The sequence below is a fragment of the Caballeronia zhejiangensis genome (assembly GCF_000698575.1).
GTDB lineage: Bacteria > Pseudomonadota > Gammaproteobacteria > Burkholderiales > Burkholderiaceae > Caballeronia > Caballeronia zhejiangensis.
In genome coordinates this window covers 342,928-441,843 of sequence record NZ_JFHD01000003.1, presented here as the reverse complement: position 1 = coordinate 441,843, position 98,916 = coordinate 342,928, and the positions used below count along the sequence as shown (strand labels likewise).

Below are 98,916 nucleotides of genomic sequence, written 5' to 3'. Positions count from 1 at the left end.
CTGCCGATCGCGCTCCTGCGTCCGCTCGTGCTCACGGTCGCGACGCTCGCCGCGTGCGCGGCGGTGGCGGCGGTCGGGCCGGTCGGCTTCATCGGCCTGATGGCGCCGCATCTCGCGACGATGCTCGGCGCGCGCACGCACGGCACGCGGCTCTGGCTCGCGGCATTGCTGGGCGCGCTCGTGCTCGCCGCCGCCGATCTCGCCGCGCGCACCCTGCTCGCGCCGCGCGAGATTCCGGCGGGCGTGCTGACCGCGCTGATCGGCGCGCCTTACATGCTGGCGCTGCTCGTCATCGAAACGCGTCGCGAGAAGGGTCGCGCGCGATGACAGAGCAAGCGCGTTCCTTCGCTGAATTCGCGCCGCCCGAGCTTGCGCCGTATCTGCAGAACGTGTGGCTCGGCAAGCCGGACGACGATGCACAACGCATCGCGCTGACATCGCTCGCCGATCATCGCGATGCATTGCTCGCCGCGATGATCGCGCTCTATGGCGGCGATGCCGCGCTTCATGCGCGCGCGCTGCTGTCGCAATGGAGCAAGTACTACTTCGGCCTCGCGGCGCCCGCGGGCGTGGCGGCGGCGAGGCTGCTCGGGCGTCCGCTCGATATGTCGCCCGAACGCACGCATCTCGTGCTGAAAGAGGGCATGCCCGCCGCGCTTCATTTCGATGCCGATGCATTGCGCGCACCCGATGCCGATCCCGCGCGCCGCTATGCGAGTCTCGTCGCGCATCTGGACAGCGTGATCGGCATGATCGCGGGCATGACGAAGATCGCACCGCGCGTGCTGTGGAGCAACGCGGGCAACGTGCTGGACTATTCGCTCGCGAATTGCCGGTCGATTTTCAGCGATGCCGATATCGACGCGGCCTGGCTCTTTCGCGCCGGCGATGCGAATCCGCTGCGCACGCCGATCCGCGATGCGACGCCGCGATCGACGCTTCTGCCCAACCCGTTTCGCGCGCGCCGCGTATGCTGCGTGCGCTATGAGATTCCCGGAGAGACGCAACTGTGCGCAAGCTGCCCGCTGCTTTTGACGATGCGCGACGAAGAACTCGCTTTGCAAGACGCCATCTCTCGATAGCGCTTGGAGCGTGTCTGTGCATCGCGTTCTCCGGTCAGCGCGCGCTCGCCTGCGCGCCGCTCGCCGGCAATCCGACCGTGTCGCAATTCAGCAAGACGATGCCTGCGCGCCCGTTGCGCATCGTCGTGCTCGAATTCATGTTCGCCGAAGACGTGGCCGCGCTCGACATGACGCCCGTCGGTGTCGTCGATCCCGAGTATTACGACGGCTGGATCGGCTACGACAGCGCGCGCTTCGAAGGCGTGCCGGCGGTCGGCACGCGTCAGGAACCGAGTCTGGAAGCGATCGCATCGACGCGGCCGGATCTGATCATCGGCGTGGGTTATCGACATGCGCCGATTTTCGCGGCGCTGGATCGCATCGCGCCGACGGTGCTGTTTCAATTCAGCCCGGATGTGCAGAACGGCAAAGCCGACGGCGCGCGCACGCAGCTCGAATGGACGCGCAGCATCTTTCACACGATCGCGTGCATGACAGGACGCGAAGAGCAGGCGCGCATCGCCGATGCCAAGCTCGATGCGGGACTGGCTCGCGATGCCGCGCGTCTGAAGGAAGCGGGTTTGACGGGCACGCGCTTCGCGCTGTTGCAAGACCTCGGCCTGCCCGACCGATACTGGGCTTATACGGGTAACAGCACGGCGGCGGGCGTCGCGCGTGCGCTCGGCGTTCATCTGTGGCCTGAAAAGCCCACGCGCGAAGGCACGGTGTATGTGACGTCGGCGGACTTCCTGAAGCGGCCGGATGTGGCCGTGCTGTTCGTGACGACATCGAATGCGGCGACGTCCGTCGATGCCACACTCGATTCGCCGATATGGCGCTTCGTGCCCGCGAAGAAGGCACAGCGCGTGACGCTCGTCGAACCGAATATCTGGGGATTCGGCGGGCCGATGTCGGCGTTGAAGCTCGGCGACATGATTACCGAAAAGCTGCTTGCGTTGCCGAAGCATTGAAAAAACGGGGCCTTGCGCCCCGTTCATCGTTCAACCCGATGTGCCATTCGCCTGAACGCCGAGCGTTGCCGCTCTCACGCCGCCGCCGCGCGTCTCGTTCACGACCATTCCGTTCTCCAGCTTCAGCACGCGATCCGCGATGGAGAAATAGCGGTCGTCATGCGTCACGACGATGACAGTCTTGCCACGCGCACGCAACTCCGGCAACAACTGCTCGTAGAACACCGCTTTGAATGCCGGGTCCTGATCGGCGGCCCATTCATCGAAGAGATAGAGCGGACGGTCTTCGAGATACGCGACCACCAGCGCAAGCCGTTTGCGCTGACCTGTGGAAAGCGAGCGCGTCGAGAACGCGCCATCGACGACCTTCACCTTGTGATCCAGCGACAGCTTCGCGACGAGCGCATTCGCGCGGGCATCCGCGGCCGCGCGCGACGCATCGTTCGGATCGACGATGCCGAGCAGCGCATCGAACAGATGGAAGTCGTTGAACACGGCAGTGAAACGCTCGCGATATGCAGCGCGATTCGTTGCATCGACCGCGACGCCATCGACTTCGATCACGCCCGATTCAGGCTCATAAAGCCCTGTAAGCACTTTCGCAAGCGTGGTCTTGCCGCTGCCGTTTCCGCCGACGATGAACACGAGTTCACCCGGCCTGAACGTCAGATCGACGGGACCGATGCGGAACATGCGCTCGTCGCGTTCATGGAAATACGAGTGCGCGACGCCGCGCATGGTGAGCGTGTGAAAGCCCGCATCATCGGCGGAGGAAACAGAAACAGAAGACACGCGCAGACTGCCGAACTCCGCCATCACCTTCTCGATGCGCGCCAGCGAAACGCGCGCCGCGTTCAGCGTGGGAATGTTGTTGAGCAGACCATCGAGCGGCACCAGCATGAACAGAAACACGACAACGTAGCCTGCTGTCGCGCCCGCATCCGCGCGCACGCCGAGCGATGGCCAGAACGCCGCAGCACCGAGAAAGCCGTAGAACAGAAAGACGATCCAGCCCACGCCGATCGCATAGGCGCTGAACGCGCGCCGCCGATGATCGCGCACTTCGCCGATTGCCGCGCCGAGTTGTCCATCGACGAACTGCTGCGAGCGCGCGCGATGCAGCTTCAATTCCTTCGCGCCCGCAAAGAGCGCGCCGAGATAGCCGAACAGCTTGTCCTGCGATTGCCCGGCCGCTTCGAGCGAAGCGATCGCGCGCTTGTCGCCGAGGTGATAGCCGAGCGATCCCGTGATGATCGCCGCGAGCGCGAGCAGGCAAACCGGCCACGACAGCCACGCGAGATAGCCGAGGCAGCCGAACACGATCGATCCGTGCATCACGATGTTCGGCAACGCGAAGAAGAGCATGGAGACATTGGTGGCGTCGTCGGTCAATACGGACTGAACGGGCGCCGCGCCGATGCGCTCGACATCGCGCAACTCCGCCGCCGCCACGCGCCGCGCGACATGCTCGCGCAGTTGCGCCATCGTGTCCTGCGAGAGCCGCGCGAACAGCACGCCCGATACGACGCGCGTGAAGAGCGCGATGACCGCGCACAACGCAAAGCGCCAGGCGAGCGCGCCATCGGCGGATGAAGGCGTCGATAGCGCGCGATTGAGCGTCGCGACGAGCATCACGCTCGCGATGCCGTTCATCACGCAGGCGACGAGCGCCACCGCGAATGCGCCGCGCGAGCGCTTGAGCAGCGCGAGGATGAGGCGCGCAGCGGGCTTCTGCGTGGCGGAAGAATCTAAAGGCTCGTGGATAGCAGTCATTGGCAGGGCATCACTGAACTGAAGTCGGAAAGCGGCGCTGAACGCACCTCTACATAGAGACGTTTCAGCACGACGAATCTTTAGCGCATGAAAAGCGGTAAAAATTTTTTCGCGCGAATCGTCATCCCGAATGAAGCCGCATTTTCAGCGGCCCACGTTCGTGCCGCAGCTTTTCCCGATGCGGCCGGAACCCGAAGGAATTCATGCCGATGACGAGTTTTCCGACCGCGCTGCATCTTCGTATCAAGGCACTCGCGCGCCTTCAACCGGATGCGCCCGCCCTCGCATTCAATGCACATGACGACGCACGTCTCACACGCGGCGAACTGGATGCCCGCGCGTCGCGGCTCGCGGCGCGTCTGCGCGCTGCGGGCGTCGGCGCTGAAGTGCGCGTCGGCGTATGCGTCGAGCGTTCTTGTGAATTGTTCGTCGCGCTGCTTGCCGTGTTGAAGGCGGGCGGCGTATTCGTGCCGCTCGATCCGCATCATCCTGCCGCGCGTCTCGACTGGATCGCGAACGATGCGCGCCTCGCGCACGGCATCGTCGATCGACACGCCGACGATGCGATGCGCGCGCGCTTCACGCGATGCTTCGACGCAGAGCAAGACATCGCCGATGCACCCGCGCTCAACGACGCTGCGCCCGTGCATCCGCGCGCAGCCGCGTACATGATTTACACGTCGGGATCGACGGGCACGCCGAAGGCCGTCGTCGTCGAACATGGCCCGCTCGCCGCGCATTGCGATGCACTTGTGGCGGCGCTCGGCATCGGCGAGGGCGACAGCTTGCTGCACTTCGCATCGGTGAACTTCGATGCGGCGCACGAATGCTGGCTCGCGCCGCTGGCCGTGGGCGCGCGCGTCGTCATCACGGCGCCGCCGCCGTTCGCGCCCGAAGCAGCGCATACGTTGATCGAACGTGAACGCGTGAATGTGGCCGCGTTTCCGCCTGCTTATCTGCGCGAATTCGCTTCCGTTGCCGAGCGCAAAGGCGTGCCGGCCTCGTTGCGCGTGCTCGCGTTCGGCGGCGAGGCGCTGTCGCGTGAAGCGTTCGCGCGCGTGCGTCGTGTATTCGCGGCGCAGCGCCTCATCAACGGATATGGTCCGACGGAAGCCGTCATCTCGCCGATGCTCTGGCCCGTCGAGCCGCACGTCACGCCCGATCTCGACGATGCCGATGCGTATGCGTCGCTGCCCATCGGACGCGTGATCGGTCCGCGTGTCGCGCGCATCGACGATGGCGAGTTGCTGCTCGGCGGCGCGTGCATCGCGCGCGGCTATCACGGTCGCGCTGCGCTCACGGCGGAGCGTTTCGTGCCCGATGCTTCCGGCGAGCCGGGCGCGCGCATCTATCGCACGGGCGACCTCGCGCGCGAACGTGCCGATGGCGCCTACGACTATCTCGGCCGCATCGATGACCAAGTGCAGATTCGCGGCGTGCGCGTCGAGCCTGCGGAAATCGCCGCGTGTTTGCGCGCGCATCCATCCATTCGCGACGCAGCCGTGCTCGCCGATTCGACGAACGGACGCGTGCAACTAACCGCCTGTTTCGCGCCCGCACATGAAGCTGTAAGCGATGCCGCGTTGAAGGCATATCTCGCGGAACATTTGCCCGCAGCCTGGCAGCCGCATCGGTATGTGAGGCTCGCGCGCCTGCCCTATACGTTGAACGGCAAGCTCGATCGCGATGCGTTGAAGAAGCAGGCGGATCGCGCAACGTCGATGTCGCGCGACGCGGATTACATCGAGCCGGCGACCGATACCGAACGCCGTCTCGCGCAAACGTGGCAGCGCATTCTCGACCATGCCGCGCCCATCGGACGTGCTGATCGCTTCTTCGAACGCGGCGGCGATTCGCTCGCGGCGATGCAGTTGCAGGCGGCGATCCGCATCGACTGGCGCGTGAATCTGCGGCTCGATACGATCTTCGACGATCCGCCGCTGCAAGCACTGGCCGCATCGATCGATGCGAGCGAGAAGGAGGCGAGCGATCCGGTCATCGTGAGAAGCGTGGTTTCGTCGGATGCGCCTTATGTCGATCGCGCGGCATCGTTCGCGCAGCAGCGCTTCTGGGTGCTCGCGCAAACGCGCGACGCGGGCGCGGCGTATCACGTCGCGGGTCGTTGGGACATCAGCGGCAGGCTGGATGCAAACGCATTGCAACGCGCGCTGGATCATTTGATCGAACGCCACGAGGCATGGCGCACGACGCTCGTCGAGAACGAAGACGGCGTCGTCATGCAGCGCATTCACAAGTCCTTGCCGGTGACGATTCAGCGTGTGAATCACAGTTCGAATGCTGATGAAGAACGTCACGCGAGCGAAGCGTTCGACTTGTCGAATGGTCCGCTGTTGCGCGCGACGCTCGCATCGTCCGGCGATGAATCGCACCGGCTGATGCTGGCGGCGCACCACGCGATCACGGATGGCTATAGCTCGCGCATCGTCTTCGATGAACTCGCGCATGTTTATAGCGCGTACGCGCAAGGCCAAACGCCTTCGCTTGCCGCGTTGCCGATTCAATACGCGGATTACGCGCAGTGGCAGCGCGAACTCGTCGCGGGTGAAGAGGGCGCGCGTCAGCTTCGCTTCTGGCGCAAGGCGCTCGATGCCGCGCCTGAACCGCTCGCGCTTCCTTTGGATCGCGCGCGTCCAGCCGAACGCGATCATCGCGGGCAACGCGTAACGTTGCGCTTGTCCGCCGATACGTCGAACGCATTGCGTCAGCTTGCACGCACGAAGCACGCGTCGCCGTTCGTCGTGTTGCTGAGCGCGTTCGACGCGTGGCTTCATCGGCTTACGGGCGCAAACGATTTCGTTGTTGCGACGCCGGTCGCGCATCGGCAGCGTCCCGAGACGGCGGCGCTCATCGGCCTGTGCCTGAACACGCTGGCGTTGCGTGCGCGCGTCGATGCGGCTCAAACGTTTTCCGATCTGATGGAAGCGACGCGCATTCATGCGCTCGATGCGTTCGCGCATCAGGACGTGCCGTTCGATCGCGTGCTCGATGCAGTGAAGCCGCCCGTCGCGCGTGGCGACGAGTGGCTGCGCGTGAAGCTCGCGCAGCAGTTCGATGCAGCGTTGACATCGGCGTTGCCGAACGCATCGGCGATTGCAACGCCCGGCCCCGATCTCGCGGCGCGTTTCGATTTCGCGCTCGACCTCACCGACGATGTTCGCGGCATCGAACTCGTCGCGGCTTACGCGTGCGATTGCATCGATGAAGCCACCGCGCGCGCATGGCTTGCGAGCTTCGCGACGCTCGTCGCGGATGCGGTGCGCGATCCGTCGCGCCCGATCGCATCGCTCGATTGCATGCCCCAGCGCGACGTGCAACGAGGCCGCGCACTGAACTTCGAAGCCGACGATATCCTCGCGTTGATCGCGCATCACGCGAGCGCGACGCCTCATCGCATCGCGCTTGCGGACGCGCATACGCAGATCAGTTACGCCGAACTCGACGACGCATCGAACCGCATCGCGCTCGCGTTGCGTCATAAAGGCGCGAAGGCGGAGCAGGCGGTCGCGGTGTGCATCGAACGTTCGGTGCGCTTCGTCGTTGCGTTGATCGGCGCGATGAAGTCGGGTGCTTATGCGGTGCCGCTCGATCCGTCGATGCCGCACGCGCGCATCGATGCCGCGATCGACGCATGCGGCGCGCGTTTCGCGCTCGTCGCGATGAACGACGACAACGCGCCGCGCGCGCTCGGCAATGCTCAACTGCTCGATGTCGATACGCTCGCGCACGATGCATCGCTCGCGAATGCCGCCGTGCAGCGCGTGCAGCTTGCGCCTGCGCAGACCGCTTATGTCATCTTCACGTCGGGCTCGACGGGCACGCCGAAGGGCGTAGCGGTGCCGCATCGCGCGCTCGCCGACTACGTGCAAGGCATGCTCGATGAACTCGCGTTCGCGCCTGGCGCATCGATGGCGATGGTCTCGACGGTCGCCGCCGATCTCGGTCATACGACGCTCTTCGGCGCATTGTGTTCGGGACGCACGCTGCATCTGTTGCCTGCTCGATGCGCGTTCGATCCGGATCGCTTTGCCGCAGAAATGCGCGTGCGCGAAGTGGGCGTGCTGAAGATCGTGCCGAGTCATCTGCACGCGCTGCTCGAAGCGCAGCATCCTGCCGATGTGTTGCCGTCGCATGCGCTCGTGACGGGCGGCGAGTCGTTGCCGTGGGCGCTGGTCGATCGCGTGAAGGCGTTGAAGCCTTCGTGCCGCGTCATCAATCACTATGGTCCGACGGAAGCGACTGTCGGCGCCATTGCGTGCGAAGCGTCTGCATTCGCCGACGATGAACGCAATGCGCAGAGCGTGCCGCTCGGACGCCCAATGCCCAATGCCGAGGCTTATGTTCTCGATACATCCGGCGCGTGCGTGCCGCCGGGCGGCATCGGCGAGTTGCATATCGGCGGGCCGGGCGTTGCGCGCGGTTATCTCGGACGCGCCGCGGCGACAGCGGAGCGCTTCATGCCGCATCCGTTCGTGCGCGGCGAACGCCTTTATCGGACCGGCGATCGCGTTCGTCTGCTCGCGGATGGACGTATCGCCTTCCTCGGCCGTCTCGACGATCAGGTGAAAATTCGCGGCTATCGTGTCGAGCCGGGCGAAGTGAGCGCGGCATTGCGCGCGATCGAAGGCGTGGCTCAGGCCGAAACATTGCCCGTCGATCGCGATGGGCGTCTTCAGCTTGTCTCGTTCGTGACCGGTTCCGCGCAAGACGATTCGACGTTGCGCGATGCGCTCGGCGCGCGCCTGCCCGACTACATGGTGCCCGCGACGATCGTCATGCTCCGCGCGTTGCCGATGACCGCCAACGGCAAGATCGATCGTGCAGCATTGCGCAGCATCGCATCGAAGCCGGTCGAATCCGTCGTAACGAGCGATACGCCGCGCGGCGACACCGAGGAAGCCATCGCCTCGGTATGGCAGGACGTGTTGAAGGCGAAGCACGTCGGGCGCGATGACAACTTCTTCGAGCTTGGCGGCGATTCGATTCTCGTGCTGCAAGTAATCGCGCGTCTGCGCAAGCGAGGCCTTCGCGTCACGCCGAAACAGGTTTTCGATAACGCGACAGTCGCGCAACTCGCGCTAGTCGCGAAGCCTGTCGACACGAACGAAGCGAAAGCGCCTGTCGTCGCGACGAAACAGGCGGATGGAAGCGCAGCGTTGACGCCCGCGCAATTGCGCTTCTTCGCACTCGACATTCCGCAGCGCGGGCATTGGAATCAATCGGTGGAATTCGACGCGAATGCATCGTTCGATCTCGACGCCTTTGCGCGCGCGTTGGATGCGCTGCTTACGCATCACGCTATCTTCAGGCAACGCTTCGAGCGCGATGGCACGACTAACGCATGGCGCATCGTGCAGGCATCGAAGGCATTCGATACGCTGCCGCTCGCAGCCGTCGCCGCGAACGATGAAACGGATGCGCTTGCGCAGTTCGATGCGATTCAGCGCACGCTCGACATTTCGCACGGGCCGCTCGCATGCGCGCTCGTTGCATCGCTTGCGGACGGACGCACGAAGCTCTATCTGGCAATTCATCATCTGATCGTCGATGGCGTGTCGTGGCGCATCCTGCTCGACGATCTGTCGAGCGCATATCAAGCGGCGCAGTCGCGCGGCACCGCGAGTCTTGCGCGTACCGGCGCGACGGCGTCGCAATGGGCCGCGCGCCTTGCGGCAGCCGCGCGTGACACACACTCTCCCTTCGCAGACGAGGCGAAATACTGGATCACCACACTCGCTGCGGGCGATGACCTGCGTCTCGATCATCCGCAAGCGAAGGCAACGAACGCAGACGCCGCGGTCATCGAACAGACGCTCGAAGTCGATCTCACGCGTGCCGTGCTCGCCGATGCCAACCTCGCCTATCGCACGCAGACGATCGAACTGCTGATCGCGGCGCTTGCTCATGCGACCGGCGCGACGTGCCGCATGGAGCTGGAAGGACATGGCCGCGAACCGCTCTTCGACGATATCGACGCAAGCCGCACGCTCGGATGGCTGACGAGTCACTATCCGGTTTCGATTCCGGTGCAGGCATCGCCGATCGAAACGCTCGCAGCCGCGAAAGACACGCTGCGCGCAGTGCCGAACAAAGGTCTCGGCTTCGGCGTGCTGCGCCATTTTGGCGACGATGCGACGCGCGCTTCGCTCGAAGCATTGCCGCGGCCGCGCGTGACCTTCAACTACCTCGGTCAGTTCGATTCGCTCGATTCGCGCGACGCAGCGTTCACGCCGCGCTTCGGCGGCGCGGGTTGCGAGCGCGATCCTTCCGGTCCGCTCGGCAACGCGCTCGCGATTCACGCTTATGTCGCCGATGGAGCGGAGCGCACGCTCAGGCTGCATTGGGTCTACGGCGCGACGCAATTCGAACGCGCGACGATCGAGGCGCTTGCGCAGCGATTCGAGGGCACGCTCGCCGATATCGTCGCTGCATGCGCCGGGCGCATCGCGATGAAAGGCGCAGGCGCGACGCCGGGCGATTTCCCGCTCGCCCGCGACGGCGGTTTGACGCAAGCGGCGCTCGAACGCCTGCCTGTGGATCTGCGCAGCATCGCCGATATCTATCCCCTCTCGCCGATGCAGCAGGGCATCCTGTTCCACTCGCTGTTCGCGCCTGGGCAGTCGACGTATGTGAATCAGTTTGCCGCAACGTTGATCGCTCCCGATGTAGACCGCCTGCGCGCGGCCTTCGAGGCTTCCGTGCCGCGTCACGACATCCTGCGCACAGGCTTTACCGCCGATGAAGCCGCACCGATGCAGATCGTGCATCGCCAGGCGCGCTTGCCTTTCGATGTGATCGACTGGCGCGAACGTAGCGATGCATCGGCCGCCTTCGAAACGTGGCTCGCCGACGATCGCGCGCGCGGCTTCGATCTTGCCGCGCCGCCCCTGATGCGCGTCACGCTGATTCGCGTCACCGACGATGAATGGCGCATCGTGTGGACGCGTCATCATCTGCTGCTCGATGGCTGGAGCACGGCCCGCATGTTTGCGGATGTCCTGCGCGACTACATCGAGCCGCCGCGCGCGCAGCCGTTCGTCGCGCACGCGAAGGCGCGTTATCGCGACTTCATCGAATGGCTCGCGACACGCGATGCGCAAGCCGACCAAGCGTTCTGGACCGACCGTCTCGCACGCCTCGGCGAACCGACGCGCATCGCGCAGCGCGAAGCGAGCAAGGCGCCGACACTCGACGATCATCGCTCGTGGCGCGCGTCGCTCGACCCTGCGATGACCGCGCGTCTCACCGACGCCGCGCGCCGTCTGCGCGTGACGCTCAACACGCTCGTGCAAGGCGCGTGGGCGCTCGTGTTGCAGCGCATGACGCATAAGGCGAGCGTGGCGTACGGCGCGACGGTCGCAGGCCGCCCGGACTCCCTCGCCGATATCGACGGCGTACTGGGACTCTTCATCAACACGTTGCCGGTGATCGCCGAGCCGCTGCCGCAACGCGCCGCGTCCGCATGGCTGCGCGAATTGCAAGCGGATAACGCCGCAGCCCACGAACACGCTCACACGCCGCTCGCGGATATTCAACGCTGGGCAGGTCAAGGCGGCGGTGCGTTGTTCGACACGCTCGTCGTATTCGAGAACTATCCCGTCGATGAAGCATGGGCCGGCCGCGACGAACGCGCGCTAAAAATGCGCGCGTTGCGCAACATCGAAGCGACCGACTTCGCGTTGACGCTCGTCGTGGAGGCGGGCGAAGCTATCGTCATCGACTATGGATACGACGCGGCGCGTCTGGATGAATCGCGTGTGGCGGCACTGCATCGCGCGCTATCCACATGTCTCGACGCATTTGCGACGAACCCCGATGTGCCGCTCGGCACGATCGCGCTCGCGGATGACGTCGCGCGTTTCAATGCGACAGCGCGCGCATGGAGCGATATCGAAAGCCTGCCACTGCATCGGCAATTCGAACGCATGGCGAACGCCGCGCCCGATGCCATCGCGCTTGAGATGATCGCGGTCGACGGCATTGTGAATCGCATCACGTATGCGCAGTTGAACGAGCGCGCGAATCGCGTTGCCGCTGCGTTGCTTGCAGCGGGCGTCGCGCACGACACGGTGGTCGCGCTGTGCGTCGAGCGTTCGTTCGACATGGTCGTTGCACTGTTCGGCGTGTTGAAGGCGGGCGCGGCGTATCTGCCGATCGATCCGGATTACCCGGCGGATCGCATCGCCTATCTGCTCGACGATGCGAAACCCGCTGTCGTGTTGACGCAAACGCACTTGCGTGCGCGCGTGGAGTCGGTTGCTTCGACGGCGCGCGTGTTCGATGTCGATGCGCTCATGCAAGGCGACGCGACGCTCACTGCGTCCATCGACGTCACCGACGCGCATCTCGCGTATCTCATCTACACGTCCGGCTCGACCGGCAAGCCCAAAGGCGCGGGCAACACGCATGGCGCGCTGGCGAACCGTATTGCGTGGATGCAGGACGCCTATCGCCTGACGCGCGACGACGTCGTGCTTCACAAGACGCCGTTCGGTTTCGACGTTTCCGTATGGGAGTTCGTATGGCCGCTCGCGACGGGCGCGAAGCTCGCTATCGCCGCGCCCGGCGATCATCGCGATCCGGCGCGGCTCGTCGCAGCCATTGAGGCGCATCGCGTGAGCACGCTGCATTTCGTGCCGTCGATGCTCGCGGCGTTCGTCGCGCATATCGACGAGTTCGGCGATGCGAAGCGCTGCGCGAGCATCGAGCGAATCGTCGCGAGCGGTGAAGCGCTTGCGCCCGAGCTCGTCGCGCGCGTCGCGAGGCTCTTGCCGAACGCGCGGCTCTACAACCTCTATGGTCCGACCGAAGCCGCCATCGACGTATCGCACTGGACGTGCAGCGCGGGCGATATCGAATCCGCTTCCGTACCTATCGGTCATCCGATCGCGAACCTGCAACTGCATGTGCTCGATGCAGCGCTTCATCCGGTGGCCGCGGGCGGCATCGGCGAACTCTATGTCGGCGGTGCGGGACTCGCGCGCGGCTATCTCGGACGGCCGTCGCTGACAGCGGAGCGCTTCGTGCCCGACCCGTTCGTCGCGGGCGCGCGACTGTATCGCACGGGCGATCTTGCGCGCCGCCGCGACGATGGCGCGCTCGACTATCTCGGCCGCATCGACACGCAAGTGAAGCTGCGCGGACAACGAATCGAGCCGGGCGAGATCGAAGCGCTGCTGCGCGCCGAGCCGGATGTGCGCGATGCGGTCGTGATCGTGCGCGACGAGCAGTTGATCGGCTACGTCTCATGCGCGGCATCCGAGACCTTCGATGAAAGCGCCGTGCTGAATTCGTTGCGTTCGCAACTACCTGCGTACATGGTGCCCGCGCGTGTGATGGCACTCGACGCGTTGCCGGTCACGCCGAATGGCAAATGCGACCGCAACGCGCTGCCGGCCCCGGCGCGAACGCAACGCATCGTGACGGCGGCGCGAACGCAGACGGAACGCGAACTCGCCGCAATCTGGCAGCGCGTGCTGCGAGTGGAGGCCATCGGCCGCGACGACGATTTCTTCACGCTCGGCGGCCACTCGCTGCTCGCGACGCAAGCGAACGCTCAGGCCAATCTGCACTGGTCGCTCACGTTGCCGCTGCGCACGCTGTTCGATGAACGCACGCTTGCGCGCTGCGCCGCCGCGATCGACGCCGCGCTGGCTTCACGCGATGAAAAGGGCGGCGCGCATGACGCCGCGAGCGTCATCGATGCCTTGCTCGATGAACTGGAGACGCAATGAAAACCGCAAGTCAAAGAGGACACGCATGACGCAGGCCAAACCCGATCTGCTTTCGCTCGCGACGCGCTTCGCGCAGTTGCCCGATGCGCAGCGCAAGGTGTTCGTCGCGCGACTCGCCGATGCAGGCATCGACTTTCGTACGCTGCCGATTCCGCCGCGCACGCGAGGCGATGCGTGCGAAGCGAGCGTGCCGGCATCGTTCGCGCAGACGCGTCTGTGGCTGCATGCGCGCATGATCGACGAGCCCGCGGCGTATCACATCACCGAGCGCCTTCAGCTCGATGGCGCACTCGATGCGAATGCGCTGCGCCTTTCATGCGATGCGTTGATCGCGCGTCACGAAGCGCTGCGTACGACGTTCAGCGAGGGCGCGGACGGCGTGCTGCAAACCGTGCACGCGCCCATGCGCTGTCCGTGGAATTCGGTGAATCTCGAGCATCTTCCGGTCGCCGAGCGTGAGGCACGCGCCACGGCGCTCGCGCTCACGGATGAATCGCGTCCCTTCGATCTCGCTCACGCCCCGCTCGTGCGCGCGCATCTGATCAGACTCGATGCGAACACGCACTGGCTTTCTCTGACGACGCATCACATCGTGTCGGACGGGTGGTCCGCCGATATCGCGCTTGCCGAGCTTGCTTCGTTCTATCGCGCGTATGCGTGCGGCGAAGCGGTGTCAGTCGGGCCGTTGCCGATTCAATACGCGGATTTCGCGCTTTGGCAGCGTCGCTGGCTCGATGCGGGCGAGCGCGAACGTCAACTGGACTTCTGGCGCGCACGGCTCGATCCATCGCGCGACATATTGATGCTGCCCGGCGCGGCAGCGCGTCCCGGCGAGCGCAGCGCGCGCGGTGCGCGCCATCTTTTCACGCTCGATGCAGCGCTTGCGGCGCGATTGCGCGTCATCGCAAGCGAATATCGCGCGACGCCTTTCGCCGTTTTGCTCGCCGCGTTGAGCGCGCTCTTCGCGCGCGCATCGGGCGAGGCGCATATACAAATCGGCGTGCCCGCGGCGAACCGCGAGCGTGCTGAAACGGCAGGACTGGTCGGCTTCTTCGTCAACACGCTGACGCTCGCTTCGCGCGTCGATGCAACGCAGTCGTTCTCGATGCTCGTCGATACAACGCAAGCCGCGCTCGTCGATGCGCAGTCGCATCAGGATGTGCCGTTCGAGCAGGTCGTGGAAGCGCTCGGCGTCGTGCGCAGTGCGAGTCATCATCCGTTGTTTCAGGTCATGGCGGCATATGGCGCGCGCCGCATGTTGCCTTCGTTCGCCGATGTGCGCGTGACCGAATTGCCTTCGGGCGCGCCGTTCGCGAAGTTCGATCTGACCGCGAACTTCGAGGAACGCGCGGACGGATCGCTTGCGGCCGCTTTCGTCTACGCGCTCGATCTCTTCGAAGCCGATGCCATTGAACGCCTCGCGCGCCGCTTCGTCGAGTTGTTGAGCAATGCACTCGACGCACCGCCAACGCTCGTCGGCGATCTGCAATGGTTGCCGCAAGACGAACGCATGCAGCTCGACGCATGGAATCGCCATGCGCCTGAACATGCGCCCGAATTCGTCTCGGTGCATGAACGTATCGCACGCCATGCGCGTGCGCGACCGGATGCGCGCGGCGTCGCGGATATGGAGCGCGCCTTCACGCGCAGCGAAGTGGATGCACGCGCGACGCGCATCGCGCAGCGTCTCATCGATGCGGGCGTGCGCGCTGAAATGCGCGTGGGCGTCGCGTTGAGCCGTTCGGTCGATCTGCTCGTCGGCCTGATCGCGGCGCTCAAGTCGGGCGGCGCATTCGTGCCGCTCGATCCAAGTCATCCGCGTGAACGTCTCGCGCAGATTCTCGACGATGCGCGCATCGAGCACATCATCACCGAGCGCGCGAGCATCGATGCGTTGCCCCTTCCAGCGAGCGCACGCGTCCTGCTTCTCGACGATGAAACCCTCTACGCCGACGATGCAACATCGCGCATCGCACTGCCCGATGTCGTCGCGGAGCAAGCGGCGTATGCGATCTACACATCGGGTTCGACGGGCAAGCCCAAGGGCGTGATCGTCGATCACGGATCGTTCGCGCGCCATTGCGTCGCCATCGCGCAACGTTATGGCGCGACCGAGCGCGACACGTTCATGCTGTTCCAGTCGGTTAATTTCGACGGCGCGCACGAAGGCTGGTTCTCGCAGTACATCAGCGGCGCGGGGGTCGCGATCACCACCGATACGCTATGGCCACCCGCGCTGATCTGCAAGCTCATGCGCAAAGAGGGCGTGACGATGACCTACGTGCCGCCCGGTTGCGCGACGCAGCTTGCGGAATGGGCGCTCGTGCACGGCGCGCCACCGACGTTGAAGTCGATCACGGTGGGCGGCGAAGCGACATCGCGTGAAGCCTTCGCGTTGATGCGCCGCGCGTTTCCGAATGCGCGCATCGTCAACGGATATGGTCCGACGGAGACCGTCATCACGCCGATGCTGTGGATGTTCAATCCCGGCGACGATCCCGCGAAGCTCGCGGATTGCGCCTATCTTCCGATCGGCACGCTTGTCGGCGCGCGCACCGCGCATGTGCTCGATGAGCGCTTGAATCGGCTGCCCGTCGGCGTGATCGGCGAACTGTATCTCGGCGGCGACGGCGTGGGCGTCGCGCGCGGCTATCTCGATCGTCCTGCATTGACTGCCGAGCGCTTCGTGCCCGATCCGTATGGCGAGCCGGGCGCGCGTCTGTATCGCACCGGCGATCTCGTGCGGCGTCGCGCCGATGGCGTGTTCGATTTCATCGGCCGCGTCGATCATCAGGTGAAGCTGCGCGGCTTGCGTATCGAACTCGGCGAGATCGAAGCGCAACTCGCCGCACACGACGATGTGCGCGAAGCGTGCGCGGTCGTGCGTGGCAAGGGCGCGCACGCCGCGCTCGTTGCCTATGTCGAATTGAAAGCCGATGCACGCGAACGCGCCGCGCTGGGCCGCGCCGCCGATGCCGCCGAACTCGATGCGCATCTGCGCCGCACGCTGCCCGATTACATGGTGCCGGCGCATATTGTCGTGCTCGATGCGTTGCCGCGCAACGCAAACAGCAAGGTCGATCGTGCGGTGCTTCCCGAACCGCCGAAGAAGGAGCGCATCCACGAAGCGCCCGCTGCGGGCACGGAAGCCGCGCTCGCCAAGATCTGGCGCGACGTGCTCGATGTCGAACGCGTGGGCCGCGGCGATCACTTCTTCGAACTGGGCGGGCATTCGCTCGCGGCCGTGCGTGTGGTGACGCGCATCGCCGAAATGCTCGGGCGCGATGTGCCCGTGCGCGCATTGTTCGAAACGCCGGTGTTGTCGCAGTACGCAAAACGCGTGTTGCAGGCGGGGCTGTGCGAGGGCGCATCCGATGCAGGCCAAAGCGTATTCGAGGCCGACGAACACGGCGTGTGGCCGCTTTCCGCGGCGCAACTCGGCCTCTGGTTCTTATGGCGCGCGCAGCCGAAAAGCGCCGCATACAACATTCCGGTCGCGTTGCGGCTGCACGGATCGCTCGATTCCGATGCGTTGCGCGAAGCGCTTGCGCAAGCTGCCGCGCGTCATCCGGCGTTGCGCACACGACTGGTCGAACGCGATGGCGCGTTGCCGGGTCAGCGCATCGTGCCGATGTGGCGCTTCGAGTTGCCTGTGATCGATGTTGCCGGCAGCATCGACGAAGCGAAGCGCATCACCGATGAAGACGCGCTCACGCCGTTCGATCTCGCCAGTGCGAAGCAACTCTGGCGCGCGCGTCTCGTGCGTCTCGCCGATGACGATCATGTGCTCTCGCTCGTCGTGCATCACATCGTCTCCGATGGCACTTCGATCGATCTCTGGCTCGACGATATCCGCGCAACGTATGTCGCTTTGCGCAAGGGCGCATCGGTTGCAAAGCGCGCATCGAATGCGCTGGTGTTGCCTTCATCGGCGACGGGCGCGCGGCTCGCGTACTGGCGCGATGCGCTGAAGGATCTGACGGCGATTGCATTGCCCGCGCCGTCAGCGGGCCGTATCGAGAATCCGCAATGGCTCGCGAGCCGCATCGGATTCGATCTCGATGATGCGCTCATCGAACGCGCCCGCGCGCTCGCCGTGGAATGCCATGCCACGCTGCCGATGCTGCTGCACGCCGCACTCAACGCGGCGTTGCATCGCGTGACCGGCGTGCGCGATCAGCCGGTCGGCGTGCTCGCATCGACACGCGAATCGACGGGCGACAGCGCGCGCGATGCACTCGGACTCTTCATCAACGCAGTCGTCGTGCGCACCCGCATGACGCATGACGATACGCCCGCGACTTTACTCGCGACCGTGCGCGATGCGGCGCTCGCCGCCTACGCACACGCCGACGTGCCGTTTGCCGATGTCGTGTCCGCGTTGAACGCGCAGCGTTCCGGCGCGGGCAATCCGCTATTCCAGGTGATGTTCAACTATCTGCGCCCCGCCGCGATGGCGACGCGCGACTGGGCCGGCCTCGCGATCGAAGGTTTCGACGATGTGCGTCATCGCGTCGTGTTCGACCTCGAACTGGACGTGACGGAGTATCCGGATGGCCGCGTGAGTTGCGCGTTCTCTTATGCGAACGAGCGCGTGGCTGGGGCGTTCGTCGAAACGCTCGTTACTCGTTTTCTCGCGACTGTAGAGCTGTTTGCGCACGCGCCGCATGAGGTATTCGACTCATGCGACGCCGCGTTCGAAGGGACTGAAGGACTCGCGGCATCGATGGCATCGGATGAAGAGACCGATGAAGCGCGAGCGCTCGCGAGCCTATGGAGCGAACTCTTCGACGGCCAGACGCCCGCGCTGCACGACGATCTCTTCGCGGCGGGCGCGACGTCGTTCGCGGTCGTGCGTTTCGTCGATGCGGCGCGCAAAGCGGGCTTCGACATCGTTATTCATGACGTTTTCGCCACGCCGCATTTCGCAGGCCTCGGCGCGACGCTCGCACGCCGCGTCTCGCTTGCATCGATCAATGACATCTGAGAGACACAGGGAAATGAAAAAAGAAACCGTATTCGATCTGATCGGCGTGGGCTTTGGGCCGTCGAACCTGTCGCTTGCCGTGCGTCTTGCCGAAGAGCGCGGCGCGTCGAACATGACGCATTGCTATATCGAACGGCAAGCGGAATTCGGCTGGCATCGCGACATGCTGCTCGACGATTGCCGTATGCAGATTTCCTTCCTGAAGGATCTCGTCACGCAGCGCGATCCGACGAGCCGCTTTACGTTCATCAACTATCTGTTCGAGCGCGGGCGTCTGAACGAATTCGTGAACCTGAAGAACTTCTATCCGACGCGCGTCGAGTTTCACGACTATCTGAGCTGGGTCGCGCAAGCCTTTGATGATCGCGTGCATTACGGGCAGAGCGTGACGGCGATCGAACCCGTGCTCGAAGCGAATGGCGATGTGAGCGCGCTGCGCGTCGTATCGCAGGAAGCGGATGGGCGCGAATGGCGTCGCGTGACGAAGGCTTTGTCGGTCGGCGTCGGCGGCGCGGCGCGTGTGCCTGAGCCGTTCGCATCGCTCGGACCGCATAACGTGATTCATTCGTCGGCGTATCTGAGTTCGATCGAGCGCGTCGCGGGCGATGGTCGCAACGGCAAGAAGCGCATCGCGATCATCGGTGCGGGGCAGAGCGCGGCCGAAGTTTTCGCCGATCTCACGCGGCGTTTTCCGCATGTCGATGCGACGCTCGTGATTCGCGCGAGCGCGCTCAAACCGGCCGACGATACGCCCTTCGTCAACGAGATCTTCAGTCCGGAGTTCACCGATATCGTCTTTGCGCAATCGGAAGATGGGCGGCGCTCGCTGATCGAGCGTTTCCGCGATACGAATTACGCGGTCGTCGATCGTCCGTTGATCGAGCAGATCTACGAAATGCTCTATTTGCAGAAGGTTTCCGATGAAGCGCGACATCGTTTGCTGGCGAATACGCTCATCGAAAATGCGGCGCGTCGCGCGAATGGCGAGATCGAGTTGACGATGCGCGACGTGCTGACAGGTCACGCGCGCGCCGAGCGCTTCGATGCGCTCGTGCTCGCGACGGGTTATCGGCGCGACACGCATCTCGCGCTGCTCGACGGCCTTGCGCCGCATCTGGGCGACGCGCTCGCGCAGCGCAATGTGGGCCGCGATTATCGGCTTGTCACGCCTTCGAACTTCAGGCCGCGCATCTATTTGCAAGGCTGCTGCGAAGACAGCCACGGTCTTTCCGATACCTTGCTTTCGGTGTTGGCCGTGCGCTCGGATGAGATCGCGGCATCGCTTGCCGATGCCGGACAGGAACACGCCGTGAAGCAAGCGGCGGAGACGAGCGGCAGCCGCATGGCCGTGGCGCTTTGAAAACTATTACTGGCGATGTTTGAAACGAGCGGCAATCAATGACGAAGCTAAAACTGGTCTACATCATGTCCTTGCGCAACGCGGCGGCGGATCGCGCGGGACAGCATATCGAATACAAGGGCGGCACGCGGTATATGAAGTCGCCGCTGGAGTATCTCGTCGAGCAACTCAATGGATCGCCGTTGGGCGATCTCTATTCGCTCGAAGGCGTGATCTACGACGATGACGAAGGCTCGCCGCGGGATCGCGAAAAACTGGCTGGATATGGTTTTCGTTATGCGCCGGGAGGGCAGTGGATTCATCCGCCGGAGCTCGCGGTGCGGGGCGTGCCGGTGACGAGTCTTCTTCATGCGATTCCTTCTTCTTATCGGCGGTTGGCTTTGGATGCGGTGAGCGAGCGGGCGGCGCAGAAGAGCGCGTTCGAGAAGCGTTTGCTGGAGAAGCTGCGTGCGCTCGATGCGGACTTCGTCGTGCTCGACGGGCTGCTCGTGATTCTCGATGAACTCGTTCGGCCCGGTGCGGAATTTTGCCGGCGTATTGCGAATATTCATCCTGGGATTACGCGGCTTGGTTCGCCGTTTGAACGGCGGGGGGCTTATGCGACGCTCGATGCCTTGCATGGGGCGCGTGGCGAGCGCGTAGTCGATTGGAACGCGATGCGCGTTGAACCGGCGCCGGTGATCGACCGGACAGGCGCTTCGTTTCATTACGTCGATAACGGGATCGATTCTGGTGAAGTCATCTTTGATGTGCTTGGCACTAGCATCGATCCTTTAGATTCCATTCTCGAACTGCGCTGGAATAATTTTCAGCGGAGTCTGTTTCCTGCTTTGGACGGCGGGCTGCTTGCCATGGCCGGGGTGTTGGCGCCGGATCCCGATTACGTGTCGGTTTGTTAGCGTTGCCCCTTTGCGGGGCGGCACCTACTTTCTTTGCTGTAGTCGCCGGATCCCGTATTCGTGTCGGTCTATTAGCGTTGCCCCTGTGCGGGGCGGCACTCACTTTCTTTGCTGCTGCAAAGAAAGTAAGCAAAGAAAGCAGCTTTTCAAGCCCGCGGTCACACGCAATTTGGGTAGTTCTCTCGTCCTCGATGGCACTCACCTAAAGAGTGCCCTCAAAGGACCAATCGGGCTTGGCTCGCGCACGGTCCGCCGCCCGAAAACGCTGAGGACACTGGTTCAGCACGAAAGAGCTTCGGCACAGCGCTACGCGCTGCCGCCGGGTATGCAAGGGAAACCAACGGGCGGCGAAGGCGGCGAGATCGAGGCGTTAGTAGGGAAGCACACGCGGTCCCGATTGACCGGTCGGCCGCGAAGCGGGCTGGAGCTATTTGGTGCTGAACCAGTTTGGTGTGTGGTGCGATGAGACGGACCGTGCGCGATCCAAGCCCGGTTGGGCCTATGAGGGCACTCGTTAGGCAGCCCACGATGGACGAGAGGACTACCCAAATTGCGTGTGACCGCGGGCGTATCGGAAGCTGCTTTCTTTGGTTACTTTCTTTGCAGCAGCAAAGAAAGTGACTGCCGCCCCGCACAGGGGCAGTGCTAATAGACCGACGCGATTACAGGATTCCACGAAAGCAGAAGCGAAGCCAGAAGCGAAACCAGAAGCGAAAGCCGAATACTTGAAGCAAATCCGGAGACTCACCGATGAACATACGTTTCGATCCCGAAGTAGCGGCGACTGTCGAACAATCGCCTGACCGCACGCTGACAGCGTGTCACACCGACGCGTTACTGACGGCCCTATGCGAAATCTACTGCAACGACCCTGAGCGCCGCACGGCAACGATCGCACTTCCACACGCTTCCAACGAAGCCCACCGCACAAGAACCTTCATCTCGCAAGCGCGAAATGAGAACCTGATCGACATCGCACAGCAGCACGAAGATCACCTTCTCCTGACGACATCACGCAAAACGTTCTGGCAAATCGCGCGCCCATGGCTCAAGGCGCCCGCATCGAGCGACACGCTGCTGCGCTATACGCAAACCAACGGCGTCACACATCCGCAAAGACCAACGAACGCCGAAGGCACGATCTACGAACGTCACTTCCCGCAGATCGACATGACCTTCAGCCTGCGCACAGCTGACCCCGACGCCGATTCCGAAGTCTTCAGCGAATGGATGAATCTCGATCGCGTCGCATACTTCTGGGATCAGCGCGGCACGCGCGCCGAACACGCCGCTTATCTCGCGGAACGCCGCGAAGATCCGCACATGCATCCGATGATCGGCTATTTCGACGACAAGCCCTTCGGCTACTTCGAGTTCTATTGGGCGAAAGAAGATCGCCTGGGCCCGTTCTATGATGCAGGCGACTTCGATCGCGGGCTGCATCTGCTGATCGGCGATGCGCAATTCCAGAGCGCAGGCAAGCTCAAGGCATGGTGGAGCGGCGTACTGCACTACATGTTCATCGACGATCCGCGCACGGAACGCCTCGTTGGCGAACCGCGCGTCGATCATGTGCGACATATCGCTTACATGCATCGCATGGGCTTTTATACGCTGAAGGAATTCGACTTTCCGCACAAGCGCGCCGCGCTCACCGTGATGGAACGCGAAAAGTTCTTCGACGATTTTCGCTTTTGACCGGCGTCGAGGGAAAGTTGTACCGGTAACAGCGCGCTCTTATACTGACGTCACCGCGCTGCCTCCGACCCTAACTTTCCCTCAGACACCCATGCCCCTCATCAACTACATCACGCAGATTCAATTCGATTTCGGCGCGGTGCGCCTGCTTGCGGGCGAGTGCGAACGCATCGGCATTCATCGTCCGCTGATCGTGACCGATGCCGGCATCCGCGCGGCCGGCCTGCTCGACAAGGTGCTCGGCGCGCTCGGTTCATCGTCGGCCGTACCCGTGTTCGATTCGACGCCGCCCAATCCGAACGAAGCCGCCGTGCGCGAAGCCGTCGCGATGTACAAGGAGAATCAATGCGACGGCGTGATCGCGGCGGGCGGCGGTTCATCGATCGATCTCGCGAAGGGCGTGGCCGTGTGCGCGACGCACGACGGTCCGCTACAAGGCTTCGCGGTCATCGAAGGCGGCCTCGCGCGCATCACGGCGAAGACCGCGCCCGTCATCGCCATTCCGACGACCGCGGGCACCGGCAGCGAAGTGGGCCGCGGCGCGATCCTGATTCTCGACGATGGCCGCAAGGTCGGCGTGATCTCGCCGCACGTCGTGCCGAAGGTCGCGATCTGCGATCCGGAACTGACGCTCGGCCTGCCGCCGATGCTTACCGCCGCGACCGGCATGGATGCCATCGCGCATTGCCTCGAAACGTTCATGGCGCCCGCGTTCAACGCACCCGCCGATGGCATCGCGCTCGACGGATTGTGGCGCGCGTGGCGGCACATCGAGCGCGCGACGCGGGACGGCTCCGATCGCACCGCGCGCTGGAACATGATGAGCGCATCGATGCAGGGCGCGCTCGCGTTCCAGAAGGGCCTCGGTTGCGTGCATAGCCTGAGCCACTCGCTCGGCGGCATCAATCCGAAACTGCATCACGGCACGCTCAACGCAATCTTTTTGCCGGCGGTGATCGCGTTCAACAGCAGCGCGCCGACGATGCGCGAAGAAGGCAAGCTCGACCGCATCGCGCAGGCAATGGGCCTGAAGTCCGGCGATGAAGTCGGCGGTGCGCTGCGCTCGATGACCGCGACGCTCGGCCTGCCACGCGGCCTCGCTGAACTCGGCGTGACGCGCGAGATGTTTCCGCGCATCATCGCGGGCGCGCTCAAGGATCACAGTCATAAGACGAATCCGCGCGAGGCGTCGAGCGCGGATTATGAGGCGATGCTCGAAACGTCGATGTGAAAAGGGCCGGAGCGCAACGACAGTAACGGCGTGTGATTTGCGGCATTGCAACAGTGAGATAGGGGAAAACCCTTAAGTCTGTTACAATGTCGCAAAGTTTGAGGAACAAATCATGCGCCGCCGCTACGAAGTGCTCGAAAAAATCGCTTTCGCCTTGCTTACGCTTTCCGCTGTCATGGACGCCAGCTACATCACCTGGGAAAAACATCCGAATTTCCGCGAAAACGTCACGGAGATCGTGAAGATCAGCGCCGATCTGTCTTTGGCGAACCCGGGTGTAGGCGATTCGACGCCGCTCGTCCCGATGGCGTTCAACTAAGTTTCGGTTTTACCCGGCGCGACACTCGTCGCGCCTTCTGCGTCAAGCCACATACAGGTTATTCGGCCCGCCGCCGCACGGCGCGCGCCGGCTGCTTTATGCTGGCGGCTTTCCATGCCGTCGCCGTCCAGCATGTCCACCGCTCTCCAATCGAACGCCGCCTTCGGCGATCAACTCCGCAGCTTCGCTCGCGCGATAGGACAGATCGTCCTTCAGCGCAACGCCGCGACCGGCGCGCTGCTGTTCCTCGCGGTGCTGAGCGCGAGTCCGCGCCTCGCGTGCGGCCTTCTGATCGGCACGCTGACGGGCAATGTCATCAGCGTGATCGTCGAAAACGACGACGCACCCGCGTTCCGCGACGATCTCTACGGTTTCAACGGCGCGCTCGCGGCGCTCGCCGCATTCACGTTTCTCGACGATGCATCGCGCGCCGCGGCCGTCGCGATCGTCGCGGCGATGTTCGCCACTTTCCTCGCCAACGTGCTTTCGCGCGTGCTCTCGCGCTACCGGTTGCCGATCTTCTCCAGCCCCGCCATCATCGTGACGTGGTGCTGGCTGCCGCTTTTGACCGAGCGCGGCGACACGGGCGCGATTCCCCAAGTCGCCGCCGGTTTCATTCCAATGCTTCAGGCCGCGTTCGCGGGTCTCGCGCCGATCACCTTCGCGACCGGCGCGCTCGCCGGCGCGCTGATCGCGGCGGGATTGTTCGCGTCGCGGCCCGCGCAGGCGGGCTGGGCGCTCGCGGGCAGTGCGCTCGGCGCCATGTTGCACGCACTCGGCGGTGCAAGCGATGCCGTCGTGCTCTCGGGCGCGTGCGGCTTCAATGCGGCGCTTGCGGCACTCGCGGCCGCGAAGCTCGGCACGCGTTATGCGCTCGTCGCGATCGTCGCGGCGGTGCTGATCGAGCGCGTGATCGATTGCATCGGCATCGCTGCGTTGACCGCGCCGTTCGTGCTTGCGTCCTGGGCGGTGATTCTGCTCGAGCGGCGTCTGTCCGGATCATCCAAACAAGGAGACTCGCATGTCGTTCACCCACACGCCTGAGCGCAGAATCGCGGAAAGCGGGCCGCGATCGGCAGCCGAACAGGCCACGCGCGTCGATCTCGCGGCAGCGTATCGGCTGGTCGCGCTCAACGGCTGGGACGATATCGTCTACACGCACATTTCCGCGAGCGTGCCGGGCGAGCCGGGGCGCTTTCTCATCAATCCGTTCGGGCTTTCGTTCGATGAAGTCACGGCGAGCAATCTCGTGAAGATCGATATCGACGGCAACGTGATCGGCGAGAGCGCGCATCCGGTGAACGCGACGGGCTTCGCGCTGCACGGCGCCGTCCATGCCGCGCGGGAGGACGCCGTGTGCGTGATGCATCTTCACGTGCGCGAGGCGATCGCGGTATCGACGCAACCGCACGGCCTGCTGCCCGCATCGCAACACGCGATGCGCTTTCATGGGCATCTCGCGTATCACGATTACGAAGGGCTCGCGTTCTCGCCCGCGGAAGGCGAGCGGCTCGTAAACAGTCTCGGCGCGCATCGTGCGATGTTGCTGCGCAATCATGGACCGGTCACGCTCGGGCGCACGATCGCCGAGGCTTATGTGCTGATGGATATGCTCGTCAAGGCATGCGATATTCAGCTTCGCGCGCTTGCGGGCGTGGGCAAGATGATCGTGCCGACGCCGGAAGTCGTCACGCGCACCGCGGCGCAACTGCATGACGATGACGCCGTCGAAGGCGCGCTCGAATGGCCGGCGCTATTGCGCAAGCTCGATCGCATCGACGCGTCGTATCGCGACTAATACCGCTTTCAAAAGGAGATCAACGCAATGCCGACATTCAACATTCAACTGTTCGAAGGCCGCACGGTGGAAGAGAAGCGCAAGTTCGTCGAAGCGATCACGCGCACGACGTGCGAAACGCTCGGCTGCGAGCCGGGCTCGGTGGACATCATTCTGACGGACGTGAAACGCGAGAACTGGGCGACCGCGGGCAAACTCTGGTCGGAGCAGTGAAAGACAGCGCGCGCACGCCGATTCGTGCGCGCGCTTTGACCGTTACATCGATTCCTTCGCGGCGAGACGGAACTTGTGCAGCAGCGGTTCCGTATAGCCGCTCGGTTGCGTGCGTCCTTCGAAGACGAGCGCGCACGCGGCCTTGAATGCGAACGAACTGTCGAACGCGGGCGACATCGGGCGATAGTACGGATCGGCTTCATTCTGCTTGTCGACGACGGCGGCCATGCGTTCGAGCGTCGCGCGAACCTGCTCTTCCGTGACGATGCCGTGACGCAGCCAGTTCGCGATATGCTGGCTCGAAATGCGCAGCGTCGCGCGGTCTTCCATCAGGCCGACATCGTGAATGTCCGGCACCTTCGAGCAACCGACGCCCTGATCGACCCAGCGCACCACATAACCCAGAATGCCCTGCGCGTTGTTTTCGATTTCGTTCCTGATGTCGTCTTCCGACCATGACGGCTTGTCGACGACGGGAATCGTCAGCAAGCCATCGAGCAACTCGTTCTTCTGACTTTCGTAGTCGACGCTTTCGAGTTCCTGCTGAACCTGTTGCACGTCGACCATGTGATAGTGCAGCGCGTGTAGCGTGGCCGCGGTGGGCGAGGGCACCCATGCGGTGTTGGCGCCTGCCTTCGGATGCGCGATCTTCTGTTCGAGCATCGCGTGCATCAGATCGGGCATCGCCCACATGCCCTTGCCGATCTGCGCGCGACCGCGCAAGCCGGTGTTCAGGCCGACGAGCACATTGCTGCGTTCGTACGCGGCAATCCACTTAGAGGACTTCATGTCGCCCTTGCGCATCATCGGGCCGGCTTCCATCGACGAATGCATTTCGTCGCCGGTGCGGTCGAGGAAGCCCGTATTGATGAATGCGACGCGCGCGCCCGCCGCCGCGATACACGCCTTGAGGTTCACGCTCGTGCGTCGCTCTTCGTCCATGATGCCCATCTTGATCGTGTGACGCGGCAGGCCGAGCAGGTCTTCGACGCGCGTGAAGAGCTCGTCCGCGAACGCCACTTCGGCGGGGCCGTGCATCTTCGGCTTCACGATATAGATCGACCCCGTGCGCGAGTTCATCTTGTTCTTGAGATCGTGCATCGAGCCGAGCACGGTCATCACCGCATCGAGGATGCCTTCGGGAATCTCGTTGCCATCTCGGTCGAGCACCGCGGGATTCGTCATCAGATGGCCGACGTTGCGCACGAACAGCAGCGAACGTCCGTGCAGCTTGACGGTTCCGCCGTTCGGCGCGGCGTACTCGCGGTCCGGGTTCATCGCGCGCGTGAAGGTCTTGCCGTTCTTCGTGACCTGCTCGGCGAGATTGCCTTGCATCAGGCCGAGCCAGTTGCGATAGAGCTGCGTCTTGTCGGCGGCATCGACGGCCGCGACCGAATCTTCGCAATCGATGATCGTGCTCACGGCCGCTTCCATCAGCACGTCCTTCACGTGCGCCGCATCGGTCTTGCCGATGAAGTTGTCCGCGTCGATCTGAATCTCGAAGTGCAGGTCGTTGTGCTTGAGCAGAATCGCGGACGGCTCTTTCGCGTCGCCCTGAAAGCCCGCGAACTGCTCGGCGTTCGCAAGGCCGGTCTTGCCGCCGTCCTTCAGCGTGACGACGAGCTTGCCTTGCTCGACGCTGTATTTGGTCGCGTCGGCGTGCGAGCCGTGATCGAGCGGGGCGTTGTCGTCGAGGAACGCGCGCGCATAGGCGATCACTTTCGCGCCGCGCTTCGGATTGAACTGCGCCGTGCGCTCGGCGCCGTCGTTTTCGTCGATGGCATCGGTGCCGTAGAGCGCATCGTAGAGGCTGCCCCAACGCGCGTTGGCCGCGTTGAGCGCATAGCGCAGATTCGAGAGCGGCACGACGAGTTGCGGGCCGGCCTGCTCGGCGATTTCGCGATCGACATTGGCGGTGCTGGCCTTCACATGCGCGGGCGCGGGCACGATATAGCCGATCTCTTCGAGAAACTTGCGATAGGCGCGTAGATCGCGCACGGGGCCGGGGTTGCTGCGATGCCAGTTGTCGAGCTCGGTCTGGAGGCGGTCGCGTTCGGCGAGCAGTGCGCGGTTCTTCGGCGCGAGATCGTGAACGATGGCATCGAATCCCTTCCAGAAGGACGCGCTATCGACGCCCGTGCCGGGGATGGCTTCTTCGTCGACGAACTTCGCGAGATTCGCGTCGACCTGCAGGCCGTGTTGTTTGATCATGTCGTTCATGGGCACTCCGGCTGAGATGGCTGCTACACAGGGGTTTGGGGAATGGGCTGGTGCCTATGGTAGCGCGTCTTGGGGGAGGGGCGAAGCGTGGGGGAGGTGCAATGCGCGTGCCTGGACGGGCCGCCCGTTTAGCGTCCCGTGAGGGCGGGGTAGCCGTCGACGGATAGCGTTCTCAGTGCATCGGCCCGGCCTCGCGCAAACAAACCGCGCGAAAAACCGGGCCGCTCGAACAGCGCGACGAGACCGACGCTACGCCTTCAACAAATCCTCGATCATCACCGGCAGCTTTCGCACACGCACGCCCGTCGCGTGATACACGGCACCCGTAATCGCCGCCGCGATGCCCGCCAGCCCGATCTCCGCGATGCCGCGCGCGCCCAGTTCGTTGAAGACCGTATCGGGATAATCGAGAAACGTGACGTCCATCTTCGGCGTGTCGGCATTGGTCGCGACGACGTAATCCGCGAGGCTGCTGTTCACCGGCGCGCCGCTTCGCTCGTCGTATACCGTGTGCTCGAAAAGCGCCATGCCGACGCCCATCACGACCGCGCCTTCGATCTGATTACGCCCCGCGCGCGGATTCAGGATCTTGCCCGCATCGATCACGGTCACGACGCGGCTCACGCGCAGGCGCGCGGTCGCCGGCTCCCATGTCACCTCGGCGAAATGCGCGCCATACGAATGGATCGACCAGTCCTTCTTGAGCGGATCGTCGAAGCCGCCTTTCGCGCTGCCGCTGCCCGATGCCGCATGCAGTTTCGCCGCGTCGAGAATGCGCGCGAACGGCACGCCGCTTTCCGGCGCTTCGTTCTTGCGATGCACATGTCCGTTGCTCATCGCAAGCTCGTCGGCCTTCGCGCCCGCGAATGGCGATCCCTCGATCTTCGCGGCGCGCGCCAGCAGCGTCTTGATCGCCTCGCGCACCGCATCCGATACCGCCGGAATCACCGATGCCGTCGCCGCCGATCCGCCCGAAACAGGACCGAGCGGCAGCGCCGTATCGCCGAGGCCGACTTCGATCTTGTCGAGCGGGATGCCCGTATGTTCCGCGACGATCTGCGCGAGGATCGTGTACGTGCCCGTGCCGATATCCTGCGTGCCGCACGCGACGCGCGCGGTGCCGTCCGCACGAAGATCGACCGTCGCGTCCGCCGAGAAGCGCAGCCCCGGCCAACTGCACGCGCCCACGCCCCAGCCGAGCGTGAGGCCGTCGCGCTTCATCGAGCCTACGTCCGGCGTGCGCTTCGACCAGCCGAATTTCTCCGCACCGGTCTTCAGGCATTCGACGAAATGCCGCGACGAAAACGGCAAGCCGCTGCTTTCATCCACTTCGGGCTCGTTGCGCAGGCGCAGTTCGACCGGATCCATCTTCAACGCAATGGCCAGCTCGTCCATCGCCGATTCGAGCGCGAAGAGGCCGGGCACCGCGCCGGGTCCGCGCATCGACGTCGGCGAGCCGACATTGCGTTTCACCGTGCCGCCCGTCACGCGCAGATTGGGCGTGCTGTACATCGAAGGCGTCGCTTCGCCGCAATCTTCCGTGTAATCGTCGGCGATGGCCGCGTGATTCACGAAGTCATGCCGTAGCGACACGAGCTTGCCGTCCTGCGTCGCCGCGAGCCGCACGCGCTGCTGCGTGGTCGGCCTGTGCCCGACGTTCTGGAACATCATCTTGCGCGAGAGCACGAGCTTGACCGGGCGCTCCAGTTGGCGCGTCGCGGCCGCGGCGAGCAGCGAATGCGGCCACATCCACAGCTTGCCGCCGAAGCCCGAGCCGAGATAGCGCGAAATCACGCGCACTTTCTCTTTCGGCAGGCCCATCATCTGCATCAGCGTGCCCTGATGATTCGCGACCGCCTGGCTCGTTTCGTAGAAGGTGTAGCTCTCGCCGTTCCAGTGCGCGATGGTCGCGTGCAGCTCGATCGGATTATGCGTTTCGACGGGCGTCACGTACGTTTCATCGATCTTCACGGGCGCATCGTCGAACGCCTTGTCGGGATCGCCGCGTTCGCTGTGCGTGTCGAGCTTGTCGCCGGCATCGAGCTTTGCGCTCACATCGTGCGGCGTCTTGTCGTAACTGACCTTGACCGCGGCAGCCGCGGCGCTCGCCGCTTCGAACGTCTCCGCAACGACGAGCGCGACATACTGCCCGTAATAGCGAATGATGTCGTCTTCGAAAGGCGGACGGTTTTCATCGACGTAGCCGGTATCGATCGAGTTGCCGGCGATGCGATAGAAGCGGCCGATATTGCCGCGATGAAGAATCAGCTTCACGCCGGGCATCGCTTGCGCGGCGGCGAATTCGAGCGACGTGATCCTGCCGCTCGCGATGGTGCTGCCGACCGGCACGGCATGGAGCATGCCGGGCAGATCGACGTCGGTCGTATAGGTCGCGCGGCCGCAAACCTTCAGCGGTCCGTCGATGCGCGACTGAGGCCGTCCGATGAATGCGGACGGTTTGATATCGGGCGCCGTGGACATGTCGCGATCCTCAGGAAGTTTGCGTGGTAACGAGCTTGAGCGTATGAACGATGCAGCGCTTGGACAACTCGACCTTGAAGCCGTTCTCGCTTTGCGGCTTCGCATCGGCGAGCGCAGCATCGGCAGCGCGTTTGAACGTGGCTTCATCGGGCGTCGCGTTCATCAGCTCCTTCTCCGCTTCACGCGAGCGCCACGGCTTCGTGCCGACGCCGCCGAGCGCGACGCGCGCATGCTCGATGCGCCCGTCCTTCACGCCGATCACGACACCCGCCGACGCCAGCGCGAACTCGTACGATGCGCGATCGCGCAGCTTCAGATAAGCCGAGCGCGCGCCGTCGACCGGCGGCGGCAACGTGACATGCGTGACGAGATCGCCGGCATCGAGCACGTTCTCGCGATCGGGCGTCGTGCCCGGCAACAGGAAGAACTCGTCGATGGGGATCGCGCGCTTGCCGCCCGTGCCTTCGACGTGGATCGTCGCTTCGAGCGCCTGCAACGCGACGCACATGTCCGACGGATTGCTCGCGATGCACGATTCGCTCGTGCCCATGATCGCCATCATGCGATTGAAGCCCTGAATCGCGGAGCAGCCGCTGCCGGGCTCGCGCTTGTTGCACGGCGAGGTCGTATCGCGGAAGTACACGCAACGCGTGCGCTGCAGGATGTTGCCGCCCGTCGTCGCCATGTTGCGCAACTGCACCGACGCGCCCGCGAGCACCGCTTGCGACAGCACCGCATAACGATCGCGGATCAGCGGATGATGCGCGAGATCGGAGTTGCGCGAAGTCGCGCCGATACGCACGCCGCCGTCCTTCGTTTCCTCGATCTTGTCGAGCGGCAAACGGCTGATATCGACGACGCGCATCGGCCGCTCGACGTTGAGCTTCATGAGATCGAGCAGCGTCGTGCCGCCCGCGAGAAAGCGCACTTCGGCGCCTTGCTGCGCGGTATGCGCGAGCGCGCCCGCATTGATCGCGTCGCGCATGTCGCGCGCGCGAGAGAGCTGGAACATATCCATGTCGCTCTCCTTATTTCGACGACGGCTTGTTCGCGCGCACCGACTGGATCGCGCTGACGATGTTCTGATACGCGCCGCAGCGGCACAGGTTGCCGCTCATCGCTTCGCGCACGTCGTCGTCGCTCGGGCCGATCGGTTCATCGAGCAGCGCGACCGCCGACATCAACTGGCCGGCCGTGCAGTAGCCGCACTGATAGCCGTCGCATTCGACGAACGCGGCCTGCAACGGATGCAGTGCCTCGATTTCGCCGATGCCTTCGATGGTCGTGACGGTGTCGCCCTCGCACGCGGCGGCGAAGCACAGACACGAGTTCACGCGGCGTCCGTTCACATGAACGGTGCATGCGCCGCATTGGCCGTGATCGCAGCCTTTCTTCGTGCCGGTCAAATGAAGATGCTCGCGCAATGCATCTAAAAGCGTGGTGCGGGGGTCGAGGGAAAGCGTTTCGCTGCGGCCGTTGACGGTCATGGTGAAGCTGACGGTCGAGTCGCCTGCGGGTGCGGCTTGAAGCGTCTTGTTCGGTGTATCGGCGTGCGTGGTTTTCGATTGGGGGATGGGACGTTGTGGCATCGGGCAATCTCCTGGAATTGCGCAGCAAGCTGCTGCACGAATGCGGCGATGAAGCGGCGGAACATGAGAGAGGCGAAGATGCGGCGAAGCGTGTCGCGCGCCGGTGGCGCGGAGGAACGGCGGCGAAAAGGGTCTGCGCGGCGGCGCAGGACTTTCGTGCGCCGGCAATGCGGCGAAAGACGACACTCAGCCAGTATAGGCATCCGCCGCGAAACTTTCTCGGTCGAAAGCCCGCGCGGGCCGCGAGATTCTGAAGGGGCACGAAGCATGCCCGCAGCCGATGAAAGCCTTCAGTGCGAAATCAGGCCGCGCGCGAAAACGGAAAGGATGGACACGCCGACCGTCGTGAAGAGAACGAGCACGACGAGGATCACGATCATGCGGAGAATCATCTGCATCGCGTCGCTCCAAAAAAAATGGCCGCTTGCGCGGCCGGAAGGAGGGTGGGTCGGTCAGACTTCAGATTAAGCGCGCTTCCTTAAATCAGACTTAAGCGTGCGCGACTTCCATGCGGGCCGTCCATTCTCCTTCCTTTGGGAACGGGATGCAGCGAACTTACCGCAGCGCCTCGCTGTATCGGTCGCGCAGCGGGAAGATCGTCACGAGCGCGACCGCGCTGCCGAAGATCACGTAGTAGCAGATCGACAGCGGATCGCCCGTGGTCATCGTGAGCCATTGCACGATCGCGGGCGCGAAGCCGCCGAAGATCATCACCGCGACGTTGTAGCTCACCGAGATGCCGGTCGAACGCACGCTCGAAGGAAGCAACTCGGAGATGAACGCGGGATAGCAGCCCTGAAAGATGCCGAGATAAGTCATCAAAAGCGCCTGACACACGATCAGCATCGGCAGGCTCGGATGCGCGGTGAGCACGGCGAAGATCGGATATGCGGTGACGAGCGACAGCGTGAGCGCGGTCGCCATCAGCTTCTTGCGGCCGATACGGTCCGAGAGCCGGCCGAGTATCGGACAGCAGACGAGATAGACGAGCGCGCCGATCGTCGAGCTGATGAGGCCGTCGGTGAGCGCCATGTGCAGCACGCGCGTGGCGTGCGTCGGCAGATACAGCAGGAAGATGTACGTGCCGATGGTGCCGAACACCGTCAGGCCGAAGCCAGCGAGCACGGACATCCAGTGTTTCGTGGCGGTATCGCGGATCGGGCGTGTGCTCAGTTCGTTCTTTTGCGCCTTCTCGACGAAGACCGGCGATTCATCGAGCTTCGAGCGCAGATACAGGCCGACGGGCACGATCAGAAGACCGATCACGAACGGAATGCGCCAGCCCCAGCTATTCAGATGTTCGGGACTCAGCGTGCGCGTGAGCACGGCGCCGAAAAACGAGCCGGCGAGACTCGCGGCGGCCTGCGCGACCATCTGGAAGCTGCCGAAATAACCGCGCTTGTTGGCGGGCGCGTATTCGACGAGAAACGCCGTCGCGCAGCCGACTTCGCCGCCTGCGGAGAAGCCCTGAATCAGGCGGCCGAGCAGCATCAGCAAGGGCGCGGCGATGCCGATTGCCGCATAAGTCGGCGCGAACGCGATGATCGCGATGCCGACCGCCATCAGCGAAATCGTGAGCGTGAGCGCTGATTTGCGTCCGACGCGATCCGCGACCGCGCCCAAGACGATGCCGCCGAGCGGACGCGTCAGAAAGCCGACGCCGAAAGTCGCCCAAGTCGCGAGCAGTGAAATAGTGGGATTCGTTGCGGGAAAGTACAGCTTGGCGATGATGACGGCGAAGAAGCCGTAAACCATGAAGTCGAACCATTCGAGCGCGTTGCCGATGGTCGATACGACGATCGCTCGTCGGCCCGAAAGATTCGATGCGGCGTTTTGTTCGGCCGCGTGCGCTGCAGGTAGTACGGTGCTCATCGAATGTACTCCATGAGGTTTTCTCGTTGACGACATCCGCTTCTCGGATGACTCGCTTCGAACGGAGCGAGCCGCTGCAACACGCAAACATTACGCCGAGTTGAAATAAGAAAATATAGAATTTCTGAACTGACACACAAGCAAACCTGATCGAACGATCCGGGATAACCCTCACGCACGATGAGCAATATCCGCTTTTTGCGCACGTTTATCGCTGTCGCGCGTTACGGTTCTTTCGCCGCCGCCGCGGAAAAAGTCGCGCTCACGCAGGCCGCCGTCAGCATGCAGATGCAGTCGCTCGAAGACGATCTGAAGCGGCCGCTGTTCGATCGCGTCGGGCGCACGAACCGGCTGACGAGCATCGGCAAGCAGGTGTTGCCGCAAGCGGAGCGCATCGTCGCGCTGTACGACAGCATGCGTCTCACCGGTCTCGATGATGAAATCGCCGGATCGGTTTCCATCGGCGCGGTCGATTCGGCGATGGGCGCGCTCGCATCCGTCGTCACCGAATTGAAAGGTCAGTATCCACGGCTCGATGTGCGGCTCTTCACCGGCAAGGCGCTCGCGCTCGCGCCGCAAGTCGAGGCGGGCGAGATCGATGCGGCGGTGATCGTCGAGATGGCGGGCAAGACGCCGGCGAGCCTCAACTGGACGCCGCTCTATTCGGAACCGCTCGTCGCGATCGGTTCGCCGGGCGCCGTGGCCGCGAATGCCGCCGAGATGCTGGCGAGCCGTCCGTTTCTGCGCTTCGATCGCGCGCAGCGCACCGGCGCGCTGATCGATCGCGCGTTGAAGCACAATCGCCTCGCGGTGAACGAGTTCCTCGAACTCAATTCCCTCGAAGTGATCGTCGAGCTCGTGCGGCAGGATGCGGGCGTCTCGGTCGTGCCGTTGCTCGAATACGGCTCGTGGGCGAGCGATCCCGCATTGCGCGTGATATCGCTTGCGAAGAACACGCCGCGCCGTGTCGTCGGCATGCTGGAGCGCAAGATCCACGATCGTCACGCGGTGATGAGCATCGTGCAGGAACGCATACGGATGCGTTCGCACGGCGCGATCGAGCCGAGTGAAAGCTAAAGCTTTCCTTAAGTCACGGACAAGGAATATCAGCTTTCCCTGTGAATTGCGGCCATCGACAATGCTTCGGTCACTCAACAACGCAAGAGGAAAGCATGTCGATCATTCCCGAGATCGCGCAGTCGCGCGACGAGATTCAGGCCATTCGCCGCGATATCCACGCGCATCCCGAACTCTGCTATGAAGAAGCGCGCACGGCGGAACTCGTCGCTCGGAAGCTCGAAAGCTGGGATATCGAAGTGACGTGCGGACTCGGCAAGACGGGCGTCGTCGGCGTGTTGAGGAAAGGCGCGAGCAAACGTGCGATCGGCCTGCGCGCCGACATGGACGCGTTGCCCATTCCCGAGCTGAACACGTTCGCGCACGCATCGCGCCACGAGAACAAGATGCATGCGTGCGGTCACGACGGACACACCGCGATGCTGCTCGGCGCGGCGCAATATCTCGCGAAGCATCGCGACTTCGACGGCACCGTCGTCTTCATCTTTCAGCCTGCCGAAGAAGGCGGCGGCGGCGCGAAAGCGATGATCGAAGATGGCTTGTTCGAGCGCTTTCCGGTCGATGCCGTGTTCGCGCTGCACAACTGGCCGGGCATGCCGGCGGGCGGATTCGGTGCGCGCGTCGGCGCGACGCAGGCATCGAGCAACGAGTTCGAGATTCGTATCGAAGGCGTGGGCGCGCATGCGGCGATTCCGCACGATGGCGTCGATCCCGTGTTCACCGCGCTGCAGATCGGCACGGGCCTGCAGAGCATCGTGACGCGCAACAAGCGGCCGATCGACGCCGCCGTGCTCTCGATCACGCGCATGCAGGCAGGCCACGCGGTCAACGCGATCCCGACGACCGCGACGCTCGCGGGGACCGTTCGCACGTTTTCCGTCGACGTGCTCGATCTCATCGAGACGCGCATGAAGGAGATCGTCGCGGCGACGGCGGCCGCGTATCGCTGCAAGGCCGAAGTCAGTTTCGTACGCAACTATCCGCCGACGGTGAACACGCAAGCGGAAACGGACTTCGCACTCGGCGTGATGCGCGATGTCGCCGGCGCGGACAAAGTGAACACGAACGTCGATCCGACGATGGGCGCGGAGGACTTCTCGTACATGCTGATGGAGCGTCCCGGTTGCTATGCGTATATCGGCAATGGACTGGGCGCGCATCGCGATCACGGTCACGGAATCGGACCCTGCATGCTGCATAACAGCAGCTACGATTTCAACGACGATGTACTCACGCTAGGCTCGACGTATTGGGTGCGGCTCGTCGAGAAGTTTCTCGCACGCGTCTGAGGAGGCGACATGTTTTCATCGACGTATCGCGAAGCGCGCCAGAGATTTCTCGATACCGCCGCCGCGCGAAAACTCGCTGTCGATACGCGCGTGCTCGAAGGCTTCGATGGTCTGGAAGGCGAGACGCTCGCAACCGATGTCGTTCGCATCGGTCCCAAAGATGCAAAGCGCCTGCTCGTGCTCACGTCCGGCACGCACGGCGTCGAAGGCTTTTGCGGCTCGGGCGCGCAGATCGCGTTGATGCGCGACGAAGTATTGCCGGCGTTGATGGACAAGCTCGACGTCGCAATGCTGCTCGTTCATGCGATCAATCCGTATGGCTTTTCCTATCTGAGCCGCACGACGGAGGGCAATGTCGATCTGAATCGCAACAGCGTGAATTTCGATGCGCCGTTGCCGCAGAATCCCGGCTACGCGGAACTGCACGACTTGCTGATTCCGACGAGCTGGCCGCCCGACGAAGCGAATATCGCGGCGATTCGCGCGTATATCGGCAGGCATGGACAGTGGGCTTATCAGCAAGCGGTCACAACCGGTCAGTACACGCATGCGCAAGGCATGTTCTATGGCGGCGCGGAAACGGCGTGGAGCACGCGCACCATGCGCAATCTGCTCGCGGAATACGGCGAGACGTGCACGGCGATCGGCTGGATCGATTTTCATACGGGACTCGGGCCGAGCGGCTTCGGCGCGAAGATATGCGTCGGCGATGTCGCGCGTGCGCGGCGCTGGTGGGGCGCGGACGTGACGAGTCCGTCGGATGGTACGTCGATCGCGGCCGATGTAGCCGGTCCGTTGCTCGATACGTTGCGGCAGACGTGCGCCCATGCGGCGATCGCATCGATCGCGATCGAGTACGGAACGGTGCCGCTCACCGACATGCTCGACATGCTGCGCGCGGACGTCTGGGTGCGTCATCATCCCGATGCGCCCGACGCATTGAAAGCCGGCATTCGCCGCCAGATTCGCGCGGCCTTCTACATCGACGACGATATCTGGCGCGGCATGATCGCGGGTCAGGCGCGCGCTGCCGTGTTGCAGGCGCTATACGGGTTGTCGCGCGAAGAGGGCGCTTAATGCAGTTCGAGCCACATCGGCTGATGATCCGATGAACGGCTCGACTGATCCGCTTCGCATCCGGCGATGCGCGCCTTCAGGTCTTCGCTCACGAAGATGAAGTCGCATGCGAACGGGCCATCGGGCCACTGGTCGCGATCGTACAGGCCGACGGTGGCCGCGCGCGGCTCGTTCGGATGCGCGCAAGTCCATGCATCGACGAACGCGGGCGCATCGGCAATCGGTTCGAGCATCGCGCGATACGCCGATCCATCGAACGCGCTGTTGAAGTCGCCGCAGACGATCGCGGACGCGGGCCGCGCGGTATCGGCGAACGGGCTCGCCTGACTCTCGGCCTTCGCGGGCTGACGCTCGTGCGCGCACGCTTCGGCGTGAAGCTCGCGCAGACGCGCGACTTGCGCGAGACGTTGCTTCTCCGAATAGAACTCGAGATGCGTGCTGACGATGCGCAACGGTCCGACGTCGGTCTCGATGACGGCTTCGAGCGCGACGCGAAGCATCGACGGCTTCGCGGGATCGGCAGGCCACGGCAGCGAATGGCGCAACACCTGGCGCACCGGCAGACGGCTCACGATCGCGTTGCCGAACTGACGGCGCGCGATGCCCGCACCGACTGGCGGAAGATCGGAGCCGATTCCGTCGATGACCGTCGCGCCGGGAATCAGCGCTTCGAGCTCGGCGAACTGGTCGGCGCCGGGGCCGCCTTTGAGTCCGCCGGCCTGCTCGCTTTCGTGAAAGCCGCGCGTCACTTCCTGCAGACAGAGGACGTCGAAGTCGTGCAGGGCTTTCGCCTCGGCGACGATGCGCGCGAGATCGACGCGGCCATCCACGCCGCGTCCCCATTGGATGTTCCAGTCGACGAGTCGCATGGTGAACCTCGACGGTAGCGTCGGATATTGACGTTCGCTATTCCGGCAGCAAGGCGTGTGCTTGCCCGGCAACGGACGCCGGAACCGCCAAATTCTGAAAATAAGTATTTCTTACCGTAGGCAGCGTGGGCGGCGATACAATCGGCGCCAAAGAACCTCACGTCGTCCGAATCATGAAAGCAAGCATCCGTTTTTCGCTGGCTGCGTTCCTGCTGATATCGAGCAGCATTACGTGCCACGCTCAGGAAACTCAATCTTCGGCGACTCGTTCGCTCACGAAGGAGCAGCAGGCCGCGCTCGACAAACAGGATCAGGACATCGCGCAGGTTGCGTCGCAGATCATCGCGTTGATCGATCAAAACCGGGCGGGCGACGTGTGGGACCAAGCCTCGCCCATCGCAAAGCAGATCATTTCCCGCGACGACTTCATGAAGAAGGTCGCGCGCGACCGTTCGCCGCTCGGCGCGCCGGGACTGCGCATGCCGATGGGCGTCAAGCACTACCGTTATGACGGCACGGGCAACATGCCCGCGGGCGCGTACATCAACATTCTCTTCGACACTCAGTTCGGCCAGGCGAGTCAGTCGTCGCGAGAAATGGTGACCTTCATTCTCGACTCGGACAAGGTCTGGCGTTTCGTCGGCTATTCGGTGCGCTGAAGCCGCGTCACATGTTCGTCCACGACGAGCACCATCCTTTTCCGGCTACCAGCTTGTCGCCGAAGAGCGTGCAACCGCCCCAGGCATCGCTCGCTTTGCCCTGATACAGCGAGCAGTTCGCGCAGGTTTGATCGGCCGCGAAGTTCGGGTACTTCGCTTTGTCCACTTTCGCGGCGTTCTCCTTATAGCCGACGGCGACCGCCGCCGGATCGGATTCGCTTAAGTGCGGCGCATCGGCGCGTGCTCGCGAGAGCCATAGCGCCGTGCCCGCGCCGATGCTGACAACCATGAAGTTGCGGCGGGACGTGTTCATTGTCGTGGACCGGTTGTTCGTATGTGGGATGTCGTCGCGCGCTCTCGGGCGCTAGTCGAACGATACGCCCACGTTGGCGAATCGAACGAGCGGTCGGTTTCCTCGGTCATCGCGCCGCCAACGTCGTTCATTGCATCGCGCTAAACCTTTGCGGGCGCGTGCCGTAAATCAGCCAGAACGTAGTTGCAATCGTGTGGATCACCCCTGCGGCGCCCCGGCCGCGGATCAATTCGAAGGAGAACAACCGTGAGTGAACTCGACTGGATGATGGCCGGCGTTTATATGGCAGCGCTTGTGTGCGGCACGCTTTTCATGAGCGTCCTCGCGCGCCGCAGCTTGAACAAGGCGGAGGATCGCGGGCACTGAGCATTCCGGAAGCGTCGGTGCACGACGTCCCCGTCGCTGGCGACAGGAAGCAAAGCTCGATGCGTTGCGCTCGGCGCTCGAAGCCGGCGAGCGCTCCGGCCCCGCCAAGCCGCTGGATTTCGATGCCTTCGTCGCTCGCAAGCGCAAGTCCGCTCGGTGAGGCAGTGCGTATTCACGCCTGCCGCCGTCCAGGATCTGGACGGCATCTGAGACTACACGTTCGAGAAGTGGGGGCCGGCTCAGGCGGAGCGCTATCTGCGCATGATTCAGGACACAGTCATCGGACTCGGTAAGGGCAGACAACGCAGCCTGTCCGCAGAACACGTTCGGCCCGGTTATCGCAAGGCGCTCGTCGGAATGCACGTGCTTTTCTTCAAGGAGGCCGCGGACACGATCCAGATCGTGCGCGTTCCCCATCAGATGGATTTGCCCGCTCATCTCGGCGAAGCCGAATAGCATTGACGTCAAGAAACAAAACGCGCGCCGTGAGCCGATTCAAACATCGGCCATCCGGCGCGCGTGGACTTCACCTACAGAATTACTGGAACAGCTTGACGGCCTGCGAGAGCGTATTGGTCACGCCCCATGCGAGCGGAATCAGCACGTAGGCCCAGAACACCAGGAGCAACCCCTTGTTCGACGGATGCACTTGCTGAGTTTCGATGCGGTCATTCATCGCGGATCTCCTCGTTGATTCCTAGATTGCGGTCTGCGCCGACGTGTTCATGTGATGCTTCTCATGCACGCGCGAGACGAGCAGATTGCAGACGAAGCCGATCACCAGCAGCGCCGCCATGATATGCAGCGTCATCGTGTACGCCTCTGCGCCCACGACGCCGTGCGAAACCTGGAACGCGCGCACGTAGTTGACGAGCACCGGACCCGCGACGCCCGCCGCCGCCCACGCGGTGAGAAGCCGGCCGTGAATGCCGCCGACGAATGCCGTGCCGAACATGTCGGCGAGATACGCGGGAATCGTCGCGAAGCCGCCGCCGTACATCGAAAGGATGATGCCGTACGCCAACACGAAAAGCGCGATATTGCCGGAGCCCGCGAATTGCGGCACAAGGAAATACAGCACCGCGCCGAGCGTGAAGAACACGAAGTACGTATTCTTGCGGCCGATCCAGTCCGACGCCGACGCCCACGCGAATCGCCCGCCCATGTTGAAGAGCGACAGCAGCCCGACGAAGCCCGCCGCCGCGCCCGCCGTGATCGACGCCTTGAAGCTTTCCTGAATCATCACCGACGCCTGGCCGAGCACGCCGATGCCGGCCGTCACGTTCAGGAACAGCACGAGCCACAACAGATAGAACTGCGGCGTCTTCAGCGCCTGATCGATATGCACGTGGTTCTTCGTGATCATCTTGTTGGACGTCGCGGGCGGCGTCCAGCCAGCCGGCTTCCAGTCCGCCGGCGGGATGCGGATCGCGAGCGCGCCGATCGTCATCGAGATGAAATAGAGCACGCCGAGCACGAGGAACGTCTCGGCAACGCCCGAGCTCGTCGCGCTCTTGAAGTGGTTCATCAGCGCGACGGAGCCGGGCGCCGCGATCATCGCGCCGCCGCCGAAGCCCATGATCGCCATGCCGGTTGCCATGCCGCGACGGTCCGGAAACCAGCGTATCAGCGTCGAAACCGGCGACACATAGCCGAGCCCGAGCCCGATGCCGCCGATCACGCCATAGCCGAGATACAGCAGCCAGATCTGATGCAGATAGACGCCGAGCGCCGAGACGAGAAAGCCGCCGCCGAAGCAGCAGGCCGCGGTGAACATCGTGCGGCGCGGGCCGACTTTTTCCAGCCACTTGCCCGCGAATGCCGCCGACAAGCCCAGAAACACGATCGCGAGCGAGAAAATCCAGCCGAGCGTGGTCAGCGACCAGTCATCCGGCGCGGACTTCGTGATACCGATAACCTTCGTGAGCGGCGCATTGAACACCGAGAACGCATATGCCTGCCCGATGCACAGATGAACAGCCAGCGCGGCGGGCGGCACCATCCAGCGCGAAAATCCGGGCCGGGCGATGGTCGCCTCCTTGGAAAAGAAATTTGTCGGGCCGTGGGCGGCCCCTTGATTGATTGTGCTGTTCATTGTGGTCTCCGTGGCGCGTCATGCATGCACGTGCGCGCACATCGTTTACTTTGACGTGCCGTCCGGGGTCGCCGGACAGCAGCCCGCCGTGGTCATGCGCTCGGCGATACGGTCCGCATCGCGCGCTCGCAAGGCCATTTCGCGCCGCTCACATGCGATGGAACCACATATAGATGCGACGCTTTGCCACGGTTGGGCATGACCATAGACAACTGCGATGCCCTTTGCAATATGAACACTCGTGCCATAAGCGTTTGCCCGCAGCGTGTCTGTGGTTTGCGCCACGCTCCGCGCGCATTGCGGAGGCGATGACGTCCGTCGATGCCGCTGTACCGCATCGCTACAGAGCGGGGCAGGTGTTCTGAATGTGAACAGGTCCCATCGCCCTCGTACAAACCCTGACGATGTGCCGCGAAACCGCATGACGATGCGGCTCGCGCGGGCGTCGCATCGTGCCGCGCGCGATGGCATGGAACTCGCAAACAGAAGCGACCGGCGCCGGACATCGGCAGTGCCGGCCCGTTCACGTCGACATGCGAGGAGCACATAGAAATGAATCACGCGGAGATGCAGTTCCTGAGCACCGAATATCCGTACAAGAAGCAGTACGGCAACTTCATCGGTGGCAAGTGGGTGCCGCCGGCGGGCGGTGAGTATTTCGACAACATCTCGCCGATCACCGGCGAGCCGTTCACGTCGATTCCGCGTTCGCGCGAAGCCGACATCGAAGCCGCGCTCGACGCCGCGCACGCAGCGAAGACGTCGTGGGGCAGAACCTCCGTCACCGATCGCGCGAATCTGCTGCTGAAGCTCGCCGATCGCATGGAGCAGAACCTGTCGCGTCTCGCGCTGGCCGAATCGATCGATAACGGCAAGCCGCTGCGCGAGACGATGGCCGCGGACATTCCGCTCGCGATCGATCACTTCCGCTATTTCGCGAGCGCCGCGCGTTCGCAGGAAGGCGGCATTTCGGAGATCGATCACGATACGGTCGCGTATCACTTCCACGAGCCGCTTGGCGTCGTCGGGCAAATCATTCCGTGGAATTTCCCGATCCTGATGGCCGTGTGGAAGCTCGCGCCCGCGCTCGCGGCCGGCAACTGCGTCGTGCTGAAGCCGGCCGAGCAGACGCCCGCGTCGATTCTCGTGCTGCTCGAAATCATCGAAGACATCTTGCCGCCGGGCGTGCTCAATGTCGTCAACGGCTTCGGTCTGGAAGCGGGCAAGCCGCTCGCATCGAACAAGCGCATCGCGAAGATCGCTTTCACCGGCGAGACCACGACGGGCCGACTCATCATGCAGTACGCGAGCCAGAACCTCATTCCGGTGACGCTGGAACTGGGCGGCAAGAGCCCGAACATCTTCTTCGAAGACGTGCTCAACGCCGACGACAGCTTCTTCGACAAGGCGCTCGAAGGCTTCACGATGTTCGCGCTGAATCAGGGCGAAGTGTGTACGTGCCCGTCGCGCGCGCTCGTGCAGGAATCGATTTACGAGCGCTTCATGGAACGTGCGCTCAAGCGCGTCGCGGCGATCGCGCAGGGCCATCCGCTCGATACGAAGACGATGATCGGCGCGCAGGCTTCGCAGGAGCAACTGGAGAAGATCCTGTCGTACATCGATCTCGGCAAGCAGGAAGGCGCGCAGTGCCTCTCCGGCGGCGAGCGCAACACCTTCGACGGCGAACTGAAGAACGGCTATTACGTCAAGCCGACGGTCTTCAAAGGCCACAACAAGATGCGTATCTTCCAGGAGGAAATCTTCGGGCCGGTGCTTTCGGTGACGACGTTCAAGACCGAGGAAGAAGCGCTCGAGATCGCGAACGACACGCTGTACGGTCTCGGCGCGGGCGTGTGGACGCGCGACGGCACGCGGGCGTATCGCTTCGGCCGCGCGATTCAGGCGGGACGCGTGTGGACCAACTGTTATCACGCGTATCCGGCGCACGCGGCGTTCGGCGGTTACAAGCAATCGGGCATCGGCCGTGAGAATCACAAGATGATGCTCGACCACTATCAGCAGACGAAGAACATGCTCGTCAGCTATAGCGACAAGCCGCTCGGCTTCTTCTAAAGCGTGTGAGGCCGCCGCTGCTTCCCGCGGCGGCCGATCAAACCGACGGGGACATCATGAGCGAACAGGAAGTGCAGCGCGTGACCGCGACGCCCGCCGCCATCGACTTGATCGAAAGGCTCAAGGCCGAGCATGGCGAGGTGCTGTTTCATCAATCCGGCGGATGCTGCGACGGCAGCGCGCCGATGTGCTTTCCAGTCAGCGAATTCATGGTCGGCGGCTCGGACGTGAAGCTCGGCGCGATCGGCGGCGTGCCGTTCTACATGACCGAATCGCAGTACGAGTACTGGCAGCATACGCAGCTCATCATCGATGCCGTGCCGGGCAATGGCGGCATGTTTTCGCTGGAACGCCCGAGCGGTTTGCGCTTTCTTACGCGCTCGCGTCTGTACAGCGACGAAGAGAACGCGTGGCTCGACAGGCATCCGGTCGAGCACGTGAGCTGAGCGTCATTTCCAGCGCGGCGCGCGCTTTTCGATGAAGGCTTGCGTGCCTTCGAGCGTGGCGTCGTGCATCATGTTGCAGGCCATCGTTTCCGATGCGAGCGCGTATGCCGCTTCGATGCCGGTTTCGAGTTGCCGATAGAACAAGCCCTTGCCCGCCGCGACCGCTTCGCGCGGCTTGGCGGCGATGGTCGCGGCGAGCGTGCGCACGGTATCGTCGAGTTCGCCAGGCGATGCGACGCGATTCACGAGGCCGCGTTCGCGCGCGGTGGCCGCATCGATGAACTCGCCGGTGACGAGCATTTCGAACGCGGCCTTGCGCGATACGTTGCGAGACAGCGCCACGCTCGGCGTCGCGCAAAAGAGCCCGAGATTCACGCCCGATACCGCGAAACGCGCTTCGCTCGATGCGACCGCGAGATCGCACATCGCGACGAGCTGACAACCCGCCGCCGTCGCGATGCCTTGCACGCGCGCGATAACGGGCTGCGGCATGCGCTGGATCGTCAGCATGATGCGCGAGCAGTGCGCGAAAAGCTCGCGATAGTAATCGAGCGCGGGCTCCGCACGCATCTCTTTGAGATCGTGCCCGGCGCAAAACGCGCGGCCTTCTCCTGCGAGCACGACCACGCGCGCATCTGATTCGGCGATGTCCTTCAATGCGCGTTCGAGCGCTTCGAGCATCGATTCAGATAAGGCATTGAACGCATCGGGCCGATTCAGCGTGAGCCTGACGGCACCCTTGATGTCATACGCATCGCGTTCGATCAGAACGAGTTCGCTCATTGTCGTGGTCTCCATCAGACGTCGATCGCGGTGACGGACCCCGCGCGCTTGCGCAACTCGAACTTCTGGATCTTTCCCGTCGATGTCTTCGGCAGTTCGCAGAACTCGATCGCGCGCGGCACCTTGAAGCCGGCGAGATGCTTCTTGCAATGCGCGATCAACTCATCCGCGCTCGCGTGCGCGCCGCTTTTCAATTCGACGAAAGCGCAGGGCGTCTCGCCCCAGCGCGTATCGGGCTTCGCGACGACCGCGACGGCAAGCACCGCCGGATGCCGGTACAGCACGTCCTCCACTTCGATGCTCGATATGTTCTCGCCGCCCGAGATGATGATGTCCTTGCTGCGATCCTTGATGCGTACATAGCCGTCCGGATACGCGACGGCGAGATCGCCGGTATGGAACCAGCCGCCGCGAAACGCTTCTTCGGTCGCGGCCGCGTTCTTCAGATAACCCTTCATCGCGATGTTGCCGCGGAACATGATCTCGCCGATGGTCTCGCCATCGGAAGGCACGAGTTCCATCGATATCGGATCGCGCACCGTGACCGCATCCTGCAAGTGATAGCGCACGCCTTGCCGCGCATTCAATCGCGCGCGCTCGCCGATATCGAGCGCGCTCCATTCGGCCTGCTGCGGGCAGACCGTGGCCGGGCCATAAACTTCCGTGAGCCCGTACACATGCGTCAGTTCGAAGCCCATGCGCTCCATGCCTTCGATCATCGCGGCGGGCGGCGCGGCGCCCGCGACCATCGCATGGACTTTCTGATCGAAGCCGGTCTTCATGTCGTCGGGCGCGTTGACGAGCAGGTTCTGCACGATCGGCGCGCCGCAATAATGCGTGACGCGCTCGCTGCGAATCAGATCGAAGATGGTCTTCGCATCGACGCGGCGCAGGCACACGTTCACGCCCGCGCGCGCGGCGACGGTCCACGGAAAGCACCAGCCGTTGCAATGGAACATGGGCAGCGTCCACAAGTACACGGCATGCTTCGGCATGTCCCATTCGAGGATATTGCTCACCGCATTCGTATACGCGCCGCGATGGTGATACACGACGCCCTTCGGATTGCCTGTCGTGCCCGACGTGTAATTCAGACAGATTGCGTTCCACTCGTCGGATGGCGGCGACCATTCGTATGCGGGATCGCCGCTCGCGAGCAGCGCTTCGTATTCGATTTCGCCGATGCGCTCGCCCGCGCCCGCGTACTGCGGATCGTCGACATCGATGACCAGCACGTCCTGCGGCACGTCTTTCAGCGCGCGGCGCGTCACGTCCGAGAACTCGCGATCGACGAGCACCGCCTTCGCTTCGCCGTGCGTGAGCATGAACGCGAGCGTGGCGGCGTCGAGCCGCGTGTTGAGCGTGTTGAGCACGGCGCCCGTCATCGGCACGCCGAAGTGCGCTTCGACCATTTCGGGCGTGTTCGGCAGCATCGCGGCGACGGTATCGCCGAGGCCGATGCCGCGTGCCGCCAGCGCCGATGCGAGCCGCCGCGTGCGCGCGTAGGTGTCGGCCCAGTTGCGCCGGACATCGCCGTGCACGATAGCGGGAAGCGTCGGATATACGGACGCCGCGCGCTCGATGAACATGAGTGGCGTCAGCGCCGCGTAGTTGGCGGCAGTTTTGGGAAGGCCATCGTCGTACATGCTGGCGGTCATGATTATCTCCTCGGGCGCGAATCCATCGGATGGCGTCAGTGTCGCTCACGTTTCTTAGAAGATCGTTATCACGCGCGCAACTTACGTTAGCCTGACGCTCCGACTCATGGTTTGCCCTGATCAGCCGAGATCGTCGAGCTTGACTTCGAAGCCCCGCTTCACGCCCGGGCGCGCGAAAAGCGCCTCGTACCAGCGCTTGACGTTAGGGTAATCATCGAGCGAAACCTGATGACGTTCATGCCGCCACGCCCAGCCGAGAATCGCGAAATCCGCGACGGACATATCGCCCGCGACGCATTCCACTTGCGCGAGGCGCTTGTCGAGCACGCCGTACAGGCGGCGCGTTTCGTCGGAATAGCGCTTCAAACCATAACGCCGGTCGCTTTCCGCTTCGACCATGCGGAAGTGATGCACCTGTCCCGGCATCGGGCCGAAGCCGCCCATCTGCCACATCAGCCATTCGAGCACGGGCACGCGATCGCGCAAATTCGCGGGCAGAAACTTGCCCGTCTTCTCGCCGAGATAGAGCAGGATCGCGCCGGACTCGAACACGCTGATCGGCTGGCCGTCGGGTCCGTCCGGATCGACGATCGCCGGAATGCGATTGTTCGGGCTGATGCGCAGAAACTCAGGCGTATGCTGCTCGCCCTTCGTGATGTTCACCGTTTTCACGGTGTACGGCAGTTGCATTTCCTCCAGCGCGACGCTGATCTTGCGTCCGTTGGGCGTGTTCCAGGTATGCAGTTCGATGGTCATGGCAGTCCGTCCCGTTCAGGTCAATGCAGGCGAGACGTGACGCGCGAAGCCCGGACGCTGCGTGATGCCCACATACCAGCGTTCGAGTTCGGGAAGCGCGGGGCGAACCAGCTCCGCGATGCCGAACCAGCGGCGCGCATACGCGGCGACGACGAGATCGGCGAGCGTGAACGTGTTGCCTTCGAGATAGTCGCGGCCCTTCAGATGCGCATCGATAACGCGCCAGAGCTTTTCCACCTCGCTCGCGGCGGCGGCGAGTTGCTGCGCATCGCGATCCGCGGCGCTCGTGCGGATATAGCCCCAGAAAACCGGACGTTCGGCGGGCTGCAGGGTCGAAAGCGTCCAGTCGAGCCAGCGGTCCGCGCTCGCGCGCACTTTCGGCTCGGCGGGATAGAGCGTGCTGGCACCGCCGTATTGCATCGCGAGATAGCGAATGACCGAGTTCGACTCCCACAGCACGAAGTCGCCGTCGACGAGCGTGGGCACGCGGCCCATCGGGTTCATCGCGAGATAGTCGGGCTCGTTGTTGCGCCCGAATTGCAGGCCCGCGTCGATGCGCTCGTACGCGAGCCCCAGTTCATCGCAGCACCACAGCACTTTCTGCACATTGACCGAGTTGGCCCGGCCCCAGATCGTCAGCATTCGATGTCTTCCTCCGTACTTGTCGAAGGATCCATCTTAGCTGTGTTTCGCGTTTTGCCTCAGTCGATGTGCGCCGCGAAACCGGTCTTTCCGGCTGCGAGTTCGTCGCGCAGCGTGAGCTGAGGAATCGCGTAGTCGCCGTGATTCTGCTTGCGGAATGCAATGGGCGCATCGTCCCAGAGACGGTCGAGACGCCGGCCGAGGGCATCGTATGTGGCTTGCAGGCGCGCTTCATCCATGCGATGCGTTTCATAGAGAACGAACGGCGGCAGCACATCGAAGCCTGGATAAAAAAGCATCCCGTGCTGGATGTGAAAGAGAATATCGTCGATGGGTCCATTGATGCCGCGCGGACTGTAATGCGATTCCCAACCGCCCGTCGTGACGACGATCATCGCGCGCTTGCCCGCCATCAGACCTTCGCCGTAGCGGTCGCCCCAATGCGTGTCCGAATGCTCGCCGACGCCGTAGCCGAAGCCGTACGCATAGACGCGCTCGACCCAGCCCTTCATGATCGCGGGCATCGAGAACCACCACATCGGAAATTGCAGGATCAGCGCGTCGGCCCAGCGCAGCTTGTCCTGCTCCAGCTCGATGTCGCGGCTTTGCAGGCCGTTTTCGAACGCGTGCTTCGAATCGAGGCTCGCGTGAAACGGCGTATCGGCCTTGCGGTCGCGCACGTCGTTCGCATCGAGCGGCGCCTTCCAGTTCATTGCATACAGGTCGGAGACTTGCACGCTATGGCCGTTCGCGCGCAAACGCTCTACGGTGAAATCATTGATGGCGCCGTTCAGCGAGCGGCGTTCCGGATGGGCATACACGATCAGCACATTCATGAGGCTTTCTCCACTTCGTTTCTGGAATGGAGACCAGCTTAAGAGCCTCTCGGGTATATTGGAAATGAATATCTGAAATTGCAGGAATTGCCATGACTAATACCTTGAGAAGGCTCGATCTGAACTTGCTTCTCACGCTCGACGTTTTGCTTGCCGAACAGAACGTCACGCGTGCAGCCGAGCGCCTTCATTTTTCGCAACCTTCCGTGAGCGTGCATCTGTCGAAGCTGCGCGACATCTTCGGCGATCCTCTGCTGTTGCCCGGCCCGCGTGGCATGCGCCCGACAGCGCGAGCGGAAAGTCTGCGCGAGCCGTTGCGCGAAGCGCTGGCATCGCTCGAACGCGCGGTGTCGCCGGAAGCCGCGTTCGATCCCGCCATCGCCGACAACACATGGCGCATCGCCGCCACTGACTACAGCGAATCGACCGTGCTGCTGCCTGCGTTGAGCGGCTTGCGCGCCGCCGCGCCGCACACGCGGATCGCCGTGCTGGAGATGTTGCCGCCGCGTCTTGCGAAGCAGGCGGAGAACGGCGAGATCGATCTCGCGTTTCACATCACATCGCCCGAGATGGCCAATTTTCATCAGCAAGCGCTCTTCACGGAAAGCTATGTGCTCGTGGGACGCAAGGATCATCCGCGATTGAAGCGGCGTCCGACGCTCGCGCAGTTCTGCGCACTGGAGCATGTGATCGTGTCGCCCGATGGCGGCGGATTCTTCGGCCCGACGGATGACACGCTCGCAACGTTCGGCATGAAGCGGCACGTCGCGCTGTCGGTGCCGCACTTCCTCTTCGTGCGCTCCGTGCTCGCGACGACCGATCTGGTTTCGATGCAACCGGCGAGGCTCGCGAAGCGCTGGCCGGAGTTGCGCATCGTCGCGCCGCCCGTCGACGTGCCCGGCTACGAGATGTCGATGTACTGGCATGAACGCGTGCATCGCGATCCTGCGCATCGATGGCTGCGTGAGTTCATCGCGCAAGCTGTTTGAAAGAATGACGCTGCATTGATGATCTTTTCGCATGATCGTCTTTATCGTTATTACTGATTCAGTGCTCGAAAGGCGAGTGCTACTGTTTGTCGGCAAATCCTTAATTGCTGCATGTGTCATGTGTCTGGCTGGCGTCGCTCCATGATCGAATACACAGAGGAGACTGATGATGTCAAAGCGCAAGACGTGGCGGGGAATGAGTACCGTCATTGCAACGGGTACGGCGATGGCGGCCTTGAGTCTCACGGTCACGGCGCACGCGGCAGGGGAGCCGATCAGGATCGGCGTCATCAGCGAAGAGTCCGCGGTGGCGGGCGCTTCGATCAGCAAGGCCGCGCAACTCGCAGCGGAGGAGATCAACGCGAAGGGCGGTGTCGATGGCCGGCAAATCCAGATCATCGCGTATGACGATCACTCGTCGGCATCGGACGGCGTGCGTGCCTTTCAGCGCGCCGCGAGTCAGGACAAGGTGGTCGCGATCATCGGCAGCTACATCAGCGAAGTCGCGCTCGCGATGGAGCCATGGTCCGCGCGCCTGAAGATGCCTTTCATCACGCCGGGCGCGGCGAGCAACGAAATCTCGAAGCGCGTGCATGACGACTACGATCACTACAAGTACACCTTCCACGGCTGGATGACGTCTGCGTTCATCGCGCAATCGATCTGCGATTTCTCGCATGACGTGCTTGTCGGCGAGTTCAAGATGAAGACGACCGTCGTGATGAGCGAGGACGCCGCGTGGACCAAGCCGCTCGACGAGCGCTACCTCGAGTGCCTGCCGAAAGCGGGCCTCAAGGTGCTGGATCACATCCGCTTCAATCCGGACACGTCGGACTTCACGCCGATCTTCAACCAGATCGAAGCGAAGCATCCGGACACGATCACGACGGGCATCAGCCATGTCGGCGTGCAGCCGACCGTCCAGTGGCACGATCAGCAAGTGCCGATTCCGATGTCGGGCCAAAGCTCGCAAGCTACGACCACGAGCTTCTGGAAGGACACCAACGGCGCGACCGAAGGTGTGATCACCGCATCGGCGGCGGCGCCGGGCGTCGCGTTGACGCCGAAGACCGTGCCCTTCGTCGAGTCGTATCAGAAGCACTTTGCCGGCGTATCGCCCGCGTATGACGGCTTCACGAGCTATGACCTCGTGTACATCATCGCGGATGCGATTCATCGCAATCAAGGCTCGACCGATCCCGACAAGATGGTCGATGCGCTCGAAAAGACCGACTATGTCGGCACCATCGGACGCTGGCAGTTCTACGGCAAGAACGATCAGTTCACGCACGCGTTGAAGTACGGCGAAGGCTATATCACCGGCATCAACCTGCAATGGCAGAACGGCAAGCAAGTGGCGATATGGCCGAAGTCGGTGGCGAACGCAAAGGTCAAGTTTCCGGCCTTCGTGAAGGTGCAGGCAGCCGCGAACTAAGCGCGTTTGCGTCGTCGCGACGCGCGTGCGCTGCCGATAGCGCGCGCCTTGCGGCGCATGTTGCGGGGACCGGTTCCACGTTGGCATCGACATGGAAGACATAAAGGGCCGCTATGTTGCCACTGCAAATACTCATCGATGGCTTCGCGATCAGCTCGCTCTACGCGCTCGGCGCGATCGGCTTCACGCTGATATTCGGCGTATCCGGCGTGCTCAATCTCGCGCATGGCGGCGTGATGCTGGTATCCGCGCTGCTCGGCTGGGCGCTCGCGGGCGAAGCCGGATTGGGCACCTATCTCGGCACGCCGCTCGGCGTGGTCTGCGGGATGATTGCCGCATACGTCACCTATTTCATGGTGGTGCGGCCCATTCAACGCTCGACTGCGATCCCGCGTGAAGAGAAAGAGATCTTCGTGCTCACGGGCACGCTGCTCTGGGGCATCATGATCCAGCAGGGCATGGCGTATCTCTTCTCCGATAACCCCATCACGATGCGTCCGCTGATTCCCGGCGTCGCGAGCGTCGCGGGCGTGCGCGTGCCCTATAACGAGATCATGATCGCGGTCGTGTGCTGGGTCGTGATCGGATTGCTGTGGCTCTTCGTGAATCGCACGAAGGCGGGCAAGGCGCTGCTCGCGGCGTCGATGAATCCGCGCGGTCTCACGCTGCTCGGCTTCGAGCTGTCGAATATCTATCTGCTTGCGTGGACCATCTACGGTGTGCTCGCGGGCATCGCGGGCGTGCTGCTCGCATCGTTCCTTGGCGTGAGCACGAACAACACCGGACAGCTCACGGCGAGCGCGTTTTCCATCGTCGTGCTCGGCGGCCTGGGCAGCGTGTCGGGCTCGTTGATGGCCGCGTATGTCGTGGGTTATCTGGAGACCGTCACGGCGTACCTCATCTCGCCGACGCTGCGGCCATTGCCCGCGCTGCTGCTGCTCGTGCTCGTCGTATATGTGCGGCCGCAAGGCTTTCTCGGACGGCGCTAATCATGAAAGACATCGTTCGTTCGCGCTTGATCTGGGCTGCGGTCCTGCTCGCGATCGTCGGCGCGACGCTGCCGTGGTGGCTCACCGGGTATATCCTCGGCGTGCTGACGGTCGCGTATTACTTCGGCGTCTTCGCGATGTCGTGGGACTTGCTCTTCGGCTTCGCGGGCGAAGTGAATTTCGGACCGACGTTCCTGATCGGGCTCGGAGCGTATTCCGCCGCGATACTGAACGCGCACGCCGCCGCGCCGATACCGGTATGCGTGATGGCCGGCGGCCTCGTCGCGCTCGTCGGCGGCCTGCTGCTCGCCGTGCCCGCATTGCGATTGCGCGGACCGTACTTCGGTCTCGTCACGCTCGTCGCGGTGTTGCTGCTGCAGAACGCGATCGTGATCTTCGCGGGCGTCACCGGCGGCGAGATCGGCATGATGGTGCCCGACGTGATGTCCGTCGATGCGAGCCACAACTACTGGATCGCGCTCGCGTTCCTCATCGTCTGCGCGATCATTCTGTTCGGCTTGTCGCGCTCGGCCATCGGTCTCATTCTGCAGGCGAGCGGGCAGGATACCGTCGGCGCGCAGGCGCTCGGCTTCAACGTCGTGAAGCACAAGCTCGCGGCGTTCTGCATCAGCGCGGTGTTCTCAGGCGTCGCGGGCGCGATGCTCGTGTTCTATCAGGGCACGGCGTCGGTGAGCACGGTGGTCGATATCGGCATCGGCGTGCAGATCATCATCGCGGCTGTGCTCGGCGGCCGGCGCACGATACTCGGCGCGGTGCTCGGCTCGATCTTTCTCATCGTCGCGGGCGAATTCCTGCGTCCGCTCGGGCAGATCAATACGTTCGTGGTCGCGGCTGTCGCGCTCGCGGTCATCCTGTTCTTTCCCGATGGATTGCTCGGCAACATCCTGCGTGTGAGGGAGCGCGAATGAGCGATACACCTTTGCTTTCGGTGCGCGGCCTCACGAAGCGCTTCGGCGGTCTCGTCGCGGTGAAGGACATCGGCTTCGATATCGAGCCCGGCGAGATACTCGGCCTCATCGGTCCGAACGGTTCCGGCAAGTCGACGGTGATGAAGCTCATCATGGGCATCGAGCGGCCCAACGCGGGATCGATCAAGGTCGATGGCGTCGAGATGGCCGGATGGCTGCCGCATCGAATCGCGCGCGCGGGCGTGGGCATCGTGTTCCAGCATTCGCGGCCGCTGCATCGGCAGACAGTGCTCGAACACATCAAGCTCGCGCTATTGCCCGATTCGCTCGTGAAGCTCGCCGCCGATCCGCATGTGAATCGCCGCGCACGCGAGATCGCGGAGCGCGTCGGACTCGGCAAGGTGATGCATCGTCATCCGGCGACGCTGCCCTTCGCCGATCTGCGTCGCATGGAGATGGCGAAGGCGATCGCACGCGATCCGCGTGTCGTGCTCGTCGACGAGCCTTTCGCGGGTCTCACCGCTGCCGAATCGGAAGCGTTCTCCGAACTGATTCGCGGCTTTCGCGCGGAAGGGCGCGCGGTGCTGCTCGTCGATCACAACGTGAAGAGTCTCGCGGCGCTCGCGGATCGCGTGCTTGCGATGTATCTCGGCGAGTACGTCGCGGAAGGCACCGCCGAAGAAGTGATGCAGAACGAGACCGTGCGGCGCGTCTATCTCGGCGGCAAGATCGAGGCACGCGAGCGTGGCGCGGAAGTCGTGAGCAACAAGCCGTCGATTCTTCAGGTCGAGAGCGTCGGCGTGTTGTACGGCAAGGCGCGCGCGCTCGATAGCGTGGACATGCATGTGCGCGAAGGCGAATTCGTATCGGTCGTCGGATTGAACGGCGCGGGCAAGACGACGCTCTTCAATGCGATTTCCGGACTCGTGGCGTATCACGGAACCATTCGCTACGGCTCGCGCGATTTGAAAGGCATGAGCGGCGCGGCGATCGCGCGTGGCGGCATCGTGCAGTGCCCGGAGACGCGCGAGCTGTTCGGCGACATGACCGTGCGCGAGAATCTCGATCTCGGCGGCTATCATCTTTCCGACAAGATGCGCGCCGATCAGCTCAAGTGGCTCTTCGAACTCTTTCCGATACTCGAATCGCGTCAGGCGCAGACCGCGCGCACGTTATCGGGCGGCGAGCAGCAGATGCTCGCGATCGCGCGCGCGCTGATGATGCAGCCGAAGCTCCTCATCCTCGATGAGCCGACGCTCGGCCTCGCGCCGGTGATTCTCGAGCAACTGTCGAAGGCGATGGAACGGCTGCAGAAGACCACGCCGATCACCGTGCTGCTGGGCGAGCAGAACGTGACGTTCGCGTTGCCCCATGCGGACCGCGTGTATGTGCTCGAACATGCGCGCATCGTGTGGGAGGGCAGTCCGTCGCGCTTCGAGAAGGAGATGGGACGAGGCTTTCTCGAAGCGGTGCCGTCGGAGGCAGCGCAAATTGCGCAGGCGAAAGTTTGAAGCGTAGCGCGCGCAACTAAACACGCGCGCCTTGTTGCCTAAAACGCCACACGTATTGCACCGAATGGGCATCGCGTCATTTGATGTGTTAAAAAACCGCGAGCTTTCGATGCGTCGCGCCAAGCTGCTTTAGCCAAGACAGTTATCTGAAAGGCGACGCGTCGAAGCCATGAAAAACGGCTAACGAATACGCGCTCCCAATACATCATGAAGACATTCACATCGCGTGCCATCGCGGGCATCGGCGCGTCGGTCGTCGCGCTCGCGTGTCAATCCGCATTCGCGCAAAGCTCGGTCACGCTGTACGGCGTCGCCGATGTCAGCGTGCGTTACCTCACGAACGCCAACGCCAACAACGACGGCAAGCTGTTCATGACGAACGGCGCCATTACCAATAGCCGCATCGGCTTCAAAGGCGTCGAAGATCTCGGTGGCGGCCTGAAAGCGATCTTCCAGCTGGAAAGCGGCGTGGAACTGGAAAACGGCCAATACTCCGACAGCGCTCGCGCATTCAATCGCGCGGCTTTCGTCGGCCTGTCGAATCCATATGGCACGCTGACGCTCGGCCGTCAGAAGACGCCGCTCTTCGACATGCTCGGTGACGTCTACGATCCGCTCACGGTCGGCAATTACTTCGAGAACGCATGGTTGCCGGTTGCGTTGGGCGCGGGTCTCTATGCGGATAACGCCGTCAAGTACAACGGCACGTTCGCGGGCCTCACGATCGGCGCGATGTACTCGTTCGGCACGAACTATACGTCGACGGGCGCGGGCGGCTTCTCGGGCCAGGTTCCGGGTCATATGGGCGCGGGCAACATGTACGGCTTCACGGCGTCGTATGCGATGGGCCCGCTGTCCATCGGCGGCGGCTATCAGCAGAACAGCGACAACGCCGCGAACAAGCAGAAGATCTGGAACGCGAACGCGGTCTATGCGATCGGCGCGGCGAAGCTCTATGTCGGCTATCTGCATTCGACCGATGACACCGGCTTCGTCGACAGCATCCTGCAACAGCGTGGCCTCGTATCGGGCACGGATATTCTGAAAGGCTCGGGCCGTCGCGACGATGGCCCGTTCGCGGGCGTCACCTATCAGGTCACGCCGGCGCTGTTGCTCACGGGCGCGTTCTACTACGACCACATGAAGAACGCGGCCATCGGCGGCGGCGCGACGGGCAGCGGCAATCGCTATACAGGTGTCGCGCTGGCGGAGTACGCGCTGTCGAAGCGCACGGAAGTCTACGGCACCGTGGACTTCAACAAGGTGACGGGCGCGGCGGATGTCGAACTGCCGGGCCGCTCGAATCAGACCGGCGTGTCGATCGGCTTGCGCAATATCTTCTGATGACGCTTCAGCGCACGCGCAATGTATAGCGCGTGCGCTGACGATACACGTCGCCGGGCCGCAAGACAGCGCGCTCGCTGTCTTGCATGTTGATCTCGTTGGGAAAGCCGCCCGCTTCCAGGCACAGTCCCGCCTGCTTGCGATAACGCGAACCGCCGCGCGCGGGCACATCTTCCAGATAATTCCCCGAGTAGAACTGCAAGCCGCGCGCATCGGTCGACACGCTCAGTTCGCGTCCGCTCGATGGATCGAACAGCACAGCGACCGTGCGCGGTTCGTTCGCTTGGTCGCTCAACACGTAGCAATGATCGAAGCCGCCCGCGATCGCGAGTTGCGGATGAACCGCATCGAGACGCGTACCGATCGATGCAGGCCCGCGCAAATCGAACGCGCTGTCCCCGACGCTTTCGCGCGCGATTGGAATCGAGGTCGCATCGATTGCGAAGTACGTATCCGATGCAATCGATATCTCATGGTCGCGAATGCTCGCGCCGTCGTTCAAATTGAAGTACGCGTGATTGGTCAGGTTGATGGGCGTCGGCGCATCGGTGCGAGCTTCGTAGTCGATCGATAACGTGCCGTCGTCATCGAGCGCATAGCGCACGGTCACATCCACATTGCCGGGAAAGCCAGAAGCGCCCGCAGGCGATTGCAGCGTCATGACGAGCGCGCCGTTCGCCGCCTGCACACGCCACATCTGCCGATGAAAACCCGCCGAGCCGCCATGCAGAAGATTCGCGCCTTCGTTGCGCTCCGCCTGATGCGCGATGCCATCGAGCACGAAGCGCGCATCGCGGATGCGATTCGCCCAGCGCCCGATGATCGCGCCCATGAACGCGCTGCCGTTGCGGTAATCGTCGGGCATGTCGTGACCGAGCAGGACATTGGCGAGATGTCCATCGCGATCGGGCGCGAGCCATGAAACGAGCGTCGCGCCGAGGTCGCTGATATCGACAGACATGCCCGATGCATTGCGCAACGTGTAGAGATTCGCGTCGCCCCAGGGGCGAACGTCGATGGAAGAAGAGGTCGTCATGCGCGAGATCATCTCATGGCCGCGCCGCGACTTCATCGAGATGCAACAGTAAGTCCGCTGGATCTTCATACACGCGCAACGCGCCGGAGCGCTCGAGTTCATCGCTGCCATAACCGCCCGATAGCAAGCCGACGCCGAGCGAGCGGCAACGGCGCGCGGCCAGCATGTCCCAGATGCTGTCGCCGACGACGACCGTATGCTCGATCGGCACGTTCAGACGCTCGGCGGCGGCGAGGAACAGATCCGGATCGGGCTTTGCGTACTTCACCATGTCGCGCGTAACGACCACTTGCTTCGACGGATCGACGCCCAATGCTTCGAGATTGACCTGCGCGGTTTCCATGCGCCCGCTCGTCGCGATGGCCCAGCGCGTGCCGGCGTTCGTCAACGCTTGCAGCAATTCGCGCGCGCCGGGCAGCGGACACACCTGCGCGCGCAGCCGCTTGTACGCCTCCGCATGCAACTGACGCAGCCGCTCGACGCGATCCGCGCTGATCTCGCCGTGCGTCTCGCGCAGTAACTGATTGGTGAAGAGTCCGCCGCTCATGCCGATCTTGCGGTGAATGCGCCACACCGACAACTCGATGCCCTCGGCGTCGAGCGCTTCTTTCCACGCGAGCACATGTTGATAGACGCTGTCGACGAGCGTGCCGTCGAGGTCGAATAGAAATGATGTTTCGATGCGCATGGTCTGCTCCCTTTGATCGAGTTCGGGCGTGTCGTATCGCTTCATCATACGCACGATCGGGCAAACAGGCTGTTCCAGGTGCGATAATGGATGTTTGCGCCGCGAGCCGGTTATATCGCGGAATCGCCGCATGAAGTCCCTGAATTTTGCATCAATTACGCATCACGGAGCCTATCTTGACCCGCATCGACAATCCCTCCCGCGATCAGGAGGCAGGCGTGGCCGACTCCACGCAAGACACGACCCGCATCGACGATACGCGCATCGGCGCGGTGCGTCCGCTGATCTCGCCCGCGTTGCTGCTCGATGAACTGCCGGTCACGCCCGGCGTGCAGACCCTCGTCGAGGAAAGCCGCGCGGCCATTGCGAATATTCTGCATGGCCGCGATGACAGGCTCGTCGTCGTCATCGGTCCGTGTTCCATCCACGATCACGATCAGGCGATGGAATACGCAGAGCGTCTGAAGAAAGTGGCGTACGAACTGCGTAACGATCTCTTCATCGTGATGCGCGTGTACTTCGAAAAGCCGCGCACGACGGTAGGCTGGAAGGGCTATATCAACGATCCGCGTCTCGATGGCAGCTTCCGCATCAACGAAGGACTGCGCCGCGCGCGCGAACTGCTTCTCGACATCAGCGGCCTCGGTCTGCCCACCGCGACCGAGTTCCTCGATCTGCTCAGCCCGCAATACATCGCCGATCTCATCGCGTGGGGCGCGATCGGCGCGCGCACGACGGAGAGCCAGAGTCATCGTCAGCTTGCGTCGGGGCTTTCTTGTCCAATCGGCTTCAAGAACGGCACCGATGGCGGCGTGCAGGTTGCCGCCGACGCAATCGTCGCGGCGCGCGCGAGCCACGCGTTCATGGGCATGACAAAGATGGGCATGGCGGCGATCTTCGAGACGCGCGGAAACGACGACTGCCACGTCATTCTGCGCGGCGGCAAGAAGGGGCCGAACTACGACGCCGAAAGCGTCGCGGCGGCGTGCGGCGCGCTCTCCAAGCTCGGCCAGCGCGAACAGGTGATGATCGATTGCTCGCACGCCAACTCGAACAAGTCGCATCTGCGTCAGGTCGATGTCGCGCAGGACATCGCGCGGCAACTGGAGGCGGGCGAACGGCGCATTACCGGCGTGATGATCGAGAGTCATCTGGAAGAGGGCCGTCAGGATCAGAAGCCGGGCGTGCCGCTCAAGCACGGCGTATCGATCACCGATGCATGCCTTGGCTGGACGCAAAGCGAACCTGTGCTCGAACTGCTCGCTCAAGCAGTGAGAAAACGCCGCGCGGGGTGATGACAAAAAACGTGGGCGCGGCAAGGGAAGCGTTTCCGTTCGCCGCGTTCACGGCGACGACGGGCGATGCATCGAAGTTCGATGATCGCGTGATGTGACAAGCCCCTACCGCGCCACCGCCGCATTCAGCGCATTGAGCAACGCCAGCGGATCGAATGGCTTCTTCAACTGAATCGACTTCGGCAATGCGCGACGCTCGTCCTCGCTGAGCGCGAGGTCGTAGCCCGTCACGAACACGACGCCCAGTCCCGGCGTTTTGCGGCACGCCGCGATAGCCAGTTCCACGCCGGACTGCCCGGCAAGATCCACATCCGTCAGCAGCAATTCGAAGCGATGCTCGCGCATGAGCGCCAGCGCTTCATCGACGCTGCCCGCTTCCGTCAGATCCAGCCCGAAGGTGCGCAGCAATTCGGCGGTGCTATCGCGCACGAGTTCGTTATCTTCGACGAACAGCACGCGCATTCGCGAGAGCGCATCGTTTTGCGCGACGCTCGGCACGCTGACATCGGCGCTGGCAGGCGCGCCCGCCGATGCCCTCATGCGTTGTCCCAGAACCTGCCGCACCTTGCGCGCCAAAGCCTCATGCGTATAAGGCTTGCTCAGCAGATCGATGCCTTCGTCGAGCCGCCCCGCATGCACGATCGCGTTGTCCGTATAGCCCGACGTGAACAGCACCGCGATACCCGGCACGCGTTCACGCGCCTTGCGCGCCATTTCGTTGCTGCGCAGCGGGCCGGGCATCACGACATCGGTGAAGAGCAGATCGACGGGCACGCCGCTTTCGACGATCGCCAGCGCGCTCTGCGCGTCCTTTGCCCGCAATACGCGATAGCCCAGATCCGCGAGCATCTCGACGACGGTCGCGCGCACTTCCTCATCGTCCTCGACGACGAGAATGGTCTCGCTGCCGCCCTTGGCCGGACCGGCATCGATGGTCGTTTCGATATCCTCTTCCTCGCGCGCGCGCGGCAGATAGATACGCACCGTCGTACCGTGCCCTTGCTCGCTGTACACCTTCACGTGGCCGCCGGACTGCTTGACGAAGCCGTACACCATCGAAAGGCCGAGGCCCGTGCCTTGTCCTTCGCGCTTGGTCGTGAAGAACGGCTCGAACGCGCGTTCCTGCACTTCGGGCGACATGCCCGAACCGGTGTCGGTCACGGCGACCATCACGTACTGGCCGGGCGCGACGTCGGCGTTGCGCATCGCGTAGGTTTCGTCGAGCGATGCATTGCCGGCTTCGATCGTGAGCTTGCCGTGACCGTTCATCGCGTCGCGTGCGTTGATCGCGAGATTGAGCAGCGCGTTCTCGACCTGGAATGGATCGACGAGCGTATTCCACAATCCGCCCGACACGATGGTTTCGATCTCGATGCCATCGCCGAGCGCACGGCGGAACATGTCGTCGAGGCCGCGCACGAAGCGGCCCAGATTCACGACCTTCGGCGCGAGCGGCTGGCGTCGGCCGAACGCGAGCAATTGCGACGCGAGATTCGCGCCGCGCGCGACGCCCGCGAGCGCGCTTCGCACGCGCTGCTCGGGCTTGTCCTGTCCGGCGACGTCTTTCGCGAGCAATTGCAGATTGCCGCCGATCACCTGCAGCAGATTGTTGAAGTCGTGCGCGACGCCGCCCGTCAGCTTGCCGATGGCTTCCATCTTTTGCGCCATGCGCAGCGCTTCTTCGGCGTGGCGCAGCGCGTCGGCGGTTTCGCGGTCGGATGTGACGTCGCGGCCCACGCCATGAATGCGCCGCGTGGCCGGATCGAGCGATACGGTCCACGCGATCCAGCGCCAGCCGCCGTCCGAACGGTTCATCCGGCATTCGTAGCGCACCGGCAAGCCGTTCGCGCGCAGCTTGCCGAGTTCCTCGGCGGCGGCGGGCGCGTCGTCGGGATGAAGGAGGTCCATCACCGTGTGCGAATGCAGGCGCTGCGAGTCGAAGCCGAGCACCGTCGTCCATGAAGGACTCACGCGCAGCAGCGCGCCCTCGAAGCTCGCGACGAAGAACAGATCTTCGCTCAACTCCCACAAACGATCGCGATCCGCGACGGCATCCGCGACGCGGCGTTCCAGCGTTTCGTTCAGATCGCGCAGCGCGTCCTGCGCCTTCGTGCGCTGGGCGATCTCGTCCTGCGCGGCCTGAAAGAGCCGTGCATTGTCGATGGCGATCGCCGCTTGCGACGCGATGCCCGTCAGAATGCGCTCCGAGCGCTCCGTGAAGACGCCCGGCTCGGGATGCCCGAAGAACAGCCCGCCGAGCACTTCGCCCGTGCGCGAGAGGACCGGCGCGGCGAGATAGCTGCACACCGCGAGATGGCCCTTCGGCATGCCGTGATGCGGCGCGTTGTGTCCATAGCGCGGATCTTTCGTGATGTCGTCCGAGCGCACGATGCCTTCGCCCGCGAACGTCGGACCGAATACGGCCGTGTTGCGCGGCATCGGAAATTTGGCGAACGTATCCTTCGGCACGCCCGACAGGGTGTAGAGCGTGTAGCTGCCGCCCTTGTCGTCGAGCACGTTGTAGAAGAACGAGCCGAAGGCGGCGCCGGTCAGCTCCGTCGCGGCATCGACGACGACCTGCACCGCGCGGCTCAGATCGAGTTCGCCCGCGACCGCCGTGCCGACGCGATTGAGAATCTCCAGCGTGCGCGATTCGTCGCGCAGCTTCTGTTCGGTCGCGCGACGCAGCCGCGCGAGCCGCAGATTGCTCGCCACGCGCGCGAGCAGTTCGCGTGCGGAAAAGGGCTTGGTCAGATAGTCGTCCGCGCCCGCTTCGAGGCCGTCGACGCGCGCTTCCTCGCCCGCGCGCGCCGAGAGCAGCACGACAGGCGTTTCGCGCAGCGCTTCGTCTTCGCGCAGCGCGCGCACGAGCGCGAAGCCGTCGAGGCGCGGCATCATCACGTCGGAGACGATGACTTCCGGTCGCACGTCGCGCGCGATCGCGAGCGCGGCTTCGCCGTCGGCGGCGACGTTCACGTCGTGGCCCGCCGCGATCAGCATGCGGCGCATGTAGTCGCGCAGATCGGCGTTGTCGTCGACGATCAGCACGCGGCCCGGCAACGCATTGGCGAGCGCCGGGTCGTCGGCCGCGTCCGCGCCGAGCGGCGCGTCTTCCTCGCTTTCGACGACCGGCGGCTCTCCGTCCGGCATCCAGCGCATGGCGGCATCGACATACGAGCGCGCGCGGATGCTCGCTTCGGCATGGGGCGCGGCTTGCGCATCGAACGCCGATTCGCGCGACGAGGGCAGCGTGACGGTGAAGCACGCGCCTTCGCCGAGCGTGCTTTGCACGCGGATCATGCCGCCGTGCAGCTTGACGAGCTCGTGCACCATCGCAAGGCCGATGCCGCTGCCTTCCACCGAACGGCCCGCCGCGCCCGTCACGCGATGGAAGCGCTCGAACACGCGCGTGAGCTCGTCTTCGGGAATGCCGATGCCGGTATCGCGCACGCTCATTTCGATGCTGCGATCGGCGTTCGCGTGCAGCGAGATGCGGATGGCGCCATCGAACGTGAACTTGAACGCGTTCGACAGCAGGTTCATCACGATCTTTTCCCACATGTCGCGGTCGATGTCCGCGATCACCGGCGCCTGCGCGATATCGATCTCGAGGCGCAGGCCGGCCGTTTCGATCGCCGAGCGAAACAGCGACGCGAGCTCGGCGGTGAATACGGCGATATCGGTCGGCTGACGATGCATCTCGATGCGCCCGGCCTCGATGCGCGAGAAATCCAGCAGCGCGTTGACGAGCTTCAGGAGCCGCAGGCCATTGCGATGCATGATCTCGACGAGCCGCAAATCCTCGCGGCCTACGCGTCCGGGACTGGCCAGCAGTTCTTCGAGCGGACCGAGCATCAGCGTGAGCGGTGTCCTGAACTCGTGGCTGATGTTGGAGAAGAACGTGGTTTTCGCGCGGTCGATTTCGGAGAGCGCTTCGGCGCGGCGGCGCTCTTCCTCGTACGCGTGCGCATAGCCGATCGCCGCGCCGATCTGGCCCGCGACCAGATTCATGAACGCGCGATAGGCGTCGTCGAAAAGCCGGTAGGGGTTCAACGCCGCGATCAGCACGCCCGCGCGGCCCGTCTCGCCCGAAGGCGCGATGGGCGCGAGCACCGCGCTCGAAGGCGCGACGTTCCACGCGCCGGTCGGCAGCGGCGCATCGACGAGGCGTTCGAGGTTCGTCACCACGCGCGCCTGGCCGTCGCGCAGCACGCTTTGAAACGGCCACAGCTCCGCGTGCGACGCATGCAGCGTTGCGGGCGCGGCCGCGTGGCCCGGCGCGATGCCGCACGCGCCGGCGAGCGTCGCCATGTCGCCGCCCGGCTCGGCGATGTAGAGCAGCGCGAAGGGCATGTCGCGCGATGCGCCTGCGAGCGCGTTCATCGACAGTTCGCATGCCTCGCGCCACGAGCGCGCATCCGCCGCCGATGCGGCCAGCTCGCGCAGCACGTTAAGTTGACGTTCGCCGAGGACGCGCTGCGTGTCGTCGCTGTTCGCGCAGATGATGCCGCCCGCGCCGCCGCGGTCATCGGGAATCGGGCTATAGGAGAACGTGTAATACGTTTCCTCGGGAAAGCCGTTGCGCTCCATGATGAGGAGCTTCTGTTCGACGAATGTCCCTTCGATGCCCGCGAGCGCCGTGTCGAGCAGCGGGCCGATATCGTTCCAGATTTCGCGCCACACGACCGAGGTCGGCTGGCCGAGCGCATGCGGATGCTTGCCGCCGATGATCGACTTGTACGCGTCGTTGTAGAAGAAAAGCAGGTCCGACCCCCAGCCGACCCAGATCGGCTGGCGCGACGTCAGCATGATGCGGATGGCCGTCTTGAGACTTTGCGGCCAGTTTTCGGGCGAGCCGAGCGCGGTCTGCGTCCAGTCGAAACCGCGGATGAGCGCGCCCATTTCGCCGCCGCCCAGGAGGAAGCTCGGGTCGAGCCCGTTCATCCTCGTATCCGCGATCAGGTTTTCGGCTTTCATCGACGCTTGATCTCCTCGCCCGGCCTCTCGATAAGGCGATGCAGGTTTGTCAGGGACGCTGCCCGTCGTAGGGTTCGAATCGTTCATGTGCGCTTCCGGACGCGGGTGCGAACGATACCGGATTCTCGCACGGAAAACCCATTTTCTTGCAATGGCCGCACGCGCGTCAGCCCCGTCCTGCAAGGCGTTCGGGACAGTGCGGCACGGGATTTGCTGGACGTGTCGCTCAAATCGATAACGTGCGCGTGACCGTCAGGCGCCAGCATCACATCAAGCGAAACCATGTCCAGACCGATGCCTAAAGCCCCCTCGACATCAGGCGCAGGCGCGCACGAAGACTTCGATATCTACGCGTCGTATGTGGTGAATGCGACGGGCCTGCACATCGGCACGCTGAAGGTCGTGAGAAAGCGCGACAAGCGCGTGCTCTATCCGTTCGATGGCTGCGAGACCATCGGCCCGTTCGAATCGAGCGAGGACGCGCGGCGGGCGGCCGAAGCGCTCGGCCACCGCATCGTCGCGGCGGATCTCGCCAATCCGGAGCCATGATCCGCGCTCGCGCATTGTCCTATGACATGCGCTTTCGACGCAGGCGGAACGTCTCATCCCCGTGAGCGCGTCGAGGCTGCGAGCCGCGCGGTAAGAAGCCCCGGCGAGTCCACAGACGATCGGCAAGAATGGCCCGCGCGCTCGGGAAAACCCCAGCGCCGTCATCGTCCTAGGACATGCCAGGCAAGCGGCATGCGTCTGTATCTTGATCTCAAGGCGGTGCATGGCGCGCGAACTCGAGCGCAGCACCGGGTCCATGACGCATCCGGAAGACGACTATGAGTGACGTGCAACCATCCACGAGGCAGGGTCAACACGCGGCGCCCGATGAGACGCCCTCGCGCGCGCCGATTCGACGCGCCATGGCCGCCTCGGCAATAGGCAATGCGACCGAGTGGTTCGACTACGGCATCTACAGCTACGGCCTGACCTACATTTCGGCCGCGCTCTTTCCCGGCAGCACCGCGCAAGCCACGCTCTTCGCCCTCGCCACGTTCGCGATTTCGTTTCTCGTGCGTCCGCTCGGCGGCCTCTTCTGGGGACCGCTCGGCGATCGTCTCGGCCGCAAGCATGTGCTCGCGCTGACCATTATCATCATGTCGATGGCGACGCTGCTCGTCGGCTTGCTGCCTTCATATGGAAGCATCGGCATATGGGCGCCCGTGGCGCTCGTCGCGTTGCGCATGATCCAGGGCTTCTCGACGGGCGGCGAGTATGGCGGCGCGGCCACGTTCATGGCCGAATACGCGCCCGATCACAAGCGCGGCTTTTGCGGCAGCTTTCTCGAATTCGGCACGCTCGCGGGCTTTTCGCTCGGCGCGTTCCTGATGCTCGGCTGCTCGGTGCTGCTCGGCAACGACGCGATGCACGCGTGGGGATGGCGCCTGCCGTTTCTCGTCGCGGCGCCGCTCGGTCTCATCGGACTGTATCTGCGCTCGAAGATGGAGGACACGCCGGTGTTTCGCGAATGCGCCGAAGCGGCGGAGCGAGAGCATCAGACGGGTGTGTCGTTGGGCGAACTGTTCGCGAGCTACTGGAAGCCGCTCTTGCAGCTCGGCGGGCTCGTCGTGGCGCTCAACGTCGTGAACTACGTGCTGCTCGCCTATATGCCGACGTTCATGAAGAAGGAGCTCGGCATGAGCGACAACCTCTCGCTGCTGCTGCCGCTCATCGGCATGCTGTCGATGATGGTGCTGCTGCCGTTCGCGGGCGCGCTGTCGGATCGTATCGGACGCAAGAAGGTGTGGTGGCTTTCGCTCGTCGGCATCTTCGTCGCGGCCGTGCCGATGTTCTCGCTGATGACCCATGGCATTGCCGGCGCGCTGATCGGGCTTGCGGTGCTGGGGCTGCTGTATGTGCCGCAACTCGCGAGCATCTCCGCGATGTTTCCGGCGATGTTCCCGACGCAGGCGCGGTATGCGGGGATGGCGATCGCCTATAACGTGTCGACGTCGATCTTCGGCGGCACCGCGCCGATGGTCACCGATTGGCTGATCGGACGCACAGGCAGCACGCTGGTGCCGGCGTATTACATGATGGGGGCTTGTGCGGTTGGCGCGGTTGCGTTGGTGTTCGTTACCGAGACGGTCGGGTGTTCGCTGCGCGGGCGGGGGATTCCTGGGGCCGGGACTGGTGCTGGTGCCGGGACGCAGCGGGACGATATGGCGCATGACGTGTTGCCCGAGCATCGGCATGCTTGATGTTTTTTTCGCCGGATCCCGTTTTCGCGTTGGACTATTAGCACAGGGGCAACGCTAATAAGCCGAAAGCAAAACGGGATCCGGCGAAATCCACCGTAGAGAAAGCAAACCTCAGTGCGCCACTTTCACCTTATTGTTCCCACTCAAAACCCGCGCCTGCAGCAAGATCACGAGCAGTAGAAACGCACCGCGAATCACCGACTGCCAGTAGGCGGAAAGCGAAATGAACCCGAGCCCGTTCTCGAAGTTGAGCAGATTGAACACGAGCCCGAGCAACGCGACGCCCGCGACGGTCATCGCGATGGACCCATCGCCGCCGGTCAGTCGCGTGCCACCGAGGACGACCGCGGAAATCGCGAACAACTCCCATCCGACGCCTTCATTCGGCTGTCCCGCGCCGAACTGCGCGGCCAGAATCGCACCGGCGATGCCCGCAAGCAAGCCGCTCAGCGCATACACCATGACGAGCGTGCGGTCCACGTTCAGGCCCATCAGCCGCGACGCTTCCTCACTTCCGCCGATGGCGAGCGCATGCCGCCCGAAGCGCGAACTGCGCAGCGCGATCCATCCGGCAAACGCGGTCAGCGCCGACACGATGCCCGGTATCGGCAAGCCGAACAGATCGCCCTGACCGAATGCGGCGAAGTTCGAATCCGATGAAATGCCGACCGCGTCGTTATGCCCGAGCAGCAACGCAAGCCCATGCGCGCCGAGACTCGTCGCGAGCGTGACGATGAACGGCAGGATCCGCATATGCGTGATGACGAGCCCGTTGAGCACGCCCACCGCGAGGCCTGCGAGCGAGCCGGAAAGCACCGCGGCGAGCCCGCCATGCGGGCTCGCCAGCGCCGACACCACGCTCGCGAGCGCGGCCACCGCGCCGACGGACAGATCGATGCCGCCCGTGATGATGACGAACGCCATGCCGATCGAGATCAGCAGGAACATCGAGTTGTATCGCCAGAACGACGTGATGTTGTACGCGTCCGCGAAATGTTCGTAACGCATGACGCCGAGCACGAGCAGCGCCGCGAGCGCGATGAGAATCGGCAAGTTCTTTTTCATGTCGACGTTCAACCTCGCTTGCGTTGCACGTACACCGCGACGATGATGATCGCGGCCTTCAGCACCAGCGCGGCGGCATCCGGAATGCCGTGCGCGAGCAGCGTATAACGCAGCAACTGGATGATGAGCGCGCCGATCAGCGTGCCCGTGATATACGCCTTGCCGCCCGTCAACGCGGTGCCGCCGACCGCGACCGCCGCGATCGCATCGAGCTCCACGCCGAGACCGACGACATTCGCATCCGACGACGAATTCACCGAGATCGAAATCAGCCCGGCTAGCCCGGCGAGCGCCGCGCATACGGTGTACGCGATCATCTTCACGCGCGCGGTCGGAATGCCCGAGAGATACGCGGCGTCCTCATTGCCGCCCGTCACGAGCAGGAACTTGCCGAACAGCGTCTTGCGCACGATCCACGTAAAGAGTGCGACGAGCACGAGCATCAGGAGAATCTGGAACGGCACGCCCGCGATCTTGCCGAGCGCGATCCATTGAAACGCGGGATTCGTGAACGCCTGAAGGCTCCCATCGGTGACGACTTGCGCGATGCCGCGGCCCGCGATGAAGAGCACGAGCGTCGCGACGATCGGCTGCACGTTCAGTCGCGTCACGAGAAAGCCGTTGAAGACGCCGCATAACGCGGCGGCGACGATCGGCAGCGTGAACGCAAGCACGATGCCGAGCGGCCCGTCGATGTTCATGAAGAGCATCGGCGCGAGCGCACCGGCTATCGCCATCGACGCGCCCACGGACAGGTCGATGCCGCCCGTCGCGACGACGAGCGTCATGCCGATGCCGACGATCACGATCGTCACCACTTGCGTGAGATTCACGTTGAACGTCTGCAGCGAAACGAAGTGCTGCGTGAAGATCAGATTGAAGACGATCATCGCGAGCAGCACGGCGACTTCGCGCTGAATCGCCACGCCACGCTTCTTCTTTGCCGATGCCTGCACGATCGGCGCGGCCCGTTGCGTATCATCGATCATGTTTCGCTTCCTCTACCGCCTCGGCGAGCGTCGACTCGGCGCCCGCGCCATACGCGATCGCATCCATGATCGACGCCTCGTTCATCTGCGCGCCGTCTAGTTGCGCGACCGTTTCGCCGTCGCGGATCACGACTGCGCGATCCGCCACTGCCGTGAGTTCTTCCAGTTCCGATGCGGACAGCAGCACCGCCATGCCGGCATCGCGCAATTCGCGCACGATCTTCGCGACGTCGGCTTTCGCGCCCACGTCGATGCCGCGCGTGGGCTCGTCGAGCAGCAAGAGGCGAGGGTGCGTCGCGAGCCAGCGCGCGAGCAGCACCTTCTGCTGATTGCCGCCGGAAAGTTCGCGTATCGGCTGATCGGGCGAGCGTAGCTTGATGCCGAGCGATTCGATGAAGCCATCGACGATCTCGCGCTGCTTCGCGACATCGACGACGCCGCGTTTCGTCAGCGCAGGCAGGCAGACGAGCGTGAGGTTGTCGCGCACGGAAAGCTCCGGCACGATGCCTTCGGCCTTGCGATCTTCCGTCAGATACGCGACGCCGCGCGCGATCGCATCTTTCGGCGATTTGAACGATGCTGGCTCGCCGTTTATATCGAGCGTTCCTTTCGCCGGGCGATCCGCGCCGAAGAGCAGGCGCATCGTTTCCGTGCGGCCCGAGCCGAGCAGGCCCGCGAGGCCGACCGCTTCGCCCGCGTGAACATCGAGCGATACGTCCGTGACCTTCGCGCCCGCCGCGAGCCCTTGCGCCGCGAGCGCGACCGGACCGCGCTTCGCGAGATTCGCTTCCTTCACCGCGCTGTCTTCATGCACGACGGCGGCGAGCGTGCGGCCGAGCATCGTCGTGACGAGCTTCAGCTTGTCCATCTGCTGCATCGTGTTTTCAGCGACGGTCTGGCCGTCGCGCATCACCGTGACGCGATCGCACAGCGCATAGAGTTCATCGAGCCGATGCGAGACGAAGATGACCGCGCGCCCGTCGTCGCGCAAGCGGCGCACGACGGTGAAGAGCAGCTCGACTTCGCGCTCGTCGAGCGAGGACGTCGATTCATCCATGATGACCATCTTCGCATCCGACGACACCGCGCGCGCGAGCGCGACCATCTGCTGAATCGCGGTGGAATAGTCGCGCACGGGCTTTCTCACATCGATACGCAATCCGAACGATTCGAGCAATTCGCTCGCACGCCGTTGCACTATCTTCCAGTCGATGAGACCGAAACGGCGCGGCTCGCGCCCGAGAAAGATGTTTTCCGCGACGGAGCGGAAAGGCACGAGATTGATCTCCTGATAGATCGTGCTGATGCCCGCTTCGCGCGCTTCCTTCGGCGTGCGGAAATCGACTTCGCGGCCATCGAAGCGAATCGTGCCCGCGCTCTTGCGATACGCGCCCGTGAGAATCTTGATGAGCGTGGACTTGCCCGCGCCGTTCTGGCCGATGAGCGCGTGCACTTCGCCTGCTGCGACGGTCAGGCGCGCGCGCTTCAACGCAGCGACGCCGCCGAACGCGATATCGATGTCCTGCATGTCGAGAAGGGGAGTCTGAGCCATGCGTGATATCCGTCGAAATGAAAAAGCGAGCGCCTCCGATCAGACGCCCGCAAGTCACACACACACTTCGCTCAGTACCCGTACTGCATGCTTGCGTCGACGTTGCTCTTGTCGTAGAAGCGATCCGAGACCTTCACCCACGGCGGCACCGTTTCGCCCTTCGCGTACTTCTGCGCGACGTCGCATGCGAGCGGTCCGAAGAACGGGCTGGATTGCACGCTCGCGCCGAGCTCGCCCGCCTTGATCGCTTCGAGGCCGCCCTTGGTGCCGTCGATCGTCACGAGAACGATATCCTTGCCCGGCTGCTTGCCCGCCGCCTTGATCGCCGCGATCGCGCCGAGCGCCATTTCGTCGTTGTGCGCGTAGACCGCGGTCACGTCGGGATGCGCCTGCAAGAGCGTCTCCATCACCTGACGGCCCTTGTCGCGCGCGAAGTCGCCGCTTTGCGACGCAACGATCTTCATGCCGGGATTCTTCGCGATGACATCGTCGAAGCCTTTCTTGCGATCGTTCGCGGCGGACGCGCCCGTCGAGCCTTCCAGCTCGATGATGGTCGCCTTGCCGTTGGTCGCCTTCACGAGCCAGTCGGCGGCGCGCTGACCCTGATCGATGAAGTCCGAGCCGATGAACGTGATGTAGTCCTTGCCCGCCTTCGCCATCGACTGATCGATGTTGCGGTCGACCAGAATCACGGGAATGCCCGCTTTCTTCGCCTGCATCACGACCGGCACGAGCGGCTTTTCCTCGCGCGGCGGGAAGACGAGCAGATCGACGTGCTGCGCGATCATGCTCTGGATGTCCGAGACCTGCTTCGCCGCGGAACTGTTGGCGTCGGTCATGACCATCTGCCAGCCGCATTTCGCCGCGATGTCCTTGAAGCTCTTCGTCTCCGCGAGACGCCACGGATTATTGCTCTCGGTCTGCGCAAAGCCGACCTTCAACGGCTTCTTGTTCGGGATCTTCGGCAGGCCGTCGTCGGCGGCGTGGGCGGCGGTGAAGCCGGCCGCGAGCGTGAGTGCGGTCAGGGCGGTCAGTGCGGCAGCGAGCGGGCGCAGGCCCAGGCGCGATTTCTTATCTAATGACAGCATGTCTTCCTCCATTGAATGGTTAGGCTTTTTCTGATGACGCCGATGCTTGGTGTTGCCCGGTCTGCCTGCTGCGAGAGTCAAACTGCGTACCGCGTTCCGTGCGAATGCGGCGATTGCTTCAGCGCATTTCATTAACGATCAATCGCTAATATTATTAATGGCCAACTGTTTGGCCTCGGTGTTTTCCGCGACGGAGCCGCGCTCGATCAGCGGTCCGTCCAGCTTCACGGTGCGACGCCGAACGGGTGCGCCCGCGGCCCGGTTCTCTTCTTCCTGCAGCAGCGTCTCGACTGCCCAGCGCCCTAGCTCATAGTTCGGCAGCACGACGGTCGAAAGCGGCGGATGCGTATGCCGCGCGATTTCCTGATCGTCGTAGCCGAGCACGGATACATCGTCGGGCACGCGCAGTCCGAGCTGCTTCAACGCCTCGATCGCGCCGAGCGCCATCAGGTCGTTCGCGCAAAAGATCGCGGTCGGCGGATTCGGCTCGCGCATTAGCGAGAGCGTCTGTTCGAAACCGGTGTCGGGACTCCAGTCCCCTTCGCGCACCAGTTCCGGCGCGAACGGCAGATCGGCTGTGGCGAGCGCGGTCCGATAGCCCTTCAGACGATCGCGCGCCGCGTCCTGCCACGGCTCGCCGTTGATATAGCCAATGCGCTTGTGCCCCGCGGCCAGCAGATGATCCGTCGCGGTGTGCCCGCCCGCGACTTCCGCCGGCACCACAGAGGACACGCTCGCATCGCTCGTGTAGCAGTTGAGCAGCACGGTCGGCACCTTGGCGAGCACGGCCGGCAGCGTGACGCGGCGGGTATAGACCGTCGCGTAGATCACGCCGAGCACGTTCGGATTGCCGAGCGTCGCGTCGAGCACGCGCGCCTCGATCTCCGCATTGCCGTGCGTCGAATAGACGGCGAGCATGCGCCCGTTGGCGAAGGCCGCGTCCCGCGCGCCGTCGATGCTCACGACCGGATGCGGGCTCGTCGAAATTTCGTCGGCGAGATAGACGATCAGATTGCGCTCGCGCTGGCTATCGAGCGCGGCGACCGGTTCGCGCTGCGTCATGCGATAGCCGAGATCTTGCGCGGCGCGCAGCACCTTGTCGCGCGTGGTGTCGGAGAACTTCGCGCCGCTTGCGTTGTTCAGCACGAGCGAGACCGTCGATTGCGAGACTCCGGTGAGCTTCGCGATGTCGGTCATCGTCGGGCGGCGTTGCGTGGATTTTTTCATTGTGCGTGCCGCGCCGGGCGGCTGAACTCTGCGCGAAACCTGTCTCGCGGGCCGGAGAAACTTGCCACTAATATTAGTGATGAACGACGCGGAAAGCACGTTTTTATTGGTCATTTCTGCTCAGGGTTTTCACTGGTTATTACTAATAATATTGACGAGCGGATTACACGCATGCGATTCTGTTTTCGCACTCGCAACGAGGAGAAAGTGCATGGGCAAGTACGACGAGAGCGCGCGAGACGCGCTCGCCGAAGCGTTCGAACGAGACGGCTTCGTCCTGCTGCGCGATCATTTCCCGCGCGCGACGATCGACGCATGGCGCGATGCGTTCGCGCCGCTTCTGCAACCGCACGTCGATGCAGCGCGCGAGGCGTCGGCGAGCGGCAATCGCGGACCGGGCCGCTATTACGTCACGCTGCCGTTCGAAGGCGAGTTCGCGGACCCGTCGGTCTTCTGCGATGAAGACATCGTCGGGATCGTCGAACGCGTGGCCGGGCGCGATCCGGTGATGTGCCAGCTCGCCACCGACACGCCGGTGCTCGGTTCAGAGTTCCAGGACTGGCATCGCGATACGCCGCCGCTCTTCGACGATGCGCCGGAAACGCCTTCGTTCCAGCTCGCGGTGAATTTCCCGCTCGTCGATGTCGATGACCGCAACGGTCCGCTCGAAACGACGCGTGGCACGCATCGCATGTCGCGCGATGAGGCGCTGGCCGGTCTCGAAGCAGGGCGCTTCCCCGCCGAGCGCGTGCCGATGAAAGTCGGCGACGTGATGATTCGCGATGTGCGCGGCCTGCATCGCGGTACGCCGAATCTCATCGGCGAGCCGCGTCCGATGGTCGTGATCGGCTACAGCCGCGCGTGGTATTTCCGGCCCGAGGTGCATATCGACGTGCCGCGCGACGTCTTCGCCGCGTTGCCTCCGCGCGCGCGGCGGCTGCTGCGCTTCAATCCTCAGGTGGAAACGACGGCGCGCACCTTCGACGAAAGCTATCGGCAGTTTGCATATTGAGCGCCGCGCCGTCCGATCCGCTCGTCGAACTGCGTCATGGCGCGCGGCGCGTGCTGCTTGCGCCGCACGTGGGCGGATCGATCGCGGCCTTCGACGAAACGCGCGACGGACGTACGATCGACTGGTTGCGTCCCGCGACGCCCGCCGCGCTGGCCGCACGCGATCCGCTCGGCATGGCGAGCTTTCCGCTCCTGCCGTACTGCAATCGCATCCGCGAAGCGCGCTTCGTGTTCGACGGTGCGCTCATCGATCTTTCCGGCGACGGCAACGCCTTTGCGCACGCGCTGCACGGCAACGCGTGGCGCTTGCCGTGGCGTGTCGGCGATGTGTCGGACGCCCGCGCGCGTCTGCATTTTTTGCACGAACCCTCGCGCGATGCCGCGCGTCACTGGCCGTTCGCATACGAGGCGACGCAGGACATCGCGCTCGATGACCACACGCTAAGCGTGACGCTCTCCGCGCGCAACCTGTCCGATCGGCCGATGCCGTTCGGCATGGGACATCACCCGTACTATCCGCGCACGCGCAATACGCGCGTTCACGCACGCGTCGCGTCGATGTGGCACAGCACGCCCGATCTGCTGCCGACGCATGCGGGCGCGCATCCGTGCGTCGATGCGATGGCGTCGCAAGAAGGCATGTCCGCCGATGCCTTCGATCTCGACAACAACTTCGCCGGTTGGTCGCGCACGGCGACGATCGCGTGGCCCGACGAACGCCGCGCGGTCGCGCTCAGCGCGCAAGCGCCGTTCGATGCCCTGGTGGTGTATGCACCGAAGTCGCATCCCGATTTGCTCTGCGTTGAGCCGGTGAGCAACGTGGCGGACTGGGTCAATCTCGATGTCGACCGCGCCGCGAAGGGCGGCGCGGTGCTGGAACCGGGCGAGTCGGTCAGCGCGACATTCGCCTGGACGACTCACACGGAATAAGGCGTCGCGCCTACTGACCGAAGAAAACGTTGCAGTTCGCCGGGCTGCAGTCGCTATCGCGATGTCCGCTCGCGGAGGCGGGCTTCATGCCGCCATACGCGGAGTCGCCGCCGGAGGCTTGTTGCGGCGTCGCGGCGGTTTGCGTCTGAGATTCATCGGGCATGGCCTGCGACATGTACATCGGGCGCATCGTCTGGACGAGTTGCTGCGCATCGGCGGGCATGCCTTGCGCGTGCGCGACACCGATTCCTGACACGACCGCGCATGCTGCCATCATCGCGAGAAATTTCGGGTTGATCTTTGCCTTCATGTTCCAGCTCCTTGAAACGAATGCACAAGCAGCCGGGAACGCGAGTCTCGGACTCCTTGCCGCTTTGCCGATGGACGGATGAATGGATCGAGCGCGGGCTCGCTTCGTCCGACGCGACAAATGACGACGCACCGGGCGCGACGAATGGCGCTCGGGGATTACCTTACGGCGATGGGAAGGCGCGAGAAATCCCTATCTGGCAGGGATACCTTGGTGGGGATAGGCGTGCGGGTTTAAAGAAGAAGCACGAAAAACGCGCCCGGACTTGCGAAAGTCCGGGCGCGCCGAAATGCGGAAACTCAATACGTTTATTCCGACTTGCCGGAGGTGCCGCTCGACATGTTCGATCCCGAGCTGCCCTTCTTGTGCATCTTGCTGCTGCCCTTGGACGAATCCATCGTGTTCGAGCCCGATGCGCCCGACGTCGAGCCGGTTACACCGTTGCTGTTCGGCGTGCCCATTCCGGTGCCGCCCTGACCGGCCCCGTTGCCGCCCGCCGTGCCGCCACCCGCGCCTGCGCCACCCGCGCCGCCGCCGCCGGCACCGCCGCCCGCGCCTTGCGCGAATGCCGCGCCCGACAAGCCCAGAATCATGGCCGACACAATCAAACTTCTCTTTGCGTTCTTCATGGTTTCCTCCCGTTGATCAATGATCTCGATGCGCGCCGCCTTGCGCAAAGCTGCGGCGTCGCAGATTACATTGCGCAATCACCGTGCCGCGGGAAGAAATCGAATTGTCATGCAGTCGCCTCGTCACACCACTCGATGGCCCACGCCCGCGCGCAATGGACGGCATCCGACTCGCTCGCGAACGCATCCAGCTCGCCGGATTCGAATACTTCCGCATGCGCGGTGCGCTCGTCCGCCGGACGCGTGATGCGTGCGTGCGCGTAGTAGCTGCCGTCTTCGTCGTGATGGGCGGTGCAGTCGATGTGAAACGTCTTGTAGTCGAATCGCATGAAAGGCTCCGAAAGAGATTGCGAGGGCAGGCGCGAAGCGTGCGATGCCGTGATTACCTTTGACTCCGCGCCTCTCGTGAGATACTGTATAAACATACAGTATCATAATCAAGATGGATCTCTCCGAAAAGCTCGAAATTCTCGCCGACGCCGCCAAATACGACGCGTCGTGTGCGAGCGGCGGCGCGCCCAAACGCGAGTCGCGCGGCATCGATGGCCTCGGCGCGAGCACCGGCTCCGGCATCTGCCACAGCTTCACGCCCGACGGGCGCTGCGTCTCGCTGCTCAAGATTTTGCTGACGAACTTTTGTCTGTACGACTGCCGGTACTGCATCAATCGCCGGTCCAGTAACGTGCCGCGTGCGCGCTTCACGCCGGAAGAAGTTGTTACGCTCACGCTGGATTTCTACCGTCGCAATTACATCGACGGGTTGTTTCTCAGTTCCGGAGTGATTCGTTCGTCGAACTACACGATGGAGCAGCTCGTCCTCGTCGCGAAATTGCTGCGTGAGAAGCACGGATTTCGCGGCTACATCCATCTGAAGACGATTCCCGATGCCGATCCCGAACTCATCGCGCAAGCGGGACGCTATGCCGACCGTCTGAGCGTGAACATCGAATTGCCGACGGAAATCAGCCTCGAGCGGCTCGCGCCGGAAAAGAGCGGCCGCACGATCAAGCTGGCGATGGGCAACATCCGCGTCGCGCGCGAGGAATCGGAAGCGGAGCCGCGCGCGCCGAAGTTCGCGCCGGCGGGGCAGAGCACGCAGATGATCGTCGGCGCCGATGAAACCGACGACCGCACGATCCTCGGCACCGCCGAAACGCTGTACGGCTCTTATCAGCTAAAGCGCGTGTATTACTCGGCGTTCAGCCCGATTCCTGACAGCCCCTCGGGCGTGCCGTCGAAAGCGCCGCCGCTCTTGCGCGAGCATCGGCTGTATCAGGCGGATTTTCTGATGCGCGGCTACGGTTTCGCCGCCGCCGAACTGCTCGGCGATGCCGGCAATCTTCCGCTCGATGTCGATCCGAAACTCGCGTGGGCGCTTGCGCATCGCGAGCGCTTTCCCGTCGATCTGAACGCCGCGCCCGCGCGCATGATCGCGCGCGTGCCGGGCATCGGCATGCGCAACGCGAAGCGCATCGTGGAGTTGCGGCGCGAGCGGCGCGTGCGCTATCACGATCTCGTGCGGCTGCGCTGCGGCATGGACAAGGTGAAGCCGTTCGTCGTCACGGCGGATTACCGGCCGCCGCTCGACGAAGCGCCTTCGGACAGTCTGCGGCGCGCGCTCGCGACCGGCCCGGTGCAGCTTTCGCTGATCTGATGCACGTCATCGCCATCGACGACGAATTCGACGCCTGGCGCGTCGCCGCGCTCGATGCGCTCGCGCAAAAGCTCCCGCCCGAATCGATCGACTGGCGTACGGCTCAGGCGGAGCCGGCGTTGTTCAACGAGTCGGCGCGATCGGCGAAAGCGGCGAAGGCAGCGGATGCGCCGCCTATCCGCGTGTCGCGCGAACTCGCATCGCTGCTGAAAGACGCCGCGCATTTTCGCGACGCGCGCCGCTGGAGCTTTTTATATCGCGTGCTGTGGCGCTGGGCGCAGGGCGACCGCTCGGTGGCATCGCCCGCCGATGAAGACGGCGCGCGCCTCTACAAGATGGCGAAGGCGGTGCGCCGCGCGCAGCACGACATGATCGCGTATGTGCGCTTCCGGCAGCGCGACGCGTCGCTCGGCGCGCCGGAATTCGTCGCGTGGTACGAGCCGGATCACGACGTGCTCGCGTGGGGCGCGGAGCATTTCGCCGCGCGCATGGGACGCTCGACGTGGCTCATCGCAACGCCCGACGGCGCCGCGATGTTCGACGGCGAGCGCCTGCAACTGGAGCGCGGCCGCGCGCTGGCGTCGGATCATGCGGCGGTCTTGCCGGATGCCGCCGAAGCGCTCTGGATGACCTACTACCGCAGCATCTTCAATCCGGCGCGACTGAACGAATCCGCGCTCGAACAGCATATGCCGGTGCGTTTCTGGAAAGGGCTGCCGGAAGGCGCACTGATCCCGAAGCTCGTCAGCGATGCGCGCGGCGGCGCGCGACGCGTCGCGCAGGCGCAAAACGTCGGCGCGCTCGGCGGCAAGGCGGTTCAGGTCGATGCGCTCGCAGCGCAGCCGGAGCGGGACGCGCCCACATCGCTCGATACTTGCCGCCGCTGCGATCTGTGGCGCAACGCGACGCAGGCGGTGCATGGCGCCGGTCCGTCCGATGCGCGCATCATGCTGCTCGGCGAACAGCCCGGCGATCAGGAGGATCTGAAGGGCGAGCCGTTCGTCGGACCGGCCGGGCAACTGCTTCAGGACGCGATGCAGCGTGCCGGCGTCGTGCGCGAGCACGTCTATCTGACCAACGCGGTGAAGCACTTCAAATGGGAGCCGCGCGGCAAGCGCCGTCTGCACAAGACGCCCGCGCAGCAGGAGGTCGAAGCCTGTTCGTACTGGCTCGAACAGGAACTGCATGACGTCGGCGCGAAGGTGATCGTCACGCTCGGCGCGACCGCGTTGGCCGCGCTTTTCGGACGGCGCGCGACGCTTTCGGCGCATGTCGGGCGCGTCGTGCCGTATCGGGACAAGCTGGTCGTCGCGACGTATCACCCGTCCTACGCGCTGCGCCAGAACGACGAAGCCGCGCGCGAAAAAACCGTCGCGGCTATCGTTGCGGCGCTGGAGCTGGCGTCGTCGTTGAAGGCCTAGCGCGCTCAGAACGCCGCGCGCACGACGCCGCCATCCGCGCGCAACGCCGCGCCGTTCGTCGCCGATGAAAGCTCCGAGCACACGTACGCCACCATGCTGCCGATTTCCTCGGGCGTGATGAAGCGCTTGAGAATCGACGTGGGCCGCGCTTCTTCGAAGAACTGCTTCTCGAATTCGCCGAAGCTCTTGCCGCCCGACAGTTTCTCGACGAACTCGGTGACGCCTTCGGAGCTCGTCGGCCCCGGCAGCACCGAATTGACGGTCACGCCGGTGCCCGCGCAGGTTTCCGCGAGGCCGCGCGCGAGCGAAATCTGCGCCGATTTGGTCACGCCGTAATGAATCATCTCGACGGGAATCTGAATGCCGCTCTCGCTGCTGATGAACACGACGCGGCCCCAGTTCTTCTCCTTCATCTTCGGCAGATACGCGCGCGACAGGCGCACGCCCGACATCACGTTGGTGTTGAAAAAGCGCAGCCATTCGTCGTCGGGAATCTCTTCGAACGGCTTCGGATCGAAGATGCCCATGTTGTTCACGAGAATATCGACGTGCGGAAAGCGCTTCACGAGCGCGTCGACTTGCGCTGCGTCGGAGACGTCGCCGGCGAAGCCTTCGCCCTGTGCGTTGGGCACGAGTTCGCGCAGTTTAGCCAGCGCCGCATCGACAGACGCCTGCGAACGGCCGTTGATGATCACGCGCGCGCCTTCACGCGCGAGCGCCACGGCAATGGCATGTCCGATGCCCTTCGTCGATCCGGATACCAGCGCGAGCTTGTTGCCGATCTTGAGATCCATGTCTGCTCCTTCGATTGGGTTGGCGGAATGCGCCGGCGATTTCGCCACGACGCGTTCCGGGATGTTAGCCATAAGCGCAGTACGTTGCTGAAGCCGCGTCCGGCAAGCGTTCGCCGCCCGTGAAACCCCGCGACATAAATGCTCGATGGCTTCCGCCGCGGTCATCGTCCATAGTTGCGTCCAGCGTGAAACGAAGCAGATGCAGCAGCGAGAACCGAGCCGTGTCACGCATCCACGAATCCACACAGGAGGTGCAACATGTCCAGCTCGATCAACTTGTTCAAGAAAGTGCGCGGCGCGGCGCTCGCCGGTTTCGTCGTCGGCACGGCGCTGCTTGCGGGATGCGCGAGCAATCCGGCGCAGGCATCGAATCAGTACGGGCAGTACGTGCAGACCGTCGCGGCTGCGCCCGCCGTGCGCCCCGACGCGATCTACGTCTACGCATTCGCCAGCGATGCGAACGACGTCAAGCTCGACAATCACGGCCTGATTTCGAAGCTCGGCTCGGCGATGTCCGGCGATTCGCAAGCGCGGAAGCAGACGCAAGACGCCATCGCGGCGCGCGAGGAAGTCGCGAACGAAATCGTCGCCAAACTGCAATCGATGGGTCTCCCCGCGATCCGCGCCGACGTGCCGCCGCCGCAAGATCGGAGCGTGCTCGTCGTCGAAGGAAGCATCAATACGATCGATGCGGGCAATCGCCGCCGCCGCATGGTGATCGGCCTCGGCGCGGGCGAAAGCAAGGTCGGCGCGACGGTGCAGGTCGTCCTCAAGCCCGCGAACGGCGTGCCGCAACTGCTCGAACAATTCGACGCGAAAGCCGACAGCGGCCACGCGCCGGGCGTCGCGGAAATGGCGGGCGTCGGCGCGGCGGCGGGGCACGTCGCGACATCGCTCGCGGTGTCGGGCGGGCTGCACGCGGTGTCGGAGACGAAGCACGCGGATGTGTCGTCCGATGAAAAGCGCCTCGGCGACACCATCGCCAAGCAGATCGCCAAGCTCGGCCAGGAGCAGGGCTGGATGCCGGCGAAGAGCTAAGGGAAGCGGCGGCCGTTGCGCGGTCCGGAACGTGCTTGCACTAGAATCCGGACGAATGTTCGCTTCGCGAGGCCGCGCATGCCGACGATTGCCCTGATTGTCCTGACCGTTGTCGTGACGCTCGTCGTCGTGTTGGTGATCGCGAATCTGACGAGCGGCGAAAAGAAGATCGAGCACAGGATCGAACGGCTGTACGCGAGCGACGACCCGCAGTTTCTCCGTTCGATGGGCTTGCTGCTCGGTCCGCCCGTGGTCGGCGGCAACCGCTTCGAGGTGCTCGTGAACGGCGACGAGATTTTCCCGTCGATGCTCGAAGGCATTCGCGCGGCGCGAGAGACGATCACCTTCGAAACCTTCATCTACTGGTCGGGCGCGATCGGCGAGCAAATCGCGCAGGCGCTCTCCGACAAGGCTCGGGCGGGCGTATCGGTGCATGTGCTGCTCGACTGGGTCGGCACGTCGAAGATGGACAAGCGCTATCTGCGCATGCTGCGCGACGCGGGCGCGGAAGTGATCCAGTATCACAAGCCGCACTGGACCGGGCTCGGCCGCATGAACGACCGCACGCACCGCAAGCTGCTCGTAATCGACGGGCGCATCGGCTTCACGGGCGGCGTCGGCATTGCCGAGGAATGGACCGGACACGCGCAGGACGAGAAGCACTGGCGCGACACGCATTTTCGCGTCGAAGGCCCGGCCGTCGGGCAGATGCAGGCCGTGTTCATGGACAACTGGATCAAGACGACGGGCAACGTGCTGCACGGCCCGCGCTATTTTCCTGACATCGACGATGCGGGCGACGGCTTCGCGCACATGTTCAGCAGCTCGCCGTCCGGCGGCAGCGACGACATGCAGCTGATGTACCTCATGGCGATCACCGCGGCGACGCGTTCCATCCACTTGTCGAGCGCGTACTTCGTGCCGGACAAGCTGACGATCAACGCGATCGTCGAGGCGGCGCGGCGCGGCGTGCGGGTTCGCATCATCACGCCGGGCAAGCGCATCGACACGCATACGGTGCGCGAGGCATCGCGCGCGTGCTGGGGCGACCTGCTCGCGGCGGGCGTCGAAATGTTCGAATATCAGCCGACGATGTTCCACTGCAAGCTGATCGTCGTCGATGAGTACCTGGTGTCGGTCGGCTCGACGAATTTCGACAGCCGCTCCTTCAAGCTGAACGACGAAGCCAATCTGAACATCTACGACCGCGACTTCGCGCGCCAGCAAACGGCGATTTTCGATGACGACGTCGCCCGCGCGAAACGCATCACGTTCGAAGACTGGCGCCGCCGTTCGCTCACCGAGAAGCTGCTGGAGCGCGTGGCCGCGCTGCTCGATCCGCAGCTTTGACTTTCGCGCATTCCGTGTTGCGAATATTTCTCATCTTGGCCTAAAGATCGCCTGACGAAAGCCGATAAGACGCTCACGCAAACGGGTCTCTCGGTCTACGGCAATCATGCACGGCACCTATAACTTTTGGCTGGTCGCGGCATCGCTCGTAGTCGCCACGCTCGCTTCCTTTACTGCGCTCGATATCTCGGGCCGCATCGCATCGCTTGCGCAGTCGCGCACGCGGCACGTCTGGCTCGCGGGCGGTGCGGCGTCGATGGGCATCGGCATCTGGTCGATGCATTTCATCGGCGTACTCGCGTTCGAATTGCCTATCCCGCTCGGCTATGACCTGAAGATCACCGCCGGGTCGCTCGGCATCGCGGTGCTCGTGTCGTTCTTCGCGCTGCTCGTCATTACGAGCAGGCGTCTGACGATGAAGCGCCTCGTCGCGAGCAGTCTCTTGATGGGCGCGGGCATCGCGGCGATGCACTACACGGGCGATGCCGCGATGCGGATGCAGCCCGCGATCACGTACGATCCGCTGCTGTTCGCGGCGTCGATCGTGATTGCGGTGGTCGCATCGGGGGCGGCGTTGTGGATCGCCCATACGCTCTCGGATGCGAACCAGACGAACGTGCTCGCCAAGCGACTCGGGTCGGCGCTGGTGATGGGCCTCGCGATCACCGGCATGCACTACACGGGCAACGCGGCGGCGGAGTTTCTGCCGGGCTCGATCTGCGGCGCGGCCAACGACATCGACTCGCGCTGGCTCGCGACGACTGTCGTGCTATTCACGCTGACCATTCTGATTATCACGCTCGTGCTGTCGCGCTTCGATGCGCGCACGGCGCTGCTTGCAGGTTCGGTGTCGCGGCTGAACGGGCAGATCGTACGCATGGCGACCTTCGATACGCTGACGGACCTGCCGAACCGCCGCACGATGAACGAGCGCATCGATCGCGCGATCCGAAACGCGCGTCACAGCGACAGCCGTTTCGCGATTCTCTTCATGGACCTGGATGGCTTCAAGACGATCAACGACTCGTTGGGCCATACGGTCGGCGACGAAGTGCTGAAGGCATTCGCGCGACGTCTGCAGGAATGCGTGCGCGGCGGCGACACGGTGGCGCGTCTGGGCGGCGACGAGTTCGTCGTGATGCTCGAACACCTGCACGCGCCGACGGATGCCGAGAAGATGGCCGAACGCATCCTCGATACGATGAAAAAGGGACTCGTCGTCGGGAGTCATCCGTTGCAGGTGATGCCGAGCATCGGCATTGCGCTCTTTTCGCAGGATGGCGACAGCGTCGAATCGCTGCTCAAGCACGCGGACGTCGCGATGTACGAAGCGAAGCGCGGCGGGCGCAGCACCTATCGCTTCTTCGAGGCGAGCATGAACGAGGCGGCGGTGCGGACGCTGCAGATTCAGCAGGCGTTGCACGAGGCGCTGAATGGCGGCCATTTCTATCTTCTGTTTCAGCCGAAGTTCCGAGGCAAAAGCGGCGAACTGGCGGGCGCGGAAGCGTTGATCCGGCTGGATCATCCGGAGATCGGCACGTTGACGCCGCTCGAGTTCATCCCGATCGCGGAGCGTTCCGGACAGATCGTGCAGATCGGATACTGGGTCGTGCGCGAAACGTGCCGGCACATGTCGCGTTGGCGCGCGGAAGGGCGTCCGCCGGTGAAGGTGGCGATCAACCTGTCGCCGCGGCAGATGCACGAGGCGGATCTTGTCGCGAACATCATGACGATCGTGCGCGAGGAAGGCGTCGAGAGCGAGCAGATCATGTTCGAGATCACCGAGTCGGTGGCGATGCAGGACGCGCCGCGCACCATCGAGATGATTCGCGCGTTTCAGGAGAATGGTTTCGAGATCGCAATCGACGATTTCGGCACCGGATATTCGAGCCTCGCGTATTTGCAGCGGTTTCGCGCGAAGCAGTTGAAGATCGATCGGTTCTTCACGAACGGGCTGGATGAGAACGGGCAGGAGGGGCGCGCGATCGTATCGGCGATTATTGCGCTCGCGCATTCGCTCGATATGGATGTCGTGGCGGAAGGCGTCGAGACCGGGTCGCAGCTCGATCGCTTGCAGGACATGATGTGCGATGAGATGCAGGGGTTCTTGCTGGCGATGCCTTTGTCGGCGGATGCGTTTGGGGGGATGCTGGAGAAGGCTGCTGTCGGTGTTTGATTTTTGGTCGTGGAATCCTGTGAAATCAGGATTTCACGAAACGAGCCCGAGGGAAAGCCACACAAAAGACGCAAACACGAACCTCAATCCATCGCCGCATGCGCCACCGACTCCTCCGCCGCGGCCTTCTTCGCCGGCCGGATCAGCAGCAGCAACGGCACCACCAACAACGTCGCGACAAACATCAGCTTGAAGTCGTTGAGATAAGCAATCATCGAAGCCTGCTGCGTGATCGTTTGATTGAGCATCGCCATGTCCGTCATCGAGCCGCCGGACAGCATCGGCTGCATCGCCGGATTGAACGGCGTCACTTGCGCGGCGAGGTCCGCGTGGGCGACCTGCGTGTTGCGCGTCATCAGCGTCTGCACGATCGAAATACCGATACTGCTGCCGATATTGCGCATCAGGCTGTAAGTCGCGGTGCCATCCGCGCGCAACTCGGGCGTGAGCGTCGAAAACGTCAGCGCCGACAGCGGCACGAACACGAGTCCCAGCCCGAAGCCCTGAATCACGCCCGGCCAAACGATATCCGATGCCGACAGCACGATCGTGTAATGCATCATCTGCCAGAGCGCGAACGCCGAAATCAGAAATCCCGACAGCAGCAGGACACGCGCATCGATGTGCTTCAGCAGGCGTCCGGCGACGAGCATCGCGATCATCGTGCCCGCGCCGCTCGGCGCCGTGACGAGGCCTGTCGTCGCGACCGGATAGTTCATCAGGTTCTGCAACATCGGCGGCAACAGCGCGCGCGTCGCGTACATCACCGCGCCGATCACGAAGATGAAGCACGTTCCGGTCGCGAAGTTGCGGTCCTTCAGCAACTGATATTTGAAGAACGAGCGCGACCCGGCCGTCGCCGTATGCGCGATGAAGAACACGAAACTCAGCGCCGCGAGAATCGCCTCGATGCGGATTTCCATCGATCCGAACCAGTCGAGTTGTTCGCCGCGATCGAGCATCGCTTGGAACGCGCCGATCGCAAGGCCGAGCGTCGCGAAGCCGAACGCGTCGAACTTCACCGCGCGGCGCGCGATCTGCGCGGGCAGAAACGTCACTACGCCGAAGAGCGCGAACGCACCGATCGGCACGTTGATGAAAAAGACCCAGCGCCAGTTGTAGCTGTCCGTGAGCCAGCCACCGAGCGTCGGACCGAGAATCGGACCGACCATCACCCCCATGCCCCAGACGGCCATCGCCTGGCCCTGTTTCTCGCGTGGATTGATGTCGAGCAGGATCGATTGCGACAGCGGCACGAGCGACGCCCCGAACACGCCCTGCAACAGCCGCGACGCGACGATCTGCGTGAGCGTCTCCGACAGCCCGCAAAACGCCGACGCGACGGTGAAACCCGCAATCGAAATACACAGCAGCTTCTTCACGCTCAACTGGTCCGAGAGCCAGCCAGTGAGCGGCGTAGCGATCGCGGCGGCGACGATATACGAGGTCAGCACCCAGGTGATTTCGTCCTGGGACGCCGACAGCGTGCCCTGCATATGCGGCAGCGCGACGTTCGCGATGGTGCTGTCGAGCGTCTGGATCAGCGTGGCGAGCATGATCGAGACAGTCAGCATGCCGCGGTTCAATGGCGCTGCGGCGCGTTCCGTGGGGACTTCGAGGGACATGGACGTGGCCGCAAGGCGGCGGCTTTTGTAAGTACGATGATGATAAGCAGGCTTATTATAGAGCGGCCGCGATCTCGCGCAATGCGGTCAATTACCGGGTGTACACGAGATGCGCGCATCGAAAGGCGTTACATATAATCGCGCGATGGAAACCCAACTCGACAAACGCTTCGGCTTTCTGGTCGCGGACGTGGACCGCCTGTGCGGCAACCGCTTCGACGTGCTGGCGAAGTCATCGCTCAATCTGACGCGCGCGCAATGCCGCGTGCTCGCGTATCTCTCGCATTACGGCGAGGTCAATCAGGCGCGGCTCGCCGAGCTGCTGGAAGTCGCGCCGATTTCCGCCGGCCGTCTGCTCGATCGCATGGAAGAGGGCGGCTGGATCGAGCGCCGCCCGAATCCCGACGATCGTCGCGAGCGTCAGGTTCGCATGACCGCGAAGGCGGAGAAGGCGCTCGACCGCGCGCGGCGCGTCGGCGACGAGATCGCAGCAGAAGCGCTCGCGGGCTTCAGCCGGCAGGAAAGCGAGCAATTGATCGCGCTTCTGCAACGCGTGCGCGGCAATCTGAGCCGTATCGTCGATCGGTGATTCATCCGCGCTTGGATCGCCGATTGCTTTAACGTTGTCCGCAAGCGTCGTTGTCCAGCGCCGCCATCCATCCGGAGAAGATCGATCATGAACAAACGCACCGCACCGTTGGCCGTCCTCGCGCTGTCCGTCGCCGCTTTCGTCTCGATGCCCATCGCGCAGGCGCAAGACACGGCCGCATCCACGCCGAAGCAGATCAAGAAAGCCCAGCGAAAGGAAGCGCGCGCGAAGAAGAACGCCGAGCTGAAGCAACTCGAGCAGGACGGCTACAACCCCGCTGGCGAGCAGACCAACTATCCGCAGAATCTGCAAAACGCGCAGTCGAAGATCAATGCGCAGAAGGCGGGCAAGCCGGCGCCCGCATCGACGCCGTAATCGGACGCTTGTTCCGGGACGACGCGGAAAACGCCATCCGCGTCATTAAGGCAGTCGATACGACGAGATCGCGTTGATCGCAAAGCGCGCGACGCATGATGCGGCAATCGCGTGATGTCCGGGCTCGACGCCGACGGCGGGATACGGCAGTATCTCGGCATCAGGCGCAAGTTCCAGATATGCGACGAAGAGCCGGAATACGGCCGATGTATCGGGGAGGCCACGCATGCGATGGCGGTCATGGCTGTTGATCTTCGCCCTGTGCGACGCACACGCGGCATCGCGCTACTACGCGCCCGTGACGTTTTATCCGCACGACGCGGTGCGGGTATCGCGTTTCGCATCGAAGACCGGGGCGATGCAGGTGCCTTACGGCGCAGGCGCGAAAGTCGAGGAAGGCGACTTCTATATCGTTTCGAATGCAACTTTCAAGGCGCTGACCGCGCAAGTGCAACGCGATGGCACGATCGCGCTCGTGCAGTCCGAGTGGACGCCCGAACGCGCCGCGAGCCAGATCTGGACCATCGACAAGGAAGGCAGCGGCTTTCGTCTTTACTCGAAGCTATATGGACGTTACGTGACGCTCGGCGCGCGTGTCGAGCTCGAAGCGCCATCGGGCGATGCGCGGCAGAACTGGAGCATCGAAGCCGATGCGAACGTCGTGACCATCGCGGCCACCGGCACGAAGACGGGACTCGTCGTCGGGCATCATGCGTTGCGCGACGGTGCGTCCGTCGAAGTCAGTGCGCAGGCCGGACAGTGGCGTCTGTACAAGACCGGAAGCGATGGCGGCGATCATGCGTATCGCACGCTCGATGCTTCGGCGCGCTCGACTTACGACAACATCGGCAGGCGCTATCACTTGAGCGCGTATGCACCCGATGCGATCGAGGCCGAACGGCTCGGCGGTTTTCGCTGGACTGACTATCATCCGTCGGGGCTGTATGTGTCGAAGGGCGAAACCGTCGTGATCGATGTGAACGGTCTCGCCGACGATGGTCCCGATGGCCTCATCGTCATGGTCGGCAACAAGAACGGCTTCTATCGGCGGCAAGCCGCGGGCGATCCGCAAACGATCCTCGCGACCGAAGGACGCAACGCGTTCGTCGCATCGCGCGATGGCTTGCTCTACTTCGAATACATCGACAGCGGATACAACGAGCGGCCACGTACGTCGATCGATGTCATCGTGCGCGAAGGCGGCAAGCCGGTGCCGTTCTATGTCGAAGGTGCGACGACGCCCGCCGAATGGCGCGCGATGCTGCAGCGTCATGCGGATGCGCCGCTCGTCGAGATGGTCGGCAAGCGCACGATGTTCACCGTCGCGCGCGCCATGTACGACAAGTCGGGCGCAGCGGATCCGGCCGCATTGCTCGATTATGTCGAGCGCATCATGGGCTATCACGACGAACTGTCCGGACTCGATGGCACGGAAGCACTCGATGCGCCGTCGCCGTTGCGCGTGCATTTCGTGCAGGACGCGATTTCGACCCACGCCGAGTTGCAGAACACGTATCTCTACGCGACGTACTACATGATCGGCCTGCCGCTCAATAGCGCGGCCGAGACCTTGCTCAAGCCCGCGAAAGCCGACGAATGGGGCGTATGGCACGAGATGGGACACATGTATCAGCAATGGGACTGGACATGGCCGGGCGTGACGGAGACGACGGTGAACGTCTATTCGCTGCATGCGCTGGAACGCCTCGGCACGCCGATGCCTTCGCCGCTGCTGCAAGTCGTCGATGCGCGCGGCAAGAAGAATCGCATCGATCTCGCGGCGCAGTATTTCGCGCAGCCGTCACGCAATTTTCTCGACGATGCGTCGTTTCCGATGCCATCGGAAGCGCTCTGGATCAGGCTCGTCATGTACGAGCAGTTGCGCCGCGCACTCGGCAACGGCTTCTATGCGCGGCTGCACAAGCTGTATCGGCGGCATCCGCTGACGGAGGATGAAGGCGGCGACCAGAACGAAGTGCAACGCTTCGTGCTGCGTGCGTGCATGGCGGCCAATCTCGATCTGACGGATTTCTTCGAGCGATGGGGACTGCCGGTCGATGCTGGCACGCGTGCGGCGATTGCCGGGCTGAAGCTGAGCGCGCCGAAGACCGATTTGACGCGCACGCGGATTTAAGGCAAAAAAACGCCGACGCATGCACGCGTCGGCGAAGTCCTGGCTTTTACGAGGGCTGCCAGAAACGCTTCAGTTCCTCATGCTGCATCCGCGAGCCGAATGGTCTGCTGTTCTTTGCGCCGCGTCCCCGGCCGGCCGATGAGCGCGCCCGGCACATTACCGATGCCGAACGCGGGTCGCGCGAGAAAGAAACCCTGCGCGAGCACGTGCGGCCACTGCGCAATCCATTGCGCCTGCGCGGCCGTTTCCACACCTTCGACGACGATCGCCACCTTCAGCCGCGTAAGAAGCGTGAGCACCGACGAAAAGACCAGACACGCGTTCGGGCAGCGCGGCGCTTCGGCGAGCAGTTCCTTCGCGATCTTGACGGTGCCGAAGTCGATCGGTCCGAGCGCGGCGAGACATGAATAGCCGGTGCCGAAATCGTCCATCGCGACGCTCACGCCCTTGTTCTTGAGACGCCGCACGACCTTGCGCATCGCCGGCATGCGCGCGAGATCCTCGCTTTCCAGCAGTTCGAGTTCGATGCAATCGGGCGTGATGTCGTGCGCGCGGCAAATCGATTCCATCCGCTCGGCGAAGCCCGGCAACGCCGCGACCGATGGCGGGACGTTCACGGCGACCGAATAGTGTGCGCCGCCACTTTCGCGCCACTCGCCAATTTCGGACGCGACCGCGTCCAGCACGAACCATGTCAGTTCGCGCATGATGTCGGCGTCCTTGAACGCCTCGCTGAATGCGCCTGGCAGCAATACGCCGTATTCCGGATGACGCCAGCGAATGAGCGCTTCCATTTGCGCGAGTTCGCCGCCGTGGACTCGGTAGATTCCCTGATAGGCGATGCAGAATTCTCCGGCCTTTAGGCCTTCGAGTATGCGATGCCTGAATGCATGATCTGACTCCGGCGCGGCTTTCGCGACAGGCGAGCCGTGTGTCGTTCTTTTCATGCTCTAGCCATCCCTCCCAGTTGGTCGTGGAAGCGGTTGCACGAGTCGTGCCAGAAACTATGATCGCGCGTCGTCCAATCCAAGTAAATTCGGTGAGCCCCTTGGAGACAACGTTTGCCTCTTAAGGGGAGCGTTTGCGCTTGCGTGTGGACGCATCGTTCAGCCATCCCTAGTCACGTACGCAACCGTAACGCGTGATGGTCTGTGTGGGCTGGCGCACATAACGCAAGCACATATTGCGCTGCATCGGCATGGCGTTTTGCAGTTTTGTATATAGCGATTCCGGAACATTTGTAATCCCGACTAGTGCCGGCGCCGGGAAAATGATCGCTGCGAACGGCGGCGCGCACCAAAAATGGGACACGCGGCGCTTCCGCACAGGCGACCGCCGGTCGATGAGCATGGGTATGCCGCTGTCTTCGCTTACGACAGTCTTTCCGCGACGTCGACCGTCAGGCGGTCGCGGTTTCGGCGACAGGGCGCATGCGTTCCAGCGCGCTGCCATCCTCGCGGAACAGATGCACATGGCGAATGCTGAAGCCCGCGTTCAGGCGCTGTCCTTCGACGGCCGTCGATTCGCCCGAGCCTTTCACCTGAATCACGAGTTCGTTCGGCAAACGGACATGCAGCAGCGTCTCGCCGCCGAGATGCTCGATCACCATGACTTCGCCTGCAAGGCCGCTGTCGATATCGCCGCCGCCCGATTCGACGAAATGCTCGGGCCGGATGCCAAGCGTAAGCGTCTCGCCCGCGTGCACGGACGAAGCCGCGAACGGCAGCGTCAACGACTCGCCGCCCGGCAATTCGATGGTGACGCCCATAGCATCCACGCGCATCACGCGCACATCCATGAAGTTCATTTTCGGCGAGCCGATGAAACCCGCGACGAAGCGATTGTGCGGCGTGCGATACAGCTCCAGCGGCGAGCCGATCTGTTCGACGCGTCCATGATTCAGCACGACGATGCGATCGGCCATCGTCATCGCTTCGGTCTGATCGTGCGTGACGTAGATCATCGTCGCATTGAGCTGCTTGTGCAGCTTGATGAGTTCGAGGCGCATCTGCACGCGCAATGCGGCGTCGAGATTGGAGAGCGGCTCGTCGAAGAGAAAGACTTTCGGCTCGCGTACGATGGACCGGCCGATCGCCACGCGCTGACGCTGCCCGCCCGACAGCGCGCGCGGACGCCGTTCGAGCAACTGGCCGATCTGCAAGATCTCGGCCGCGCGATGCACGCGTTCCTTGATCTGCGCTTCGGGCAACTTGAGCATGCGCAAACCGAACGCGATGTTCTCGTACACCGACATGTGCGGATAAAGCGCATACGACTGAAACACCATCGCGACGCCGCGTTGCGAAGGCTCGAGTTCGGTGACGTCCTCGCCGCCAATCAGTACTTGCCCTGAGTCGCAGCGTTCGAGTCCGGCGATGGTGCGAAGCAAGGTCGACTTTCCGCATCCCGAAGGACCGACGAAAACCATGAACTCGCGATCGGTCACTTCTATGTCGACGCCCTTCAGCACGTCGACGCCAGCGAATGCCTTGCCGATCTGCTGCAAATGAACTGCGCTCATGCGTTGTCTCCCGTTTGCTGCTGCGGCAGCGCAGCATCCGATGCGTCGTCGAATTTGTTCTTGACAAGCTGTTCGCGCCAAAATATACAATTGTAAAACCGAAATTACAAGTGAAACGACGCGCACCAGGGATCACGAAGGAACGCACCAGAGAAGCCGTATCCGCTCGAAAAATACCAAGGAGACAGGCATGAAGAAGCGCTTCATTCCGGCCATGCAAGCCGGTCCGATCAAACACGCCGCGGCAGTCGCGCTCCTCACGGCGAGCGCGGCGTTCGCAACATCGAACGCGCAGGCCTGGACTCTGAAGGAAGCGGCGCAGCCGTATTCGGGCACCACGATCAAGGCCATCTTTCTCGATCGTCCCGGCTACAAGGCCGCGCAGCAACTCATTCCGCAGTTCGAAAAGGAAACGGGCATCAAGGTGCGCTGGGAAGTGATTCCCTATGAGAATACGCGCGAAAAGGAAGTGCTCAACTTCGTCGGCGGCGGCGACCAGGACATCGTGCTCGTGGACGTCGTGTGGATCGGCGAATTCGCGAGCAACAAGTGGCTCGTGCCGATCAAGAAGTTCACCGACGATCCGAAGCTCGCGGATCCGAATCTCAACCTGAAGGGCTTCTTTCCGATCCTGCTCGATTCGTTCGGCTCGTGGGACAAGGTCACCTACGGCCTGCCGTTCGATAACTACTCGGGCCTGATGTTCTACAACAAGTGCATGTTGAAGGACGCGGGCTTCGACGAGCCGCCGAAGACCTGGGACGACTTGCTCAACACCTACGCGCCGAAGCTCACGAAGGGCGACAAGTTCGCGTTCGCGCTGCAATCGCGGCGAGGCGAAACGCAGTCGGCCGATAGCTTCATGCGCGTGCTGTGGCCGAACGGCGGGTCGCTTCTCGATGCGAACTTCAAGTCGAATCTGATGTCGCCGCAATCGCAGGCGGGCCTCGAATATCGGCAGAAGCTGATGAAGTACATGCCGCCGGGCATCGTCGACTTCGATCACGCCGAAGCGGTCAACGCGCTTGCGCAAGGACAGGTCGCGATGATTACCGAATGGTCCGCGTTCTATCCGACGCTCACCGATCCGAGCAAGTCGAAGATCGGCAACTGTCTCGCGATCACGACCGAACCGAAGGGACCGGCCGGACTTAAGCCCGCGCTCGGCGGCTTCTCGCTTGCAGTGAACGCGAAGTCGAATGCGAAGAAGCAGGCCGCGTCGTGGCTCTTCATTCAATGGATCACGTCCGAAGCCATGGCGAAGCCTTATCTCGAAGCGGGCGGCGTGCCGGCGCGCATGGCGATCTATGAGGACAAGGCCGTGCAGGACAAGTATCCGTTCGTGAAGCCGATGGTCGAATCGTGGCAGGGCGGCGTGCCGGATTATCGTCCGCGCTTCCCGGAGTGGCCGGCGATTTCAGAAGTTATCGGCGAATGGGGCAGCAAGATGATGCTCGGCCAGGTGACGGTGAAGGAGGGCGCGCAGACCATCGGTCAGAAGACCGAGGACATCCTGAAGAAAGCGGGCTATTACGACGGCAAGAAGCCTTTGCTGAAGTAATTCTGTTCACGGGACCGGAGGCGATCGAATGGCATCACCTGTAATGCATGCGCGCGGACCGCGCAAGCCCGCGCGCTACTTCGGCGTCCTGCCGCGTTCGCCCGCCTTCTGGTTCCTGATACCCGCGATCGCGGCGCTCGCGATCATCGGCATCTATCCGCTACTGCTTGCGCTCTATAACTCGTTTCATCAATACAAGCTCGCGGACCTGGCCTCGGGCACGCCGTTCGTCGGCGTCGATAACTACATCGCGACGCTGACCGATCCGACCTTCTGGGAAGCGCTCGGACGCACGGCATTGTTCCTGTGCGTGACCTTGCCGATCGAAGTCGCGCTCGGGCTCTTTGCAGCGCTGCTGTTGCATCGCACGGAGCTGCCGTGGATGCGCGCGGCGGCGCGCGTGAGTCTCGTCATTCCGATGGCGACGACGTATGCGGTGGTCGGGCTCATCGGCCGCCTGATATTCAATCGGCAGTTCGGCGTGGCGAACTATCTGACAGGTCTCATCGGCATTCCGCCGCAGGACTGGCTTGCGGACCCGACGCTCGCGTTCGTCTCCGTGATGATCATGGATATCTGGCAATGGACGCCCTTCTGCGCGCTGATCCTGCTTGCCGGGCTTTCGATGGTGCCGAAGGAAGCCGAAGAAGCAGCGCGCCTCGAAACGCCGAAGTGGAGCATGATTTTGTGGCACCTGCAGCGTCCGTATCTTCTTCCGGGTCTCACTGCGATTCTGATTCTTCGTTCCGCCGATATGCTGAAGATGTTCGACGCCGTCTTCACGATGACGCGCGGCGGGCCCGGCGCCGCGACGGAATTCATCAGCGTCTATATCCAGCGCGTCGGCTTTCGTCTCTTCGATCAGGGCATGGCTTCCGCACAGGCGATCATCCTGCTCATTCTGACGATCGTGCTGTCGCGTCTCTATATTCGCTTCGTGTATCGGGAGGCCGCGTGAGTTCGATAGGCATGCAAGGCACGCAACGCGCAAAGCGCGCACGCGCGGCAAGAAAACGCGCTACTGTATGGCACTTTCTGGGCCTCGTCGTAGTGTTCATGTCGTCGGTGTTTCCGTTCTACTGGATGGTCACGACGAGCCTCAAGAGTCAGGCCGATGCGCTCGCGTATCCGCCGAAATGGCTGTTCTCGCCGACGTTTCATCACTACTCGGCAGCACTGTTCGAACATGACGTCGCGAGCAGTTTGCTGAACTCGCTCATCATCGCGAGCAGCACGACCGTCCTCGCTATCCTGCTTGGCACGCCAGCCGCTTATGCGCTCGCGCGCTACGAATTTCGCGGCAAGGAAGACCTCTGGTTCTGGTTCATCTCGAACCGCATGGTGAGCCCCGTCGTGCTCGCGGTGCCGTTCTTTCTGATCGCGACGAAGCTCGATCTCGTCGATACGCATATCGTGCTGATCCTGCTGTATCTGACGTTCTCGCTGCCCATCGTCGTATGGATCTGCACGGACCAGTTCCGCAACATTCCCGTCGAGCTCGACGAAGCCGCGCGTCTCGATGGCGCATCGCCGTGGCGCGTGTTCTGGCGCATCAATCTGCCGCTCGCGATGCCGGGCATCGTCGTATCGGCGATCTTCGCGTTCATCTTCTCGTGGAACGATCTGCTCTATGCGCTCGTGCTCACGCGCAGCGACGCGATTACCTCGCCGGTTGCGGCAACGAGCTACATGAGCGGTTATGAATTGCCCTGGGGCGAGATCATGGCGACGGGCACGCTGATCGTGCTGCCCATGGTCGTGTTCGCGCTGGCCGTGTCCGGGCGATTGGTGCAAGGGCTCACGATGGGCGCGGTGAAATAAAATCGCGCGGCCTTTCATTGAACAACAGGACAACATGAGCAAGAGCGCACCGCCCATCGCCATCGCGGAAGCGGACGATTCCATCGATTCGGAAGAAGAACTGCAGGCGCGCGTCGCGTGGCATTACTACGTCGGCAATCTGACGCAGCAGGAAATCGCGCAGCGGATCGGAAGCAATCGCGTGCGCGTGAACCGGCTGCTTGCGGCGAGCCGCGAGTCCGGCCTCGTGCAGATCACGATCAATAGCAAGATCGTGCCATGCGTCGCGCTGGAAGAAGCGCTCGCGAAACGCTTCGGCCTCGAATGCGCGGTGGTCGTGCCGAGCGGCGCGAACAACGAGGCGAACAATGCGGCGCTCGGCATCGGCGCGGCGTCGTACTTCGCGAGGCAGATAGTTGCAGGGCAAACTATCGGCCTCGGCTGGGGCCGCACGATCCGCGCCGTGTTGCGCGCGCTGCCGCAGCGCACGTACGGCGCGGTGTCGGCGGTGTCGCTGCAGGGCGGGCTGTCGCATTGCCCGAGTATCAATACGTTCGATATCGTGTCGGACTTCGCGAACATCTGCCGCGCCGACAGTTATCTGTTCGCCGCGCCGATCTACGTGAGCAGCCAGAAAGCGCGCGACGTGATCCTGCAGGAAGAAACCGTGCGCGAGACCTATGAACTCGCGCGCAGTGCCGATCTCGCCTTGCTGACGTGCGGCGATCTGACGGAATCGCTCGTCGTGACATACGGCATCGACAATCCGGAGCAATTGCGCACGTTGCAGAAGGCGGGCGCGGTCGGCGACATGCTCGGCCACTTCATGGATGAAGACGGGGAGCTGATCGATCATCCGTTGAATCGACGCACCGTTGCGATCACGCTGGACGACCTGCGCAAGATCAAACGCGTGATTCTCGTGAGCGGCGGCAAGAAGAAATTTCATGTCACGCGCGCGGCATTGCGCGGGCGTTATCCATCCGTGCTCGTGACCGACGAGGACACCGCAAGACGCCTGTGCGACGAGCCCTGAAGACGACACCATGACGACCATCGACAGAAATCGCGAATTCGCGGGCAAGACCGTGCTCGTCACGGGGGCGGGCAAGGGCATCGGTCATGCAACGGTTCATCTGCTGATCGAGCGTGGCGCGCGTGTCATTGCATTGAGCCGCAGCGCAGCCGATCTCGATCTGCTGAAGAAGGAGACGGGTTGCGAGATCATTGCCGCCGATCTCGCCGATGCCGACGCCGCACGCGAAGCGGCGCGCGCCGTTCAGCCCGTCGATCTGCTCGTGAACAACGCGGGCATCGCGGTGTTGGAGCCGTTTCTCGATACGACCGTCGAAGCCTTCGATCTGACGATGAACGTCAACGTGCGCGCAGCGATGATCGTCGCGCAAGAGTGCGCGAAGAACATGATCGCGCGTGGCGCGGGCGGTTCGATCGTGAACGTATCGAGCCTGTCGGCGAATGTGGGCTTCGCGCTGCACGCGTCGTATTGCGCATCGAAAGGCGGACTCGACGCGATGACGCGCGTCATGGCCAACGAGCTCGGCCCGCACGGCATACGCGTGAACGCGGTGCTCCCGACCGTCACGATGACCCCGATGGGTGAAAGAGCGTGGAGCGATCCCGCAAAATCCGAACCGATGCTTGCGCGCATTCCGATGAACCGCTTCGTGGAGCCGGTGGAAGTCGCGCGCACGATTGCCTATCTGCTTTCCGACGATTCGAGCATGGTCAGCGGCGTGAGCCTGTTGGTCGATGGCGGATTTCAGGCGCGCTGAGATTAGCTTCGCGATTCAATCAACGACACCGGAGACTTGTAATGGCCGATTCACAGATGACCGCGATCGTATGCCGCGCGCCGAAAGACTATCGCGTCGAACGCGTGCAACGCCCGAGCGCGGCGAGAAACGAACTCGTGATCCGCATTGCGGCATGCGGCATTTGCGCGAGCGATTGCAAATGCTGGTCGGGCGCGAAGATGTTCTGGGGCGGCCCGAATCCGTGGGTCAAGGCGCCGGTCATTCCGGGACACGAGTTCTTCGGTTATGTCGAAGAACTGGGCGAGGGCGCGGAAGAACATTTTGGCGTGAAGAAGGGCGATCGCGTGATTGCCGAGCAAATCGTGCCTTGTGCGAAATGCCGCTATTGCAAGTCGGGCGAGTACTGGATGTGCGAAGTGCATAACATCTTCGGCTTCCAGCGCGAAGTCGCCGATGGCGGCATGGCCGAATACATGCGCTTTCCGCCGACGGCGATCGTGCATAAGATTCCGGACGGCATTTCACTGGAAGATGCGGCGATCATCGAGCCGCTTGCGTGCGCGATCCATACGGTAAATCGCGGCGATATCCAGTTGAGCGATGTCGTTGTGATCGCGGGCGCGGGGCCACTCGGTCTGATGATGACGCAAGTCGCGCATCTGAAGACGCCGAAGAAGCTCGTCGTGATCGATCTCGTCGAAGAGCGGCTCGCGTTGGCGCGCGAGTACGGCGCGGACATCACGATCAACCCGAAGACCGACGATGCGCTCGAAACGATTCGCGCGATCACCGATCGCTATGGCTGCGACGTATATATCGAAACGACCGGCGTTCCTGCGGGCGTTACGCAAGGACTGGAGCTGATTCGCAAGCTCGGCCGCTTCGTCGAGTTCTCCGTGTTCGGCGCGGATACAACCGTCGACTGGTCGATCATCGGGGATCGCAAGGAGCTCGACGTGCGCGGCGCGCATCTCGGACCGTATTGCTATCCGATCGCGATCGATCTGCTCGCGCGCGGACTCGTCACGTCGAAGGGCATCGTCACGCATGGCTTCACGCTCGACGAGTGGGACGAAGCCATCAGGATCGCGAATTCGCTCGATTCGATCAAGGTGCTGCTCAAGCCGTAACGACTGCCGGCGTGCGCGTCGCGATTCCGATGCATGCGTTCGCGCCGGAGACGTTCGAGTCGTTCAGGATCTGATGATGTGAAACCCATGCGCCATGCGTTGCATTGCATGGCGCATCGTTCACGAAAGCGACACGCCCAGCAACTTGCCGATTCCATATGTGCAAGCGGCCGCGATCATTCCGATCAACGCTTGTCGCACGGCGGAAAACAGCGCGCCCCGTCCATTGAACAGCGACGTGAACACGCCGATGCCCGCAAGCCCGAGTCCGCTCAAAACGATGCATTGCACGATGCCTTCCGTACCGCTTGCCCAAAGAAAGGCGATGGCCGGAATGATCGCGCCCACGGCGAACAACGTGAACGATGCGAGCGCGGCCGTCCAGGGATTGCCGCCCAACTCGCGCGGATCGAGGCCGAGTTCTTCGCGCGTCAGCGTGTCGAGCGCCTTGTCCTTGTCGCGCATGATTTGCGCGGCGACGCGTTTCGCTTCGGCTGCATCGATGCCCTTTGCCTGATAGATGAGCGCGAGCTCATGCCGCTCCGCGTCGGGCATATGATCGAGCTCGTCCTTCTCCCGCGCGATTTGCGTGCGCGCGAGTTCGCGCGCATTCGTGACAGAGAGCCATTCGCCGAGCGCCATCGATGCCGCGCCCGCGATGAGTCCCGCGAACGCCGTGAGCAGGACCGTTTTGCTATCGCTGCCTGCACCCGCGACGCCCATGATGAGGCAAAAGTTCGACACGAGGCCATCGTTCGCGCCGAGCACTGCGGCACGTAAATCGTTGCCCGATGCGACGCCGCGATGCCACGACTCGGCCGCTGCGATCGCACCGCCTTTACTCAGCCCTTTGCTGCGACTCGCGACTTCCTGCACGATATCCGCGTGATGCCGCTCTTCCGCCGACATCTGCGCGGCATCGGGTTGGCCGGCATATTTATCGCGATCGGCCATTTCGTTTGCGGCGACCGAGCGCAACACGAAGTCCGGTCCGAACGCGCGTGCGAGCGTACGCATGATCCGCGTTTTTGCGCTGATGCGATGCGTTCGAACGGACACGCCATTCGCGCGCAATTTCGCGGCCCATATGTCCGCATGACGGCGCTCCGCTTCGGCCAGCTCGGCATAGACGCGCCGCTTGTCGTCCTGCTTTTCCGCTCGTGCGAGCGTGTCGTAGAGCGCGGCGCTGTCGAGTTCGTCCGCGAGATTGGAGGTAAAGCGCTTGAGTTCCGTCTGGGACGCCATGACGTCACCTTTTTCGTTCGTCTCGTTGATTCAAGAGTAAAGACGAACGACATGTCGCGTTGCTAATAGCCCTACGATGCGCGCTGAGTGAGAATTGAATCGCGTCTCATCGTCGTCATTGTTTAGATGGGGCTTGATTGAATCTCGAATGGAGCGACGTGCGAATCTTTCTCGCGACTGCGCGAAGCGGTACGTTCGGCGCGGCAGCGAGGAGCGTGTTTCGCCTAAAGCGAAGATCGTTTTCGGCAGCAACAATCGCGATGCGCAGGCAACGATGTGCGCATCGGGTGCCGGCTATGCGGTATTGCCGTGTCCGTCAGGC

The 98,916-nt window shown here is 63.4% G+C and carries 77 protein-coding genes and 1 pseudogene; 46 read left to right on the top strand and 32 right to left on the bottom strand.

The annotated features are described in order from the left end of the window. The 3 genes from BG60_RS07890 to BG60_RS07880 form a co-directional block, all read left to right on the top strand. The coding region (locus BG60_RS07890; protein WP_034471012.1) for an iron chelate uptake ABC transporter family permease subunit at positions 1 to 327 on the top strand (327 nt) is incomplete at its 5' end. Next, positions 324 to 1,082 (top strand): siderophore-iron reductase FhuF, encoded by a 759-nt coding sequence (gene fhuF, locus BG60_RS07885; protein ID WP_008347638.1) that lies wholly within the window; start codon positions 324 to 326, stop codon positions 1,080 to 1,082. The genes BG60_RS07890 and fhuF, both read left to right, overlap by 4 nt. Then, positions 1,079 to 2,032, top strand: a complete 954-nt coding sequence (locus BG60_RS07880) for an ABC transporter substrate-binding protein (protein WP_051996440.1) — start codon at positions 1,079 to 1,081, stop codon at positions 2,030 to 2,032. The genes fhuF and BG60_RS07880 overlap by 4 nt, the downstream gene beginning before the upstream one ends. A 30-nt stretch (positions 2,033 to 2,062) precedes the next feature. On the opposite strand, the gene BG60_RS07875 is transcribed toward BG60_RS07880, so the two are convergent. Further along, the gene (locus BG60_RS07875) at positions 2,063 to 3,805 is read right to left on the bottom strand and encodes a cyclic peptide export ABC transporter (protein ID WP_051996438.1); all 1,743 of its coding nucleotides are present in this window, start codon (positions 3,803 to 3,805) and stop codon (positions 2,063 to 2,065) included. Positions 3,806 to 4,014: 209 nt separating this feature from the next. Here BG60_RS07875 and BG60_RS07870 point away from each other — a divergent pair, with 209 nt between their 5' ends. The 10 genes from BG60_RS07870 (at position 4,015) to BG60_RS07825 (ending at position 26,062) form a co-directional block, all read left to right on the top strand. Next, a complete protein-coding gene (locus BG60_RS07870; RefSeq protein ID WP_034471008.1) occupies positions 4,015 to 13,557 on the top strand; it encodes a non-ribosomal peptide synthetase in 9,543 nt (3,180 codons plus the stop codon). 25 nt (positions 13,558 to 13,582) lie between these two features. Continuing rightward, a complete protein-coding gene (locus tag BG60_RS07865) occupies positions 13,583 to 18,544 on the top strand; it encodes a non-ribosomal peptide synthetase (protein ID WP_008347644.1) in 4,962 nt (1,653 codons plus the stop codon). A gap of 13 nt (positions 18,545 to 18,557) precedes the next feature. Further along, on the top strand, positions 18,558 to 19,904 hold the full coding sequence (locus BG60_RS07860) for a lysine N(6)-hydroxylase/L-ornithine N(5)-oxygenase family protein (RefSeq protein ID WP_008347646.1): 1,347 nt from the start codon (positions 18,558 to 18,560) through the stop codon (positions 19,902 to 19,904). A gap of 38 nt (positions 19,905 to 19,942) precedes the next feature. Further along, entirely contained in the window at positions 19,943 to 20,803 is an 861-nt protein-coding gene (locus BG60_RS07855; protein ID WP_008347648.1) for a formyl transferase, read from the top strand. 750 nt (positions 20,804 to 21,553) lie between these two features. Next, positions 21,554 to 22,501: a GNAT family N-acetyltransferase gene (locus BG60_RS07850; RefSeq protein ID WP_008347650.1), complete on the top strand. Its 948-nt coding sequence runs from the start codon at positions 21,554 to 21,556 to the stop codon at positions 22,499 to 22,501. Positions 22,502 to 22,592: 91 nt separating this feature from the next. Beyond that, positions 22,593 to 23,732 (top strand): iron-containing alcohol dehydrogenase, encoded by a 1,140-nt coding sequence (locus BG60_RS07845; RefSeq protein ID WP_008347652.1) that lies wholly within the window; start codon positions 22,593 to 22,595, stop codon positions 23,730 to 23,732. 112 nt (positions 23,733 to 23,844) lie between these two features. After that, the gene (locus BG60_RS07840; RefSeq protein WP_008347655.1) at positions 23,845 to 24,051 is read left to right on the top strand and encodes a hypothetical protein; all 207 of its coding nucleotides are present in this window, start codon (positions 23,845 to 23,847) and stop codon (positions 24,049 to 24,051) included. Between the two features lie 132 nt (positions 24,052 to 24,183). Further along, positions 24,184 to 25,095, top strand: coding sequence for an urea transporter (locus tag BG60_RS07835; RefSeq protein ID WP_033536176.1), 912 nt, complete (start codon positions 24,184 to 24,186; stop codon positions 25,093 to 25,095). Next, on the top strand, positions 25,073 to 25,849 hold the full coding sequence (locus BG60_RS07830; protein WP_008347659.1) for a class II aldolase/adducin family protein: 777 nt from the start codon (positions 25,073 to 25,075) through the stop codon (positions 25,847 to 25,849). The genes BG60_RS07835 and BG60_RS07830 overlap by 23 nt, the downstream gene beginning before the upstream one ends. Positions 25,850 to 25,876: 27 nt before the next feature. Next, the gene (locus BG60_RS07825; protein WP_008347661.1) at positions 25,877 to 26,062 is read left to right on the top strand and encodes a 4-oxalocrotonate tautomerase; all 186 of its coding nucleotides are present in this window, start codon (positions 25,877 to 25,879) and stop codon (positions 26,060 to 26,062) included. Between the two features lie 42 nt (positions 26,063 to 26,104). On the opposite strand, the gene BG60_RS07820 is transcribed toward BG60_RS07825, so the two are convergent. From BG60_RS07820 to BG60_RS07800, 5 genes are all read right to left on the bottom strand, one after another. Continuing rightward, complete coding sequence (locus tag BG60_RS07820) at positions 26,105 to 28,282, bottom strand: malate synthase G (protein WP_034471005.1); 2,178 nt, start codon at positions 28,280 to 28,282, stop codon at positions 26,105 to 26,107. Between the two features lie 249 nt (positions 28,283 to 28,531). Next, positions 28,532 to 30,763: a xanthine dehydrogenase family protein molybdopterin-binding subunit gene (locus BG60_RS07815; protein ID WP_008347664.1), complete on the bottom strand. Its 2,232-nt coding sequence runs from the start codon at positions 30,761 to 30,763 to the stop codon at positions 28,532 to 28,534. A 10-nt stretch (positions 30,764 to 30,773) separates the two neighbouring features. Next, the gene (locus tag BG60_RS07810) at positions 30,774 to 31,781 is read right to left on the bottom strand and encodes an FAD binding domain-containing protein (protein WP_008347665.1); all 1,008 of its coding nucleotides are present in this window, start codon (positions 31,779 to 31,781) and stop codon (positions 30,774 to 30,776) included. Between the two features lie 10 nt (positions 31,782 to 31,791). Continuing rightward, positions 31,792 to 32,250: a (2Fe-2S)-binding protein gene (locus BG60_RS07805; protein ID WP_008347667.1), complete on the bottom strand. Its 459-nt coding sequence runs from the start codon at positions 32,248 to 32,250 to the stop codon at positions 31,792 to 31,794. Positions 32,251 to 32,907: 657 nt separating this feature from the next. After that, on the bottom strand, positions 32,908 to 34,224 hold the full coding sequence (locus BG60_RS07800) for an MFS transporter (protein WP_034471003.1): 1,317 nt from the start codon (positions 34,222 to 34,224) through the stop codon (positions 32,908 to 32,910). A gap of 180 nt (positions 34,225 to 34,404) precedes the next feature. Between BG60_RS07800 and BG60_RS07795 the strand changes: the two genes are divergently transcribed. The 3 genes from BG60_RS07795 to BG60_RS07785 all read left to right on the top strand — a co-directional run bounded on the left by BG60_RS07795 (position 34,405) and on the right by BG60_RS07785 (position 37,667). After that, positions 34,405 to 35,301, top strand: coding sequence for a LysR substrate-binding domain-containing protein (locus BG60_RS07795; RefSeq protein WP_008347672.1), 897 nt, complete (start codon positions 34,405 to 34,407; stop codon positions 35,299 to 35,301). Positions 35,302 to 35,396: 95 nt separating this feature from the next. Beyond that, positions 35,397 to 36,590 carry a M20 aminoacylase family protein gene (locus BG60_RS07790; protein ID WP_008347674.1) on the top strand — a complete coding sequence of 398 codons (1,194 nt, stop codon included), beginning with the start codon at positions 35,397 to 35,399 and terminating at the stop codon, positions 36,588 to 36,590. 9 nt (positions 36,591 to 36,599) lie between these two features. Continuing rightward, positions 36,600 to 37,667: a M14 family metallopeptidase gene (locus tag BG60_RS07785; protein WP_008347675.1), complete on the top strand. Its 1,068-nt coding sequence runs from the start codon at positions 36,600 to 36,602 to the stop codon at positions 37,665 to 37,667. Here BG60_RS07785 and BG60_RS07780 read toward each other — a convergent pair. Further along, positions 37,664 to 38,536 (bottom strand): endonuclease/exonuclease/phosphatase family protein, encoded by an 873-nt coding sequence (locus tag BG60_RS07780; protein ID WP_008347677.1) that lies wholly within the window; start codon positions 38,534 to 38,536, stop codon positions 37,664 to 37,666. The two genes, BG60_RS07785 and BG60_RS07780, sit on opposite strands and share 4 nt — an antisense overlap. Positions 38,537 to 38,709: 173 nt before the next feature. On the opposite strand from BG60_RS07780, the gene BG60_RS07775 reads away from it, so the two are divergent. Beyond that, complete coding sequence (locus tag BG60_RS07775; RefSeq protein ID WP_008347679.1) at positions 38,710 to 39,195, top strand: DUF4019 domain-containing protein; 486 nt, start codon at positions 38,710 to 38,712, stop codon at positions 39,193 to 39,195. A gap of 7 nt (positions 39,196 to 39,202) precedes the next feature. Here the strand turns inward: BG60_RS07775 and BG60_RS07770 are convergent, their stop codons facing one another. Next, entirely contained in the window at positions 39,203 to 39,508 is a 306-nt protein-coding gene (locus BG60_RS07770) for a high-potential iron-sulfur protein (protein WP_034471001.1), read from the bottom strand. Positions 39,509 to 39,860: 352 nt separating this feature from the next. On the opposite strand from BG60_RS07770, the gene BG60_RS39925 reads away from it, so the two are divergent. After that, positions 39,861 to 40,034 (top strand): type II toxin-antitoxin system ParD family antitoxin, encoded by a 174-nt coding sequence (locus BG60_RS39925; protein WP_268811659.1) that lies wholly within the window; start codon positions 39,861 to 39,863, stop codon positions 40,032 to 40,034. A gap of 62 nt (positions 40,035 to 40,096) precedes the next feature. Continuing rightward, positions 40,097 to 40,330: pseudogene (locus BG60_RS07760) on the top strand (type II toxin-antitoxin system RelE/ParE family toxin); the annotation flags it as partial. 82 nt (positions 40,331 to 40,412) lie between these two features. On the opposite strand, the gene BG60_RS07755 reads toward BG60_RS07760, so the two are convergent. Together BG60_RS07755 and BG60_RS07750 are read right to left on the bottom strand one after the other, a co-directional pair. Continuing rightward, on the bottom strand, positions 40,413 to 40,550 hold the full coding sequence (locus tag BG60_RS07755; protein WP_008347687.1) for an MFS transporter small subunit: 138 nt from the start codon (positions 40,548 to 40,550) through the stop codon (positions 40,413 to 40,415). Between the two features lie 21 nt (positions 40,551 to 40,571). Continuing rightward, positions 40,572 to 41,969, bottom strand: a complete 1,398-nt coding sequence (locus tag BG60_RS07750; RefSeq protein WP_008347689.1) for an L-lactate MFS transporter — start codon at positions 41,967 to 41,969, stop codon at positions 40,572 to 40,574. Positions 41,970 to 42,521: 552 nt separating this feature from the next. Between BG60_RS07750 and adh the strand changes: the two genes are divergently transcribed. Next, entirely contained in the window at positions 42,522 to 44,042 is a 1,521-nt protein-coding gene (gene adh, locus BG60_RS07745) for an aldehyde dehydrogenase (protein ID WP_008347691.1), read from the top strand. 56 nt (positions 44,043 to 44,098) lie between these two features. Further along, positions 44,099 to 44,488: a DUF779 domain-containing protein gene (locus tag BG60_RS07740; RefSeq protein ID WP_033536247.1), complete on the top strand. Its 390-nt coding sequence runs from the start codon at positions 44,099 to 44,101 to the stop codon at positions 44,486 to 44,488. A 3-nt stretch (positions 44,489 to 44,491) separates the two neighbouring features. Here BG60_RS07740 and BG60_RS07735 read toward each other — a convergent pair whose 3' ends face one another. The 5 genes from BG60_RS07735 to BG60_RS07715 all read right to left on the bottom strand — a co-directional run bounded on the left by BG60_RS07735 (position 44,492) and on the right by BG60_RS07715 (position 49,163). Continuing rightward, entirely contained in the window at positions 44,492 to 45,271 is a 780-nt protein-coding gene (locus tag BG60_RS07735; protein ID WP_008347695.1) for an enoyl-CoA hydratase, read from the bottom strand. A 14-nt stretch (positions 45,272 to 45,285) separates the two neighbouring features. Then, a complete protein-coding gene (locus tag BG60_RS07730; RefSeq protein ID WP_008347698.1) occupies positions 45,286 to 46,929 on the bottom strand; it encodes an acyl-CoA synthetase in 1,644 nt (547 codons plus the stop codon). Positions 46,930 to 47,049: 120 nt separating this feature from the next. Next, positions 47,050 to 47,685: a glutathione S-transferase family protein gene (locus BG60_RS07725; RefSeq protein ID WP_008347700.1), complete on the bottom strand. Its 636-nt coding sequence runs from the start codon at positions 47,683 to 47,685 to the stop codon at positions 47,050 to 47,052. A 15-nt stretch (positions 47,686 to 47,700) separates the two neighbouring features. After that, complete coding sequence (locus tag BG60_RS07720) at positions 47,701 to 48,327, bottom strand: glutathione S-transferase family protein (RefSeq protein WP_008347701.1); 627 nt, start codon at positions 48,325 to 48,327, stop codon at positions 47,701 to 47,703. 59 nt (positions 48,328 to 48,386) lie between these two features. After that, a complete protein-coding gene (locus BG60_RS07715) occupies positions 48,387 to 49,163 on the bottom strand; it encodes an NAD(P)H-dependent oxidoreductase (RefSeq protein WP_008347703.1) in 777 nt (258 codons plus the stop codon). 92 nt (positions 49,164 to 49,255) lie between these two features. Between BG60_RS07715 and BG60_RS07710 the strand changes: the two genes are divergently transcribed. The 6 genes from BG60_RS07710 (at position 49,256) to BG60_RS07685 (ending at position 56,360) form a co-directional block, all read left to right on the top strand. Beyond that, positions 49,256 to 50,152, top strand: a complete 897-nt coding sequence (locus BG60_RS07710; RefSeq protein WP_008347704.1) for a LysR family transcriptional regulator — start codon at positions 49,256 to 49,258, stop codon at positions 50,150 to 50,152. Between the two features lie 196 nt (positions 50,153 to 50,348). After that, complete coding sequence (locus tag BG60_RS07705; protein WP_404989959.1) at positions 50,349 to 51,587, top strand: ABC transporter substrate-binding protein; 1,239 nt, start codon at positions 50,349 to 50,351, stop codon at positions 51,585 to 51,587. Between the two features lie 113 nt (positions 51,588 to 51,700). Next, positions 51,701 to 52,576, top strand: coding sequence for a branched-chain amino acid ABC transporter permease (locus BG60_RS07700; protein ID WP_008347709.1), 876 nt, complete (start codon positions 51,701 to 51,703; stop codon positions 52,574 to 52,576). Between the two features lie 2 nt (positions 52,577 to 52,578). Continuing rightward, complete coding sequence (locus BG60_RS07695; RefSeq protein ID WP_008347710.1) at positions 52,579 to 53,505, top strand: branched-chain amino acid ABC transporter permease; 927 nt, start codon at positions 52,579 to 52,581, stop codon at positions 53,503 to 53,505. Beyond that, the gene (locus BG60_RS07690) at positions 53,502 to 55,016 is read left to right on the top strand and encodes an ATP-binding cassette domain-containing protein (RefSeq protein WP_034470999.1); all 1,515 of its coding nucleotides are present in this window, start codon (positions 53,502 to 53,504) and stop codon (positions 55,014 to 55,016) included. The genes BG60_RS07695 and BG60_RS07690 overlap by 4 nt, the downstream gene beginning before the upstream one ends. 207 nt (positions 55,017 to 55,223) lie before the next feature. Continuing rightward, on the top strand, positions 55,224 to 56,360 hold the full coding sequence (locus BG60_RS07685; protein WP_008347714.1) for a porin: 1,137 nt from the start codon (positions 55,224 to 55,226) through the stop codon (positions 56,358 to 56,360). A gap of 7 nt (positions 56,361 to 56,367) precedes the next feature. Here BG60_RS07685 and BG60_RS07680 read toward each other — a convergent pair whose 3' ends face one another. Together BG60_RS07680 and BG60_RS07675 are read right to left on the bottom strand one after the other, a co-directional pair. After that, positions 56,368 to 57,396, bottom strand: coding sequence for an aldose epimerase family protein (locus BG60_RS07680; protein ID WP_174447711.1), 1,029 nt, complete (start codon positions 57,394 to 57,396; stop codon positions 56,368 to 56,370). 13 nt (positions 57,397 to 57,409) lie between these two features. Next, positions 57,410 to 58,084: an HAD family hydrolase gene (locus BG60_RS07675; RefSeq protein WP_008347718.1), complete on the bottom strand. Its 675-nt coding sequence runs from the start codon at positions 58,082 to 58,084 to the stop codon at positions 57,410 to 57,412. Positions 58,085 to 58,260: 176 nt separating this feature from the next. On the opposite strand from BG60_RS07675, the gene BG60_RS07670 reads away from it, so the two are divergent. Continuing rightward, entirely contained in the window at positions 58,261 to 59,379 is a 1,119-nt protein-coding gene (locus BG60_RS07670) for a 3-deoxy-7-phosphoheptulonate synthase (RefSeq protein WP_008347720.1), read from the top strand. A 105-nt stretch (positions 59,380 to 59,484) separates the two neighbouring features. On the opposite strand, the gene BG60_RS07665 is transcribed toward BG60_RS07670, so the two are convergent. Further along, positions 59,485 to 64,356: a response regulator gene (locus BG60_RS07665; protein WP_008347722.1), complete on the bottom strand. Its 4,872-nt coding sequence runs from the start codon at positions 64,354 to 64,356 to the stop codon at positions 59,485 to 59,487. Positions 64,357 to 64,650: 294 nt separating this feature from the next. On the opposite strand from BG60_RS07665, the gene BG60_RS07660 reads away from it, so the two are divergent. Then, positions 64,651 to 64,905 (top strand): DUF6723 family protein, encoded by a 255-nt coding sequence (locus tag BG60_RS07660; RefSeq protein WP_008347724.1) that lies wholly within the window; start codon positions 64,651 to 64,653, stop codon positions 64,903 to 64,905. 278 nt (positions 64,906 to 65,183) lie between these two features. Continuing rightward, positions 65,184 to 66,605: an MFS transporter gene (locus tag BG60_RS07655; protein ID WP_008347726.1), complete on the top strand. Its 1,422-nt coding sequence runs from the start codon at positions 65,184 to 65,186 to the stop codon at positions 66,603 to 66,605. Positions 66,606 to 66,716: 111 nt separating this feature from the next. Here the strand turns inward: BG60_RS07655 and BG60_RS07650 are convergent, their stop codons facing one another. The 5 genes from BG60_RS07650 to BG60_RS07630 form a co-directional block, all read right to left on the bottom strand. Next, positions 66,717 to 67,670 carry an ABC transporter permease gene (locus BG60_RS07650; protein ID WP_033536250.1) on the bottom strand — a complete coding sequence of 318 codons (954 nt, stop codon included), beginning with the start codon at positions 67,668 to 67,670 and terminating at the stop codon, positions 66,717 to 66,719. A gap of 8 nt (positions 67,671 to 67,678) precedes the next feature. Then, positions 67,679 to 68,659: an ABC transporter permease gene (locus tag BG60_RS07645; RefSeq protein ID WP_008347730.1), complete on the bottom strand. Its 981-nt coding sequence runs from the start codon at positions 68,657 to 68,659 to the stop codon at positions 67,679 to 67,681. Then, positions 68,649 to 70,211, bottom strand: coding sequence for a sugar ABC transporter ATP-binding protein (locus tag BG60_RS07640; RefSeq protein ID WP_008347732.1), 1,563 nt, complete (start codon positions 70,209 to 70,211; stop codon positions 68,649 to 68,651). Before BG60_RS07640 ends, BG60_RS07645 begins: the two co-directional genes overlap by 11 nt. A gap of 71 nt (positions 70,212 to 70,282) precedes the next feature. Beyond that, a complete protein-coding gene (locus tag BG60_RS07635) occupies positions 70,283 to 71,299 on the bottom strand; it encodes an ABC transporter substrate-binding protein (protein WP_008347733.1) in 1,017 nt (338 codons plus the stop codon). Between the two features lie 138 nt (positions 71,300 to 71,437). After that, positions 71,438 to 72,526, bottom strand: coding sequence for a LacI family DNA-binding transcriptional regulator (locus BG60_RS07630; RefSeq protein WP_008347735.1), 1,089 nt, complete (start codon positions 72,524 to 72,526; stop codon positions 71,438 to 71,440). Between the two features lie 211 nt (positions 72,527 to 72,737). Here BG60_RS07630 and BG60_RS07625 point away from each other — a divergent pair, with 211 nt between their 5' ends. Together BG60_RS07625 and BG60_RS07620 are read left to right on the top strand one after the other, a co-directional pair. After that, positions 72,738 to 73,538: a phytanoyl-CoA dioxygenase family protein gene (locus BG60_RS07625; protein ID WP_008347737.1), complete on the top strand. Its 801-nt coding sequence runs from the start codon at positions 72,738 to 72,740 to the stop codon at positions 73,536 to 73,538. Then, positions 73,535 to 74,467 carry an aldose 1-epimerase gene (locus tag BG60_RS07620; RefSeq protein ID WP_008347740.1) on the top strand — a complete coding sequence of 311 codons (933 nt, stop codon included), beginning with the start codon at positions 73,535 to 73,537 and terminating at the stop codon, positions 74,465 to 74,467. Before BG60_RS07625 ends, BG60_RS07620 begins: the two co-directional genes overlap by 4 nt. 10 nt (positions 74,468 to 74,477) lie before the next feature. Here the strand turns inward: BG60_RS07620 and BG60_RS07615 are convergent, their stop codons facing one another. The 3 genes from BG60_RS07615 to BG60_RS07605 all read right to left on the bottom strand — a co-directional run bounded on the left by BG60_RS07615 (position 74,478) and on the right by BG60_RS07605 (position 75,735). Beyond that, on the bottom strand, positions 74,478 to 74,777 hold the full coding sequence (locus tag BG60_RS07615; RefSeq protein ID WP_008347741.1) for a hypothetical protein: 300 nt from the start codon (positions 74,775 to 74,777) through the stop codon (positions 74,478 to 74,480). Between the two features lie 308 nt (positions 74,778 to 75,085). Further along, positions 75,086 to 75,406: a hypothetical protein gene (locus tag BG60_RS38680; RefSeq protein WP_033536253.1), complete on the bottom strand. Its 321-nt coding sequence runs from the start codon at positions 75,404 to 75,406 to the stop codon at positions 75,086 to 75,088. A gap of 107 nt (positions 75,407 to 75,513) precedes the next feature. After that, positions 75,514 to 75,735, bottom strand: a complete 222-nt coding sequence (locus BG60_RS07605) for a hypothetical protein (RefSeq protein ID WP_008347744.1) — start codon at positions 75,733 to 75,735, stop codon at positions 75,514 to 75,516. Between the two features lie 113 nt (positions 75,736 to 75,848). Here BG60_RS07605 and BG60_RS07600 point away from each other — a divergent pair, with 113 nt between their 5' ends. After that, a complete protein-coding gene (locus tag BG60_RS07600; RefSeq protein ID WP_008347746.1) occupies positions 75,849 to 77,060 on the top strand; it encodes a putative DNA modification/repair radical SAM protein in 1,212 nt (403 codons plus the stop codon). Beyond that, positions 77,060 to 78,481 (top strand): UdgX family uracil-DNA binding protein, encoded by a 1,422-nt coding sequence (locus BG60_RS07595; protein ID WP_034470996.1) that lies wholly within the window; start codon positions 77,060 to 77,062, stop codon positions 78,479 to 78,481. The genes BG60_RS07600 and BG60_RS07595 overlap by 1 nt, the downstream gene beginning before the upstream one ends. Positions 78,482 to 78,486: 5 nt before the next feature. On the opposite strand, the gene BG60_RS07590 is transcribed toward BG60_RS07595, so the two are convergent. Further along, entirely contained in the window at positions 78,487 to 79,275 is a 789-nt protein-coding gene (locus BG60_RS07590; RefSeq protein ID WP_008347750.1) for an SDR family NAD(P)-dependent oxidoreductase, read from the bottom strand. A 258-nt stretch (positions 79,276 to 79,533) separates the two neighbouring features. Between BG60_RS07590 and BG60_RS07585 the strand changes: the two genes are divergently transcribed. The 3 genes from BG60_RS07585 to BG60_RS07575 all read left to right on the top strand — a co-directional run bounded on the left by BG60_RS07585 (position 79,534) and on the right by BG60_RS07575 (position 83,839). Beyond that, a complete protein-coding gene (locus BG60_RS07585; RefSeq protein ID WP_008347752.1) occupies positions 79,534 to 80,313 on the top strand; it encodes a DUF4410 domain-containing protein in 780 nt (259 codons plus the stop codon). Positions 80,314 to 80,391: 78 nt separating this feature from the next. Beyond that, positions 80,392 to 81,663 (top strand): cardiolipin synthase, encoded by a 1,272-nt coding sequence (cls, locus tag BG60_RS07580; protein WP_008347754.1) that lies wholly within the window; start codon positions 80,392 to 80,394, stop codon positions 81,661 to 81,663. Positions 81,664 to 81,769: 106 nt separating this feature from the next. After that, positions 81,770 to 83,839 carry a putative bifunctional diguanylate cyclase/phosphodiesterase gene (locus BG60_RS07575; RefSeq protein WP_008347756.1) on the top strand — a complete coding sequence of 690 codons (2,070 nt, stop codon included), beginning with the start codon at positions 81,770 to 81,772 and terminating at the stop codon, positions 83,837 to 83,839. An 83-nt stretch (positions 83,840 to 83,922) separates the two neighbouring features. On the opposite strand, the gene BG60_RS07570 is transcribed toward BG60_RS07575, so the two are convergent. Next, on the bottom strand, positions 83,923 to 85,464 hold the full coding sequence (locus BG60_RS07570; protein ID WP_033536180.1) for a DHA2 family efflux MFS transporter permease subunit: 1,542 nt from the start codon (positions 85,462 to 85,464) through the stop codon (positions 83,923 to 83,925). A 145-nt stretch (positions 85,465 to 85,609) separates the two neighbouring features. Between BG60_RS07570 and BG60_RS07565 the strand changes: the two genes are divergently transcribed. Both BG60_RS07565 and BG60_RS07560 read left to right on the top strand, forming a co-directional pair. After that, a complete protein-coding gene (locus tag BG60_RS07565) occupies positions 85,610 to 86,053 on the top strand; it encodes a MarR family winged helix-turn-helix transcriptional regulator (protein WP_008347760.1) in 444 nt (147 codons plus the stop codon). 87 nt (positions 86,054 to 86,140) lie between these two features. Further along, positions 86,141 to 86,428: a DUF4148 domain-containing protein gene (locus BG60_RS07560; RefSeq protein ID WP_034470994.1), complete on the top strand. Its 288-nt coding sequence runs from the start codon at positions 86,141 to 86,143 to the stop codon at positions 86,426 to 86,428. Between the two features lie 45 nt (positions 86,429 to 86,473). On the opposite strand, the gene BG60_RS07555 is transcribed toward BG60_RS07560, so the two are convergent. Continuing rightward, positions 86,474 to 86,656: a hypothetical protein gene (locus BG60_RS07555; protein ID WP_008347765.1), complete on the bottom strand. Its 183-nt coding sequence runs from the start codon at positions 86,654 to 86,656 to the stop codon at positions 86,474 to 86,476. Between BG60_RS07555 and BG60_RS07550 the strand changes: the two genes are divergently transcribed. After that, on the top strand, positions 86,655 to 88,562 hold the full coding sequence (locus BG60_RS07550; RefSeq protein WP_008347767.1) for a M60 family metallopeptidase: 1,908 nt from the start codon (positions 86,655 to 86,657) through the stop codon (positions 88,560 to 88,562). The genes BG60_RS07555 and BG60_RS07550 overlap by 2 nt on opposite strands. 77 nt (positions 88,563 to 88,639) lie before the next feature. On the opposite strand, the gene BG60_RS07545 is transcribed toward BG60_RS07550, so the two are convergent. Both BG60_RS07545 and BG60_RS07540 read right to left on the bottom strand, forming a co-directional pair. After that, entirely contained in the window at positions 88,640 to 89,509 is an 870-nt protein-coding gene (locus BG60_RS07545) for an EAL domain-containing protein (RefSeq protein ID WP_008347768.1), read from the bottom strand. Positions 89,510 to 89,961: 452 nt separating this feature from the next. Beyond that, positions 89,962 to 91,083 carry an ABC transporter ATP-binding protein gene (locus BG60_RS07540; RefSeq protein WP_008347770.1) on the bottom strand — a complete coding sequence of 374 codons (1,122 nt, stop codon included), beginning with the start codon at positions 91,081 to 91,083 and terminating at the stop codon, positions 89,962 to 89,964. A 190-nt stretch (positions 91,084 to 91,273) separates the two neighbouring features. Here BG60_RS07540 and BG60_RS07535 point away from each other — a divergent pair, with 190 nt between their 5' ends. The 6 genes from BG60_RS07535 to BG60_RS07510 are packed head-to-tail and all read left to right on the top strand — an operon-like array spanning position 91,274 to position 97,349. Beyond that, complete coding sequence (locus tag BG60_RS07535) at positions 91,274 to 92,644, top strand: ABC transporter substrate-binding protein (RefSeq protein ID WP_034470991.1); 1,371 nt, start codon at positions 91,274 to 91,276, stop codon at positions 92,642 to 92,644. Positions 92,645 to 92,672: 28 nt separating this feature from the next. Next, a complete protein-coding gene (locus BG60_RS07530) occupies positions 92,673 to 93,602 on the top strand; it encodes a carbohydrate ABC transporter permease (protein WP_235366216.1) in 930 nt (309 codons plus the stop codon). Positions 93,603 to 93,613: 11 nt separating this feature from the next. Continuing rightward, positions 93,614 to 94,465, top strand: a complete 852-nt coding sequence (locus BG60_RS07525) for a carbohydrate ABC transporter permease (protein ID WP_008347776.1) — start codon at positions 93,614 to 93,616, stop codon at positions 94,463 to 94,465. A gap of 34 nt (positions 94,466 to 94,499) precedes the next feature. After that, on the top strand, positions 94,500 to 95,480 hold the full coding sequence (locus tag BG60_RS07520) for a sugar-binding transcriptional regulator (RefSeq protein ID WP_008347778.1): 981 nt from the start codon (positions 94,500 to 94,502) through the stop codon (positions 95,478 to 95,480). 10 nt (positions 95,481 to 95,490) lie between these two features. Then, positions 95,491 to 96,237 (top strand): SDR family oxidoreductase, encoded by a 747-nt coding sequence (locus tag BG60_RS07515; protein WP_008347780.1) that lies wholly within the window; start codon positions 95,491 to 95,493, stop codon positions 96,235 to 96,237. A gap of 41 nt (positions 96,238 to 96,278) precedes the next feature. Next, positions 96,279 to 97,349, top strand: a complete 1,071-nt coding sequence (locus BG60_RS07510) for an erythritol/L-threitol dehydrogenase (protein WP_008347782.1) — start codon at positions 96,279 to 96,281, stop codon at positions 97,347 to 97,349. A gap of 120 nt (positions 97,350 to 97,469) precedes the next feature. On the opposite strand, the gene BG60_RS07505 is transcribed toward BG60_RS07510, so the two are convergent. Then, a complete protein-coding gene (locus BG60_RS07505) occupies positions 97,470 to 98,594 on the bottom strand; it encodes a VIT1/CCC1 transporter family protein (RefSeq protein WP_008347784.1) in 1,125 nt (374 codons plus the stop codon). Between the last annotated feature and the right edge of the window lie 322 nt (positions 98,595 to 98,916).

Bases quoted from the DNA above. Each gene is read 5' to 3' on its own strand.
- fhuF (WP_008347638.1), top strand. From the start codon at position 324: ATGACAGAGCAAGCGCGTTCCTTCGCTGAATTCGCGCCGCCCGAGCTT.
- BG60_RS07875 (WP_051996438.1), bottom strand. From the start codon at position 3,805: ATGACTGCTATCCACGAGCCTTTAGATTCTTCCGCCACGCAGAAGCCC.
- BG60_RS07870 (WP_034471008.1), top strand. From the start codon at position 4,015: ATGACGAGTTTTCCGACCGCGCTGCATCTTCGTATCAAGGCACTCGCG.
- BG60_RS07865 (WP_008347644.1), top strand. From the start codon at position 13,583: ATGACGCAGGCCAAACCCGATCTGCTTTCGCTCGCGACGCGCTTCGCG.
- BG60_RS07860 (WP_008347646.1), top strand. From the start codon at position 18,558: ATGAAAAAAGAAACCGTATTCGATCTGATCGGCGTGGGCTTTGGGCCG.
- BG60_RS07855 (WP_008347648.1), top strand. From the start codon at position 19,943: ATGACGAAGCTAAAACTGGTCTACATCATGTCCTTGCGCAACGCGGCG.
- BG60_RS07850 (WP_008347650.1), top strand. From the start codon at position 21,554: ATGAACATACGTTTCGATCCCGAAGTAGCGGCGACTGTCGAACAATCG.
- BG60_RS07845 (WP_008347652.1), top strand. From the start codon at position 22,593: ATGCCCCTCATCAACTACATCACGCAGATTCAATTCGATTTCGGCGCG.
- BG60_RS07840 (WP_008347655.1), top strand. From the start codon at position 23,845: ATGCGCCGCCGCTACGAAGTGCTCGAAAAAATCGCTTTCGCCTTGCTT.
- BG60_RS07835 (WP_033536176.1), top strand. From the start codon at position 24,184: ATGTCCACCGCTCTCCAATCGAACGCCGCCTTCGGCGATCAACTCCGC.
- BG60_RS07830 (WP_008347659.1), top strand. From the start codon at position 25,073: ATGTCGTTCACCCACACGCCTGAGCGCAGAATCGCGGAAAGCGGGCCG.
- BG60_RS07825 (WP_008347661.1), top strand. From the start codon at position 25,877: ATGCCGACATTCAACATTCAACTGTTCGAAGGCCGCACGGTGGAAGAG.
- BG60_RS07820 (WP_034471005.1), bottom strand. From the start codon at position 28,282: ATGAACGACATGATCAAACAACACGGCCTGCAGGTCGACGCGAATCTC.
- BG60_RS07815 (WP_008347664.1), bottom strand. From the start codon at position 30,763: ATGTCCACGGCGCCCGATATCAAACCGTCCGCATTCATCGGACGGCCT.
- BG60_RS07810 (WP_008347665.1), bottom strand. From the start codon at position 31,781: ATGGATATGTTCCAGCTCTCTCGCGCGCGCGACATGCGCGACGCGATC.
- BG60_RS07805 (WP_008347667.1), bottom strand. From the start codon at position 32,250: ATGACCGTCAACGGCCGCAGCGAAACGCTTTCCCTCGACCCCCGCACC.
- BG60_RS07800 (WP_034471003.1), bottom strand. From the start codon at position 34,224: ATGAGCACCGTACTACCTGCAGCGCACGCGGCCGAACAAAACGCCGCA.
- BG60_RS07795 (WP_008347672.1), top strand. From the start codon at position 34,405: ATGAGCAATATCCGCTTTTTGCGCACGTTTATCGCTGTCGCGCGTTAC.
- BG60_RS07790 (WP_008347674.1), top strand. From the start codon at position 35,397: ATGTCGATCATTCCCGAGATCGCGCAGTCGCGCGACGAGATTCAGGCC.
- BG60_RS07785 (WP_008347675.1), top strand. From the start codon at position 36,600: ATGTTTTCATCGACGTATCGCGAAGCGCGCCAGAGATTTCTCGATACC.
- BG60_RS07780 (WP_008347677.1), bottom strand. From the start codon at position 38,536: ATGCGACTCGTCGACTGGAACATCCAATGGGGACGCGGCGTGGATGGC.
- BG60_RS07775 (WP_008347679.1), top strand. From the start codon at position 38,710: ATGAAAGCAAGCATCCGTTTTTCGCTGGCTGCGTTCCTGCTGATATCG.
- BG60_RS07770 (WP_034471001.1), bottom strand. From the start codon at position 39,508: ATGAACACGTCCCGCCGCAACTTCATGGTTGTCAGCATCGGCGCGGGC.
- BG60_RS07755 (WP_008347687.1), bottom strand. From the start codon at position 40,550: ATGAATGACCGCATCGAAACTCAGCAAGTGCATCCGTCGAACAAGGGG.
- BG60_RS07750 (WP_008347689.1), bottom strand. From the start codon at position 41,969: ATGAACAGCACAATCAATCAAGGGGCCGCCCACGGCCCGACAAATTTC.
- adh (WP_008347691.1), top strand. From the start codon at position 42,522: ATGAATCACGCGGAGATGCAGTTCCTGAGCACCGAATATCCGTACAAG.
- BG60_RS07740 (WP_033536247.1), top strand. From the start codon at position 44,099: ATGAGCGAACAGGAAGTGCAGCGCGTGACCGCGACGCCCGCCGCCATC.
- BG60_RS07735 (WP_008347695.1), bottom strand. From the start codon at position 45,271: ATGAGCGAACTCGTTCTGATCGAACGCGATGCGTATGACATCAAGGGT.
- BG60_RS07730 (WP_008347698.1), bottom strand. From the start codon at position 46,929: ATGACCGCCAGCATGTACGACGATGGCCTTCCCAAAACTGCCGCCAAC.
- BG60_RS07725 (WP_008347700.1), bottom strand. From the start codon at position 47,685: ATGACCATCGAACTGCATACCTGGAACACGCCCAACGGACGCAAGATC.
- BG60_RS07720 (WP_008347701.1), bottom strand. From the start codon at position 48,327: ATGCTGACGATCTGGGGCCGGGCCAACTCGGTCAATGTGCAGAAAGTG.
- BG60_RS07715 (WP_008347703.1), bottom strand. From the start codon at position 49,163: ATGAATGTGCTGATCGTGTATGCCCATCCGGAACGCCGCTCGCTGAAC.
- BG60_RS07710 (WP_008347704.1), top strand. From the start codon at position 49,256: ATGACTAATACCTTGAGAAGGCTCGATCTGAACTTGCTTCTCACGCTC.
- BG60_RS07705 (WP_404989959.1), top strand. From the start codon at position 50,349: ATGAGTACCGTCATTGCAACGGGTACGGCGATGGCGGCCTTGAGTCTC.
- BG60_RS07700 (WP_008347709.1), top strand. From the start codon at position 51,701: ATGTTGCCACTGCAAATACTCATCGATGGCTTCGCGATCAGCTCGCTC.
- BG60_RS07695 (WP_008347710.1), top strand. From the start codon at position 52,579: ATGAAAGACATCGTTCGTTCGCGCTTGATCTGGGCTGCGGTCCTGCTC.
- BG60_RS07690 (WP_034470999.1), top strand. From the start codon at position 53,502: ATGAGCGATACACCTTTGCTTTCGGTGCGCGGCCTCACGAAGCGCTTC.
- BG60_RS07685 (WP_008347714.1), top strand. From the start codon at position 55,224: ATGAAGACATTCACATCGCGTGCCATCGCGGGCATCGGCGCGTCGGTC.
- BG60_RS07680 (WP_174447711.1), bottom strand. From the start codon at position 57,396: ATGACGACCTCTTCTTCCATCGACGTTCGCCCCTGGGGCGACGCGAAT.
- BG60_RS07675 (WP_008347718.1), bottom strand. From the start codon at position 58,084: ATGCGCATCGAAACATCATTTCTATTCGACCTCGACGGCACGCTCGTC.
- BG60_RS07665 (WP_008347722.1), bottom strand. From the start codon at position 64,356: ATGAAAGCCGAAAACCTGATCGCGGATACGAGGATGAACGGGCTCGAC.
- BG60_RS07660 (WP_008347724.1), top strand. From the start codon at position 64,651: ATGCCTAAAGCCCCCTCGACATCAGGCGCAGGCGCGCACGAAGACTTC.
- BG60_RS07655 (WP_008347726.1), top strand. From the start codon at position 65,184: ATGAGTGACGTGCAACCATCCACGAGGCAGGGTCAACACGCGGCGCCC.
- BG60_RS07650 (WP_033536250.1), bottom strand. From the start codon at position 67,670: ATGAAAAAGAACTTGCCGATTCTCATCGCGCTCGCGGCGCTGCTCGTG.
- BG60_RS07645 (WP_008347730.1), bottom strand. From the start codon at position 68,659: ATGATCGATGATACGCAACGGGCCGCGCCGATCGTGCAGGCATCGGCA.
- BG60_RS07640 (WP_008347732.1), bottom strand. From the start codon at position 70,211: ATGGCTCAGACTCCCCTTCTCGACATGCAGGACATCGATATCGCGTTC.
- BG60_RS07635 (WP_008347733.1), bottom strand. From the start codon at position 71,299: ATGCTGTCATTAGATAAGAAATCGCGCCTGGGCCTGCGCCCGCTCGCT.
- BG60_RS07630 (WP_008347735.1), bottom strand. From the start codon at position 72,526: ATGAAAAAATCCACGCAACGCCGCCCGACGATGACCGACATCGCGAAG.
- BG60_RS07625 (WP_008347737.1), top strand. From the start codon at position 72,738: ATGGGCAAGTACGACGAGAGCGCGCGAGACGCGCTCGCCGAAGCGTTC.
- BG60_RS07615 (WP_008347741.1), bottom strand. From the start codon at position 74,777: ATGAAGGCAAAGATCAACCCGAAATTTCTCGCGATGATGGCAGCATGC.
- BG60_RS38680 (WP_033536253.1), bottom strand. From the start codon at position 75,406: ATGAAGAACGCAAAGAGAAGTTTGATTGTGTCGGCCATGATTCTGGGC.
- BG60_RS07605 (WP_008347744.1), bottom strand. From the start codon at position 75,735: ATGCGATTCGACTACAAGACGTTTCACATCGACTGCACCGCCCATCAC.
- BG60_RS07600 (WP_008347746.1), top strand. From the start codon at position 75,849: ATGGATCTCTCCGAAAAGCTCGAAATTCTCGCCGACGCCGCCAAATAC.
- BG60_RS07595 (WP_034470996.1), top strand. From the start codon at position 77,060: ATGCACGTCATCGCCATCGACGACGAATTCGACGCCTGGCGCGTCGCC.
- BG60_RS07590 (WP_008347750.1), bottom strand. From the start codon at position 79,275: ATGGATCTCAAGATCGGCAACAAGCTCGCGCTGGTATCCGGATCGACG.
- BG60_RS07585 (WP_008347752.1), top strand. From the start codon at position 79,534: ATGTCCAGCTCGATCAACTTGTTCAAGAAAGTGCGCGGCGCGGCGCTC.
- cls (WP_008347754.1), top strand. From the start codon at position 80,392: ATGCCGACGATTGCCCTGATTGTCCTGACCGTTGTCGTGACGCTCGTC.
- BG60_RS07575 (WP_008347756.1), top strand. From the start codon at position 81,770: ATGCACGGCACCTATAACTTTTGGCTGGTCGCGGCATCGCTCGTAGTC.
- BG60_RS07570 (WP_033536180.1), bottom strand. From the start codon at position 85,464: ATGTCCCTCGAAGTCCCCACGGAACGCGCCGCAGCGCCATTGAACCGC.
- BG60_RS07565 (WP_008347760.1), top strand. From the start codon at position 85,610: ATGGAAACCCAACTCGACAAACGCTTCGGCTTTCTGGTCGCGGACGTG.
- BG60_RS07560 (WP_034470994.1), top strand. From the start codon at position 86,141: ATGAACAAACGCACCGCACCGTTGGCCGTCCTCGCGCTGTCCGTCGCC.
- BG60_RS07550 (WP_008347767.1), top strand. From the start codon at position 86,655: ATGCGATGGCGGTCATGGCTGTTGATCTTCGCCCTGTGCGACGCACAC.
- BG60_RS07555 (WP_008347765.1), bottom strand. From the start codon at position 86,656: ATGCGTGGCCTCCCCGATACATCGGCCGTATTCCGGCTCTTCGTCGCA.
- BG60_RS07545 (WP_008347768.1), bottom strand. From the start codon at position 89,509: ATGAAAAGAACGACACACGGCTCGCCTGTCGCGAAAGCCGCGCCGGAG.
- BG60_RS07540 (WP_008347770.1), bottom strand. From the start codon at position 91,083: ATGAGCGCAGTTCATTTGCAGCAGATCGGCAAGGCATTCGCTGGCGTC.
- BG60_RS07535 (WP_034470991.1), top strand. From the start codon at position 91,274: ATGAAGAAGCGCTTCATTCCGGCCATGCAAGCCGGTCCGATCAAACAC.
- BG60_RS07530 (WP_235366216.1), top strand. From the start codon at position 92,673: ATGGCATCACCTGTAATGCATGCGCGCGGACCGCGCAAGCCCGCGCGC.
- BG60_RS07525 (WP_008347776.1), top strand. From the start codon at position 93,614: ATGCAAGGCACGCAACGCGCAAAGCGCGCACGCGCGGCAAGAAAACGC.
- BG60_RS07520 (WP_008347778.1), top strand. From the start codon at position 94,500: ATGAGCAAGAGCGCACCGCCCATCGCCATCGCGGAAGCGGACGATTCC.
- BG60_RS07515 (WP_008347780.1), top strand. From the start codon at position 95,491: ATGACGACCATCGACAGAAATCGCGAATTCGCGGGCAAGACCGTGCTC.
- BG60_RS07510 (WP_008347782.1), top strand. From the start codon at position 96,279: ATGGCCGATTCACAGATGACCGCGATCGTATGCCGCGCGCCGAAAGAC.
- BG60_RS07505 (WP_008347784.1), bottom strand. From the start codon at position 98,594: ATGGCGTCCCAGACGGAACTCAAGCGCTTTACCTCCAATCTCGCGGAC.